Origin of the sequence: Cryobacterium sp. SO1 (genome assembly GCF_004210215.2) — a bacterium.
Classification (GTDB): domain Bacteria; phylum Actinomycetota; class Actinomycetes; order Actinomycetales; family Microbacteriaceae; genus Cryobacterium.
This window is the reverse complement of sequence record NZ_CP067394.1, coordinates 3,118,314-3,232,201: the sequence shown is the minus strand read 5'-3', so window position 1 is coordinate 3,232,201 and position 113,888 is coordinate 3,118,314. Positions and strand designations below refer to the sequence as shown.

At 68.8% G+C, this 113,888-nt stretch carries 106 protein-coding genes, 1 tRNA gene, 1 pseudogene and 1 riboswitch (2 of these 109 cut by a window edge); of the genes and pseudogenes, 69 read left to right on the top strand and 39 right to left on the bottom strand.

Annotation, left to right across the window (positions count from 1 at the left end; all coding sequences use genetic code 11):
• Positions 1-1,156, bottom strand: the 5' end (the start) of a protein-coding gene (pulA, locus tag BJQ95_RS15330) for a pullulanase-type alpha-1,6-glucosidase (RefSeq protein ID WP_130175896.1). It extends 4,589 nt beyond the left edge of the window; 1,156 of the gene's 5,745 nt are visible here — the first part of the coding sequence; it begins with the start codon at positions 1,154-1,156; its stop codon lies beyond the left edge, outside the window.
• Between the two features lie 272 nt (positions 1,157-1,428).
• Positions 1,429-2,385, bottom strand: a complete 957-nt coding sequence (gene coaA / locus BJQ95_RS15325; RefSeq protein ID WP_130175895.1) for a type I pantothenate kinase — start codon at positions 2,383-2,385, stop codon at positions 1,429-1,431.
• A gap of 33 nt (positions 2,386-2,418) precedes the next feature.
• On the opposite strand from coaA, the gene glmS reads away from it, so the two are divergent.
• The 10 genes and pseudogenes from glmS (at position 2,419) to BJQ95_RS15275 (ending at position 12,179) form a co-directional block, all read left to right on the top strand.
• Positions 2,419-4,269, top strand: a complete 1,851-nt coding sequence (gene glmS, locus BJQ95_RS15320) for a glutamine--fructose-6-phosphate transaminase (isomerizing) (protein ID WP_130175894.1) — start codon at positions 2,419-2,421, stop codon at positions 4,267-4,269.
• Positions 4,270-4,385: 116 nt separating this feature from the next.
• Complete coding sequence (locus BJQ95_RS15315; RefSeq protein WP_130175893.1) at positions 4,386-4,742, top strand: holo-ACP synthase; 357 nt, start codon at positions 4,386-4,388, stop codon at positions 4,740-4,742.
• On the top strand, positions 4,739-6,736 hold the full coding sequence (gene alr, locus BJQ95_RS15310; protein WP_256041412.1) for an alanine racemase: 1,998 nt from the start codon (positions 4,739-4,741) through the stop codon (positions 6,734-6,736). Before BJQ95_RS15315 ends, alr begins: the two co-directional genes overlap by 4 nt.
• Positions 6,733-7,536, top strand: coding sequence for a sulfite exporter TauE/SafE family protein (locus BJQ95_RS15305; protein ID WP_256041411.1), 804 nt, complete (start codon positions 6,733-6,735; stop codon positions 7,534-7,536). Before alr ends, BJQ95_RS15305 begins: the two co-directional genes overlap by 4 nt.
• Before the next feature lie 285 nt (positions 7,537-7,821).
• Positions 7,822-8,457 carry a tRNA (adenosine(37)-N6)-threonylcarbamoyltransferase complex dimerization subunit type 1 TsaB gene (tsaB, locus tag BJQ95_RS15300; protein ID WP_256041410.1) on the top strand — a complete coding sequence of 212 codons (636 nt, stop codon included), beginning with the start codon at positions 7,822-7,824 and terminating at the stop codon, positions 8,455-8,457.
• Positions 8,457-8,840: pseudogene (locus BJQ95_RS15295) on the top strand (GNAT family N-acetyltransferase); the annotation flags it as partial. The gene tsaB and the pseudogene BJQ95_RS15295, both read left to right, overlap by 1 nt.
• A 297-nt stretch (positions 8,841-9,137) precedes the next feature.
• Complete coding sequence (gene tsaD, locus BJQ95_RS15290) at positions 9,138-10,187, top strand: tRNA (adenosine(37)-N6)-threonylcarbamoyltransferase complex transferase subunit TsaD (protein WP_130177836.1); 1,050 nt, start codon at positions 9,138-9,140, stop codon at positions 10,185-10,187.
• Between the two features lie 164 nt (positions 10,188-10,351).
• Positions 10,352-10,777, top strand: coding sequence for a DUF4190 domain-containing protein (locus tag BJQ95_RS15285; RefSeq protein ID WP_256041409.1), 426 nt, complete (start codon positions 10,352-10,354; stop codon positions 10,775-10,777).
• Positions 10,778-10,909: 132 nt separating this feature from the next.
• A complete protein-coding gene (locus BJQ95_RS15280) occupies positions 10,910-11,611 on the top strand; it encodes a DUF4190 domain-containing protein (protein WP_256041408.1) in 702 nt (233 codons plus the stop codon).
• Positions 11,612-11,678: 67 nt separating this feature from the next.
• Positions 11,679-12,179 carry a DUF4190 domain-containing protein gene (locus BJQ95_RS15275; RefSeq protein ID WP_130176253.1) on the top strand — a complete coding sequence of 167 codons (501 nt, stop codon included), beginning with the start codon at positions 11,679-11,681 and terminating at the stop codon, positions 12,177-12,179.
• Between the two features lie 22 nt (positions 12,180-12,201).
• On the opposite strand, the gene BJQ95_RS15270 is transcribed toward BJQ95_RS15275, so the two are convergent.
• Positions 12,202-13,389: an SAM-dependent methyltransferase gene (locus BJQ95_RS15270; protein WP_130176254.1), complete on the bottom strand. Its 1,188-nt coding sequence runs from the start codon at positions 13,387-13,389 to the stop codon at positions 12,202-12,204.
• Between the two features lie 144 nt (positions 13,390-13,533).
• Here BJQ95_RS15270 and groES point away from each other — a divergent pair, with 144 nt between their 5' ends.
• The 3 genes from groES (at position 13,534) to BJQ95_RS15255 (ending at position 16,416) form a co-directional block, all read left to right on the top strand.
• Positions 13,534-13,830, top strand: coding sequence for a co-chaperone GroES (groES, locus tag BJQ95_RS15265; RefSeq protein ID WP_066597535.1), 297 nt, complete (start codon positions 13,534-13,536; stop codon positions 13,828-13,830).
• Between the two features lie 175 nt (positions 13,831-14,005).
• A complete protein-coding gene (gene rarD, locus BJQ95_RS15260) occupies positions 14,006-14,950 on the top strand; it encodes an EamA family transporter RarD (protein WP_130176255.1) in 945 nt (314 codons plus the stop codon).
• Between the two features lie 167 nt (positions 14,951-15,117).
• Positions 15,118-16,416: an ABC transporter substrate-binding protein gene (locus tag BJQ95_RS15255; RefSeq protein ID WP_130176256.1), complete on the top strand. Its 1,299-nt coding sequence runs from the start codon at positions 15,118-15,120 to the stop codon at positions 16,414-16,416.
• Positions 16,417-16,737: 321 nt separating this feature from the next.
• Here BJQ95_RS15255 and BJQ95_RS15250 read toward each other — a convergent pair whose 3' ends face one another.
• The 4 genes from BJQ95_RS15250 to BJQ95_RS15235 are packed head-to-tail and all read right to left on the bottom strand — an operon-like array spanning position 16,738 to position 20,666.
• Positions 16,738-17,508, bottom strand: a complete 771-nt coding sequence (locus BJQ95_RS15250; RefSeq protein WP_130176257.1) for an ABC transporter ATP-binding protein — start codon at positions 17,506-17,508, stop codon at positions 16,738-16,740.
• The gene (locus BJQ95_RS15245) at positions 17,495-18,370 is read right to left on the bottom strand and encodes an ABC transporter ATP-binding protein (RefSeq protein WP_130176265.1); all 876 of its coding nucleotides are present in this window, start codon (positions 18,368-18,370) and stop codon (positions 17,495-17,497) included. Before BJQ95_RS15245 ends, BJQ95_RS15250 begins: the two co-directional genes overlap by 14 nt.
• Positions 18,371-18,407: 37 nt before the next feature.
• Positions 18,408-19,388, bottom strand: a complete 981-nt coding sequence (locus BJQ95_RS15240) for a branched-chain amino acid ABC transporter permease (RefSeq protein WP_130176264.1) — start codon at positions 19,386-19,388, stop codon at positions 18,408-18,410.
• Positions 19,389-19,400: 12 nt separating this feature from the next.
• Complete coding sequence (locus BJQ95_RS15235; RefSeq protein WP_370688395.1) at positions 19,401-20,666, bottom strand: branched-chain amino acid ABC transporter permease; 1,266 nt, start codon at positions 20,664-20,666, stop codon at positions 19,401-19,403.
• 276 nt (positions 20,667-20,942) lie between these two features.
• On the opposite strand from BJQ95_RS15235, the gene guaB reads away from it, so the two are divergent.
• The 3 genes from guaB to BJQ95_RS15220 all read left to right on the top strand — a co-directional run bounded on the left by guaB (position 20,943) and on the right by BJQ95_RS15220 (position 25,460).
• A complete protein-coding gene (gene guaB / locus BJQ95_RS15230; RefSeq protein ID WP_130176259.1) occupies positions 20,943-22,445 on the top strand; it encodes an IMP dehydrogenase in 1,503 nt (500 codons plus the stop codon).
• Between the two features lie 131 nt (positions 22,446-22,576).
• The gene (locus BJQ95_RS15225; RefSeq protein WP_130176266.1) at positions 22,577-23,686 is read left to right on the top strand and encodes a GuaB3 family IMP dehydrogenase-related protein; all 1,110 of its coding nucleotides are present in this window, start codon (positions 22,577-22,579) and stop codon (positions 23,684-23,686) included.
• 49 nt (positions 23,687-23,735) lie between these two features.
• On the top strand, positions 23,736-25,460 hold the full coding sequence (locus BJQ95_RS15220) for a glycerol-3-phosphate dehydrogenase/oxidase (RefSeq protein WP_205750023.1): 1,725 nt from the start codon (positions 23,736-23,738) through the stop codon (positions 25,458-25,460).
• 147 nt (positions 25,461-25,607) lie between these two features.
• Here the strand turns inward: BJQ95_RS15220 and BJQ95_RS15215 are convergent, their stop codons facing one another.
• Positions 25,608-26,582: a hypothetical protein gene (locus BJQ95_RS15215; protein ID WP_130176260.1), complete on the bottom strand. Its 975-nt coding sequence runs from the start codon at positions 26,580-26,582 to the stop codon at positions 25,608-25,610.
• A gap of 273 nt (positions 26,583-26,855) precedes the next feature.
• Here BJQ95_RS15215 and BJQ95_RS15210 point away from each other — a divergent pair, with 273 nt between their 5' ends.
• The 6 genes from BJQ95_RS15210 (at position 26,856) to BJQ95_RS15185 (ending at position 32,134) form a co-directional block, all read left to right on the top strand.
• Positions 26,856-27,383: a cation:proton antiporter regulatory subunit gene (locus BJQ95_RS15210; protein WP_066597514.1), complete on the top strand. Its 528-nt coding sequence runs from the start codon at positions 26,856-26,858 to the stop codon at positions 27,381-27,383.
• A 3-nt stretch (positions 27,384-27,386) separates the two neighbouring features.
• Positions 27,387-28,736: a cation:proton antiporter gene (locus BJQ95_RS15205; protein ID WP_130176261.1), complete on the top strand. Its 1,350-nt coding sequence runs from the start codon at positions 27,387-27,389 to the stop codon at positions 28,734-28,736.
• A gap of 5 nt (positions 28,737-28,741) precedes the next feature.
• Positions 28,742-29,578 carry an SURF1 family protein gene (locus BJQ95_RS15200; RefSeq protein ID WP_165384840.1) on the top strand — a complete coding sequence of 279 codons (837 nt, stop codon included), beginning with the start codon at positions 28,742-28,744 and terminating at the stop codon, positions 29,576-29,578.
• A 9-nt stretch (positions 29,579-29,587) separates the two neighbouring features.
• Positions 29,588-30,025: a DUF3817 domain-containing protein gene (locus tag BJQ95_RS15195; protein ID WP_130176263.1), complete on the top strand. Its 438-nt coding sequence runs from the start codon at positions 29,588-29,590 to the stop codon at positions 30,023-30,025.
• A 14-nt stretch (positions 30,026-30,039) separates the two neighbouring features.
• Positions 30,040-31,701, top strand: a complete 1,662-nt coding sequence (gene guaA, locus BJQ95_RS15190) for a glutamine-hydrolyzing GMP synthase (protein WP_130176268.1) — start codon at positions 30,040-30,042, stop codon at positions 31,699-31,701.
• Between the two features lie 289 nt (positions 31,702-31,990).
• A complete protein-coding gene (locus tag BJQ95_RS15185) occupies positions 31,991-32,134 on the top strand; it encodes a hypothetical protein (protein WP_165384998.1) in 144 nt (47 codons plus the stop codon).
• On the opposite strand, the gene BJQ95_RS15180 is transcribed toward BJQ95_RS15185, so the two are convergent.
• Both BJQ95_RS15180 and BJQ95_RS15175 read right to left on the bottom strand, forming a co-directional pair.
• On the bottom strand, positions 32,115-32,930 hold the full coding sequence (locus BJQ95_RS15180; protein ID WP_130178678.1) for a Bax inhibitor-1/YccA family protein: 816 nt from the start codon (positions 32,928-32,930) through the stop codon (positions 32,115-32,117). The two genes, BJQ95_RS15185 and BJQ95_RS15180, sit on opposite strands and share 20 nt — an antisense overlap.
• Before the next feature lie 104 nt (positions 32,931-33,034).
• Positions 33,035-33,742: a hypothetical protein gene (locus BJQ95_RS15175; protein WP_130178677.1), complete on the bottom strand. Its 708-nt coding sequence runs from the start codon at positions 33,740-33,742 to the stop codon at positions 33,035-33,037.
• 38 nt (positions 33,743-33,780) lie between these two features.
• Between BJQ95_RS15175 and BJQ95_RS15170 the strand changes: the two genes are divergently transcribed.
• From BJQ95_RS15170 to BJQ95_RS15160, 3 genes are all read left to right on the top strand, one after another.
• On the top strand, positions 33,781-34,818 hold the full coding sequence (locus tag BJQ95_RS15170) for a glycerophosphodiester phosphodiesterase family protein (protein ID WP_130178676.1): 1,038 nt from the start codon (positions 33,781-33,783) through the stop codon (positions 34,816-34,818).
• A gap of 54 nt (positions 34,819-34,872) precedes the next feature.
• Positions 34,873-37,350: an ATP-dependent helicase gene (locus BJQ95_RS15165; protein ID WP_130178675.1), complete on the top strand. Its 2,478-nt coding sequence runs from the start codon at positions 34,873-34,875 to the stop codon at positions 37,348-37,350.
• Between the two features lie 311 nt (positions 37,351-37,661).
• Entirely contained in the window at positions 37,662-37,886 is a 225-nt protein-coding gene (locus BJQ95_RS15160; RefSeq protein ID WP_130178674.1) for a hypothetical protein, read from the top strand.
• Positions 37,887-38,018: 132 nt separating this feature from the next.
• Here BJQ95_RS15160 and BJQ95_RS15155 read toward each other — a convergent pair whose 3' ends face one another.
• From BJQ95_RS15155 to BJQ95_RS15145, 3 genes are all read right to left on the bottom strand, one after another.
• On the bottom strand, positions 38,019-39,341 hold the full coding sequence (locus BJQ95_RS15155; protein WP_130178673.1) for a DUF1254 domain-containing protein: 1,323 nt from the start codon (positions 39,339-39,341) through the stop codon (positions 38,019-38,021).
• Positions 39,342-39,704: 363 nt separating this feature from the next.
• Positions 39,705-40,091 carry a DUF3054 domain-containing protein gene (locus tag BJQ95_RS15150; protein ID WP_165384997.1) on the bottom strand — a complete coding sequence of 129 codons (387 nt, stop codon included), beginning with the start codon at positions 40,089-40,091 and terminating at the stop codon, positions 39,705-39,707.
• Between the two features lie 77 nt (positions 40,092-40,168).
• The gene (locus tag BJQ95_RS15145) at positions 40,169-40,927 is read right to left on the bottom strand and encodes a VIT family protein (RefSeq protein WP_256041406.1); all 759 of its coding nucleotides are present in this window, start codon (positions 40,925-40,927) and stop codon (positions 40,169-40,171) included.
• Between the two features lie 282 nt (positions 40,928-41,209).
• Between BJQ95_RS15145 and sucC the strand changes: the two genes are divergently transcribed.
• From sucC to BJQ95_RS15095, 10 genes are all read left to right on the top strand, one after another.
• Positions 41,210-42,379: an ADP-forming succinate--CoA ligase subunit beta gene (sucC, locus tag BJQ95_RS15140; protein ID WP_130178672.1), complete on the top strand. Its 1,170-nt coding sequence runs from the start codon at positions 41,210-41,212 to the stop codon at positions 42,377-42,379.
• Positions 42,380-42,393: 14 nt separating this feature from the next.
• Positions 42,394-43,281, top strand: a complete 888-nt coding sequence (gene sucD, locus BJQ95_RS15135) for a succinate--CoA ligase subunit alpha (RefSeq protein ID WP_130178671.1) — start codon at positions 42,394-42,396, stop codon at positions 43,279-43,281.
• Positions 43,282-43,406: 125 nt separating this feature from the next.
• Complete coding sequence (locus BJQ95_RS15130; protein ID WP_256041405.1) at positions 43,407-44,963, top strand: APC family permease; 1,557 nt, start codon at positions 43,407-43,409, stop codon at positions 44,961-44,963.
• 156 nt (positions 44,964-45,119) lie between these two features.
• Positions 45,120-46,376, top strand: coding sequence for a DUF6350 family protein (locus BJQ95_RS15125; protein WP_205750066.1), 1,257 nt, complete (start codon positions 45,120-45,122; stop codon positions 46,374-46,376).
• A 9-nt stretch (positions 46,377-46,385) separates the two neighbouring features.
• A complete protein-coding gene (gene purN / locus BJQ95_RS15120; protein WP_130176907.1) occupies positions 46,386-46,979 on the top strand; it encodes a phosphoribosylglycinamide formyltransferase in 594 nt (197 codons plus the stop codon).
• A complete protein-coding gene (gene purH, locus BJQ95_RS15115; RefSeq protein ID WP_130176905.1) occupies positions 46,976-48,655 on the top strand; it encodes a bifunctional phosphoribosylaminoimidazolecarboxamide formyltransferase/IMP cyclohydrolase in 1,680 nt (559 codons plus the stop codon). Before purN ends, purH begins: the two co-directional genes overlap by 4 nt.
• A 179-nt stretch (positions 48,656-48,834) precedes the next feature.
• Complete coding sequence (locus BJQ95_RS15110; RefSeq protein WP_256041404.1) at positions 48,835-50,061, top strand: mechanosensitive ion channel family protein; 1,227 nt, start codon at positions 48,835-48,837, stop codon at positions 50,059-50,061.
• 118 nt (positions 50,062-50,179) lie between these two features.
• Positions 50,180-50,995 (top strand): dimethylargininase, encoded by an 816-nt coding sequence (ddaH, locus tag BJQ95_RS15105; protein WP_130177777.1) that lies wholly within the window; start codon positions 50,180-50,182, stop codon positions 50,993-50,995.
• 457 nt (positions 50,996-51,452) lie between these two features.
• A complete protein-coding gene (locus tag BJQ95_RS15100) occupies positions 51,453-53,303 on the top strand; it encodes an ABC transporter ATP-binding protein (protein WP_130177776.1) in 1,851 nt (616 codons plus the stop codon).
• Entirely contained in the window at positions 53,300-55,105 is a 1,806-nt protein-coding gene (locus BJQ95_RS15095; RefSeq protein WP_130177775.1) for an ABC transporter ATP-binding protein, read from the top strand. The genes BJQ95_RS15100 and BJQ95_RS15095 overlap by 4 nt, the downstream gene beginning before the upstream one ends.
• Before the next feature lie 80 nt (positions 55,106-55,185).
• Here the strand turns inward: BJQ95_RS15095 and BJQ95_RS15090 are convergent, their stop codons facing one another.
• Positions 55,186-55,545: a cupin domain-containing protein gene (locus tag BJQ95_RS15090; protein WP_130177774.1), complete on the bottom strand. Its 360-nt coding sequence runs from the start codon at positions 55,543-55,545 to the stop codon at positions 55,186-55,188.
• A gap of 294 nt (positions 55,546-55,839) precedes the next feature.
• Here BJQ95_RS15090 and BJQ95_RS15085 point away from each other — a divergent pair, with 294 nt between their 5' ends.
• A complete protein-coding gene (locus tag BJQ95_RS15085; RefSeq protein WP_130177773.1) occupies positions 55,840-57,117 on the top strand; it encodes an NAD(P)/FAD-dependent oxidoreductase in 1,278 nt (425 codons plus the stop codon).
• Here the strand turns inward: BJQ95_RS15085 and BJQ95_RS15080 are convergent.
• The gene (locus BJQ95_RS15080) at positions 57,092-57,412 is read right to left on the bottom strand and encodes an MGMT family protein (RefSeq protein ID WP_130177772.1); all 321 of its coding nucleotides are present in this window, start codon (positions 57,410-57,412) and stop codon (positions 57,092-57,094) included. The two genes, BJQ95_RS15085 and BJQ95_RS15080, sit on opposite strands and share 26 nt — an antisense overlap.
• A 15-nt stretch (positions 57,413-57,427) precedes the next feature.
• Positions 57,428-57,880 (bottom strand): GNAT family N-acetyltransferase, encoded by a 453-nt coding sequence (locus tag BJQ95_RS15075; RefSeq protein WP_130177771.1) that lies wholly within the window; start codon positions 57,878-57,880, stop codon positions 57,428-57,430.
• 163 nt (positions 57,881-58,043) lie between these two features.
• Between BJQ95_RS15075 and BJQ95_RS15070 the strand changes: the two genes are divergently transcribed.
• The 5 genes from BJQ95_RS15070 (at position 58,044) to BJQ95_RS15050 (ending at position 64,194) form a co-directional block, all read left to right on the top strand.
• Positions 58,044-59,258: an NADP-dependent isocitrate dehydrogenase gene (locus BJQ95_RS15070; protein ID WP_130177770.1), complete on the top strand. Its 1,215-nt coding sequence runs from the start codon at positions 58,044-58,046 to the stop codon at positions 59,256-59,258.
• A 201-nt stretch (positions 59,259-59,459) separates the two neighbouring features.
• Positions 59,460-61,355, top strand: a complete 1,896-nt coding sequence (locus tag BJQ95_RS15065; RefSeq protein ID WP_130177769.1) for a heavy metal translocating P-type ATPase — start codon at positions 59,460-59,462, stop codon at positions 61,353-61,355.
• A gap of 194 nt (positions 61,356-61,549) precedes the next feature.
• Positions 61,550-62,818, top strand: a complete 1,269-nt coding sequence (locus BJQ95_RS15060; protein ID WP_130177768.1) for an MFS transporter — start codon at positions 61,550-61,552, stop codon at positions 62,816-62,818.
• 67 nt (positions 62,819-62,885) lie between these two features.
• The gene (locus BJQ95_RS15055; RefSeq protein ID WP_130177767.1) at positions 62,886-63,746 is read left to right on the top strand and encodes a helix-turn-helix domain-containing protein; all 861 of its coding nucleotides are present in this window, start codon (positions 62,886-62,888) and stop codon (positions 63,744-63,746) included.
• Positions 63,747-63,801: 55 nt separating this feature from the next.
• Positions 63,802-64,194, top strand: a complete 393-nt coding sequence (locus BJQ95_RS15050) for a DUF1761 domain-containing protein (protein WP_130177766.1) — start codon at positions 63,802-63,804, stop codon at positions 64,192-64,194.
• Positions 64,195-64,197: 3 nt separating this feature from the next.
• On the opposite strand, the gene BJQ95_RS15045 is transcribed toward BJQ95_RS15050, so the two are convergent.
• Positions 64,198-64,557, bottom strand: a complete 360-nt coding sequence (locus BJQ95_RS15045; RefSeq protein ID WP_130177765.1) for a YrdB family protein — start codon at positions 64,555-64,557, stop codon at positions 64,198-64,200.
• Between the two features lie 21 nt (positions 64,558-64,578).
• Complete coding sequence (purU, locus tag BJQ95_RS15040) at positions 64,579-65,454, bottom strand: formyltetrahydrofolate deformylase (protein WP_130177764.1); 876 nt, start codon at positions 65,452-65,454, stop codon at positions 64,579-64,581.
• 208 nt (positions 65,455-65,662) lie between these two features.
• On the opposite strand from purU, the gene BJQ95_RS15035 reads away from it, so the two are divergent.
• Positions 65,663-66,922: an MFS transporter gene (locus BJQ95_RS15035; protein WP_130177763.1), complete on the top strand. Its 1,260-nt coding sequence runs from the start codon at positions 65,663-65,665 to the stop codon at positions 66,920-66,922.
• A 119-nt stretch (positions 66,923-67,041) separates the two neighbouring features.
• Here the strand turns inward: BJQ95_RS15035 and BJQ95_RS15030 are convergent, their stop codons facing one another.
• The gene (locus BJQ95_RS15030; protein WP_370688394.1) at positions 67,042-68,460 is read right to left on the bottom strand and encodes an amino acid permease; all 1,419 of its coding nucleotides are present in this window, start codon (positions 68,458-68,460) and stop codon (positions 67,042-67,044) included.
• A gap of 261 nt (positions 68,461-68,721) precedes the next feature.
• Between BJQ95_RS15030 and BJQ95_RS15025 the strand changes: the two genes are divergently transcribed.
• The 8 genes from BJQ95_RS15025 (at position 68,722) to BJQ95_RS14990 (ending at position 77,647) form a co-directional block, all read left to right on the top strand.
• A complete protein-coding gene (locus BJQ95_RS15025) occupies positions 68,722-71,799 on the top strand; it encodes a Na+/H+ antiporter subunit A (protein WP_130177761.1) in 3,078 nt (1,025 codons plus the stop codon).
• Complete coding sequence (locus BJQ95_RS15020; RefSeq protein ID WP_130177760.1) at positions 71,796-72,338, top strand: sodium:proton antiporter; 543 nt, start codon at positions 71,796-71,798, stop codon at positions 72,336-72,338. The genes BJQ95_RS15025 and BJQ95_RS15020 overlap by 4 nt, the downstream gene beginning before the upstream one ends.
• Positions 72,335-73,894 (top strand): Na+/H+ antiporter subunit D, encoded by a 1,560-nt coding sequence (locus BJQ95_RS15015; RefSeq protein WP_130177759.1) that lies wholly within the window; start codon positions 72,335-72,337, stop codon positions 73,892-73,894. The genes BJQ95_RS15020 and BJQ95_RS15015 overlap by 4 nt, the downstream gene beginning before the upstream one ends.
• Positions 73,891-74,568, top strand: coding sequence for a Na+/H+ antiporter subunit E (locus BJQ95_RS15010; protein ID WP_130177758.1), 678 nt, complete (start codon positions 73,891-73,893; stop codon positions 74,566-74,568). The genes BJQ95_RS15015 and BJQ95_RS15010 overlap by 4 nt, the downstream gene beginning before the upstream one ends.
• The gene (locus tag BJQ95_RS15005; RefSeq protein ID WP_130177757.1) at positions 74,565-74,837 is read left to right on the top strand and encodes a monovalent cation/H+ antiporter complex subunit F; all 273 of its coding nucleotides are present in this window, start codon (positions 74,565-74,567) and stop codon (positions 74,835-74,837) included. The genes BJQ95_RS15010 and BJQ95_RS15005 overlap by 4 nt, the downstream gene beginning before the upstream one ends.
• Entirely contained in the window at positions 74,834-75,172 is a 339-nt protein-coding gene (gene mnhG, locus BJQ95_RS15000; RefSeq protein ID WP_130177756.1) for a monovalent cation/H(+) antiporter subunit G, read from the top strand. Before BJQ95_RS15005 ends, mnhG begins: the two co-directional genes overlap by 4 nt.
• Positions 75,173-75,177: 5 nt before the next feature.
• Positions 75,178-75,268: riboswitch (ZMP/ZTP riboswitch) on the top strand.
• A gap of 30 nt (positions 75,269-75,298) precedes the next feature.
• Positions 75,299-76,597, top strand: a complete 1,299-nt coding sequence (glyA, locus tag BJQ95_RS14995) for a serine hydroxymethyltransferase (RefSeq protein ID WP_130177755.1) — start codon at positions 75,299-75,301, stop codon at positions 76,595-76,597.
• Positions 76,598-76,762: 165 nt separating this feature from the next.
• A complete protein-coding gene (locus BJQ95_RS14990; RefSeq protein ID WP_130177754.1) occupies positions 76,763-77,647 on the top strand; it encodes a bifunctional methylenetetrahydrofolate dehydrogenase/methenyltetrahydrofolate cyclohydrolase in 885 nt (294 codons plus the stop codon).
• A gap of 80 nt (positions 77,648-77,727) precedes the next feature.
• Here BJQ95_RS14990 and BJQ95_RS14985 read toward each other — a convergent pair whose 3' ends face one another.
• Positions 77,728-78,261 (bottom strand): gamma carbonic anhydrase family protein, encoded by a 534-nt coding sequence (locus BJQ95_RS14985; RefSeq protein WP_130177753.1) that lies wholly within the window; start codon positions 78,259-78,261, stop codon positions 77,728-77,730.
• Between the two features lie 223 nt (positions 78,262-78,484).
• Between BJQ95_RS14985 and BJQ95_RS14980 the strand changes: the two genes are divergently transcribed.
• Entirely contained in the window at positions 78,485-78,967 is a 483-nt protein-coding gene (locus BJQ95_RS14980) for a YbaK/EbsC family protein (protein ID WP_130177752.1), read from the top strand.
• A gap of 82 nt (positions 78,968-79,049) precedes the next feature.
• Here the strand turns inward: BJQ95_RS14980 and BJQ95_RS14975 are convergent, their stop codons facing one another.
• The 3 genes from BJQ95_RS14975 to galT all read right to left on the bottom strand — a co-directional run bounded on the left by BJQ95_RS14975 (position 79,050) and on the right by galT (position 82,110).
• On the bottom strand, positions 79,050-79,637 hold the full coding sequence (locus BJQ95_RS14975; protein WP_130177751.1) for a hypothetical protein: 588 nt from the start codon (positions 79,635-79,637) through the stop codon (positions 79,050-79,052).
• Between the two features lie 125 nt (positions 79,638-79,762).
• Positions 79,763-80,920: a galactokinase gene (gene galK, locus BJQ95_RS14970; protein WP_130177750.1), complete on the bottom strand. Its 1,158-nt coding sequence runs from the start codon at positions 80,918-80,920 to the stop codon at positions 79,763-79,765.
• Complete coding sequence (galT, locus tag BJQ95_RS14965; protein WP_130177749.1) at positions 80,917-82,110, bottom strand: galactose-1-phosphate uridylyltransferase; 1,194 nt, start codon at positions 82,108-82,110, stop codon at positions 80,917-80,919. The genes galK and galT overlap by 4 nt, the downstream gene beginning before the upstream one ends.
• A gap of 85 nt (positions 82,111-82,195) precedes the next feature.
• Here galT and BJQ95_RS14960 point away from each other — a divergent pair, with 85 nt between their 5' ends.
• From BJQ95_RS14960 to BJQ95_RS14940, 5 genes are all read left to right on the top strand, one after another.
• Positions 82,196-83,023 (top strand): DeoR/GlpR family DNA-binding transcription regulator, encoded by an 828-nt coding sequence (locus BJQ95_RS14960; RefSeq protein WP_130177748.1) that lies wholly within the window; start codon positions 82,196-82,198, stop codon positions 83,021-83,023.
• 15 nt (positions 83,024-83,038) lie between these two features.
• Positions 83,039-84,004 carry an aldose 1-epimerase family protein gene (locus tag BJQ95_RS14955; RefSeq protein WP_130177747.1) on the top strand — a complete coding sequence of 322 codons (966 nt, stop codon included), beginning with the start codon at positions 83,039-83,041 and terminating at the stop codon, positions 84,002-84,004.
• 70 nt (positions 84,005-84,074) lie between these two features.
• The gene (locus BJQ95_RS14950; RefSeq protein ID WP_256041403.1) at positions 84,075-85,391 is read left to right on the top strand and encodes a DUF445 domain-containing protein; all 1,317 of its coding nucleotides are present in this window, start codon (positions 84,075-84,077) and stop codon (positions 85,389-85,391) included.
• Between the two features lie 14 nt (positions 85,392-85,405).
• Positions 85,406-85,999: a hypothetical protein gene (locus BJQ95_RS14945; protein ID WP_130177745.1), complete on the top strand. Its 594-nt coding sequence runs from the start codon at positions 85,406-85,408 to the stop codon at positions 85,997-85,999.
• A gap of 37 nt (positions 86,000-86,036) precedes the next feature.
• The gene (locus tag BJQ95_RS14940; RefSeq protein ID WP_130177744.1) at positions 86,037-87,044 is read left to right on the top strand and encodes a serine hydrolase; all 1,008 of its coding nucleotides are present in this window, start codon (positions 86,037-86,039) and stop codon (positions 87,042-87,044) included.
• A 30-nt stretch (positions 87,045-87,074) separates the two neighbouring features.
• Here the strand turns inward: BJQ95_RS14940 and BJQ95_RS14935 are convergent, their stop codons facing one another.
• On the bottom strand, positions 87,075-87,320 hold the full coding sequence (locus BJQ95_RS14935; RefSeq protein ID WP_130177743.1) for a hypothetical protein: 246 nt from the start codon (positions 87,318-87,320) through the stop codon (positions 87,075-87,077).
• A gap of 75 nt (positions 87,321-87,395) precedes the next feature.
• On the opposite strand from BJQ95_RS14935, the gene BJQ95_RS14930 reads away from it, so the two are divergent.
• Positions 87,396-87,839: a MarR family winged helix-turn-helix transcriptional regulator gene (locus BJQ95_RS14930; protein ID WP_130177742.1), complete on the top strand. Its 444-nt coding sequence runs from the start codon at positions 87,396-87,398 to the stop codon at positions 87,837-87,839.
• A 152-nt stretch (positions 87,840-87,991) separates the two neighbouring features.
• Positions 87,992-88,324 (top strand): cupin domain-containing protein, encoded by a 333-nt coding sequence (locus BJQ95_RS14925; RefSeq protein WP_130177741.1) that lies wholly within the window; start codon positions 87,992-87,994, stop codon positions 88,322-88,324.
• Positions 88,325-88,432: 108 nt separating this feature from the next.
• Here the strand turns inward: BJQ95_RS14925 and BJQ95_RS14920 are convergent, their stop codons facing one another.
• Entirely contained in the window at positions 88,433-88,708 is a 276-nt protein-coding gene (locus BJQ95_RS14920) for a DUF6457 domain-containing protein (RefSeq protein WP_130177740.1), read from the bottom strand.
• A 4-nt stretch (positions 88,709-88,712) separates the two neighbouring features.
• The gene (locus BJQ95_RS14915; protein WP_130177739.1) at positions 88,713-89,603 is read right to left on the bottom strand and encodes a ThiF family adenylyltransferase; all 891 of its coding nucleotides are present in this window, start codon (positions 89,601-89,603) and stop codon (positions 88,713-88,715) included.
• A gap of 386 nt (positions 89,604-89,989) precedes the next feature.
• Between BJQ95_RS14915 and fdhD the strand changes: the two genes are divergently transcribed.
• Positions 89,990-90,838, top strand: a complete 849-nt coding sequence (fdhD, locus tag BJQ95_RS14910; protein WP_130177738.1) for a formate dehydrogenase accessory sulfurtransferase FdhD — start codon at positions 89,990-89,992, stop codon at positions 90,836-90,838.
• Positions 90,839-91,043: 205 nt separating this feature from the next.
• On the opposite strand, the gene BJQ95_RS14905 is transcribed toward fdhD, so the two are convergent.
• Both BJQ95_RS14905 and BJQ95_RS14900 read right to left on the bottom strand, forming a co-directional pair.
• Positions 91,044-93,356 carry an FdhF/YdeP family oxidoreductase gene (locus BJQ95_RS14905; protein ID WP_130177737.1) on the bottom strand — a complete coding sequence of 771 codons (2,313 nt, stop codon included), beginning with the start codon at positions 93,354-93,356 and terminating at the stop codon, positions 91,044-91,046.
• Positions 93,357-93,437: 81 nt separating this feature from the next.
• The gene (locus BJQ95_RS14900; protein WP_165384922.1) at positions 93,438-93,860 is read right to left on the bottom strand and encodes a transferase; all 423 of its coding nucleotides are present in this window, start codon (positions 93,858-93,860) and stop codon (positions 93,438-93,440) included.
• Between the two features lie 253 nt (positions 93,861-94,113).
• On the opposite strand from BJQ95_RS14900, the gene BJQ95_RS14895 reads away from it, so the two are divergent.
• The gene (locus tag BJQ95_RS14895) at positions 94,114-94,437 is read left to right on the top strand and encodes a hypothetical protein (protein ID WP_130177735.1); all 324 of its coding nucleotides are present in this window, start codon (positions 94,114-94,116) and stop codon (positions 94,435-94,437) included.
• A 142-nt stretch (positions 94,438-94,579) separates the two neighbouring features.
• Here the strand turns inward: BJQ95_RS14895 and BJQ95_RS14890 are convergent, their stop codons facing one another.
• On the bottom strand, positions 94,580-95,512 hold the full coding sequence (locus tag BJQ95_RS14890) for an AraC family transcriptional regulator (protein ID WP_130177734.1): 933 nt from the start codon (positions 95,510-95,512) through the stop codon (positions 94,580-94,582).
• A gap of 194 nt (positions 95,513-95,706) precedes the next feature.
• Here BJQ95_RS14890 and BJQ95_RS14885 point away from each other — a divergent pair, with 194 nt between their 5' ends.
• Positions 95,707-96,720 (top strand): carbon-nitrogen hydrolase family protein, encoded by a 1,014-nt coding sequence (locus BJQ95_RS14885; protein WP_130177733.1) that lies wholly within the window; start codon positions 95,707-95,709, stop codon positions 96,718-96,720.
• A 51-nt stretch (positions 96,721-96,771) separates the two neighbouring features.
• Here the strand turns inward: BJQ95_RS14885 and BJQ95_RS14880 are convergent.
• Positions 96,772-96,844, bottom strand: a tRNA-Lys gene (locus tag BJQ95_RS14880).
• 139 nt (positions 96,845-96,983) lie between these two features.
• Here BJQ95_RS14880 and BJQ95_RS14875 point away from each other — a divergent pair.
• The 4 genes from BJQ95_RS14875 to BJQ95_RS14860 all read left to right on the top strand — a co-directional run bounded on the left by BJQ95_RS14875 (position 96,984) and on the right by BJQ95_RS14860 (position 100,492).
• Positions 96,984-97,613 (top strand): DNA-directed RNA polymerase subunit beta, encoded by a 630-nt coding sequence (locus BJQ95_RS14875; RefSeq protein ID WP_130177732.1) that lies wholly within the window; start codon positions 96,984-96,986, stop codon positions 97,611-97,613.
• A gap of 269 nt (positions 97,614-97,882) precedes the next feature.
• The gene (locus tag BJQ95_RS14870) at positions 97,883-98,464 is read left to right on the top strand and encodes a sigma-70 family RNA polymerase sigma factor (protein ID WP_240694744.1); all 582 of its coding nucleotides are present in this window, start codon (positions 97,883-97,885) and stop codon (positions 98,462-98,464) included.
• Positions 98,461-99,396, top strand: a complete 936-nt coding sequence (locus tag BJQ95_RS14865) for an anti-sigma factor domain-containing protein (RefSeq protein WP_240694743.1) — start codon at positions 98,461-98,463, stop codon at positions 99,394-99,396. The genes BJQ95_RS14870 and BJQ95_RS14865 overlap by 4 nt, the downstream gene beginning before the upstream one ends.
• Positions 99,397-99,601: 205 nt before the next feature.
• Positions 99,602-100,492 (top strand): aminodeoxychorismate lyase, encoded by an 891-nt coding sequence (locus BJQ95_RS14860; protein ID WP_130177730.1) that lies wholly within the window; start codon positions 99,602-99,604, stop codon positions 100,490-100,492.
• Positions 100,493-100,706: 214 nt separating this feature from the next.
• On the opposite strand, the gene pstB is transcribed toward BJQ95_RS14860, so the two are convergent.
• From pstB to BJQ95_RS14820, 8 genes are all read right to left on the bottom strand, one after another.
• Positions 100,707-101,486 (bottom strand): phosphate ABC transporter ATP-binding protein PstB, encoded by a 780-nt coding sequence (pstB, locus tag BJQ95_RS14855; RefSeq protein WP_130177729.1) that lies wholly within the window; start codon positions 101,484-101,486, stop codon positions 100,707-100,709.
• Between the two features lie 63 nt (positions 101,487-101,549).
• Positions 101,550-102,638: a phosphate ABC transporter permease PstA gene (gene pstA, locus BJQ95_RS14850; protein WP_130177728.1), complete on the bottom strand. Its 1,089-nt coding sequence runs from the start codon at positions 102,636-102,638 to the stop codon at positions 101,550-101,552.
• On the bottom strand, positions 102,638-103,579 hold the full coding sequence (gene pstC / locus BJQ95_RS14845; protein ID WP_130177727.1) for a phosphate ABC transporter permease subunit PstC: 942 nt from the start codon (positions 103,577-103,579) through the stop codon (positions 102,638-102,640). The genes pstA and pstC overlap by 1 nt, the downstream gene beginning before the upstream one ends.
• Before the next feature lie 152 nt (positions 103,580-103,731).
• Entirely contained in the window at positions 103,732-104,826 is a 1,095-nt protein-coding gene (gene pstS, locus BJQ95_RS14840; RefSeq protein ID WP_370688343.1) for a phosphate ABC transporter substrate-binding protein PstS, read from the bottom strand.
• A 433-nt stretch (positions 104,827-105,259) separates the two neighbouring features.
• A complete protein-coding gene (locus tag BJQ95_RS14835) occupies positions 105,260-106,201 on the bottom strand; it encodes an NUDIX hydrolase (protein WP_130177726.1) in 942 nt (313 codons plus the stop codon).
• Entirely contained in the window at positions 106,198-108,372 is a 2,175-nt protein-coding gene (locus BJQ95_RS14830; protein WP_130177725.1) for an RNA degradosome polyphosphate kinase, read from the bottom strand. Before BJQ95_RS14830 ends, BJQ95_RS14835 begins: the two co-directional genes overlap by 4 nt.
• 56 nt (positions 108,373-108,428) lie before the next feature.
• A complete protein-coding gene (mshD, locus tag BJQ95_RS14825; protein ID WP_240694742.1) occupies positions 108,429-109,328 on the bottom strand; it encodes a mycothiol synthase in 900 nt (299 codons plus the stop codon).
• Complete coding sequence (locus BJQ95_RS14820) at positions 109,303-109,995, bottom strand: response regulator transcription factor (protein WP_130177723.1); 693 nt, start codon at positions 109,993-109,995, stop codon at positions 109,303-109,305. Before BJQ95_RS14820 ends, mshD begins: the two co-directional genes overlap by 26 nt.
• A gap of 73 nt (positions 109,996-110,068) precedes the next feature.
• On the opposite strand from BJQ95_RS14820, the gene BJQ95_RS14815 reads away from it, so the two are divergent.
• The 4 genes from BJQ95_RS14815 to BJQ95_RS14800 all read left to right on the top strand — a co-directional run bounded on the left by BJQ95_RS14815 (position 110,069) and on the right by BJQ95_RS14800 (position 113,536).
• Positions 110,069-110,332, top strand: coding sequence for a hypothetical protein (locus BJQ95_RS14815; protein ID WP_130177722.1), 264 nt, complete (start codon positions 110,069-110,071; stop codon positions 110,330-110,332).
• 171 nt (positions 110,333-110,503) lie between these two features.
• Entirely contained in the window at positions 110,504-111,142 is a 639-nt protein-coding gene (locus BJQ95_RS14810) for an FABP family protein (RefSeq protein ID WP_130177721.1), read from the top strand.
• 404 nt (positions 111,143-111,546) lie between these two features.
• Positions 111,547-112,710: a folate-binding protein YgfZ gene (locus BJQ95_RS14805; protein WP_130177720.1), complete on the top strand. Its 1,164-nt coding sequence runs from the start codon at positions 111,547-111,549 to the stop codon at positions 112,708-112,710.
• Positions 112,711-112,786: 76 nt separating this feature from the next.
• The gene (locus BJQ95_RS14800) at positions 112,787-113,536 is read left to right on the top strand and encodes a phosphoglyceromutase (RefSeq protein WP_130177719.1); all 750 of its coding nucleotides are present in this window, start codon (positions 112,787-112,789) and stop codon (positions 113,534-113,536) included.
• Between the two features lie 130 nt (positions 113,537-113,666).
• Here the strand turns inward: BJQ95_RS14800 and phoU are convergent, their stop codons facing one another.
• On the bottom strand, positions 113,667-113,888 hold the 3' portion of the coding sequence (gene phoU, locus BJQ95_RS14795) for a phosphate signaling complex protein PhoU (RefSeq protein WP_130177718.1). Its footprint extends 441 nt past the window's final position; the window shows 222 of its 663 coding nt (coding positions 442-663); its start codon lies beyond the right edge, outside the window — the gene reads right to left on this strand; its stop codon occupies positions 113,667-113,669.

Sequence of the window (113,888 nt, the reverse complement as noted above, 5' to 3'; positions counted from 1 at the left end):
CGGTCATCAGGTCGTCCAGGCCGGAGAAGTCACCGTCCAGGGCGCTCTCTCCCTCGAAGGTCGAGTCGCCGCGGTTGTGGTACTTGGTGGGGTCGTTCAGCCAGGCGGGGACCTTGCGATCGGCGTTGGCCGGGGTCACGGTCGGCGTGTACGGAAAGGAGGTGGTGTCCAGCTCGGGGAATTCATCCGTACCGGCGTAGTCGGCGGGATCGAAGGCGTCCCCGGCGGCAGTCGTGTACGGGGACGCGGCCTTGTCGATGTAGCTGTAGGTCTTCTCCGCGTTGTCGATCAGGTCGGCGGTGTGGTTGGTGATGATGTCGAAATAGACCTTGATGCCGCGGGCGTGCGCGTCGGCGATGAGCGCCTCGAGTTCGGCGTTGGTGCCCAAGTGCGGATCGATGCGGGTGAAGTCGCTGATCCAGTAGCCGTGGTAGCCGGCCGAGGCGTTGTCTCCCTCGCCCTGCACTGGGTTGTTCATGAACGAGGGCGTGAGCCAGAGGGCGGAGGTGCCGAGCCCCTCGATGTAGTCGAGGGAGGAGCGGAGACCCGCCAGGTCGCCGCCGTTGTAGAAGCCCTTGTCGGTCGGGTCGAAGCCGGAGACCATCGGGTCGGAACCGAGGCCGGCGGTGTTGTTGGTCGGGTCGCCGTCCTTGAACCGGTCGGTCATCACGAAGTAGAACTGCTCGTCGCTGCCGGGCTGGCGGATCGGCTCCGTCGCCAGCGACGCGTCCGCCTCCGAGTATGGTCCGGCGAGGGACAGCGCTTCCAAACCGACCCGCTTCTTGGCGAGGTCGAAGCTGAACCGCAGGGTGCTTTCGCCCGCGATGGTCACGGGGATGTTGTCGGCTCCGCCGTCCAGGCCGTAGGTGACATCCCAGCTGTCGTCGAGGGCCACCTTGTAGTCGTAGCTGCCGGCGGGGAGGGTGAACTCTGCCGCCCAGACCCCCTCGGTGCCGGTCGGGACCAGTTCGGTCGCCGCGCAGGCCGGTGCCCAGTCTTCGCCGCAGCCGAGTTCGGTTTGCAGGCTGCCCACGAGGGCGACGGTCGGAGTGGCCGCTGCCGCTGCAACGGGTGCGAAGACGAGCCCGGATGCGAGAATCGCCCCCGATCCGATCGTGGCCAGTAGTCGGCGTGCGGCGATTCTCTTAGTCAGCATTGACTTCCCCCGTTGGGCGCCGGACGGCGCAATAAACACAACGGTCAGAGGCTACCCCCGTGCGGGGGCGTAGTGCAAGCGTTTGCAATGAGTATCCCGGTCCCACGTTGATCGAGCTCGTCCCACGTTGATCGAGCTCGTCGAGATCCCGTGCGCCGGCCTGAGTATCCCGGTCCCACGTTGATCGAGCTCGTCGAGATCCCGTGCGTCGGCCTGAGTATCCCGGTCCCGCGTTGATCGAGCTCGTCGAGATCCCGTGCGCAGGCCGCCGGTCAGACCTTGCGCAGCAGCACCTTGTCGACGGTGTGGTCGGAGGCCTTACGCAGGACCAGAGTGGCCCGCGACCGGGTGGGGCGGATGTTCTGCAGCAGGTTGGGCTCGTTGATGGTGCCCCAGATGGTGCGGGCGCGGGCCCGGGCCTCGTCTTCGCTGAGGGAGGCGAAACGGTGGAAGAACGACTTCGGGTTGGTGAACGCGCCGCGCTGCAGGCGCAGGAACCGCTCCTCGTACCAGCGCGAGATGTCGGCGGTGCGCGCATCCACGTAGATGGTGAAGTCGAACAGGTCGCTCACCGCGAGGCCGTGGCCGGGCGCGGGAGGCTGCAGCACGTTCAGACCCTCGACGATGAGGATGTCCGGCTGACGCACGACGACCTGCGCGTCTGGCACGATGTCGTAGTTCAGGTGCGAGTAGAACGGGGCGCGCACCTCGGCGGCGCCGCTCTTGATGGCGCTGACGAAGCGCAGCAGTGCCCGCCGGTCGTAGGCCTCCGGGAAACCCTTGCGCTCCATCAGGCCGCGGCGGGCCAGTTCGGCGTTGGGAAAGAGGAAGCCGTCGGTGGTGACCAGTTCCACCCGGGGGGTGTCTTCCCAGCGGGCCAGCAGCTCCCGCAGCAGCCGGGCGATGGTGGACTTGCCCACGGCGACGGAGCCGGCCACGCCGATCACGAACGGGGTGCGCTGGGCGCGTTCGCCCAGGAAGTCGCTGGTGTCGCGGTGCAACTTGCGGGCCCCCGCGGCATACAGGTTGAGCAGCCTGCTCAGCGGCAGGTAGACATCCGACACCTCGTTGATGTCGAGCGGCTCGCCCAGGCCGCGCAGCTGCACCACTTCGGTCTCCCGCAACGGCAGCCGGGTGGAGGGTGCAAGCGATGCCCACACAGCACGGTCGAGCTCCACGAAGGGGGTGCTGTGACCGTTGTTACTGGGGCTCACCACCGGCTCGGACATCGACCCAAGCATAGTGCGACTAAAATCAGGGCCATGTGCGGAATCGTGGGATATGTCGGAGATAACAAAAGCGTCGAGGTCCTCATGGGAGGGTTGCGTCGACTTGAGTACCGGGGCTACGACTCTGCGGGAATCGCGGTGATCGACGATGCCGGTGTGCTCAACACCGCCAAGCGCGCCGGCAAGCTCGCCGTGCTCGCCGCCGAGCTCGAGGCGCACCCGATCAACAACGGGCGCACCGGCATCGGACACACCCGGTGGGCCACCCACGGTGGTCCCACCGACCAGAACGCGCACCCGCACCTGGGCGACAACGGCAAGCTCGCCCTGATCCACAACGGCATCATCGAGAACTTCTCGCCGCTGAAGGACGAGCTCCTCGCGGAGGGCTACGTCTTCGAGAGCGAAACCGACACCGAGGTGGCCGCGGTGCTGCTCGGCCGCGAATACCAGCGCCTCGGCGACCTTGGTGAAGCGTTCCGCACCGTCGTCGCGCGCCTGGACGGCGCGTTCACGCTGCTCGCCGTGCACCAGGACCAGCCCGGCGTCGTCGTCGGCGCCCGCCGCAACTCTCCGCTGGTGATCGGCCTGGGCGACGGCGAGAACTTCCTCGGCTCCGACGTTGCCGCGTTCGTGGAGTACACCCGCCGGGCCGTCGCGATCGGCCAGGACCAGATCGTGACCATCACGCCGGACCTCGTCACCGTCACCGACTTCTTCGGCGCTCCCGTCGAGGTCGAAGAATTCGACATCGCCTGGGACGCCTCCGCCAGTGAAAAGGGCGGCTGGTCCAGCTTCATGGCCAAGGAGATCTCCGAGCAGCCGGATGCCGTCACCAACACCCTGCGCGGCCGCATCCACGACGGCCAGGCCGTGGTGCCCGAACTCGAGGCCTTCGGCGACGACGTGCTCGCCGACATCCGCCGCATCGTGATCGTGGCTTGCGGTACCGCCGCCTACGCCGGTCAGACCGCCAAGTACGCCATCGAGAAGTGGGCCAAGGTGCCCGTGGATGTCGAACTCAGCCACGAGTTCCGCTACCGCGACCCGGTGCTCACCGCGGATACCTTGGTGATCTCGATCAGCCAGTCCGGCGAGACCATGGACACCCTGATGGCCGTGAAGTACGCCCGCGAGGCCGGCGCCAAGGCCATCTCGATCTGCAACACCCAGGGCGCCACCATCCCACGCGAATCCGACGCCGTGATCTACACCCACGCCGGCCCCGAGGTCGCCGTCGCATCGACGAAGGGCTTCACCGGCCAGATCGCCGCGCTGTACCTCTTCGCGCTGCACCTGGCCCGGGTGCGGGGCACCCTGTCGCTGGACGAACTGGCCGAGCAGGTTGTCGAACTGCAGGCCATCCCGGAGAAGATCGCCACCACCCTGCTGCAGGGCGACGCCGTGCGACAGCTCGCGGTATGGATGACCGACTCGCGCGCCGTGCTCTTCCTCGGCCGCCACGTCGGCTTCCCGATCGCGCTCGAGGGTGCGCTCAAGCTCAAGGAACTCGCCTACATCCACGCCGAGGGCTTCGCCGCGGGCGAGCTCAAGCACGGCCCGATCGCGCTGATCGAGCCCGGCCAGCCGGTCTTCGTCGTGGTGCCGAGCCCGCGCGGCTCCGCGCACCTGCACCCCAAGGTGGTCTCCAACATCCAGGAGATCCGCGCCCGCGGCGCCCGCATCATCGCGATCGCCGAGCAGGGCGACGCGGCGGTGCTGCCGTTCGCCGACACCGTGTTCCACATCCCGCTCGCCGGGCCCCTGTTCGAGCCGCTGCTCGCCGTGGTGCCGCTGCAGATGTTCGCCATCGAGCTGGCCACCGCCAAGGGCCTCGACGTCGACCAGCCGCGCAACCTGGCGAAGTCCGTCACGGTCGAATAACCCGGCCGCAGACGAATCAGGCCACGGATGCCCAGGGCTCGCCGCGTCATCGCCTCGCGACGCCGCCCGAGACCTGGGCATTCCGTGCGAACCGGCAGACAGGGATCGAGCAGAGCATGATCAAGGGCATCGGGGTCGACATCGTCGACCTGGCACGCTTCGACCGGCAGGTGGCTCGCACGCCCGGGCTGGTGACGAGGCTGTTCGCGCCGGCTGAGCGCGCCCTGCCGACACACTCCCTGGCGGCCAGGTTCGCCGCCAAGGAGGCCCTGATCAAAGCCCTCGGTGACAGCGCGGGAGCCAGCTGGCAGGAGATGGAAGTGATCTCGGACTCGCACGGCAACCCGTCCTTCGCCCTCACCGGGGTGTTGCAGGCGGCGCTGGTCGCCCGCGGCATCACCAGCGCACACCTCAGCCTCACCCACGACGCCGGTGTTGCCTGCGCGTTCGTGGTTTTGGAGGGAGACGCATGACCGACTTCCGTGAGGCCGTCATCGACCTGGCCGCCGTGCAGTCCAACGTGGCGCGCCTGCGCAGCCTGATCGGCACCCGGCACACCATGGCCGTGGTCAAGGCCAACGGGTACGGCCACGGTGCAGCGCCGGTGGCCCGAGCCGCGCTCGCCGGTGGAGCCAACTGGCTCGGCGTCGCCGACATCAGCGAGGCCCTGGCCCTGCGTGCCGCCGGCATCGACGCGCCCCTGCTGGCCTGGCTGCACGGCCCCGACGCCGACTTCGCCGCCGCCATCGCCGACGGCGTCGACCTCGGCCTGTCGTCGGCGCTGCAGGTGCGCCAGGTCGCGGAGGCCGCCACCGTGCTGGGCCGTTCGGCCTTCGTGCAGATCAAACTGGAGACCGGCCTCAACCGCAACGGCGTCGACGAGGCGGACTGGGCCGAGGTGCTGGGCCTGGCCGCCGCGTTCGAACGGGTCGGCCGGCTACGCGTGCGCGGCGTGTTCAGCCACCTGGCCAACACCTCGGCGGAGGACGACCTCGCCGCCATCGCCAGCTTCGACCGCGGCCTGGCCGCCGCGGCGGCCGCCGGCCTCACCGTGGACCTCGCCCACCTGGCCTCCACGGCCGCCGCGCTGCGGCTGCCGGCCGCCCGGTACAACATGGTTCGACTGGGCATCGGGATCTACGGGCAGTCCCCGTTCGACGATGAGGATGCCGCCGCCCTCGGCCTCACCGCCGCCATGACCCTGCGCGGCCGGGTCGCCGCCGTGCGACAGGTCACCGCCGGCGCGGGCGTCTCCTACGACTACCTGTGGCGCGCCCCCGCCGACACCACCCTCGCCCTGGTGCCGCTGGGCTACGCCGACGGGGTGCCCCGGCAGGCCCTGAACACCGCCAGGGTGGCCATCAACGGCACCCAGTATCCGGTGGTGGGCCGGGTCGCCATGGACCAGTTCGTCGTCGACGTGGACTCGGATCCCGTCACCGTCGGCGACGTCGTCGTGATGTTCGGCGACGCCGCGGCCGGTGTGCCCACCGCCGCCGAGTGGGGCGCGGCGGCCGGCACCATCAACTACGACATCGTCACCCGGGTGGGCGCCCGGGTGCCCCGCCGCTATGTCGGCGCTGTGCCGGAGAACGGTGCTGTCGGCGCACCGGGCGTCCCCGGCGCACCCGGCGCACCCGGCGCACGCGGCGCCGACGTCTCGGACGCCTTTGACGCACCCGACGCACCCGACGCCCGGCGACTCCGACGTCTCCGACTCGCCCGGCGTCCCCGGTGCGGATCCGGCCGAGAGCCCGGAGGCGTAGCCGGGATGCGCCGGATCATCGCCGACCCCGACACCATGCACGCGTTCGGACTCGAGCTGGCCGGACTGTTGCGCGCCGGTGACCTGATGGTGCTCACCGGCCCGCTCGGCGCCGGCAAGACCACCTTCACTCGCGGCCTCGGTGAGGGGTTGCGTGTGCGCGGCGCGGTCACCAGCCCCACCTTTGTGCTCGCCCGCACGCATCCGAGCACCGTCGGCGGGCCGCCGCTGGTGCACGTGGATGCCTACAGGCTGAGCGGCGCCATGGAACTCGACGACCTCGACATCGACTTCGCCCGCTCGATCGTGGTGGTGGAGTGGGGCCGCGGCCTGCTCGACGGGATCACCGAGTCCTGGCTGGACGTGGAAATCGAGCGTCCCGTCGGGGCGTCCCAGGCTGACCCGGCCGCCGACGTCGATGACGCAGCCGCCCTGGACCTGCCGGAACCGCGCACGGTGACGGTTACCGGCCACGGGCCACGCTGGCAGGCCGGCCCCGGCCTCCCCGCAGGCGGTACCTTCGATTCGCTGCCCGGCCCTGCCGACTCTTCTGGCCCCGCCGGCCCTGCCGACTCGCCCGGCCCTGCCGACTCTTCTGGCCCTGCCGGCCCTGCCGACTCTTCCGGCCCTCCCGACTCTTCCGGCCCTCCCGACTCTTCCGGCCCTCCCGGCCCCGCCGGTGCCGACCGGGGACTCGAATGACCTCATCCGGCCCGGGGGATTCCCGCCCCACCCGAGCCTGGTACTGGACCGCCCTCGTCGTGACCGGCTTCATCGGCGGACTGCTCTCCGGCCTGTTCGGGGTCGGCGGCGGCATCGTGATGGTGCCGCTGCTCATCTCGCTGGCCCGCATGGACCAGCGCCGGGCCTCCACGACGTCGCTCGCGGCCATCGTGCCCACCTCGATCGTGGGCTCACTCGCCTACCTGGTCAACGGCCACATCGACCTGGTTGCCGGTGCGATCATCGCCGCCGGGGCGGTGGTGGGATCGGTGATCGGCACGAACCTGTTGCGGCGCATCCCGTTGTTCTGGCTGCGTTGGCTCTTCATCGCGCTGCTGGTCGTTGTGGCCGTGCGCATGCTCATCGTGGAACCGGATCGCGGCGCCGCCCTCGAGCCGAGCCTGATCGTGGTGCTCGGCTATCTGGCGCTGGGCCTGGCGATGGGTGTGGCATCCGGGCTGTTCGGCATCGGCGGGGGAGTGATCGCGGTGCCGGCGCTCGTGGCGGTGTTCGGCGTGAGCGACCTCATCGCCAAGGGCACCTCGCTGCTGGTGCTGGTGCCCACGAGCATCGTCGGCACCATCGCGAACGCCCGCGCCCGGCTCGTTGACCTGCCGGCCGGCCTTGTGGTGGGCGTCGCCGCCACGATCGCGGCGGTGCCCGGGGTGGCGCTGGCGGTGCTGATCCCGCCACGGCTGTCCAGCATCCTCTTCGCCGTGCTGCTCGGGCTCGCCGCCGCCCAGCTCACCGTGCGGGCCCTGCGCACCAAGCGTCCCTAGCGCCGCTCGCCCCGCCGTCCTCGCCCCTGCCCCGTTCCGCGCCCCTGCCCCGTCCGCGCCCCGTCTCCGCCCCCGCCGGCGCCCGTTCCTGCGCTAGCTGTTCCCGATGCGGACAATTGCACCCGGTGTGCCGGGACCATTTGTCCGGAGTGGAAACAGTTGTGAAGGACAGGGCGGGCGAGGGCGACCCCGGGCGGGCGGATGCGGGCGGGCGGGGTTGGCGGGCGGGTTGGCGGACGGGCCCGCGCGGCGGGCGCATGGCCCGGGGCCGAATAGGCTGGACGGGTGCTCCTCGCCATCGATACCTCCGCCGGCACCAGCGTCGCCGTCGTCGACCTGACCCAGGGCGTGATCGCCGAACGCGGCGTCGCCGACACCATGCGCCACGCCGAGGTGGTCGGCCGCCTCATCCAGGAGTGCCTCACCGAGGCCGGCATCCCCGTCTCGGCGCTCTCCGGCGTTGTCGGCGGCATGGGCCCCGGCCCGTTCACCGGCCTGCGCGTCGGCATCGCCGCCGCCCGGGTCTTCGCCCTCGGCATCGATCGGCCGCTGGTTCCCGTGGTCAGCCACGACGCCATCGCCTACGGCCACTACCGCACCGGCCATACCGGCCCGCTGCTCGTGGTCACCGACGCCCGCCGCCGCGAGGTCTACTGGTCCGCCTACAGCGGGGCGGATGCCGCGGGACTGCCGGAGCGTCTCGGCGCCCCCGCCCTGGCCAAACCGGCCGAGCTGCTCGAGGCCGACTTCGTGCACGCCGGCCTGCCCCGCCTCGACGCCGCCACCATCTCCGCCGGCGACCTCGGCATGGTCGCCGAGCTCGCCTTCGCGGCCGGCCGCCCGTTCGCTGCCGACGAGGCGCTCTACCTGCGCTCACCCGACGTCACGGTGTCCAAAAACGGCCCCAAGCGGGTGAGCTGATGACCTGGCAGCTGCGCCGCGCCACCGCCGCCGACGTCGACGCGATCATGGCCCTGGAAACCTCCATCTTCGAAAGCGACGCCTGGTCCACCGAGATGATGGCCCGCGACGTCGCCGACCCCGGCTGCTACTACCTGGTCGCCTTCCCGCCGGACGCGCCCGAGCACATCGTCGCCTACGCCGGACTGCAGGCCGCCCAGCGGTCGCCGGAGAGCGACGTCCAGACCATCGCCGTGGCCGAAGAGGCCCGGGGCCGGGGCCTCGGCCGGGTGCTCATGCTCAGCCTGATCACCGAGGCCCGCAAACGCGGCGCCCGCGAAACGTTCCTCGAGGTGCGCGCCGACAACCCCGGCGCCCAGCACCTCTACCGCGCGCTCGGCTTCGAAGACCTCGGCGTGCGCCGGGGCTACTACCAACCAGACAACGTGGATGCCATCGTGATGCGCCTGCCCATTCCGCCCGCCGAGATGCAGTTCACCGCGGATGCCGCCGCGCCCGCCAGCGACCCGGCCGCGGCCGCCGACCCCGCCGCGCCCGCCAACCCGGCCACGGTCCTGGCCGCCGACCCCGCCGCGGTCCTCGCCGCCGAACCCGTCGCGTCCGCGGCTGTCGAGGCTGCTGACGAACCCGCCCCCGCCGCATCCGCCGCCCCGGCCCGCCCGCTCAACCGCACCGACCCGCTGGTGCTCGGCATCGAAACCTCCTGCGACGAGACCGGCATCGGCATCGTGCGCGGTACCACCCTGCTCTCTAACACCATCGCCTCCTCCATGGACGAACACGCCCGCTACGGCGGCGTCGTGCCCGAGGTCGCCGCCCGCGCCCACCTGGAGGAGATGGTGCCGGCCATCCACGCCGCGCTCGCCGAGGCCGGGATCAGCCTCGACGAGATCGACGCCATCGCCGTCACCAGCGGCCCCGGCCTGGCCGGCGCGCTGATGGTGGGTGTCGGCGCGGCCAAGGCGCTGGCGGTGGCGCTGGATGTGCCGATCTACGCCGTCAACCACCTCGTCGGCCACGTGGGCGCCGACCTGCTGCGCGGTGAGGGCGTCACGACGGATGCCCCGCTCGAATACCCCACCATCGCCCTGCTGGTTTCCGGCGGGCATACCTCGCTGCTGCTGGTGCGTGACCTGGTCTCCGACGTGGAACTGCTGGGCGAGACCATCGACGACGCCGCCGGTGAAGCCTTCGACAAGGTCGCCAGGGTGCTCGGCCTGCCCTACCCCGGCGGCCCCCAGATCGACAGGGTCGCGGCGACCGGCGACCCCACCGCCATCCGTTTTCCCCGCGGCCTCAGCCACCAGAAGGATGTGGCCAAGCACCGGTACGATTTCTCCTTCTCCGGCCTCAAAACCTCGGTGGCCCGTTGGGTGGAACAGAAGGGCGACGCCGGCGAGACCGTGCCGATCGACGACGTCGCGGCGAGCTTCCGCGAAGCCGTCGTCGATGTGCTGCTCACCAAGGCCGTCGCGGCCTGCACCGATCTCGGGGTGCCGCGGCTGCTGCTCGGCGGCGGCGTGATCGCCAACGCACGGCTGCGCCAGGTGGCCCAGGAACGTACCTGTGCGGCCGGCATCGCGCTGCGCATCCCGCCGCTGTCGCTGTGCACCGACAACGGTGCCATGATCGCGGCGCTCGGCGCGCAGCTGATCATGGCCGGGCACGAGCCCTCCACCCTCGTTTTCGGGGCGGACTCGACCCTGCCGGTGTCGGAGATCCAGGCCTGAAACCGCATCTCACCAAGCTTTTCTCGGAACGACGCGATACTCTGGCCGGGGGGTAGTGCGTCCTGCCCGCACGTTGACACCCCCACGGCGCGGGTGCCACTATGGCCCCATCGCACCCAGCACCCCCGCATGCCCTACGCTGCACCCACCTGAAGGAGTTCCACATGACCGACCCGAACCAGCCCCCGGCGAACCAACCGGACTCGACCGAGCCCACCCCACCGCCGGCCTACGCCCCGCCCGCCCCGCCGGCCTATGGCGCCGCTCCCGCCGCCCCGGCCTACGGCAGTGCACCCGCGGCCCCGCAGGCCTACGCGCCGCAGGGCTACGGTCAGCCCGCCGCCGCCGACAAGTGGAACGTTCTCGCAATCATCTCCCTGGTCAGCGCGTTCTTCGTGTCGCTCGCCGCGGTCATCTGCGGACACATCGCCCTGAGCCAGATCAAGAAGACCGGTGAGAAGGGTCGCGGCCTGGCCATCGCCGGCCTCGTGCTGGGCTACCTCGGCTTGATCAGCGGCCTCATCTTCATCGTCGTCGTCATCCTGGCGACCATCGCCGGGATCAACGACGGCACGTACGTCACGTACTAAGCAGGTCGGCCTCCACGGCTCGGCCTCAGAGCTCGGCAGACCACGTTCACCGGTCAGCCCGGTCGCCCACACGGCGGCCGGGTTGCCGGGAGCGAGGAACACCAGGTATCCACAGGAAAGGAATGACCGGTCATGACAGATCCGAACACCCCACATCCCGAGGTGCCCCAGGTGCCCGATGTGCCTCAGGTCCCCGACGTTCCTCAGGTCCCCGACTTCCCTCAGGACAGCGCGGCCGGCGACCCGCCGGAACGCCCGGGCAGCCCCGCCGGCGATCCCACCCCGGGCGCCGGTCCGCCCACCCCGCCGGGGAGCCCGGTCGGCCAGCCGACGCCTCCTGTGAGCCCGGCCGGCCAGCCGACCCCGCCGCCGCCCGCCTACGGTGCGCCGGCCACGGGCCAGCCCGCCCCGCCGCCCTACGGTGCACCGCAGCCCGGCTCGGTGCAGCCCGGCTCGGTGCAGCCCGGCTCCCCGCAGCCCGGCTACGGCACCCCGCCGCCGTCCGGCAGCCCGGCCGCCGGTTACTACCAACCCGGGATGCCTCCGGTGGCGAAACAGCCGATCCTGAGCATCCTGTCGCTGGTCGCCGGTGTCATCGGTATCCTCGGCTCCCCGGTTGCCTTCTTCCCGATTTTCGGCGGCATCCTCGCCATCATCCTGCCGGCCGCCGCTGTGGTGCTCGGCTTCATCGCCCGCAACAAGGAACCCAACGGCAAGGGCTTCTGGCTGACGGGCATCATCACCGGCTTCGTTGGCATCGCACTGGCACTTCTGAGTATTCTGCTGTGGGCGCTGGTCTTCGCAAGCGTCCCGATGAACAATTACAACTACTGACCCACGCACCGGCGGCTGATCCCGTCGGCAGGGCCGTCCCGGCCGAGACGAGAAACGAGTTCCACCTATGTCCCAGTCCGGGCAGCCCGACACCCGGGCCGAGCGGGAGCAACCGCACCCGCCCGCCGGGGTGCCTGCACTCTCGCGTGCCCAAACGCGGGCCGCGGAGGCTCGGGCCGCCGAACTGCGCTCTGCCCCGGGGCATCTGCCAGACCTGACCCGGCCGCCGGTCGCCGGCGAACTCGCGTACGAGTCCACGATCACCGCGCCGACCGAGTGGGTGCCGTACGTGTACACCACCGGGGAGATCCAGACCCACCTGGCCCGGCGCGGCCTCAGCGTCGCCGCCGCTGTCTGCGGGCTGCTCGGCGTTCTGGCGGGCATTGTCGTGATCTGGGGGGTGCCCCTCAGCATCGCCGCGGTGGTGCTGGCGCTGGTCGCCCGGTTCGTGGAGCGCCGCGCCGGCGGGCTCTGGATCGTCGGCTTGGTCAGCGGTCTGGCGGGCATCCTGATGGGCGTGCTCTGGTTTGTCGTGATCACCCGCATGCTGCCCGCCTACTACGGCTGACGCGCCCCAGACGGGCGCCGGCTCAGACCCGTTCGACCAGCAGGGCCACCTTGTGCCCGGCCGCACGCGTGAGCACCAGGGTGCCCGAGTTCGCACCCTTGAGCTTCAACCGGGTGCGCAGGGTCGCCGGGTCCACATCCACGCCGCGCTTCTTGATCTCCAGCGTGCCGATCTTCCGCTCGGCCAGCGCCAGCCGCAGCTTCTTCTCGTCGGTGGGCAGCACCTCCAGCACCCTGAATGCGGTGGCGAACGGGGTGCGGGTGAGCGTCGGGGCGGTCAGGTAGGCCAGGCCTTCGCTGAGCATCGACGCGCCCATCGACCGGGCCAGGTCGCCGATCAGGCGGGCGCGGATGACGGCGCCGTCCGGTTCGTAGACGTATACGCCGAGCTCGCCCACGCCCACGTCCTCGCTGTCGGCCGGGGCGGTCAGCTCCGCGACGCCGTCCTTGCCCAGCAGCAGCGCCGCCCGGCGGATGCCCGGCCGAGCCAGAGCGCCGAACCACAGCCCCATCTCCACCAGCTTGCCGTCCACCGACACCCACTGGGCCTCGGCGGTCTCGGGTATCTGGTCGCGGTCGTGGCCGGGGCCGAGCTTGACGCCGACCGGCATCCGTTCGGCCAGGGCGTACACCTCGTCGAGGTTGGGGGAGTAGTCCTCTGAGCGGGTCAGCCGGCTGGTGTTGCCGTGCCCGGCGGTGCGCCGGGCCGGGTCGAACCAGAGCGCGTCGAATTCGGTCGGGTCGATGTCGGCGGCGTCGGCGCAACGCACCGAGGACGTGGGGAACGGGGCCAGATTGAAGCTGGCGACGGTGGCGGTGACCTCGTCCACGTCGATCGCGGTCACGGTCAGCTCCATTGCGGCCATGGCCATGGCGTCGCCGCCGATGCCGCAGCCCACATCCGCGACGCGCTTGAGGCCGGCCTCGACGAACCGGCCGGCGTGCAGGGCGGCCACCCGCAACCGGGTGGCCTGCTCCAGGCCGGCCTCGGTGAACAGCATCCGGCTGGCGAAATCACCGAACTTGCCCTCTGCCTTCGCCCGCAACCGGGACTGGTAGAGCACCGCGTTGACCAGGGCGGGGGAGTGCCCGGCGCGGCGCAGGGCGCTGACCGTGCGCACCACATCGGCGCCGGGTTCGTAGGCGGGCAGGGAGTCCAACAGGCGCAGGCCTTCGGGTGAGAGCAGCTCGACGAGCTCGGCACGATCCATCCCGCAAACTTACCAACCGAAACCCGGACGGACCCCGGGCGCTCTGGCACTCACGTTGCGTGAGTGCCAGTTGCGCCCTAAACTCGACTTAGCACTCTCGCTCTGAGTCTGCTAACTACGTCTTAGCTAAGAAAGAGGTCAACCGTGTCGGTCTCCATCAAGCCGCTCGAAGATCGCATCGTCATCAAGCAGGTGGATGCAGAACAGACCACCGCTTCCGGACTTGTGATCCCGGACACCGCGAAAGAGAAGCCCCAGGAAGGCGAAGTTGTCGCCGTCGGCCCCGGCCGCATTGACGACAACGGTAACCGCATCCCGCTCGACGTCGCCGTCGGCGACAAGGTGATCTACTCCAAGTACGGTGGAACCGAAGTCAAGTTCGGTGGCGAGGACCTCCTCGTTCTGTCGGCTCGCGACGTTCTCGCGGTCGTCGTTCGCTAGTCACACCCCATATCGTTGAATCCCGGATGGCCTCGGCCATCCGGGATTTTTCGCGTCCAGAGGGGGTACCCGTGCACCAACGTCCGACCACTCCACTGGCTCGCCCGTTTTCGCTAGTGGCGAGCACCCCGGCACCAGCAGAATCGGGCGAGTCACGACGGGGGCGGCGCTCGTTATGACCGACGGTGATGGCGGCCGGAGGCGCGCGCCGCGCAGCGCCGCGAACACCGGACTGATCTTCGCCTTGTCCGCCTACGGCATGTGGGGCATCCTCCCGCTCTACTTCCTCTTCCTGGCCCCCACCGGCGCATTCGAGATCGTCGCCTGGCGGGTGCTCTTCTCCCTGGTCTTCTGCGGGGTCCTGATCGCCTCCACCCGGGCCTGGCAGCCTCTGGCGGCAGCGCTGCGCTCGCCCCGCATCGTGTGGACGATGGGGTTGGCCGGTGTTCTCATCTACATCAACTGGCAAACCTTCATCCTCGGCACCCTGAGCGGCCACGTCGTCGAAACCGCGCTGGGGTACTTCATCAATCCGATCATCACGGTGCTGCTCGCCGTGTTCGTGCTGCACGAACGGCTGCGCACCGCGCAGTGGGTGGCGGTGCTGATCAGCTTCATCGCCGTGATCGTGCTCAGCGTCGGCTACGGCACCGTGCCGTGGATCTCCCTGATCCTGGCGTTTTCCTTCGGACTTTACGGCCTGATCAAGAAACGGGTCGGCGGGCACCTGGACGCCCTCACCGGGCTGACCCTGGAGACGATGTGGCTCACGCCGATCGCGATCATCCAGCTGGTGGTGGTGTCGCTGATCTCCGGGCTGACCTTCGGCACCGTCTCCCCGGTGCACACGATCGCGCTGATCGGCTCCGGGGTTCTCACCGCGATTCCGCTGCTGTTCTTCGCCGCCGCGTCACGGCGGTTGCCGTTGACCACCCTCGGGCTGGTGCAGTACCTTGCCCCGGTGCTGCAATTCCTGGCCGGCGTGGTCATCCTGCACGAGCCGATGCCGCCGGAACGCTGGCTCGGATTCGGCCTGGTCTGGCTGGCGCTGATCGTTCTGACGGTCGATATGGTCGTCGCCGGCCGGGCCCAGCGGCGGCCGGCAATCGACCCGTTTTAGGGGTTTCACCCCAAGCATCCTGATCAGCGGCGCGTTCGTAACGATTTGGTCGCGTTACACGGCTGTAACACGACCGTCTTGTTTCATGTCGTTGACATGAATAGTTTTACAGCACGGCAACGATCGTTTGCCAGCTCTCTTTCGATTCCCCTTACCCTAGGAGCAACATGAGCGTATTCGCGAAGGCCTCGGCCTCCCGCTCGGTCCGGGCCGCAGTCACCGGCGTCGCCATCTTCGGCGTCAGTGCACTTCTGCTCACCGGATGCAGCACGGCAGAGTCAACGCCGGCCGCATCGGACGAGCCCGCAGCGTCAAGCAGCGACGTCAATGAAATCGTCGCCGGCGACCGCGATCTGAGCCTCAAGGTCGGAACGATCCTCCCGCAGAGTGGTGGACTGGCCTTCCTCGGCCCGCCCGAAGAAGCCGGAGTTCAGCTCGCCATCGAGGAGATCAAAGCTGCCGGTCTGGGGATCGACATCGAAGCCATCCTCCGTGACTCTGGCGACACCACGACCGACACCGCCACCGTCTCGGTGACCGACCTGCTGTCGCAGGACGTGTCAGCGATCGTCGGCGCGGCATCCTCGGGTGTCTCCAAGACCGTCATCGACGCGATCACTGGCGCGGGCGTCGTGCAGTTCTCGCCGGCCAACACCTCGGCCGACTTCACGGACTACGACGACAAGGGCCTGTACTGGCGTACCGCGCCGTCCGACATCCTGCAGGGCGAAGTCCTGGGCAACCTGATCGCCGAAGACGGCAACAGCACCCTGGGCCTGATCGTGCTCAACGACGCCTACGGAACCGGCCTGGCCGAGTACACCACCACGGCCTTCGAGTCTGCCGGTGGAGAAGTCGTCGCCAGCGCGAGCTTCAACGAGGGCGATGCCAACTTCTCGGCTCAGATCGCCGAAGTCACCGCGGCCAACCCCGACGCGATCGCCCTGATCACGTTCGACCAGGCCAAGGTCATCACCCCGGACCTCGTAGCCAGCGGCTTTCCCGGCGACAAGCTCTACTTCGTCGACGGCAACCTGGCCGACTACAGCAAGGACTTCGCGCCCGGCCTCGTCGAGGGCTCGCAGGGCACGCTGCCCGGCCTGGACACCGCAACCCTGGGTGACTTCACCGACCGTCTGCTCGAGGTCGACCCGGCCCTGACCGACTTCAGCTACGCGGCTGAGTCCTACGACGCCGTCATCCTGATCGCCCTGGCCGCATTCGCAGCCAACGACATTGCGGGTGAGTCGATCGCCAAGTACCTCCAGCAGGTATCCGGCGGCTCCGGTGAGGGCACCAAGGTCACCGACTTCGCGTCGGGCGCCGCGCTCCTCGCCGAGGGTGAGCAGATCGACTACGACGGTTACTCCGGCCCGATCACGTTCGATGAGAACGGCGACCCGACTGACGCAACCATCGGCATCTACGAGTTCGGTGCAGACAACAAGTACACCCGCACCAACTAGTCCCAAGCGCTGACCCGCGGTGCAGGCGCAGCACAGGTACCGCGACACGCACCAGAAGGGCCCCGGCTTCGGCCGGGGCCCTTCTGTGTGCCCGGTGCGCCCGTGGTACAACCAGCGGTGCTCAGGGGTCGCTGGGACGCCGGAGTTGGCGACAGGTGCGCGGTGCTCGTTCCCGGGGCCCAACGGGCGTCAGCGGGGCTCCTGGCGCCGCCGCCGAACGCGAAATGCCCCATTGCGGACCAGTTACTCCGGTAGACCGGGGCAACTCGTCCGCGACGGGGCAAGTCGGTGGCGCGGGTACTGCGGATGCGTAGAGCGCGGCTAGTCGTCCTGGCCCAGGGTGCCCAGATACAGGCCGATCACCTTGGGGTCGTTCAGCAGCTCACGGCCGGTGCCGGTGTAGGCATCCCGGCCCTGGTCGAGCACGTAGCCGCGGTCGCAGATCTGCAGGCAGCGGCGGGCGTTCTGCTCCACCATGATGGTGGTCACACCGGCCTTGTTGATCTCCTTCACCCGCAGAAACGCCTCATCCTGACGAACGGGGGAGAGCCCGGCGCTCGGCTCGTCGAGCAGCAGCACGTGCGGGCCCATCATCAGGGCCCGGGACATGGCCACCATTTGGCGTTCACCACCGGAGAGCGAACCGGCCCGCTGGCCGAGCCGCTTGCGCAGCTCGGGGAAGATCTCGGTGACGAACTCCAGCCGTTCGGCCAGGCCCTTGGGCTTCTGGTACATGCCCATCTCCAGGTTCTCCTGGATCGTGAGCGTGGGGAAGACGTTGTTCGTCTGCGGCACGAACCCCACACCTTTGGAGACCAGTTTGTTGGCCTTGAGGTTGGTGATGTTGTCACCGCGCAGCCGGATCTCGCCCTCGCGCACCTTGACCAGGCCGAAGATCGACTTGAGCAGGGTGGACTTGCCGGCGCCGTTCGGGCCGATGATGCCGATCAGTTCGCCGTCATAGGCGGTGAGCGAGCATTCGTTCAGGATGTTGACGCCGGGCACGTAGCCGGCGGTCACGTTCTTGACCTCGACAACGGCCGTTCGCACCGGGGGAGGCGTGGCGTCGACCAGCGGGCTAGAATTCGTCATCGAGCAGCTCCTTAATGGCTCCGACATGTTCCTTTTCGGCCTCAGGGTCCTCGCCGAGATCCTCGTCGTGGTGCTGACCCAGGTACGCGTCGATCACGGCCTGGTTGCGCATCACCTCGTGCGGGTCGCCCTCGGCGACCACCTTGCCCTCGGCCATCACGATCACCCAGTCGGCGATGTGACGCACCATGTGCATGTCGTGCTCGACGAACAGCACGCTCATGCCCTGGGACTTGAGGTTGAGGATGTGGTCGAGCAGCGACTGGGTCAGTGCCGGGTTGACGCCGGCCATGGGCTCGTCGAGCATCACCAGGGTGGGGTCGCTCATCAGCGCCCGCGCCATCTCCAGGAGCTTCCGCTGCCCGCCGGAGAGGCTGGCCGCGTAGTCGTCCTTCTTGGTGTCCAGCTTGAACCGGGTGAGCAGGTCCAGGGCCTTGGCCTTGTTGTCGAGCTCCTGCTGACGCCAGAGGAACGGCAGCACGGCGCGGAACAGGTTCTCGCCGACCTGCGCCTTCGCGCCCAGCAGCATGTTGTCCATCACCGTGAGCAGGCCGAGGGCCTTGGTCAGCTGGAAGGTGCGCACCTGACCCATGCGGGCGACCTTGAATGCGGCCATGCCGCCGATCGGGGTGCCCTCGAAGGTCCACGAGCCGGTGTCCGGCTTGTCGAACCCGGTGAGCAGGTTGAACAAGGTGGTCTTGCCGGCCCCGTTCGGACCGATCAGCGCGGTGATCGCGCCGCGGGGGACCTCGAGGTGTTCGACATCCACCGCCCTGAGCCCACCGAAGGTGCGGCTGACTCCGTCGACGACGAGGATGGGGTCCTTCTTCTGGCAACCCGGCACCGCCTCGCCGATGTGCATGTCAACGGTCTTGACGGGCTTTGACGTGGGAACGCTGTTACTTGACAAAAGCCAGCTCCTTCTTGTTGCCGAAGATACCCTGGGGTCTGTAGATCACAATGAGCATGATGGCGACGCCCACCAGGATGAAGCGCAGCTGTCCGGCCTGGATGCTCGTCATGAACGGAATCCAGCCGGCCTCCACGGCCCGGGCGATGAACCCGGAGAAGAACGACAGCAGCACCCAGAAGACCATCGAGCCGATGACCGGACCGAGGATCGTCGCCGCGCCTCCGAGCAGCAGGATCGCGTAGATGAAGAACGTGAGCGAGGTCTGGTAGTTCGACGGCACCACGGCACGCGGCAGCACGAAGATCATGCCGGCGATGGTGCCGAAGACGCCACCGAGGATCAGCGACTGCATCTTGTAGAAGTAGACATTCTTGCCCAGGGCACGCACGGCGTCCTCGTCTTCACGGATGCCCTTGATCACACGGCCCCACGGGCTGCGCATGATCTGCCAGGTGAACAGGCAGGCCAGGATGACGATCGTCCAGGCCACGATCCGCAGCCACCAGTCGTAGGCGTTGTACTCGAACGGACCGAACCCGTAGGTGCCGTCGGGGATCGGGTTGAGGGCGGCGAATCCGCCCTTGTACCCGCTGAGCCCGTTGGCCGACCCGGTAACCGGCTCGAAGCTGTTTGTCGTGAACAGCAGACGCACGATCTCGGCGGCGGCGATCGTGACGATCGCCAGGTAGTCCGCCCGCAAGCGAAGGGTCGGGATACCGAGAATCAACGCGAAGATCACGGATGCGCCGATCCCGACGAGCACCGCCGCCCAGACCGGGAACCCGAAGGTCAGGGTCGAGATGGCGTACCCGTAGGCGCCGAGGGCCATGAAGCCGGCCTGGCCGAAGTTGAGCAGGCCGGTGTAGCCGAAGTGAACCGCCAGGCCCAGCGCCGCGAGGGCGTAGGCGGCGGTGGTCGGGCTGATCAGCTCGACGGCCGCGTTGCTAAAGATTGCTCCCCAGTCGATCATCGTCAGCCCCTAGCCAATTCTCTCTTTGCGACCCAGGATGCCTTGCGGCCGAAGCAGCAGCACCAGGATCAAAACGACAAGTGCACCGACATACTTCAGGTCGGACGGAATCCACAGCGTCGACAGCTCGACGAACAGGCCCACGATGATCGATCCCACGAGGGCGCCGAACGCGGTGCCGAGGCCGCCGAGGGTGGTGGCCGCGAAGACCAGCAGCAGGATCTGGAAGCCCATGTCCCAGCTGACCCCCGGACGGAAGTACGCCCAGAGCACACCGGAGAGACCGGCGAGTGACCCTCCGACGATCCAGACGATGCGGATGACACCATCCACGTCGATGCCGCTGGCGGAGGCGAGGCTGGGGTTGTCCGAGACCGCCCTGGTGGCCTTGCCGATGCGGGTGCGCAGCAGGAAGTAGGACACGGCGAGGAGCACCACGACGCTGATGCCCATGCTGGCCAGGTCGATCGGCGAAAGCGAGATCGGGCCGAACTTGAGGTCGGTCATGCCGGATCCGGGCAGCTGGCTGGTGCCGCCGCCGTAGAACAGCTGGAAGGTGTACCGCAGTGCCAGGGACAGGCCGATGCTGACGATCATCAGCGGGATCAAACCGACTCCCTTCTTCCGCAACGGTTTCCAGATCGCCGCGTCGAGGCCGAAGCCGAGCAGCCCGCTCAGGGCGATCGCGATGATGATCGCCAGCCAGATCGGCAGCCCGAGGGTCACGGAGAGAGTGAGGGTGGCCAACGCGCCGAACGTGATCATCTCCGCGTGCGCGAAGTTGCTCAGCCCGGTGGTGCCGAAGATCAGCGACAAGCCGATAGCGGCCAGGGCCAGCAGCAGACCGAAGTTCAGACCGTTGACGAACCGGTTCACGAACTGGTCGAAGAAGCTGACCGTGGTGCGTTCTCCTTCGCCGAGGAAGAAGTTGACCGATTTGACCTTGGTAAGGCCGAACTCGGCCTCGATCTCGGCGCCGCCCTTGGCGACCACCACGCCCTTCGGCAGGGTGTCCTCGTCGAGGGTGACCGTGTAGGTCGCCTTCTCCGGCACTCCGATGCGCCACTTGCCGTCGGCGTCGGTGACGACCTCGGCCTCGTAGCCGGAGCCTTCAACGGAGATCAGCACGTCTTCGATGGGTTCACCGTCGAATTGCACGTTGCCGGCGATGACGTAGTCGTATTGGTCCGTGTTGATCTCGTCCGCGTGAGCCGCTCCGGCGCCGAGCGTGGACAAGGTCAAGGCAGCAAGGAGCAGGCCGAGTAACAGCACCAGCTTCCTTGGTGCGAATCTACGAACAGCGTGTGTATTGCTCACTGCACCTCCAAGTGGGCACCGTCGGTGCGAATTCGAGCCGGCGGGCTTACCTGCCAGCGACGTTGCTGACAGTACGTGCCGATTATGTCGCATATGTTTCGTACGCTGAATTTAGTGGGTCTGGTTGCGATCGCGGAATGCATGGACGGCAACGTCGCTTAACATTGATTACCGGTTGCATCCCTCGAGATTCCCGGACTTTCTTCCGTATCCTAAGAATGCAAAAGGGGTTTCATGGATCAGCCAGATCCGTTCGGTTTCACCGGGCTCACCTACGACGACGTCCTGCTCCTGCCTGGACACACCGACGTAATTCCCAGTGAGGCCGAGACAAAGTCCCGGCTAACCCGCAGAATCAGCGTTGCGACACCGCTGCTGTCCAGCGCCATGGACACCGTCACCGAGACCCGCATGGCCATCGCCATGGCTCGGGAAGGCGGCCTCGGCATCCTGCACCGCAACCTGTCGATCGCCGACCAGTCCGAGCAGGTCGACCTGGTCAAGCGCAGCGAATCCGGCATGATTACCAATCCGGTAACGACTTCGCCCGACGCCACCGTCGCCGAGGTGGATGCCCTCTGTGGTCAGTTCCGCATCAGCGGCCTGCCCGTCGTCGACAACGACGGGGTGCTCGTGGGCATCATCACCAACCGCGACATGCGCTTCGTCTCCACCGTGAAGAAGCACACCACCAAGGTGCGCGAAGTCATGACCACCTCCCCGCTGATCACCGGCAAGGTGGGCATGGCCCCGATGGATGCCGTGGCGATCTTCGCCACCCACAAGATCGAGAAGCTGCCGCTCATCGACGACAACGGTCGCCTCACCGGGCTGATCACGGTCAAGGACTTCGACAAGAGCGAGGAATACCCCAACGCCACCAAGGACGACGCCGGGCGACTGCGCGTCGGCGCGGCCATCGGCTTCTTCGGTGACGCCTGGCAGCGGGCCACCAGCCTGCTCGACGCCGGCGTCGACGTGCTGGTGGTCGACACCGCCAACGGCGACAGCGCCGGCGTGCTGGAGATCATCCGTCGGCTCAAGAACGACAAGGCCTTCGCGGAGGTCGACGTGATCGGCGGCAACGTCGCCACCCGATCGGGCGCGCAGGCGCTCATCGACGCGGGCGCGGATGCCATCAAGGTGGGCGTGGGCCCCGGCTCGATCTGCACCACCCGCATCGTCGCAGGCGTGGGCGTGCCCCAGATCACCGCGGTCTACCAGGCCTCACTGGCCGCCAGGGAGACCGGCGTGCCGGTCATCGCCGACGGCGGACTGCAGTACTCCGGTGACATCGCCAAGGCGCTGGTTGCCGGCGCCGACACCGTGATGCTCGGTTCGCTGCTCGCCGGTTGCGATGAAAGCCCGGGCGAACTGGTCTTCACCAACGGCAAGCAGTTCAAGACCTACCGCGGCATGGGCTCGCTCGGCGCGCTGCAGACCCGCGGCTCCAAGACCTCCTACTCCAAGGACCGCTACTTCCAGTCGGATGTGCCCAGCGACGACAAGCTGATCCCCGAGGGCATCGAGGGCCAGGTGCCCTACCGCGGCCCGGTGTCGAACGTGGCGTACCAGCTCATCGGCGGGCTGCGCCAGTCGATGTTCTACGTGGGCGCGCGCACCATCGAGGAACTCAAGCAGAAGGGCAAGTTCGTGCGGATCACCGCCGCCGGGCTCAAGGAGAGCCACCCGCACGACGTGCAGATCATGGTGGAGGCGCCCAACTACCGTCGCTAACCATCCGCGAGCCGTGAGTTAAGCCCCTGAACGCGCGAGTTTTCGGGGCTTTTCTCACAGTTCGTGGATGGTGGGCGGTGGGAGCCATGGCGGGGCCGGCGGCGCGCTCAGACTAAACTGGGCGGGTGAGTATGGAAATCGAGATCGGCCGGTCCAAGCGCGCGCGGCGCGTATATGCCTTCGACGACATTGCGGTGGTGCCTTCCCGGCGAACCCGTGATCCCGAGGATGTGTCGGTCGGCTGGTCCATCGACGCCTACCAGTTCGACATCCCGTTCCTCGCCGCCCCGATGGACTCCGTCGTGTCCCCGACGACCGCGATCATGATGGGCCAGCTCGGCGGTCTGGGCGTTCTGGACCTCGAGGGCCTCTGGACCCGCTACGAGAACCCCGAGCCCCTGCTCGCCGAGATCCGCAGCCTGCCCGCCGACAAGACCACCGCGCGCATGCAGGAGATCTACGCGGAGCCGATCAAGCCCGCCCTCGTCACCGAGCGCCTCGCCCAGATCCGCGCCGCCGGAGTCACCGTCGCCGCCGCCCTGTCGCCGCAGCGCACCCAGGAACTCTACGAAACCGTTGTCGCCGCCGGCGTGGACCTCTTCGTCATCCGCGGCACCACGGTCTCGGCCGAGCACGTCTCCCGCACCCAGGAGCCGCTGAACCTCAAGAAGTTCATCTACGACCTCGACGTGCCCGTCATCGTCGGCGGCGCCGCCACCTACACCGCGGCCCTGCACCTGATGCGCACCGGAGCGGCGGGCGTGCTCGTCGGCTTCGGCGGCGGCGCGGCATCCACCACCCGCACCAGCCTCGGCATCCACGCCCCCATGGCCACAGCCGTGGCCGACGTCGCCGGCGCCCGCCGCGACTACATGGACGAATCCGGCGGCCGTTACGTGCACGTCATCGCCGACGGCGGCCTGAGCACCTCCGGCGACATCGTCAAGGCCATTGCCTGCGGTGCGGATGCCGTGATGCTCGGCACCGCCCTCGCCCGCGCCACCGACGCCCCCGGCGGCGGTTTCCACTGGGGTGCTGAATCGCACCACTCGCAGTTGCCCCGCGGCAAGCGCGTGGAGGTGGGCACCGTCGCCCCGCTCGAGGCGATCCTGTACGGCCCAGCCCCTGTTGCCGACGGCACCGCCAACCTGGTCGGCGCCCTTCGGCGCTCGATGGCCACCACCGGATACAGCGGAATCAAAGAATTTCAGCGGGTAGAGGTAGTTGTCGCGCCGTACTGAGTGAACTAGCGTCGAAGCAAGCACCACCGATGGCGATGGGAGTTTGCAGATGACGCATGACAATTCGGTGACCAGGTCCACCAAGCTCGGACCAGAGGAACGCGCGGCGGCGATTACGCGCCTCAAATCCAAGGAGCTTGACATCCTCGTGGTGGGCGGCGGCATCGTCGGCACCGGCAGCGCCCTGGATGCGGTCACCCGCGGTCTCAGCGTGGGCATGCTCGAGGCCAGGGACTGGGCGTCCGGCACCTCCAGCCGGTCGTCGAAGCTGGTGCACGGCGGCATCCGCTACCTTGAACAGCTCGACTTTCGGCTGGTGCGGGAGGCCCTCACCGAACGCGGCCTGCTGCTCAAACGCATCGCGCCGCACCTGGTCAAGCCGGTACGGTTCCTCTACCCGCTGAAGAAACGGGTGGTCGAACGCGCCTATGTCGGCGCCGGGATGCTGCTCTACGACGTGCTCTCCTACGTGGGTGGCCGGCCCGGCGTGCCGCACCACCGGCACCTCAGTCGCGGCCAGGTCGCAAAACTGATGCCCAGCCTCAGCCACGACGCCCTCGTCGGGGGGATCACCTACTACGACGCGCAGGTCGACGACGCGCTCTACGTGGCGTCGCTGGCCCGCACCGCATCTGCGTACGGCGCCCACGTCGCCAGCCGGGTGCGCGTGGAGGGCTTCATCAAGGTGGGCGAACGGGTGGTCGGCGTGCAGGCGCACGACCTGCAGACCGGGGAGCGTTTCGAGGTGCGCGCCAAGCAGGTCGTCAACGCCACCGGTGTCTGGACCGACGACACCCAGCGGATGGTGGGGGAGCGCGGCACCTTCAAGGTGCGCGCGTCCAAGGGCATCCACCTGGTTGTACCGCGGGACCGGTTCCAGTCCTCGATGGGACTGCTGCTGCGCACCGAGAAGAGTGTGCTCTTTGTGATCCCCTGGGGCCGGCACTGGTTGATCGGCACCACCGACACCGACTGGCACCTGGACAAGGCGCATCCGGCGGCCACCGCCGCGGACATCGACTACCTGCTCGAACACGTCAACTCGGTGCTGCAGGTGGCGTTGACCCGGGAAGACGTGGAGGGAGTCTACGCGGGCCTCCGGCCGCTGCTGGCGGGGGAGAGTGAGCAGACCTCCAAGCTGTCCCGTGAGCACCTCGTCGGGCACTCGGTGCCCGGCCTCGTCGTGATCGCCGGCGGCAAGTGGACCACGTACCGGGTGATGGCCAAGGACGCCATCGACGCCGCGGTGGATGCCCTCGACGGGCTGGTGCCGCCGTCCACGACGAAGGAGATCCCGTTGCTCGGCGCCGAGGGCTACCGGGCGGCGTGGAACAAGCGCGGCAAGATCGCGGCCGCGTTCAACCTGCACACCGTGCGGATCGAGCATTTGCTGAACCGGTACGGCACCCTCACCGACGAGCTGCTCGACCTGATCAAGGAGCGGCCGGAGCTGGCTGACCCGCTGCCCGGTGCGGATGACTACATCCAGGCCGAGGTCGTCTACGCGGCCACCCACATGGGCGCGCTGCACCTCGAGGATGTGCTCGCCCGGCGCACCCGCATCTCGATCGAGGCGTGGGACCGTGGGGTGTCCGCCGCGCCGGTCGCCGCGCGGCTGCTGGCCGAGGTGCTCGGCTGGGACACCGAACGGGAGGAGCGGGAGGTGTCGATCTACCTCAAGCGGGTCGCCGCCGAGCGAGCCTCGCAAACCCAGCCCGACGACGAGTCCGCCGACCGGGTGCGCTTGGAGGCGCCGGACATCGTGACGAGCTGAGCCTTTTGGCGCGGGGCGGCGGGTACGGTCTGCCCCGCCCGGTGCGCCTCGTGTGGCGCGGTGCGCCAGCTATAGCTGGCGCACCGCGCCACCAGGGGTGCAGCGACGGTTCGGGACACACGCATGGGGTCCGCTGCGGTGCGCCGGCTATCGGGCTCGAGGGACGCCTTTGCGAGTGAGAAGGTCGCCCAACGCCGGGAGTGAAGTGGCGACAGGCCAGCCCCACCGGAACACGCCCAGCCCCAGCGCGCGCAACCGGTCCTCCCTGACCTTCTCTGCGATGACGATGTCGGCGGCGGCGCGTCCGTGGGTGAACTCGTCACGCAGATACTTGCCGTCGCCGTCGAACTCACCGACGGTGCGGATGCCCGGCCAGAAGTAGTCGGTATAACCGATCAGCCCGGCCTGATCCCAGTGCGGGACCTGCAAATCGGGAGCGAGAAATCCCAGCAGGAAGATGCCGGCCCGGCTGATCGACTCTCCGGCGGAGCCTGATAGCGGCGTGGCGAACTCCAACACCCGCCCGGCCGCCGCGCGGCCAGGGACACGGCCGAGCTTCGCCAGAGCCCGCTCGAGTTCGGCCCGAGTGGTCAGCGGGGCGCCAGCGCGTGGCTCGTGCAGGGCTTTGTCCATCACCGCTACCGCCCGACCGAATGGGAGCATCCGGGCCATGGCCACAGCGGTGGCCGCGACGGATGTGACCCGAAGCCCGTCGTGCTCCACGACGTCGAGGCAGTGCTCCTGCGAATGACGCACAACACCGGGCCGGGATCGTCCGCCCGCTGCTGCCGAGGCGGTGAGGTGAATCTCCGACGGCCAGGCACCCACAAGCGGCAGCCCCCACAGTGCGGCCGCGGAGAAGTGCGAGTAGACGGCAGGCCCCTCGGCGACAGCGGCATGGGCTCGGATCCGACGGAGGTAGCGCTCGTCCGCTCCCAGGGCAGCCCACTCTGCGGTGAGCACGTAAACCCCTCGACGCAGACGAATGACAGTCTGCCTTTCGAACTCGAGGCGAAGCTCTCGTTGGAGGCCGACGCGCCCGGCATCGGTCGCGAGGATCAGTCCGTCGCGGCTGGACAGCGCGGCGAGCATGCCGAGGGTGGTCGATGACGAGATTCCCATGCCGACAGGCAAGCAGAGTGCGAGGTCTATTGGCGGGAGCCGGTGACATCTGTGCACTCCCGATCCAACCATCCGCTTGAGTGCGCCCCGTATGGCGTGGTGCGCCAGGCATAGCTGGCGCACCAGGCCACACGAGGCGCACCGAACCCCGTGCGGCGAGCGGTCGCGAGCGGGCTCACAGCGAGCGGGTGCGCCGGCGCGGCCGCCCCGACCAACCCGCAGACACGCCCCGGTAGAATGGTGGGACCGCCCACAAGCTTCAGGAGTCGCACCATGGTTGACGTTCGACGGGTCAAGCTCCCCGGTGTGGGCGTGCTGCACACCTTCATCACCGACGACGGCGGCAAGGTCGGGGTCATCGCGCACCGCTCCGGCCACAGCGACCTGATCACCTTCGCCGACGACGAGGGCGGCCCCGACGCCAGCAAGGTCTCCCTGCGGCTGAGCGAGGACGAGGCGCACACCCTCGCCGAGCTGCTCGGCGGCACCCAGATCACCGAGTCGCTCACCGCGCTCGACCAGATCCCCGGGCTGAGTATCGACTGGTTCACCGTGGACTACGAAGACCACATAGCCGGCCAGCCTCTGGGCAACCCGGCCGAGCGCGGCATCGCCGGGCTCACCGTGGTGGCCGTGGTCCGTGGCGAATCCGCCAACCCGGCCCCCGCAGCGGACTTCAAGGTCTTCCCCGGCGACACCCTGGTCGTGGCCGGTTCTCCCGAAAAGGTGGCGAAGGCGTTCGCCTTCTTCCGCACCGGTGAGATCAAGGCGAAGCCCGTCGACTCGCCGCCCGGAGGTTAGCCGATGAACCTCGGTGAAGACCTCCTCACCCTGGGCATCCTGTTGGTGGTTGCCTACGTCCTGGGCCGCCTGGGCAAGCTGATCGGCCTGCCGTCCATTCCGATCTACATGATCGTGGGCCTGCTGGCGAGCCCGTACAGCGGATGGTTCCCGCTGAACTTCCACTCCGCCGACATCGAACTCATCGCGGTCTTCGGGTTGATCCTGCTGTTGTTCAGCCTGGGCCTCGAGTTCGACCAGGAGGCCTTCTTCGGCGACGCCGGGAAACTGTTGATCTCCGGTGGTTCCTACATCCTGATCAACATGGGCGCCGGCTTCGCGTTCGGCCTGATGACCGGCTGGGGGGCCAGGGAGGCGCTGGTCATCGCGGGTATGACCGGCACCTCGTCCAGCGCGATCATCACCAAACTGCTCATCGAACTGCGCCGCCTGGCCAACAAGGAAACCCCGATGATCCTCGGGGTGACCGTGGTCGGGGACATCTTCATCGCCGTGTACCTCGCGATCGTGTCCGTGGTGCTCAGCGGCAAGACCGAGATCTGGCCCATCGTGGTGCAGCTGGCCATCGCGTTCCTGTTCCTCGTGGTGATGTTCTCCGTCGCCCGGTGGGGCGGCCGGGTGGTTTCCAGGTTGATGCGCACCAAGGACGACGAACTGTTCACCATCCTGTTCTTCGGCCTGGCCGTGCTCTTCGCCGGCATCGGCGAGATCATCGGCGTCACCGACGCCATCGGCGCCTTCCTGATCGGTGTGGTGCTCGGCGCCAGTACCTACCGGGGGCGTATCGAACGGGTCGCGGTGCCGCTGCGGGACGTCTTCGGCGCGTTCTTCTTCCTCAACTTCGGCCTGGCGCTGAACGTTGCCGAGTTCGGTTCGGTGATCGGTGTGGTGCTGATCGCCATCGTGATGACATTCGTCCTCAGCCTGGGTTCCGGCATGCTGCTGGCCCGGATGCACCAGATGGGAGTGCGGGAAGGCCTCAACACCGCCGCGATCTTCGTCAACCGCGGGGAGTTCACCCTGATCCTGGCGACCCTGTCGGTCAGCGCCGGCCTCGACCCCCGACTGCAACCGTTCGCGGGTCTCTACGTGCTGACCATGGCCATCCTCGGGCCGCTGTTCACCGCCAACTCGGAAAAGATCGGCGCCGCCATCGGCCGGCGCTCCCGTGCGGCGCATCCGCCCACCCGCACCCCCGAGCGAGACGCCATGCGCGCCGAGGAGATCGCACTCGTGGAGGCGGCCACCCACGACCAGAAATCCGGTGACCCGATGATCGACTTCATCTCCGACACCTACCCGACCGCCAAGAAGAAGGCCGGCCAGGACGACCAGACGGGTGACTACTCATGATGCGCATGATGGTGCGACCGCGCTGGATCGCGGCGCTGGTGCTGGCCCTGGCCATCGCCGCCGGTTTCGCGCTGCTCGGCCAGTGGCAGCTCGACCGTGCCATCTCCTCGGGCGAGGTCGTGGAGCGCAGCACCGAGATCGTGCAGCCGCTCAGTGACACCGTGTCACCGGATGGGCCGCCCCCGCAGGTCGCGGAAGGTCAGATGGTGCAGACCGAGGGCTCGTTCGCCCCCGGTGACGAGCAGATCATCAGCGGTCGGCAGAACGGCGGCGAGACCGGCTTCTGGGTGGTCAGCCACTTCGTCACCGGCGAGGGCGCCAGCATCGCCGTCGCCCGCGGTTGGACCGCCGACGCCGACGAGGCCGAGGCGATCCGCGAACGGCTCGCCACCCAGATGTCGATCCTGTCGCTGCAGCCGCTGACCGGCAGGTTCCTCTCTTCCGAGGCGCCCGTGCTGCCCGAGGAAGGCGCCGACCCGCACACGATGACCACGGTGTCGACCGCGGCGCTGATCAACCTGTGGCCGAACTGGTCCGACAAGCCGGTGTACCAGGGTTACATCGTCGACAGCGTCGCGCCCGACGGCCTTTCGGTCATCGACTCTCCGGAGCCGGTGGTGGAGGTGCCGCTGAACTGGCTGAACATCTTCTACGCCCTCGAGTGGGCACTCTTCGCCGGCTTCGCGGTGTTCCTGTGGTACCGCCTGGTGCGGGATGCCTGGGAGCGCGAAGTGGAAGAGGCCGAAATCGCCGCCGCAGCCACTTCCGAGACGTCTGCGGGTTCGCCGGGGGAGACATCCGGCCCCGCGGGCGCCGACCGGTCCCACGCGAACGCCCCGTAGAATTAGCCCATGCCACTTGAACCCAAGCCCGCCGACCTGCCCAGAATCCCCGGTGCGCTTCGGCTGTACCAGGTCTCGTCGATCATCACCGGTGTCCTGTTGCTGCTGCTCTGCGCCGAGGTGATCGCCAAGTACTTCTTCGGCACCGAGCTCGAGGGCGGCGGCCCGAACGGCCTCCTGGCCCTTGTCCCGGAGGGCACCGTCACCGCCGTCAACCTGAGCACCGGGTTGCTGATCGTGCACGGCTGGTTCTACGTTCTGTATCTGTTCGCCGACTTCCGCCTCTGGAGCATCATGCGCTGGCCCTTCCTGACCTTCCTGGTGATCGCCCTCGGCGGCATCATCCCGTTCCTGTCGTTCTTCCTCGAGGTGAAGGTCGGCCAGCGGGTCAAGGCGTTCCTTGCCGCGCACCCCGTTGCCCCGGTGGAAAGCGGGGTTAGCGCATGAGCGCCGTGAACCCGATGGACATCGTGGGCGCCGACGGCGCCGAAGGGGCCGAGGGCCTCGAGAACCTGCTCGGCACCGACGAGGGCGCCACAGCGCCCGCCGCCTCCGGCATCAGCCGCCCGGTGCTCGTGGTCGACTTCGGTGCGCAGTACGCGCAACTGATCGCCCGGCGCGTGCGCGAGGCATCCGTGTACTCGGAGATCGTGGCGCACTCGATCACCGCCGCCGAGGTGGCCGCGAAGAACCCGATCGGCATCGTGCTCTCCGGCGGACCCTCCAGCGTCTACGCGGAGGGCGCCCCCAGCTTCGACCCGGCCATCTTCGACCTCGGCATCCCGGTGCTGGGCATCTGCTACGGCTTCCAGGTGATGGCCACCGCCCTCGGCGGCGAGGTCTCGCACACCGGCCAGCGCGAGTACGGCTCCACCCCGGTGGCCGTCTCCGACAGCGTCAATGCGCTGCTCGCCGACCAGCCGGCCGAGCAGACCGTGTGGATGAGCCACGGCGACTCCGTGTCCAAGGCTCCGGACGGTTTCACGGTGCTGGCCTCCACGGTGTCGACCCCGGTCGCCGCGTTCGCCAACGACGAGCGCCGCCTGTACGGCGTGCAGTGGCACCCCGAGGTCAAGCACTCCGCCCACGGCCAGCACGTGCTGGAGAACTTCCTGCACCGCGCCGCGGGCATCCCCGCCGACTGGAACAGCGGCAACGTCATCACCGAGCAGGTCGCGTTGATCCGAGCCCAGGTCGGCACCGGCAAGGTCATCTGCGGGCTCTCCGGCGGGGTCGACTCCGCCGTCGCGGCCGCCCTGGTGCACAAGGCCATCGGCGACCAGCTGGTCTGCGTGTTCGTCGACCACGGTCTGCTGCGTGAGGACGAGCGCCGCCAGGTGGAAGAGGACTACGTCAAGGCCACCGGCATCCGCCTGGTCACCGTCGACGTGCGCGAGCAGTTCATCACCGCCCTCACCGGGGTCAGCGACCCGGAGACCAAGCGCAAGATCATCGGCCGCGAGTTCATCCGCACCTTCGAGCAGGCCCAGGCCGAGCTCATCAAGGAGTCCGCCGAGATCGACGGCGACCCGATCCGCTTCCTCGTGCAGGGCACCCTGTACCCCGACGTGGTCGAGTCCGGCGGCGGCAGTGGCACCGCCAACATCAAGAGCCACCACAACGTGGGCGGCCTGCCCGAGGACCTGCAGTTCGAGCTCGTCGAGCCGCTGCGCGCCCTGTTCAAGGACGAGGTGCGCGCGATCGGCGCCGAGCTGGGATTGCCCGCCGAGATCGTGCAGCGCCAGCCGTTCCCCGGACCCGGCCTGGGCATCCGCATCGTCGGCGAGGTCACCCAGGCGCGCCTGGACCTGCTGCGTCAGGCGGATGCGATCGTGCGCGCCGAACTGACCGCGGCGGGCCTCGACCGGGAGATCTGGCAGTGCCCCGTGGTGCTGCTCGCCGACGTGCGCTCGGTGGGCGTGCAGGGCGACGGCCGCACCTACGGGCACCCGATCGTGCTGCGCCCGGTCTCCTCGGAGGATGCCATGACGGCGGACTGGACCCGCCTGCCGTACGACCTGCTCGCGAAGATCTCCAACCGGATCACCAACGAGGTCGACGGGGTCAACCGCGTGGTGCTTGACGTCACGTCGAAGCCGCCGGGGACCATCGAATGGGAGTAGGCGTCACGCCGCTCCAGTAGCTGTTCCGGAAGCACCCTCGCCCTGCGCGAGGGTGCTTTCGTCGTCAACCCCGGCGCCCGAGGGCGGATGGCGGGGGGCGGACGGCGCGGGGCGCATGGCGGGGCGTGGGCGGGCGACGCGGGGCGGATGGCGGTGGCGTGGGCGGGCGACGCGGGGCGGATGGCGGTGGCGTGGCGATGGCGCGATATGCGGGGTAGGCGCCGCTACGCGGGTGGCGTGCCACCCGCGTAGCGGCGCCTACCCCGCATAACGAACAAAGGGCCGGCCCGTGGTGGGCCGGCCCTTACGGGTGGTGCGGATGCTGCGGATGCTGCGGATGCTGCGGATGCTGCGGATGCTGCGGATGCTGCGGGTGGTGCGGATGCTGCGGATGCTACGGGAGCGGGGGAGCGCTACTCGCGGGCGATCATGAAGATGCGCAGCAGCTCGATGTAGAGCCACACGACGGTGACCATGATGCCGAACGCGCCGCTCCATCCGTACTTGCGGGGTGCGCGGTTGTTCACGCCGCGCTGGATGAAGTCGAAGTCGAGCACCAGGGAGTATGCGGCCATCAGGACGGCCAGCACGCCGATGACCAGGCCCAGCTTGATCTCGAAGCCGGCGATCTCGATGCTCCCGCTGCGCATGCCGAACGCGCCGTCGACGGCGCCGAACATCATCATGCCGAAGTTGACTAGGGAGAAGACCGCGTAGCCGACCATCGCGATGAGAAAGACCTTGGTGGCCCTCTTCGACGCGCGGATCTTGCCGCTGGAGAACAGCGCCAGAGTCACACCGACGACCACGAGGGTCGCGAGGACGGCCTGCACGACGACGCCGGGCGCGATCGACTCGAAGATGCGGGAGATGCCACCGACGAACAGTCCCTCCAGTGCGGCGTAGGCCAGGATCAGGGGCGGCGACGGCTCCTTCTTGAACGCGTTGACCAGGCCCAGCACGAGCCCGCCGATAGCGCCGAGGATGACCAGGAACGGCATGACCGGGGTGAGCACCCATGCGGTCGCCGCGGCGGCGAGCAGAATCGCGAAGGCGAGAACGGTCTTGCCGATCGTGTCTTCGTAGGTCATCCGGTCGGTCTCTTGCGAACCGGCGGAGGGCGAGTTGTACAGCGCCTGCAGGTCGTTATCGGAGAGCACCTTGGACGTGGCAACGGCGCCGGGAGCGCCGAACGCGGCGTTTCTAAATGCGGGGTTGGAGGTAGCCATGGTTTCCTGCCTAACAATCAGCTGGGGTGAAGGGATGTGCGCCGACTTCGGCGCTCGAGTTTGTGTAGCAAATCTACCGGATCAACCCGTAGTTTGCTGAGAGTCTACTCAGCTGCGCCTGGGGCGTCGGCTGCGGATGCGGCGGGCCCCGTCGGCACCGCCGGACCCGGGCTGTAGACCGGTTCGGCGGCTGCGGCCAGAGCACCCCGGTTCCCCGGCGAGTCCGGCGAGTCCGACAAGTCCGACGAGTCCGGAGAGCCCGGCGAGTCCGGCGAGTCCGGCGCTCCCGGCCCCGCCGCATCACGCCGCGCCCGCCGGAGCCGCCGCGCGGTGACAAGGCGCCGCCGCCAGAGGGCCAGCGCCCACGCCAACCACGCGCAAGCCACGCAGGCCGCGGTGCCGCTCACCAGGCCGACCCAGTTCTGGCCGTACTCGTTCAGGGCGCCCTTGAGCACAAAACTCAGCACGATCACCGGGATCAGGGCCAGATAGCTCAGCCCCGGCCGGTGCCGGGCGAACAGCCATCCGGCCAGGAGCACCGCGAATGCCCCCGCGAAGTCCGGTCCGGCGACGAGCACCAGCGCGGCCACCAGGCAGGGCAGCAGCACCAGCAGCCGGCGCCACAGCGCGCCGGGCAGGATCAGCCAGCCGAGCAGTTGCACGCACGGCCCGACGAGCAGGAACCACAGACTGTAGGTGCTGATCAGGTTGGTCAGGGCCGCGCCGAGCATGATCGTGACCAGGCCCACCCCATACCGCCATCGGGCGTCGCCCCACCGCACGGGCGGGGTTTGTTCGATCCGAGTGGTCATAACCCAAGATTCGCACAGGCCGCGGCTAACCTTGGATCATGCCACCCCTCGTGATCGGACACCGCGGAGCCAGCGGTTACCGGCCAGAACACACCGAAGCCGCCTATACGCTCGCCTTCGCCCTGGGCGCCGACTCTGTCGAGCCCGATATCGTCGCCACCAAGGACGGGGTTCTGGTCGTGCGGCACGAGAACGAGATCTCCGGCACGACGGATGTGGCCGCCCACCCCGAATTCGCCGGCCGCCGCACCTCGAAGGTCATCGACGGCGACGCCCTGACCGGCTGGTTCACCGAGGATTTCACCTGGGCGGAGCTCTGCACCCTGCGCGCCCGGGAACGGTTGCCGGCCCTGCGCGGGATGAGCGCCAGCTTCGACGGGCTCTTCCCGATCCTGCGGCTGCGGGACGTATTCCGTCTCGTCGACCGGGCGGAGGCTCCGCTGGACCGGGAACTCGGCCTCGTGGCCGAGATCAAGCACGCCAGCTACTTCGAGTCCATCGGGCTGCCGCTGGACGAACTATTCGCCGCCGAGGTCAACGAGGCCGGCTGGAACACCGGCGAGGGCCGGCTGACCATCGAGAGCTTCGAACGCACCGTCCTGGCCCAGGTGCAGGGCCGCGGCATCTTCGGCCGCCGAGTGTTCCTGCTCGAAGCCACCGGCGCCCCTGCCGACCTCGTCGCCAGATTCGGCGACCGGGCCACCCCGTACTCGGATTACCTCACCGACCTGGCCCTGTACCAGCTCGGCCACCAGGTCGACGGCATCAGCGTGCCCAAGTCCCTGATCCTCAACACGGATGCGGACGGCGTCGTCGACGGCGCCTCCAACCTCGTCGACTCCGCCCATGCCGCGGGGCTGGAGATCTACACCTGGACGCTGCGCCCGGAGAACCGGTTCCTCGCCCCTAGCTTCCGGGTCGGCACCCGCAAGGCCGACTTCGGCAACTGGCAGGCCGAGTTCCGCACGATCATGGACACCGGCATCGACGGCGTCTTCGCCGACCAGCCCGACCTGGCGGTCTTCGTGCGCGACGGGTTGCCCGCCGGGCTGCCGCATCCGCTCTCGCACGCCTGAGGCCTCGCCCCGCGCCGGGCGGATGTCGGCGGCTGCGCCTAGAATTGGCTCGCCATGACTTTGTCTCCAGACCTGCCCAACACCCCCGCAACCAGGTCGTCGGCGACCCCGATCATCCTCGACGGACGAGCGGGCCGCGGCGCCGGCCCCGGTGCGGGGTCAGAGCAGCAGAGCCCGCTCTTCGACGGGCTCAACCCGCAGCAACTCGAGGCCGTCAAGTACCGCGGCCCGGCCCTGCTCATCGTCGCCGGCGCCGGCTCCGGCAAGACCAGCGTGCTCACCCGCCGCGTCGCCGGCCTCATCGAGACCCGCGAGGCCTGGCCGAGCCAGATCCTCGCCATCACGTTCACCAACAAGGCCGCCGCCGAGATGCGCGACCGGGTGCGCGGCCTGCTCGGACAGGCCTCCGACGGCATGTGGATCAGCACCTTCCACTCCTCCTGCGTGCGCATCCTGCGTCGCGAGGCCGAGAGCGCGGGCCTGTCGACGAACTTCAGCATCTACGACTCGGCCGACTCCAAGGTCACCATCAAGCGCATCATCAAGCAGCTCGACGCCGACACCCTCGGCTTCACCCCCGGCAACGTGTCGTCCAAAATCTCCAAGCTTAAGAACGAGCTGTTGGATGTCGACTCCTACGCCCGCAACGCGAATATGAGTGACCCGCAGGAGGTCATGTTCGTCGAGATCTTCCGCCAGTACACCCGGCGTCTGCGCGAGGCCAGCGCACTGGACTTCGACGACCTGATCGGCGAGACGGTGTTCCTGTTCCGCGCCTTCCCCAAGGTCGCCGCGCTGTACCGGCGTAGGTTTCGGCACATCCTGGTCGACGAATACCAGGACACCAACCACGCCCAGTACGCGCTGGTGCGCGAGCTGACCCGCCCCGTCGAGGCCGAACTGGCCGACGACATGGAGGATCAGGGCCTGCACGTGCAGAACCTGCAGGAAGCCTCCGGCCAGATCCCCGGCGCCTCGCTGACCGTGGTCGGCGACTCCGACCAGTCCATCTACGCGTTCCGCGGCGCCTCCAGCCGCAACATCACCGAGTTCGAACGGGACTTCCCCGGCACCAAGGTGATCCTGCTCGAGCAGAACTACCGGTCCACCCAGAACATCCTCTCGGCCGCCAACGCGGTGATCGGCAACAACTTCGACCGCCGCGAGAAGCGGCTCTGGAGCGCCGGCGGCGACGGCGAGAAGATCGTGGGCTACACCGCCTACAACGGCCACGACGAGGCCCAGTTCGTGGCCGACGAGATCGAGGTGCTGCACTCCGCGGGCATGGCGTACCGCGACATGGCGGTGTTCTACCGCACCAACGCGCAGACCCGAGCGCTCGAAGAGATCCTGGTGCGCGCCGCGGTGCCGTACCGGGTGGTCGGCGGCACGAAGTTCTACGAACGCGCCGAGATCAAGGATGCGCTGGCGTACCTGATCGCGGTCGCCAACCCGGTGGACGAACTCGCGCTCCGCCGCATCCTGAACACCCCCAAGCGCGGCATCGGCCCGGCCACCGAAACCCAGCTGGCCAGCTTCGCCGAAACCAACGGCATCTCCTTCCGCCAGGCCATGCGCGACTCCGGCGGCCTGGGGCTGGGCCCCAAGGTGACCGGCGCCATCCTGCAGCTGGCCACCCTGCTCGACTCCGCCGCGCTCATGATGGACCCGGAAAACCCGGCCGGCGCCGCCAACGTCAGCGATCTGCTCACCTTCCTGCTCGACGGCAGCGGGCTGCTCGCGGTGCTGCGGGCCAGCCGTGACGCGCAAGACGAGGTGCGGGCGGAGAACATCGAGGAGCTCGTCGCGCAGACGAAGGACTTCAACCGGGAGAACCCCGACGCCGGCCTGGTCGACTTCCTCACCCAGGTGTCGCTGGTGGCCGCCGCGGACGACCTCGACGACGCCTCGGGAACCGTGTCGCTGATGACCCTGCACACCGCCAAGGGACTCGAATACGAGGCCGTGTTCCTCACCGGGGTGGAGGAGGGCCTGCTGCCGCACCAGATGTCGGCCGGCGAACCCGGCGGACCGGCCGAGGAACGGCGCCTGTTCTACGTGGGCATCACCCGGGCCCGGCAGCGGCTGTACCTGTCGCTGGCGATGACCCGCGCCCAGTTCGGCGAGGTCAACGTGGCCATGCCCAGCCGTTACCTGCAGGAGATCCCGGCCGCGCTGATCGACTGGAAGCAGTCACCCGGCATGGCCAACTCCCGCGGCGGCACCCAGCCGCGGGCGCTGAACGCCCGGCGGGACGGCGGCGGCTTCGGCTCCCGCAGCGGCACCCCGGGGCAGCTGCCGCCGGCGCCCAAGCCCAAGACCGAGTGGGCCAACCGGGTCACCGCGCAGGTGCGCGACAACGGCGACCTCACCCTCAACGCGGGCGACCGCATCCGTCATGTGGACTTCGGTGACGGTAAGGTCAACCAGGTCACCGGCGAGGGCACCAAGCGCATCGCCCATGTGCAGTTCGACAGCAGCGGGGCAAAGAAGCTGCTGATCAAGATCGCTCCCATCGAGAAAATCGAGTGAGCACGCCCCACCACGACGATGCAGCGGATGCGCCCGCCCTGACGTCCGGCCCGGCCGCCATGCCCGGCCGTCATGCCCGGCCGTCCGGCCAGGCTGTCCGGGCCGGCGAGTTGCCCGGCTGCGGCGGAGGTGCCCTGATGCGCGGGGGCAACTCGTCCGTTCGGGGGTAACTCGCCCGGGTGCGCCTTGTCGCCGCGCCGCCAAGCAGGTACGTTGACTCGCATTGGGGTACTCGTGCCACGTGCCGGGATTCATGTCACCCCTCTCTCACCCGAACTATCTCGCCCTAACACCGCAGAGGAGGCTCGATCATGACCAGCGACGCAGGCGGTCTGTGGCCGCAGGACCCCGAAGCGCAGGACGACAATCGCGCGGTGGACGACCTGGAGATCCCCGAGGACCAGGACCTGCTCCCCGACGAGAAGGACATCGCCCCGACCCACGTCGAGGACACCAACGAGTGGGGTGACGACGCCGACAACCGGCTCGTCGACCTCGGCGACGACACCGACGACGACCAGCCCCTCGACCGCTGACCCTGGTCGCGGGTCGGCACCGTCGCGCCCAGACGACACCTCAGTTCGGGGCTTCTCGCGGCAGAGCGACGGAGGTTTATGAGGACAACGGCCGGAAGAAAGGATGCTGCGGCCATTCCCGTCCTCATTTGGTCACTTTGTCCTTACTTCGAGGTGGGTGACCGGCGGCGGAACCCAGGCGCCCTCCAGAACCTCGGGCCGCGGGCCGTACAAACGCATCGTCACCCCGAGCGGCCCCGGCGGCGCCGGCAGCCAGTTGGGCGCCAGGTCATCGGCCGGCCGGTCGTGTTGCAGGTGGAGGTCGAGTGAGCCGTCGGGGTTGTACCGCAGCGCATCCCGGTCGCCGATCGCGTACCGGTCGATCGGATTGGCGGCTGGGAAACCATCCGCGTCGTACATGGTCAGCGACCAGAACGCCCCGACGGGCGGCAACTCGTTCTTCTCGAAGTGCAGCCGGTACCGGTTCTCGCCGCTGAGCGGATGCCCGTCCGCATCCGTGAGCAGGATCGGGTAGACCGCGTCGTCCGGCGGGTTGGCGCCGAGGCCGACGAGTGCCACCACGGCCCGCTTGAGGTAGTCGTTGCCGTAGTTGCCCATGGTTTCCACGTTGAGCAGCCAGCCGTTCACCCGCCGGCCCAACATCGGCAGCGTGGCGAGCAGGGTCGCCCTGGCCTCCGCCACCCCGGCCTCGAGCGCCGCGAGATCCGCGGCATCCAGCTCACGGTCGTCAAAGGGCAGGCCCGGCACAATGCCCAGGTGCCGGATGCGGGCGAGAACCGAGAAGTCGGTCGCGTGCACCGGAGTTCTCTGGAGCACCTCGGCGGCGCGCCGGAAGAACTCCGTCCCGCTCAGGTCAGCCACGCTCCGCAGCGGCGGAGTGCTCGAATCCACGGTCGCATCGAGCGGGAGAGGGTCGTACACCGGCGGCAGGGTCAGCGAGAGCTGGTCCTGCAGCGCTCGCACCACCGGATAGTCGTCAACCCCGTTGGTCTGGAACCGGCCGACGATCCACACGTGCGGGGTCGGCGCCTGGATCAACCCGTACCCGGCCGGCACCGGGCCGTTCCAGCTGGGCGGAACCACGAGCAGGTCCGCCGCCGTGGTGCCGGTGGTGCGCTTGCCCGGGTTGGCGAAGACCTCGGTCCACATGTCCAGCAGTGGCATGAGGTAGTACCGGTCGGCGGTGTCCGGCAGGTGCAGCACCACCGGGCCGGCGCCCACGTCGAGCCAGGCGATCGAGTACAGGGTGTCGAAATTGGGCCGCACGACGTCGCGGGAATCGTTCGGCGGAAAAGTTCGGGTGTGCACGAAGCTGTTCTCCGGGCCGCGGCCGAAGACCCGGCCGGGCGGTGTATTGATGCTCTGCCGCCGGGTGACCTCCATCAGCATCAGCGGGTACAGGTAGGTGTAGGCCTCTGCGGCCAGGGTTTTCGGGTCGATCGCCAGGGTACTCATGAATGCTCCTCCGCGGGGTCGGGCCGGGCCGGGCGGGGCCCGGGCGGGCAAACCGTTCGCAAAACATTGTGGCCCAGCCCCGTGGCCGGGCACAGGGCGGCTGGCTCAGGAACGTCCCCGGGTTTCGGCTGGCTCAACCAGCGCGGCGGGATCAACCAGCGCGGCGGGCTCAGCGAGCGCGGCGGGCTCAGCGAGCGCGGCGGGCTCAGCGAGCGCGGCGGGCTCAACCAGTGCAACAGGCTCAACCAGTTCGGCTGGCTCAACCAGCGCGGCGGGCTCAACCCATTCGGCTGGCTCAACCAGTTCGGCTGGCTCAGCTGGCGCGGCGGGCTCAACCAGTGCGGAGGGCCCAGTGCGGCGGGCTCAGGCGGTGCGGCGGTTACGCAGACGACCCACCAGCAGGGCGATCGAGCGCCAGCCGATCAGGAACGCGCCGGTGACGAGGAAGGTCACGATAACGAAGCTGACCTGCACACCCTGACCGCTGACGATGCGCAGGAGCACACCCACGATGACGGTGATCATCCACACGCCCAACCCGGTCCAGGCGATCTGCAGCGGGGTCCGCCAGGCGCGCAGGACCAGCCAGGCCACGATCAGGCCGGCGAGGAACGGCCACCAGGTGCCCAGCACACCCCAGAGCCCCTCGCCGTGGCTGGCCCGGCCGATCATCACGAACAACAGCAGCAGGGCCACGTCCAGGCCGGCCGCCAACGACGTGACGGCGAGGCCGGTGTTGCGATAGGGCATGGGACCAGAGTACCGGCCGGGGCCGCCCCGGGCGGCGGGCGGGAGAGAGCCGGCGGCGTGCGGCAGCGGGCGGGGGGTCAGACCGTGGTGCCAAGCAGACCGCCGATGGCGTAGGTCACGCCGAGGGCGAGGAGACCGCCGACGAGAACCCGGGTGATCGCGCGCATCCGCGGGCTGTCGCCAAGCGCGGCGCTCACCCAGCCGGTGATGATCAGCGCCACCGCCACCGACAGGAAAGTGGCGGGAACCCGCCACTCCGGCGGGGGCAGGAGCACCGCGAGCAGCGGCAGAACGGCACCGACCGTGAACGCCAGCGCCGACGCGAACGCCGCGTGCCAGGGGTTGGACAGTTCCTCGGTGCCGATGTGCAACTCCACCTCGAGATGGGCGCCGAGGGCGTCGTGCGCCGTGAGTTCGTCGGCCACCCGGCGGGCGGTCTCGGCGGAGAGCCCCTTGCCCCGGTACAGGCCCGCGAGTTCCGTGAGCTCCTGCTCCGGCATGGTGGCGAGTTCGGTGCGTTCCTTGCTGATCAGGGCCCGTTCGGTGTCACGCTGGCTGCTGACCGAGACATACTCGCCGAGCGCCATCGAGATCGCGCCGGCCAGGAGGCTCGCCACCCCGGCGATCAGGATCGCGGCGGAGTCTGAGGTGGCGGCGGCGACACCCACGACGAGCGCGGCGACCGAGACGATGCCGTCATTGGCGCCGAGCACGCCGGCGCGCAACCAGTTGAGCCGGGAGGCGTGACCGGGGGAGTGTGGTTCGCTGCTGTGGTCCGGCTCGGTGCCTCGACCCGGCCGGCCGGTCGGGTCATCCGCTCGTTTCGATTCATTCATGAGTGCAGCCAAGCACGATGCCGGATGCGTGGCCAGCGGTGTGTTCGGTGCTCGATTCGGAAGAAAACACCTTCCCGGGACCGGAGCCCCTGCGAAGTCCCGCAATAAGTCCAGACGAGGGGTGGGAACGGCGCGTTCGACCAGCGGGCATGGCCGTCGATCTGAGAAGGTAGAGTTTGAGATGGTCAGTATCTCTCGACGTCGAGCTAGTTTTCGCGCCGGGGGAACCAGGCCACACCTACCCCATGCACGGAACGCTATGACGCGGATTGGAAGAGCAGCGTGGATCTTTACGAATACCAGGCCAGAGACCTGTTTGAGCAGTACGGAGTCCCGGTTCTGCCCGGGATCATCGCAGACACGCCCGAGGAGGTGCGCGCCGCGGCCGAGAAGCTCGGTGGTGTCGTCGTCGTCAAGGCGCAGGTCAAGGTCGGCGGCCGCGGCAAGGCCGGCGGCGTGAAGGTCGCCAAGACCCCGGATGAGGCCGAAGCCGCCGGGCGCGCCATCCTGGGCCTGGACATCAAGGGGCACACCGTGCACCGGGTCATGGTCGCCGGGGGAGCCCGCATCAAGCAGGAGTTCTACTTCTCGGTGCTGCTGGACCGGTCCAACCGCTCCTACCTCTCGCTCGCCAGCTACGAGGGCGGCGTGGAGATCGAGGTCCTCGCGGTCGAGAAGCCCGAGGCGCTCGCCTACGTGGCCATCGATCCGACCGCCGGCATCGACCTGGCCACGGCCACGGAGATCGCGCGCGCCGCGAAGTTCCCGGCCGAGCTGGTCGACAAGGTCGCCCCCGTCTTTGTGCAGCTGTACAACGTATTCGCCGGTGAAGACGCCACCCTCGTCGAGGTCAACCCGTTGGTGCTCACCGAAGAGGGCGACATCGTCGCCCTCGACGGCAAGGTCACCATCGACGAGAACGCCGGCTTCCGCCACCCCGGCCACGCCGAACTCGAAGACAAGGCCGCGGCCGACCCGCTCGAGGCCAAGGCCAAGCAGAACGACCTCAACTACGTGAAGCTCGACGGCGAGGTCGGCATCATCGGCAACGGCGCAGGGCTGGTCATGTCGACCCTCGACGTTGTCGCCTACGCCGGCGAAGAGTTCGGCGGCGTCAAGCCGGCCAACTTCCTCGACATCGGCGGCGGAGCATCCGCGGCCGTCATGGCCGCCGGCCTCGACGTGATTCTCGGCGACCCGCAGGTCAAGAGCGTCTTCGTCAACGTCTTCGGCGGTATCACCGCCTGCGACGCCGTTGCCCACGGCATCGTCGGCGCGCTGGCCACCCTCGGCGACGCGGCGAACAAGCCCCTCGTGGTGCGCCTTGACGGCAACAACGTCGACGAAGGCCGCCGCATCCTCAACGAGGCCAACCACCCGCTGGTCACGCTGGCCGCCACCATGGACGAGGGCGCCGCCAAGGCCGCCGAACTCGCCTACGCCGCGAAGTAAGGGAACCCAAGAGAATGTCAATCTTCCTCAACAAGGACTCCAAGGTCATCGTGCAGGGCATCACCGGCGGCGAGGGCACCAAGCACACCGCCCTGATGCTCAAGGCCGGCACCCAGATCGTCGGCGGCGTCAACGCCCGCAAGGCCGGCACCACCGTCACCCACGGTGACGTCGAGCTGCCCGTGTTCGGCACCGTCGCCGAGGCCATCGCGGCCACCGGCGCGGATGTCTCCATCGCGTTCGTGCCGCCGGCCTTCACCAAGGACGCCGTCATCGAAGCGATCGACGCCGAAATCGGCCTGCTCGTGATCATCACCGAGGGCGTGCCCGTGCAGGACTCCGCCGAGTTCTGGGCCTACGCCCAGGAGAAGGGCAACAAGACCCGCATCATCGGGCCGAACTGCCCCGGCATCATCACCCCCGGCGAGGCGCTCGTGGGCATCACGCCGGCGAACATCACCGGCAAGGGCCCGGTCGGCCTGGTGTCCAAGTCGGGCACCCTGACCTACCAGATGATGTACGAGCTGCGCGACCTGGGCTTCTCCACCGCCATCGGCATCGGCGGCGACCCCATCATCGGCACCACCCACATCGACGCGCTCGCCGCGTTCGAGGCCGACCCCGAGACGAAGGCGATCGTGATGATCGGCGAGATCGGCGGCGACGCCGAGGAGAAGGCCGCCGAGTACATCAAGGCGCACGTCACCAAGCCCGTCGTGGGCTACGTGGCCGGGTTCACCGCTCCCGAGGGCAAGACCATGGGCCACGCCGGCGCCATCGTCTCCGACGGGGCCGGAACCGCGCAGGGCAAGAAGGAGGCCCTCGAGGCCGCCGGGGTCAAGGTCGGCAAGACGCCGAGCGAGACCGCGACCCTGCTGCGCGAGGTTCTCGCCGCACTGTAGACCGCACCACACGATGAAGGGCCCGCCGATCCGGCGGGCCCTTTCTCGTGCGCGGGGCCGCGAGTACGATACCCGCACACGCGTGCCCGCACGACGCGGATGCCGCAGCCTGCGACAGGAGAATCATGTCCCGCAACGACGCGACGGTGCCGGTCCGGCCCGAACCCGCACCCACATCGGGTAAAGGCCTGGCGTCCGGAACGCTTGGCCTGTTCGGCTCCACGGTGATCGGCCTCGCCTCGACGGCTCCGGTGTACTCCCTGGCGGCGACGCTGGGCTTCGTGGTCCTCGCCGTGGGAGCTCAGGCTCCCGTGGTGTTCGTGATCGCGTTCATCCCGATGCTGCTGGTGGCGTTCGCCTACCGGGAACTGAACCGGGACATCCCCGACTGCGGCACGACGTTCACCTGGGCGACCAAGGCGTTCGGCCCGTGGGTGGGCTGGATGGGCGGGTGGGGCGTGGCGGTGGCCGGCATCGTGGTGCTCGGCAACCTGGCGCAGATCGGCGGCATCTACTTCTGGTTGCTGGTGGCGCCGGACCTGGCCGAGAATGAACTCATCGTCACCCTCACCGGGGTGGTGTTCATTACGCTGATGGTGTGGGTGAGCTACCGGGGCATCGAGATCGGCGAACGGCTGCAGAACGTGTTGCTGGGTTTCCAATACCTGGCCCTGATCCTGTTCACGGTGTTCACCCTGTGGGCGGTGTTCGACGGCAGCGCCCCGGCCGGATCCACCACCCCGCAGGCTGAGTGGTTCAACCCGTTCGCCCTCACCTCGTTCAACGGACTGGTCGAGGGCGTGCTGCTGGCCCTGTTCATCTACTGGGGCTGGGACACCTGCCTGTCACTGAACGAGGAGACCAAGGATCCCAAACGGATCCCGGGCCAGGCGGCCGTGCTCACCACACTCATCCTGCTGGTCACCTACGTGGGCGTCGCCGTCGCGGCGATGGCCTATGCGGGCCTGGGCACCGAAGGGTTCGGCCTGGGCAACGAGGGCAACGCCGACGACGTCTTCTTCGCCCTCAAAGACGCCGTGTTCGGGCCGTGGGCCTGGCTGCTTGTGGCCGCGGTGATGATCTCCGCGGTCTCATCGACCCAGACCACCATCCTGCCCACCGCCCGCGGCACCCTCGCCATGGCCGTCTACAAGGCCCTGCCCCGCCGGTTCGCGCAGGTGCACCCGCGCTTCTACACCCCGTCGTTCTCCACCCTGATCATGGGCATCGTCGCGGTGGCCTTCTACGTGGGGATGACCCTGGTGTCATCGAACATCCTCAACGACACCATCCTCTCGCTCGGGCTGGCCATCGCGTTCTACTACGCCATCACCGGCTACTCCTGCGTGTGGTACTTCCGGCGCGACCTGTTCACCAGTTGGCGCAACGCCTGGATGCGCTTCCTCTTCCCGCTGGTCGGCTCGCTGCTGCTCACGGCCGCGTTCGTGTTCTCGGTGATCGACATGCTCGACCCCGACTACGGCTACACCGTGCTGTTCGGCGTGGGCGGCGTCTTCGTGGTCGGCGTCGGTTCACTGCTCGTCGGCGTGCTCGTCATGATCGTGTGGTCCTTCTTCCCCGGCGCCAAGCCGTTCTTCCGCGGCGAGTCGCTCAACCGCGACACCGCGGTGCTGGTGCCCGACGACGACCTGCCGGTGACCCGCAGCGACGCGAGTTTATGAGGACTTCGGAAGATTAGAAGGATCTGAGGCCCAATTTCATCCTTATAAAGGCACTTTATCCCCACAACGCTGCGCGGTTCTGCGAAGGGGATTCGGCCCGAGCGCGGCGGGGTACGACGAACCCGCAGCCCGCCCACGGTAGGCTCCCTCTCGGATATGAACCGTATAACGACAGCTCTGCTCGCCGCGCTCGAGGCGCTCATTGTCGTCGCCATCGGCGTGGGCATCGCCCTGGTGCCGCTCACCATTCTGTGGGGCACCCACTACGGTCTGGGCATCGACTGGTTCGTCTTCTGGCGCGCCGCCGTGGACGTCTGGCTGCTCGGCAACGGCGTCGACCTCGCGGTGCAACTCCCCGTCGACGTGTCGGCCTCGCTGGGCCTGGCCGGCTCCGAACTGCCGTTCACCGTGAGCATCGGCCTGCTCGGGTTCGCCCTGCTCGCGGTGCTGCTCGGTGTGCGCACCGGCCGCCGCGCCGCCGGCACCGACTACAGCCTCACCGCCGCGGGCGTTGCCGTGCTCAGCTACGGGCTGCTCGCCGCGCTGCTCACCCTCTCCACCGGCACCGACATCGTCACGCCGGCACCGGTGCAGGGCGTCCTGCTGCCCACCCTGGTCTTCGCCGGCGGTGTGCTGATCGGCCTGACCGGTAGCCCCGGGGCGTCGCCGACGCTGCCCGGCTGGGTCAGCCGGACCCTCGGCGACCAACTGCGCCGCATCCCCGCCGAGGTGCGCAGCCAGCTCCTCGCGGCGCTCCGCGGCGGCACCGCGGCCGTTGCCGGAATCATGGTCATCTCGGGTCTGGCCGTGTTCGTCTCGGTGCTGACCAACTTCGCCACCGTGATCGGCCTCTACGAAACCCTGCAGGCCGATGTGATGGGCGGCATCGCCCTCACCATCGCCCAGCTGGCGTTCATCCCCAACCTGGTGATCTGGGCGGCCGCCTGGTTCGTCGGCCCGGGCATCGCCCTCGGCGCGGGCAGCAGCGTCTCCCCGCTGGGCACCACCCTCGGCGCCGTGCCCGGCCTGCCGGTGTTCGGCGCGCTGCCGCACGGCACCCTCGAATTCGGTTTCCTCGGCCTGCTCGTGCCGGTCCTGGTCGGTTTCGTGATGGCGGTGCTCGTGCGGCAAAGCCTCGACAAGCGCGCCAACGCCCCGCACGGGTCATCGCGGATGCTGATCACCGGAGCACTGATGGGCGTCGTCGCCGGCATCCTGCTCGGCCTTCTCAGCTGGTGGTCCGCCGGAGCGATGGGGCCGGGGCGCCTCGCCGAAGTGGGCCCCAACCCGCTGCTCGTGGGGGCGCTGACCACCCTTGAAGTAGGCGTCGCCGCCGCACTCGGTATGCTCGTCGGTGGCCGTCGGGCCCGGAGCACGGATCCGCGCACCGAGGAAGTCTCAACGAAACGGTAGGCTCGGATGGTGCTGTCACTGGTCGTATTGATCTCCGGCGGAGGATCGAACCTGCGCTCGCTTCTCGAAGCGTCCAGCGACGCCGAGTTCCCCGCCCGGATCATCGCCATCGGCGCCGACCGGGATGCCGACGGGCTGGCCCTCGGCGAGGAGTTCGGCATCACCACTTTCACCGTGCCGTTCTCGTCCTACTCCGACCGGGAAGCCTGGGGCGATGCGCTTCTCGAGCAGATCCAGCAGTGGCAGCCCGACCTCACCGTGCTCAGCGGCTTCATGCGCCTGCTGCCGCCGCGGGTGGTGGCCGCGCTGTCGCCGCACCTGATCAACACCCACCCCGCCTACCTGCCCGAGTTCCCCGGCGCGCACGGTGTGCGCGACGCGCTCGCCGCCGGCGCCAGCCAGACCGGCGCCAGCATCATCGTCGTGGACAACGGAGTCGACGACGGACCGATCGTGAGCCAGGAACGGGTGCCGGTGCATCCGGGCGACACCCAGGACTCGCTGCACGATCGCATCAAACTCGTCGAACGTCGCCTGCTCGTGCAGGCCGTGCTCGACATCGCCAACGGACACGTCGATCTCAAGGAGCATTCCCCCATATGAGCGGTCACACCAACGCCCGGAGCCTCTACCGCAACCGGGACACAATTCCCGTGCAGCGCGCGCTGATCTCGGTCTCCGACAAGACCGGCCTGGTCGAACTGGCCAACGCCCTCGCCGCCGCCGGTGTCGAGATGATCTCCACAGGATCCACCGCCACCACCATCCGCGCGGCCGGCCACGACGTGACGGATGTCTCCGCCGTCACCGGCTTCCCGGAGTCGCTCGACGGCCGGGTGAAGACCCTGCACCCGAGCGTGCACGCCGGTATCCTCGCCGACCTCCGCCTCGAGGCGCACGAGAACCAGCTCGCCGACCTGTCGATCGCCCCGTTCCAACTTGTGGTGGTGAACCTGTACCCGTTCGTGGAGACCGTGGAATCCGGCGCGGAGCCGGCCGACGTGATCGAACAGATCGACATCGGCGGGCCGGCGCTGGTGCGCGCATCCGCGAAGAACCACGCCAACGTGGCCATCGCCGTCGACCCCGCGGATTACCCGGAGATCATCGCCGCCGTCGCCGCCGGCGGGAGCACCCTGCGCCTGCGCCAGAAGCTCGCTTCCCTCGCGTTCGAGCACACCGCGAACTACGACCTGAGCGTGTCGGCCTGGTTCACCGAGAATGTCTACGACCAGTGGCAGGACGACACCGAGGCGCTCGGCGAGGAAATCCTTGACGCCTTCGACGCGATCGTCGGCGCCGAGGACCCCGAGGTCGACGCTCTGTTCCCGGCGACCCTCGCGATCGAGGCCACCCGCGGCAGCGTGCTGCGCTACGGCGAGAACTCGCATCAGGCCGCAGCGCTGTACCTCGGAGAGGGCGGTCAGGGCATCGCCCAAGCCGTGCAGCTGCACGGCAAGGAGATGTCGTACAACAACTACGTCGACGCGGATGCTGCCGTGCGCGCCGCGTTCGACTTCGCCGAACCCGCCGTGGCGATCATCAAGCACGCCAACCCCTGCGGCATCGCCGTGGCCAACCCCAAGGCGCCCGACGCCATCGCGTCGGCACACCACCGCGCCCACGACTGCGACCCGGTCTCCGCATTCGGCGGGGTCATCGCCGCCAACCGCGTCGTCACGCTGGGCATGGCCGAAACCGTCAGCCAGATCTTCACCGAGGTGCTCGTGGCCCCCGGCTTCGAACCGGCCGCGTTCGAGCTGCTCAGCGCGAAGAAGAACATCCGCCTGCTGGAGCTGCCGGCCGACTACCGTCGGTCGTCGCTGGAGTTGCGCCAGATCTCCGGCGGTTTGCTCGTGCAGGAGACCGACACCTTCGACGCCCTCGACACCTCCGAGTGGCGCCTGGTGTCCGGCCCCGAGGTGGATGCCGCCACTCGCGCCGACCTGGAGTTCGCCTGGAAGTCCTGCCGGGCGGTGAAGTCCAACGCGATCCTGCTCGCGCACGCCGGCGCATCCGTGGGTGTGGGCATGGGCCAGGTCAACCGGGTCGACTCCTGCCACCTGGCCGTGAGCCGCGCGGGGGAGCGGGCCGAGGGCGCCGTGGCCGCGTCCGACGCGTTCTTCCCGTTCGCCGACGGCCTCGAGGTGCTGCTCGAGGCCGGCGTCACCGCCGTCGTGCAGCCCGGCGGTTCGGTGCGCGACGAGGAGGTCATCGCCGCGGCGACGGCCGCCGGGGTGTCGATGTACTTCACCGGGGAGCGTCACTTCTTCCATTAGGCATCCGCCGACCGCTACCGGTCGGCGACCCGGCGACGCCGGTGCAGCATCCGTTCACTGCGGCTGCGGCACCGGCGTTCCTCACTGTGTGGCCCCTCCCAGGTGCACCTGTCATGATGGGAAGTCCACGTGACACCGCCGTTGCAGACCTCCACAGACCTGACACGGAAAGGCCACTTGTGATCGATGTTTTCGGGCTGTCGCTGCCCGCCTTCCCGGTTGCCGCCGCAGCGGCCATCGTCCTGGCTCTCGCCATCACCGCGATCGCCGCCTTCGTCTTCCGCATGGTCGGCAAGCGCAAGGCCTGGGCGCGGGTGCTCGTGCAGCTGATCCGGGTGCCGTTCCGCATGACCATCCTGATCGGTTCGCTCTGGCTCGCCGTCGCCGGCTACCTCGACGTGCCCGAGGACTGGGACGCCCTGGTGGGCTTCGTCTTCCGCGCCCTGTTCATCGGCAGCGCCACCTGGCTGCTCTGCGCGCTGCTCTACTACGCCGAGGAGATGGCCGCGAACCGGTACCGCATCGACGTGCGCGACAACCGGGTGGCCCGCCGGGTGCGCACCCAGCTGCGGATGCTCCGGCGCATCGGCATCGTGATCCTCATCATCTGCGCCATCGGCACCGTGCTGCTCAGCATCCCCGGCGCCGCGACCGTGGGTGCGAGCCTGTTCGCCTCCGCCGGCCTGCTCAGCGTCGTGGCGGGCCTGGCGGCCCAGTCCACCCTGGCGAACATCTTCGCCGGCATGCAGCTCGCGTTCAACAACGCGCTGCGGGTGGATGACGTCGTGATCGTCGAGGGGGAGTGGGGCAAGATTGAGGAGATCACCCTCACCTACATCGTCGTGCACATCTGGGACGACCGGCGCATGGTGCTGCCGTCGACCTACTTCACCACCACCCCGTTCCAGAACTGGACCCGGCACAACAGCGAGCTGCTCGGCGCGATCGAGTTCGACCTCGACTGGCGGGTCAACCCCGCCGCGATGCGTGAAGAGCTCAACCGCATAGTCGCGCAGACCGACCTCTGGGACGAACGTGCCGTGGTGCTCCAGGTGACGGATGCCGTGGGCGGCTACGTGCGGGTACGCGTGCTGGTGACCGCGCAGGACGCGCCGACCCTGTTCGACCTGCGCTGCTTCGTGCGGGAGAACCTGATCGACTGGGTCAACGCCGAGAACCCCGACGCACTGCCGATGAGCCGCGTCGAGGTGCGCCACGAGCCCGAGGCCGCGCCCGCTCCGGTGCGCCCGTCGGCGCGCGGCCGCAAGCCCGCCCGCCCGGTCATCGAGGCGCCAGGCCTGTTCTCCGGCGACGAGGGCGGCAAGGAACGCGCCCAGCACTTCACCGAGTCCATCACGGTGCAGGACTGGGACGACGCCCCCGAGTCCCTCCCCGCGCCCCGGTAACCCCGCCGCCCCGCGCGCTGCCCCGTGCCCAACTGTGTCCGAAACGGACTTTCGCGTCCGGTGCGCCGGACGCAGAAGTCCGATTTGGCAACAATTGCCAGGCGGTTAGGCTGTGCGCATGACTCCCTCAGGTGACTCTGGCCGCCCTGCCGACACGGCATCGACGGGCGCGGCAGGCAAGCGCGCACTGGTGCGCCGGCCCGTCGACATCCTCGCCCAGGGGCAGATCACCCACATCGACCGGGTGCCGATCGACCTCGAGCTCGCCCGCTCCCAGTGGGACGGCTACGTCGCCGCCCTGCAGGCCGAGGGCTGGGCCGCCACCGAGGTTGAACCGGTGCCGGACCAGCCCGACTCCGTGTTCATCGAAGACGCCGTAATCGTCTTCGGCGGCACCGCCGTGGTCGCCAGCCCCGGAGCGCCCAGCCGGCGCGGCGAAACGGCCGGCGCCGAAGCCGCCGTGCGCGACCTCGGCCTCACCGTGCACCGCCTCCACTCGCCCGGCACCCTTGACGGCGGTGACGTGCTCAAGGTGGGCCGCACCGTGTACGTCGGCCAGAGCCTCCGCACCAACGCTGAGGGGGCCGCGCAGCTCGCCGCCATTGTGGAACCGCTCGGCTACACCGTCGTGCCAGTCCCGGTGACCCGGGCCCTGCACCTCAAGACCGCGATCACGGCCCTGCCGGACGGCACCGTCATCGGCTACCCGCCGCTCGTGGACGACCCGGGTCTGTTCGAGAGGTTCCTGCCGGTGCCCGAGGCCGAGGGCACCGCCGTCGTGATCCTCGACGAGTCCACCCTGCTGATGTCGGCCGCGGCCCCGCACACCGCGGCACTACTCAGCGGGCTCGGGTACCGCACGGTGACCGTGGACATCACCGAGTTCGAGAAGCTCGAGGGCTGCGTCACCTGCCTGAGCGTGCGGGTGCGCTGACGCCGACGGGCACTGAGGCGTCCGGCTTCGCGCCCGCAGCCACCGCCAGAGACCGGCCTGGCCGAAATTCGCTCTTGCGCCCAGCGCGCCGGTGGACCTATCCTGAAAGGCTGCCTGATCAGGGGGGCACAAGACGATCATACGCAACGCTCAGGAGGCCGACATGACCAAGACAGCCCGCACCACGCTCGCAACGATTGCGACCGGCGCTGCCTTCGTTCCGGCTGTCCCGGCGCTCCGGCTCGCCTCCGCCTAGGAGTCCGGCCACACCACCGCTGCCCGCCTCCGCGGGCACACACCTATCGCGGGCTTCACCGCCCGGTTCTCCTCTCGGACGCGACACCATCGCGCCAGCACGGGCAGTATCGTCGGCTTCGCCACGGCTCCCGCACCGACTCAGCACGTCTCATCCACCCCGCTCGACGCCAGAATCGAGCGGGTTTAGCAGGAACGACTCATGACCACCACAGCTGAACAGCATCCGCCCCCCGTCGCGCCCACGCCGGACGCCCACCCAAACACCCTCCGCACGCTGCTGCGGTTGTACCCATTCGCCAAGCCGGCGCTGCCGCGCATCAGCCTGGGCATGCTCGCGGCGCTGCTCGCCTCGCTGGTGGCCCTGGCCATCCCGCAGGTGCTGCAGCAGCTCGTCGACGGCGCCCTCAGCCAGGGCGACACCGCGCCCATTTGGCCCGCCGTGCTCACGGTGCTGGCTCTCGGCGTGCTCGAGGCCGTGATGATCGCCCTCCGCCGCTGGTTCGTGCTGGTGCCCGGCACCCACATCGAATCCCGGATGCGCAACGCCCTCTACGCCCGGTTGCAGGACCTGCCCGTGACCTTCCACGACCGCTGGCCGAGCGGGCAGCTGCTCTCCCGCGCGATCAGCGACCTCAACATGATCCGCCGCTGGATCTCGTTCGGCCTGGTGCTGCTCGTGGTGAACTTCCTCACCATCCTCGCCGGTGTCGTGATCCTCGTTTCCATGAACTGGATCCTCGGCCTGATCTTCCTGGTCTGCTCGATCCCGATCTGGATCTACGGCTACGTCTTCGAGGAGAAGTACTCGGTGATCGCCCGGCGCAGCCAGGACCAGTCCGGCGACCTCGCGACGGCCGTGGAGGAATCGGTGCACGGCATCCGGGTGCTCAAGGCGTTCGGGCGCGGCAGCTTCGCGCTGAAAAGCTTCGCCAACCAGGCCGAGGAGCTGCGCGGAACCGAGATCGAGAAGGCTCGCGCCATCGCCGGCATCTGGCTGTGGCTGCTGTTGGTGCCCGACGTGGCGTTCGCGCTCTGCCTGGTCTCCGGCGTCTGGCTCACCAGCCAGGGCCAGCTCAGCGTGGGCGAACTGGTGGCGTTCTTCGCCACCGCCACCGTGCTGCGCTTCCCCGTGGAGTCGATCGGGTTTCTGCTGTCGATGACCTTCGACACCCGCACCGCCACCGACCGGTTCTTCGACATCCTGGATACCCCGAACACCATCACCGACCCGCCCCGCCCGGTCACCATCACCACCCCGAGCGGGCGGCTGGCGTTCGAGAACGTGCACTTCCGCTACGCGGACTCCCCGGAGCGCTTCCCCGACCTGCTCGACGGGGTCAACCTGGTGCTCGAACCCGGCGAGACGATGGCGCTGGTCGGGCTCACCGGCTCCGGCAAGTCCACCCTCACGGCGCTGACCACCCGGCTGTACGACGTGACGGATGGCTCGGTGACCCTCGACGGGGTCGACGTGCGGGCCCTCCGCCGTGAGGAGCTCCGCCGGCACATCGCCATGGCGTTCGAGGATGCGACGCTGTTCTCGGCATCCGTTCGCGAAAACGTGCTGCTGGGCCGGCCGGAGCTCACCGAGCGGAGCCCCGAGGCCGACGCGGTTCTCGCCGAAGCGTTGGACATCGCCCAGGCCGGTTTCGTGCACGACCTGCCCGACGGCGTCGACACCCGGGTCGGCGAGGAGGGCATGAGCCTCTCCGGCGGCCAACGGCAGCGTGTGGCCCTGGCCCGCGCCGTCGCCGCGGCGCCCGCCGTACTGGTGCTCGACGACCCGCTCTCGGCGCTCGACGTGAACACCGAGTCGCTCGTCGAAGCGGCGCTCCGCCGGGTACTCGTGAAGACCACGGCGCTGATCGTGGCGCACCGGCCGTCCACGGTGATGCTCGCCGACCGGGTGGCGCTGCTGGAAGCCGGCCGGATCACCGCCGTCGGCACGCACTCCGAACTGCTGGCCTCGAGCCCGCACTACAAATTCGTCATCTCCAGCCTGGAAGACGAAGAACGACGAGAGTCCGAACGAGTTGGAGAAGCACTGTGAGCGTCATCGGAGTCGAAGGCGAAGAACGCGTCGACTACACCAAGGCGGAGAGCGCCCAGATCCGGCGCCGTTCGCTGCGCCTGCTCGGCTCCCTGCTGTTCCCGGTGCGCTGGTCGGTGGTCGTGGCGATGCTCGTCGTCGTCGTGTCCACCGCCGCGCAGGTCGCCGGGCCCGCGCTGATCGCGTACGGCATCGACAAGGGCCTGCCTGCCCTGCTTCAGCAGGACTGGGTGCCGCTGGCCGCAACCGGTGGCATCTATCTTGTCACCGGTGTCACCGGGGCCCTGCTGATCGCCTGGTACACCGTGCTGTCCGCCCGGATCAGCCAAGCCGTGCTGATCGACCTGCGCAAGCGCGTGTTCCTGCAGACCCAGCGGCTCAGCCTCGAATTCCACGAGTCGTACACCTCCGGGCGCATCATCTCCCGGCAGACCAGCGACCTGGATGCGATCCGGGAACTGCTGGACTCCGGCATCAACCAGCTCGTGCAGGGCCTGCTCTACATGGTGTTCACCGCCATCGCCCTGGTCACCCTCGACGGGGTCAGCGGGCTGGTGCTGCTCGTCGCGCTGGTGCCGCTCGTCGCACTCACCCGGTGGTTCCAGGTGCGCTCGCAGCACCTGTTCCGCCGCTCGCGCACCGCATCGGCCAGCCTGATCGTGCAGTTCGTCGAGACCATGACGGGCATCCGCGCGGTCAAGGCGTTCCGCACCGAGAAGCGCAACGAGGGCGTCTTCGGCACGCTCGTGGAGGCGTACCGGCTGGTCAACGCCCGGGTGATCCAGCTGTTCGGGGTGTTCGACCCCGGGCTGGTCCTGATCGGCAACGTCACCGTCGCCGCTGTGCTGCTGGTCGGCGGCTTCCGCGTCGCCGACGGGCAGCTGGCCATCGGCGCCCTGCTGGCCGCGCTGCTGTACACCCGCCGGTTCTTCGACCCGATGGAGGAGATGGCGATGTTCTACAACTCCTACCAGTCGGCCGCGGCCGCGCTGGAGAAGATCTCCGGGGTGCTCGAGGAGCAGCCCGGGGTGCCCGATCCGGTCACGCCGGTGGACCTGTGGACGTCGAAGGGCGCCGTGCAGTTCCAAGAGGTGAAGTTCGAGTACCAGGCCGACCGGGTCATCCTGCCGACCTTCAGTCTCACCCTCGAACCCGGGCAGACCATCGCCCTGGTCGGGTCGACGGGCGCGGGCAAGTCCACGCTGGCGAAGCTGATCTCCAGGTTCTACGACCCGTCCGCCGGCCGGGTGCTGCTGGACGGAGTCGACCTCCGCGACCTGCACCCCAAGGACCTGCGCCGGGCCATCGTGATGGTGACCCAGGAGGCGTACCTGTTCAGCGGCAGCGTCGCCGACAACATCGCCATCGGCAAGCCGGGGGCGACCAGGTCGAAGATCGAGGCGGCCGCGCGGGCCGTGGGCGCGCACGAGTTCATCGCGGGGCTGCCCGGCGGCTACGACACCGACGTGAACAAGCGCGGCGGGCGGGTGTCGGCCGGTCAGCGCCAGCTGATCTCGTTCGCGCGAGCGTTCCTGGCCGACCCGGCGGTGCTGATCCTCGACGAGGCCACCTCGTCGCTGGACATCCCGAGCGAGCGGCTGGTGCAGGAGGCGTTGCAGACGCTGCTCAGCGACCGCACCGCGGTGATCATCGCGCACCGGCTGTCGACCGTGGCGATCGCCGACCGGGTGCTCGTGATGGAGAACGGCGTGATCGTGGAGGACGGCACCCCCGACATGCTGATCTCGGGCACCGGCCGGTTCTCCCGCTTGCACGCCGCCTGGCGCGCGTCCCTGGTCTGACCCTCCCCGTCCCATCCCGCGAACTGTGACTTAAGCACCGAAAACCTCGAGTTTTGGGGGCTTAGCTCACGGTTCGCGGGCTAGGACGGGCCCAAGGGAGGCGCGACCGTTGGGGTCGCCAGGGGGTCGCCCTTCAGCTCGACGAAGATCGCGTGGGTGGGCGTTGCGCCGGTGTTCTCGCCCGAGTGGGTTTGGGCGGGCAGCCAGCGCGCCTCGCCGGCATCCAGAACCGTATCTAAAACCCGGTCGCCGCTGGAGAGTCGGCGACGAAAGCCGCTCAGCGTCACCATCACGCTGTCCGGATGCCGGTGCGGGCTGGTTTCGTCGCCGGGCTCATCACGGTACTCGAGCACGCGCACCCGCTCATTCTCGAACACGACCCGGTAGTGCTCAGGGTTCGAGCCGACCGGGTCGGCCGCTTCCGCCTCATCCTGTGTCATGCTGGCACGATACACCCCTCGCGAACTGAGAGAAAAGCACCCGAAACCTCGAGTTTTCGGGGCTTAACTCACAGTTCGCGGGCTGGGTGGGCGGGTTTTGAGTCGGGCGTGTTTCGGGCATGTCAAGGGTCGGAGACCACTCGCCGAGAACCCGCCTGACACGCTTGACACTCCCCGGGCGGGCGGCGAATCTGGTCCCAGAGAACACAACCGCCTCGAACGAGCACTTTGTTCCCGAGCCGGCGCCACTGCTGAACCGATGGTGCGGCCAGTCTGATCGGGGGATCACCCAGCATGCACTCCGTCACCATTGTGGGCGCAGGGGTGGTGGGGCACGCAAGTGCCGCCGCCCTCCGCGCACACGGTTTCACCGGCCGCATCACCGTCCTCGGCAGCGAACGCCACCGTCCCTACGACCGGCCGCCGCTCGCCCGGGGGTTCCTGACCGGGCAGACCACGATCGGCGAACTGGCCCTCGAAGCCCCCACCGAGCACCTCGACGCCGACTGGCGGCTGGGCGTCGGAGCCGTCACCCTCGACGCGGCCGCGCACCGGGTGACGCTGGCCAACGGCCGCACCGTCGACTCCGACGCGGTCGTGATCGCCACCGGGTCCGCCGCCCGCCGATTCACGACCATGCCCCGCGGCGTGCACACCCTACGCACCGTGGAGGATGCCCTCGCCCTGCGCGAAGAACTACTACCCGGTGCCCGCATGGTCGTGGTCGGCTCCGGCGTGGTGGGCCTCGAGGTAGCCTCCACCGCCCGCGACCTGGGCCTGCACGTGACGCTGCTCGGAAGCACCACGGATACGCTCAGCACGACCTTCGGCGCGACCGTCGCCGAAGCCGTGTACGGGCTGCACGAGCGTAGGGGCATCACCGTGCGCACCGACCTGCGGGTGGCCGACCTGATCGGCCCCGGCTGGGTGTCCGGCGTGCAGCTGACCACGGGGGAGGAGATCGGCGCCGACGTCGTGCTCCTCGATATCGGCGCCGTACCGCTGGTGGGCTGGCTGGGTGGCTCTGGCCTCGACCTCCGCGGCGGGGTGGTCGGGGACGCCGCCGGACGCACCGGCGTGCCCGGGGTCGTGGCGGTCGGCGATTGTGCGGCCTGGCTGGACCCCGTCACGGGGCAGCACCACCGCATCGCGCACTGGAGCGACACTCGCAACCGGCCGTCGATCGCGATGGCCGCCCTGCTCGGTCTGCACCCGGGCCAGGCCCTGGCGCCCGCCAGGCTGACCTCCCATCAGGCCGGCGCCCTGGTGCAATTCGCCGGCCGGCTGCACGGTGGTGAGCAGATGACCATCGAGGCCGGCGGCGTCGACACCGGTGACCTGGTGGCCGTCTACCGCCGCGGCGACCAGCCGGTGGCGGTGCTGGGAATCGACCAAACCGGGCTGGTGACCCAGTGGCAGGCCGGGCTGGCCGACCCGGGCGCGAGCCCCGGCGCACCCGCCGCTCCTGCTGCCGCCGGCGCAGTCGCGGTAACGCCAGTCGCGATGCCCGCGGATGCGGCGCCCGGCGCGGTACCGATCGGGACGGTCAGGGACGCCAGCGCGCTCGGCTGAGGTCCACCCGGTAGTCGGTCTCCGGGTCGGCGCCGAGAATCAGCGGCGTCTTCTCGGCGCGGTAGTGGGCCAGGGCCCGGGTCTCGTGGCCGATCGGCGGGAGACCCCCGGCCCGGATCACCCGCCACCACGGCGCATCCGCCCCGAACTGCGCCATCGTCTGGCCGACCACACGGGCGGCGCGGGAGCCCAGGGTGGCGGCGACGTCGCCGTAGGTCATCACCCGACCCGGTGGGATGGCGTCGACGATGTTGAGCACCGCCGCGACAAACGAGCTCTCCGGGGACAGTCGCACGAACTACAGCACGAACTACAGGGTGAGGGCGCCGATGACCTCGCCGAACTCGGTCTCGCCGATGTCGATGAAGCCGATGCGATGGAAGAAAGCCTCGGGGCCCTCCTCGCCGTGCTCCCAGATCACGGTGATGCGCTCGAAGCCGCGGCGTCGGGCCTCTTCGGCGAGGGCCTCGGCGGCGAACTTGCCCACACCCAAGCCCTGCGCTTCGGCGTCGACGTTGATCCGCCAGATGCAGGCCTGGAACTCCTCCTGGGGGGAGTCGGGGTCGAAATTGCCGTGGATGAACCCGGCGACCTCGCCGTCGAGCAGCACGACACGCTGCCAGGCGGTGGCCGGGTTGATCACGGATGCGGCGACCGAGTACGAGACCGGCGCGATGAATTGCTCCTGACCGGGCTTGAGGCTCAGGTTATTGGCCGCGACGATGTTGCGCGCGGACAGGTCTTCAAGTCGGAGTTCAGGCATACCCCAAGGGTATCGTCCGGTCGCTGCGGCAGATAGTCGGGTTTGTGGGGGACCGGGCTGTGCGCCGGTACCGCCCGGCCAACTCTCTCGATGTCAAGACAGTTACCACCCTCGGCTAGGATTGTCCACGGCCACCACGCCCCGACTCACTGAGGAGAATCCATTGTCGAAGATCAAGGTTGCAGGTACTGTCGTCGAGCTTGACGGGGACGAGATGACCCGCATCATCTGGCAGGCCATCAAGGACTCCCTCATTCACCCGTACCTCGACATCGACCTCGAGTACTACGACCTCTCGATCCAGAAGCGTGACGAGACCGACGACCAGATCACGGTCGACGCGGCCCACGCCATCCAGAAGCACGGCGTCGGCGTCAAGTGCGCCACCATCACCCCCGACGAGGCCCGCGTCGAAGAGTTCGGCCTGAAGAAGATGTGGGCCTCGCCCAACGGCACCATCCGCAACATCCTCGGTGGCACCATCTTCCGTGAGCCGATCATCATCTCCAACATCCCGCGCCTGGTGCCGGGCTGGAACAAGCCGATCATCATCGGCCGCCACGCGTTCGGCGACCAGTACCGCGCCACCAACTTCCGCTTCGAGGGCGAAGGCACCCTCACCATGACCTTCACCCCGAAGGATGGCGGCCAGCCCCAGGAGTTCGAGGTCTTCCGGGCGCCCGGCAGTGGTGTGGCCATGGGCATGTACAACCTGGACAAGTCGATCATCGACTTCGCCCGCGCGTCGCTGAACTACGGCCTCGAGCGCAACTACCCGGTCTACCTGTCGACCAAGAACACCATCCTCAAGGCGTACGACGGCCGGTTCAAGGACATCTTCCAGGAGATCTTCGACACCGAATTCAAGGACCGCTTCGAGGCCGCCGGCCTCACCTACGAGCACCGCCTGATCGACGACATGGTCGCCTCCGCGATGAAGTGGGAGGGCGGTTACGTCTGGGCCTGCAAGAACTACGACGGCGACGTGCAGTCCGACACCGTGGCGCAGGGCTTCGGCTCGCTCGGCCTGATGACCAGCGTGCTCTCCACCCCCGACGGCAGCGTCGTCGAGGCCGAGGCCGCTCACGGCACCGTCACCCGGCACTACCGCCAGCACCAGCAGGGCAAGCCCACCTCGACCAACCCGATCGCGTCGATCTACGCCTGGACCCGGGGCCTGTCGCACCGCGCCAAGCTTGACAGCAACCCGGCACTGGCCGAGTTCGCGCACACCCTCGAGGATGTGGTCGTGAAGACCGTCGAGAGCGGCAAGATGACCAAGGACCTCGCGCTGCTGGTCGGCCCGGACCAGGGTTACCTCACCACCGAGGAGTTCCTGGCCGCGATCGCCGAGAACTTGCAGACCCGCCTGGCCTAACCCGGCACCCCGCGCCCAACTGGTGCCGGCGCGGACAATTGGGCCCGGTGCGCCGGGACCTTTTGTCCGCACCGGGCGCAGTTAGCCGCCGGGACGCCGCCGCCGGGACGCCGCCGCCGCGGGTCGGGTCGGGCCGGGCGGGGCGACAAGGGCAGGCTTTCCTTGCTGGTGCCCGAGCGCCTCTGAGGTCACAATGGAGCCATGTCCACGCTCCAGGGAGCATTCCGCCGGTATCCGGTTGTGGCGGCAACCATCGTGATCGGCCTGCTCGGCCTGCTGTTAGGGGCCGCGGGCCTGACCGTCGCCGTGCAGTGGCTGTTCTCCGGCTTGGGCCTGGTCGTGGTCGGCATCCAGGGCGCCGGCATGGTCAAACGGATGCGGCAGGGCTCGTTCGGTGTGGACCTCCTGGCGATCCTGGCCATCATCGCCACCATCCTGGTGGGCGAGTACGTGGCCACCCTGCTGATCGTGCTGATGCTCTCCGGCGGCGCCGCCCTCGAGGACTACGCGGCCGGCCGGGCCCAGCGGGAGCTGAACGCCCTGCTCGACCGGGTGCCGCAGATCGCGCACCTGCTCCGCGACGGTTCCTCCGACGTGGAGGACGTGCCGGCCACCCTGGTGCAGATCGGCGACGTGCTGCTGGTGAGGCCCGCCGAGATCGTGCCGGTGGACGCCGAGCTGGTCTCCGCATCCGCCGCGTTCGACGAGTCCTCGCTCACCGGGGAGAGCCTTCCCGTGGAGCGCCGCACCGGCGACCGGGTGCTCAGCGGCTCGATCAACGGGCAGGCCGCCGCCACCGTGCGGGCCACGGCGCTCGCCGCGGACAGTCAGTACCAGCAGATCGTGGCGCTGGTGGCCGAGGCCGCAGCGAGCAAAGCCCCGGTGGTGCGGCTCGCCGACCGCTACGCCGTGCCGTTCACGGCCGTGGCGTTGCTCATCGGCGGGATCGCCTGGATGGTCTCCGGCGACCCGGTGCGCTTCGCCGAGGTGCTCGTGGTCGCGACCCCCTGCCCGCTGCTGCTCGCGGCGCCGGTCGCGTTCATGGGCGGCATGAGCCGCGCGGCCCGCAACGGCATCATCGTCAAGGGCGGGGGAGTGCTCGAGAAGCTCGCCCGGGCCCGCACGGTGGTGTTCGACAAGACCGGCACCCTCACCTACGGGGCGCCCACCATCGCCCGGGTCGCCCCCGAGGCCCCGTTCAGCGCCGACGAGCTGCTCACCCTCGCGGCATCGGCCGAGCAATACTCGTCACACGTGCTCGCGGCATCCGTCATCGCGGCCGCCGAAAATCGCGACCTCACCCTGCTCCGCACCGACTCCGCCACCGAGGTGCCCGCACACGGCGTCACCGCCCGGTTCGGCGACCGAGAAGTGATCGTGGGCAAGCTGTCCTTCGTGGTCGAGCACGCCGCCGACGCCTACCCGGCCGACCTGGCCGGCGGGGAACTCGCAATCTACCTCGCCGTGAACGGCCGCTTCGCCGGCTGCATCGTCGCCAGCGACCAAGTGCGCGACAACGCCCGCGCCACCGTGCAGGCGCTCGACAAGCTCGGCGTGCACGAATCGGTCATGCTCACCGGCGACGCCCGCCCCACCGCCAACCACATCGCCCGGCAGGTGGGCATCACCCGGGTGCGCGCCGACTGCCTCCCGGCCGACAAGGTCGACGCGGTGCGCGCCATCCGCGAACGCCCGGTGATCATGGTCGGCGACGGCGTCAACGACGCCCCGGTGCTCGCCGTGGCCGACGTGGGCATCGCCATGGGGGCCAAGGGCTCCACGGCGGCCAGCGAATCGGCGGATGCGGTGATCCTGCTCGATGATCTGTCCCGCGCCGCCCGGGCAGTCGGCATCGGCCGGGACACCGTGCGCATCGCCCTGCAGAGCATCTGGCTGGGCATCGCGCTCAGCATCGGCCTGATGATCGTCGCCGCCTTCGGCCTGATCCCGGCCACGGTCGGTGCGCTGCTGCAGGAGCTGGTGGACCTCGCCACCATCCTCAACGCCCTGCGGGCCATCGGCGGGCGCCGCGACAGGCGCGCCCGCGGCGTGGCCGCCAGGGTGCCAACGGCGACGCAGCCGGTCGCAACCCGCTGAGCCCACCGCCGCTGTCCAACGTGTCGGGCGCAACCGCCGGGCGACGCATAACTCCTGCAGAACGAGAACCAGAGGCGGCCGTATCCCCGAATTCCCGCGGTGCGCCGGCGTTCCCGTCGAATTCCGCAGGAGTTATGCACCCGGCGGGGCCACAGGCCGACCGGGCAGGCTCGCTGAGCGCCTAATCTGGAGGGATGCGACTTCTTCGTTCCCCCTTCGGCCGCAGACCCGGCCGAACGGCGAACGAACCCCGCCTGAGCCGGGATGTCTATGTGCTCGGCGTCATCGCCTTCTTCGTCATGGTGGGCTTCGGGGTGGTCGTGCCGGTGCTGCCGGTGTACGTGAAGAGCTTCGGGGTGGGCAACCTGGAGATCGGCGCCGTGGTGTCGGCGTTCGCCCTCATGCGCTTCGTCGCCAGCCCGGTCTGCGGCAAGCTGATCGACTGGGCCGGCGAACGCACCATCCTGGCGGTCGGCATCGGCATCGTGGCGGTCTCCAGCGGCCTGGTCGGTATCGCGGGCAGCTACCCGCAACTGCTGTTGCTGCGCGGAGCCGGCGGTATCGGCTCGGCGATGTTCACCGTCGCGGCGATGACGCTGCTGCTGCGCACCACCGCTCCGGGCATCCGCGGCCGCGCGGTGGGCTTCTACCAGGGCGGCTTCCTCATCGGCGGCATGGCCGGGCCCGCGCTCGGCGGCCTGCTCGCCACCATCTCGCTGACCGCGCCGTTCTTCTTCTACGCCGGCACCCTGGCCGTGGCCGGCCTGATCGGGCTGGTGCTGCTGCAGCCGGCCACCCGCCCCGGCGTCGGCGCGACGGGAGCCGCCGCGCCGCTGCTGCCGCTGCGCACGGTTCTGCGCGACCCACGGTTCCGGGCCGCCTGCCTGGCCAATTTCTCGCAGGGCTGGTCGTCGTTCGGGGTGCGCGGCGCCCTGGTGCCGGTGCTCGTGGTGGAGGTGCTCAAGGGCCCGAGCGCCTGGACCGGCATCGCCTTCGCCATCGCCGCCGTAGCGCAGACGCTTGCCCTCGCTCCAGCGTCGAAGTTCGTCGACACCGTCGGCCGCAAACCTGCCATCATCGGGGCGTTCCTGGTGGCCGCCGTGACCATCACGGCGATCCCCTTCGCCCCGAACATCGTGATCCTCACCGTGCTGCTCAGCGTGTACGGCGTCGCCGCGGCGTTCATGGGCACCGCGCCGGCGGCATCCGTCGGTGACGCGGCCGGTACCGCGGGCGGGCGGCCGGTGGCGATCTTCTCGATGTTCTCCGATTTCGGCGCGATCGTCGGCCCGCTCGTGGCGGGTCTGCTCGCCGACACGGTGTCCTACCCGGCCGCGTTCCTGCTCGGCGGGTTGCTCTTTGTCGCCACCTCGCTGTACGCTCTGCGGATGCCCGCCGGCCTGCCCGCGCAGCCGGCCCCCGAGCCCCCCGAACCAGCGGTCATCGATCCCCTCGACCGGTAAGCTTCCGCACGCTCCGGTGCGCGGGGGAGGAGTGGTCCACGGCCCGTAGCGGTCGTACGGTGGGGGCATGGCGTATCTCGAGGTGCCCGTCCCGGCCGACCTGGCCCCCGATGTACAGCGGCTCTGGTACCTCGAGCAGCCGGCAGAACAGCGGTACGAGCGCATTTTCCCCCAGCCCGCGCTGCACCTGATCGTGAACCTGTCCGCGCCCTACCGGCTGGTCGACGTGCAGACCGGGGCGGTGCGGGTGCTGACGGCCGGGTTCCTCTCCGGCCTGCAACCGCGGTACCTGATCAGCCAGAGCCCGCCGGTCATCCGTCACCTCGCCGCCGAACTGGCCCCCTTCGCGGCCGCCCGGTTTCTCGACCTGCCCGCCGCCGAGCTGACCGGAACCGTGCGGGAGAGCCAGGGTCTGCTCGGCGACACCGACGCGCTGCGGCACGCCGCGTTGCACAGCACAGGGTCGGCCGAGGCGGTGGGCCTGCTGATCAAGCACCTGCGGGCGCAGACGCGCAGCCGTGCGGCGCCGCCGGCGGTGCTGCGGGCCTGGGCCGGCATCCAGGTGAACCCGGATGCGCCCATCCCGCAGATCGCGGCGGCCGCCGGCACCAGCCACCACCGGCTGATCGACGACTTCCGCACCTGGTGCGGGGTGACGCCCAAGAGCTACGCGGAGATCGTGCGATTCCGTCAGTTCATCGATGCCCTGCCGTTGCAGGGGCCGATGCCCAGCTGGGCCGAGTTGGTGGCCACCTCCGGATACTACGACCAGCCGCATTTCATCCGGGTGTTCCGCGCGTTCACGGGTCTCTCGCCCACCCGGTACCTCGACATCGTCGCCCGCTACGGGCCCGAGTACGCCGCATTCGTGCCGCTGGCGGAGCTGGACGGAGTTCGGGAATTTTCTACAAGACCCCGCGAGCGGTGAGGTCTAGCGTGGCAGTGTCCCGGACCGGCCGGGACCACCACTCGCGGGAGCGCTCATGGACGTCTCATTCAACTGGTTAGCCGTCGCGCTGGCCGCGATCTCGTCGTTCGTCATCGGCGGGCTCTGGTATTCGCTGCTGTTCGCCGGGCCCTGGCAGCGGGCCGCGGGTGTCACCGACGCCCAGCTGAAAACCGGCACCGCCCGGGTGTTCCTCGGGTCGCTGCTCCTGGCGATCGTGATGGCGATCAGCCTGGCCGCGTTCATCGGCTCGAACGGGCTGGCCTTCGGCGTGTTCGCCGGGTTCGCCACCGGCGCGACGTTCGTGGCCGCCGCCTTCGGCGTGAACTACCTCTTTGAACGAAGAAGCCTGGTGCTGTTCGCGATCAACGGGTCCTACAACGTGGTGTCGTTCACGGTGATGGGCGCCATCATCGGCGCACTCCAGTAGCGCTCAGGCGCCGAGTTCCTTGCGGCCGGAGAGGACGCCGCTGACGGTGGCGACGACAGCGAAGACGCCGGCCACGATCGGCTGGCCCAGGTCCCACCAGGCCAGGGCCGCGGCGCCGAACACGCAGATCTCCACGATCGCCTTGCCGAACGGGTCCAGCTTGAACACGGCCTTGGGTGAGCGGAACAGCGCCCAGATCAGGATCGCGAACGCCGGCGCCAGGATGCCCACCAGGATACCCGGCCACGGCAGCGGCCAGGCCAGGAACCCCCACAGCGCCAGGCTCACGAAGGCGAGCAGTTCGAGCACAAAACGCAGGATGTCGTTGGCGCCGATGGCTGGGGCGGAGTGGGTGTCGTTCACCCGGCAATCCTACCGACCGGGCTACTTGAAGATGATGGTGCGTGCCCCGTCGAGCAGCACCCGGTTCTCGGCGAACCACTTCACCGCCTGGGTGAGGGTGCGACTCTCCTCGTCCTGGCCGATCGCGACGAGCTCGGCGGGAGTGCGGGAGTGGTCGACGCGCACCACGTTCTGCTCGATGATCGGCCCTTCGTCCAGATCGCTCGTGACGAAGTGCGCCGTGGCGCCGATGAGTTTCACACCGCGCGCGTGCGCCTGCTTGTACGGGTTGGCGCCCTTGAATCCGGGCAGGAACGAGTGGTGGATGTTGATGGCGCGGCCCTCGAGGTACGCGCACAGTTCGGGGGAGAGGATTTGCATGTACCGGGCCAGCACCACCAGTTCGATGTCGTCCTCCTCCACGGCCTCGACCACGCGCGCCTCGAACGACGCCTTGCTGGCGGCATCCGTGATCGGCAGCGATTCGAACGGCACACCGTAGAACCCGACAAGGTCGCGCAGGGTGCCGTGGTTGCTGAGCACCAGGGGAACCTCGACGGCCAGCTGGCCGCCACGCTGACGGAAGAGCAGGTCGTTGACGCAGTGCCCCGCCGTCGACGCCAGCACCAGGGTGCGCAGCGGCCGGCCAACGACGTCGATGACGGATGTCATGGCGTACCGGTCGATGATCGGCGCCATCGCGGCCTGCAACTCGTCGCGGTTCGCCGGCGACTCCACCTGCAGCCGCATGAAGAACCGACCGGTGTCGGCGCTGGAGAACTGCTGGCTCTCGGTGATGTTGCCGCGGGCCTGAACAATCGCGCCGCTGACGGCGTGCACGATGCCGGGCTGGTCGGGGCAGACCAGGGTGACGACCAGGTGGTGATGGTGGGAGGGCGCCGGAAGACTGGGGTTCATCGAACCAGATTACCGGGCCGCGGGGGCCCGGATACCCGAGCGCCCCTCATTTGAGGACGCACTCGGCTAGGCTGGTCAGTGGTCGGTACGATTCTCACCGGCCCCGGGCGCGCACGTCGGCGCGCACCGCTTGACCAACCCCGCACAGCCAGCCGTGACAGCCGCTGGCGTCGGGCAAGCGGCATTCTGTCTGTGAGCCACAGCACCCATGTCATTCACCGCGCCCATCTCGCTGCCGTCCAACGCCGGGCACCGTCCCGACACCGTCGCCGCCGGGCCGTTCCCCTGGATCGGCCTGATCGCCCTCTCCGCCGCCGTCTTCCTCTCGGTCACCTCCGAAATGCTGCCCACCGGTCTGCTGCCCGAAATGAGCAGTTCGCTCGGGGTCAGCCAGTCCGATGTGGGCCTGCTGGTGTCCTGGTTCGCCTTCACGGTGGTGCTCACCAGCACGCCGCTGGCGTTGCTGACCAAACGGATGCCCCGGCACGGCCTGATCGTGATGGTGCTCGTGGTCTTCGCGCTGAGCAACATCCTCACCGCCGTCGCCCCCGACTACACCTTCGTGGTGGTCTCGCGGGTGATCGGAGGGCTGGCGCACGGCCTGTTCTGGGGCGTCGTCGGCGCCTACTCCGCGCACCTGGTGCCCAAGGACCAGATTGCCCGCGCGGTCTCGATCACCATCGCCGGCGGCACGCTGGCGTTCGTATTCGGGGTGCCGCTGGGCACCTTCCTCGGCCACCTGCTCGGCTGGCGGCTCTCCTTCGTGGTGCTGGCCGGGCTGATGCTGGTGGGCGCCGTGGTGATCTGGCGGTTCCTGCCCAAGGTCGAGCACTACACGGCCAAGCGCGCCGAAACCGTCACGACGGCCACCGGCACCATCACGCTGAAGAAGCTGCCCCGCGACCCCACCATCGGCCCGGTCGCGCTGGTGTGCGCGATCACCGCGCTCACCATGATCGGGCACTACACCTTCTACACCTACATCGCCCCGTTCCTCAGCGACACCCTCGGGGTGGGCAGCGACGCCGTCGCCCCGATGCTGTTCGCGTACGGCATCGCCGGTGCCATCGGCCTGTTCATCAGCGGGGTCGTGTTCGGCAAGCGTCCGCAGCTCGGCCTGGTGCTCGGCATGGCGGTCACCGTGGTCAGCGTGACCGTGCTGGCCCTGTTCACGCAGACCCTGCCCGTCGCGATCGGGGCGTTCCTGCTCTGGGGCCTGGCGTTCGGCACGCTCCCGCCGCTGCTGCAGACCCGGTTGCTGCACACCGCGTCGGTGCGCATCCGCGACACCGCCAGCGCCGTGTACACGACGGCGTTCAACATCGGCATCGGCCTTGGCGCTTTCGTGGGAGCGTTCCTACTGGCCCAGGTGGGCCTGGGCACGGTGCCGTTCGTCTACGTGGGCATCATCCTGGTGGCGCTGGTCGTGGTGCTGGCCAGCGACCTCGTCCGCCGCCGCCGCGCCTGACCTGCGCCGGCTGCCGCGCTAACTGTTACCGCAGAGGGACGGGGAACAGTTGGGCGGGGCCAGCCGAGCAGCCGAGCAGCGGGGCATCGGGACAGCGGGGCAGACAGACCGCCGGGCGGCTAGCGCTTGGCGGCGGGCAGCGGCGGCCGGGCGGCGGCGATCTCGAAGATGCGGCCACGGCAGGCGAACCAGCCGATCACTAACGCCGGGATGATCAGGCCCAGCGAGCTGATGGTGAGCGTGCCGACCGGCCAGTCGAAGGCCATCAGCACGAGCACCGTCGCGAGGAAGACCAGGGTGAGGTAGCCGGTGAACGGGGCGCCGGGCATCCGGAACGCCGGGCGGGTGAGGATGCCCGCCTTGGCCCAGGCCTGCAACCGCAGCTGGCAGAGCACGATCATGCCCCACGCGCTGATGATGCCGATCGCGGCCATGTTCAACACGATTTCGAATGCCTCATCGGGCACCAGCGCATTCAGCGCCACCCCGAGCAGGGTGACCACGCCGGTGAGCAGGATGCCGCCGAACGGCACCCCGTTGCGGCTCACCTTGTCGGCGAACCGGGGTGCCGACCCGGCGAGCGACATCGACCGAAGGATGCGCCCGGTGGAATACAGACCTGCGTTCAGCGACGAGAGCGCGGCGGTGAGCACGACGAGGTTCATGATCACGTCGACACCGTCGACGCCGATGGAGCCGAAGAAGGTGACGAACGGGCTCACCCCGGCCTCATATGCCGTGTACGGCAACAACAGGGACAGCAGCAGGACCGAGCCGACGTAGAAGACCGCGATGCGCACGATGACGGTGTTGATGGCCTTGGGCATCACCTTCTCCGGGTTCTCCGTCTCACCGGCGGCGGTGCCGATCAGCTCGATGGAGGCGTAGGCGAACACCACACCCTGCACCACGAGCACCGACGCGAGCAGGCCGTTCGGCAGCCAGCCGCCGTTCTCGGCGATCAGCGAGAAGCCCACGGTCGCGCCCTCCACCGGGGTGCCGAAGATGACCATCCAGGTGCCCACGATGAGGAACGCCACGATCGCGACAACCTTGATCAACGCGAACCAGAACTCCAGCTCACCGAACACCTTCACGGAGAGCAGGTTGAGCCCCAGCACCACGGCGAGGGCCAGAAGCGCGAACATCCACTGCGGTACGTCACCGAACGGGGCCCAGTACGTGCCGAAGAAGTTCATGTACAGCGCCACAGCGGTCACGTCCACGATCGCGGTCATCACCCAGTTCAGCCAGTACAGCCAGCCGGTCACAAACGCGGTCTTCTCGCCGAAGAACTCCCGCGCGTACGACACGAAGGAACCGGAGGTTGGCCGGTGCAGCACCAGCTCGCCGAGCGCCCGCAGGATCAGGAACGCGAAGAATCCGCAGATCGCGTAGACGAACACCAGGGCGGGACCGGCGATGGCGAGCCGGCCGCCCGCGCCAAGGAAGAGGCCGGTGCCGATGGCGCCGCCGATGGCGATCATCTGCACGTGCCTGGCCTTGAGGCCCTTGTGCAGGCCCGCATCCTCGTGCACGCTCAGGGCGTCGTCGATGTGCTCGAGTGGGGATTCGTCGTGATCGCGGTAGTGCGATGCTGCGTCGGGGGGAGTGGGCGAGTTCTCCGGCCGATCCGGCCCGGTGGTGCTGGTGGTCACGTGACGCATCCGTTCTGGGGGTTGCGGCAACACTAGTCGACGGCCAGCGCGCGTTCAGGGTCTAAAGGCCCGTTCCTGTAGACTCATTTCCGACACTCTGACCCAGAGACGACACTCTTCCGTAGAGAGCCGGGAGGCCCCGTGGCGACAATCCTCCTGGTTTTCCTGCTCGTTTCGGTGCTCACCCCCACGCTCACCCGATTGATCGGGTTGCGCGTTTTTTATGTCGTCGCCCTGCTGCCCGCGGCGGCCTTCGTCTACACGCTGACGCAGACCGGCGTGATCACCGCCGGCGGCGCCGTCACCCAGAGCCTGCCCTGGATCCCCCAGCTGGGGATCAGCCTGTCATTCCGGGTGGATGCGCTCGCCTGGCTGCTTGCCCTCGTCGTCACCGGCGTCGGCGCCCTGGTGCTCATCTACTGCGCCAGCTACTTCGACGAGGACGAACCCAGCCTCGGCCGGTTCGCGGCTCTGCTGCTCGCGTTCGCCGGCACCATGTACGGGCTGGTCACCGCTGACGACATCCTGGTGATGTTCATGTTCTGGGAGATCACCAGTGTGCTCTCCTATCTGCTGATCGGGCATTACACCACCAAAAGAGAGAGTCGCGGTGCCGCCCTGCAGGCGCTGTTGGTGACCACCTTCGGCGGCCTCGTGATGCTCATCGGCGTCGTGATGATCTCGGTCGATGCGGGCACCACCTCACTGGCCGGCATCATCGCGAACCCCTCCGACAGTCCCGTCGCGATCTGGGCAGTACTGCTGATCCTGGTCGGTGCGCTGTCGAAGTCCGCGCTGATCCCGTTCCACTTCTGGCTGCCCGCCGCGATGGCCGCCCCCACCCCGGTCAGCGCGTACCTGCACGCCGCGGCGATGGTGAAGGCCGGCATCTATCTCACCGCCCGGTTCGCGCCCGGCTACGCCGACTCGCCCGGCTGGTTGCCGGTGCTGGTCACCATCGGCGTCTGGACCATGCTCGTGGGGGCCTGGCGGTCGCTGCGGCAGCACGACCTCAAACTGATGCTCGCCTACGGCACCGTCAGCCAGCTCGGCTTCCTCATGGTTGTCGTCGGGTTCGGCACCCGCGACGCCGCACTCGCCGGGGCGGCGTTGCTGCTCGCGCACGCGCTCTACAAGGCCACCCTGTTCCTCGTCGTGGGCATCATCGACCACCGCGCCGGCACCCGTGACTGGCGCAAGCTCTCCGGGATCGGCCGCCGCGAACCCGCGCTCGCCGCCATCGCCCTGATCGCCGTCGCGTCGATGGCCGGACTGCCCCCGCTGCTCGGCTTCGTCGCCAAGGAATCGGTGTTCACCGCGTTCATCGAGGCCGGCCTGGCCGGTGACGGCTGGGGTTGGATTGCCCTGGCCGGCACCGCGCTCGGTTCGGTGCTCACCGTCGCGTACAGCGCCAAGTTCTTCTGGGGCGCCTTCGGCACCCGGCCGGCGATCAGCGATACGGCCCTGCACGCCAGCCGCTGGGACTTCAACCTGGCGCCCGGCATCCTCACCGTCGCCACCCTGCTGCTCGGCCCGTTCGTGATGCTGCTCGACCCGATGCTGGCCGCGTACGCGGACACCGTCCCCGGCGGCGGGGACTACCACCTCGCGCTCTGGCACGGCTTCGAACCGGCCTTGCTGCTCAGCACGATCGTGGTGCTGATGGGCCTGGGTATCTTCGCCCAGCGCAAGCGGGTGGCCCGCTGGCAGGCCGCCGTGCCCGCCTGGGTGGACGCCGGCCACGGCTACGGCCACACCGTGCGTTTCATCGACAAGATCGCCGCCCGCACCACCCACCTCGCTCAAAAGGGCGGCCTGCCGCAGTACCTGTCGACCATCCTCGTGGTCTTCGTTCTCGCCCTGGGCGCCGCCTCCTTCGTCAACCGCACCTGGCCGGACGCCGTGGTGCTCTGGGACTACCCGGCGCAGGTGATCATCGGCCTGGTCATGATCATCGCCACGATCATGGCGGCCAGGGTCGGCCAGCGGATGACCTCGGTGCTGCTGGCCGGCGTCACCGGGTACGGCCTGGTCGCCCTGTTCGCCTTCCACGGCGCCCCGGACCTGGCGCTCACCCAGGCGCTGGTCGAGTCGATCACCCTGGTGGTGGTGGTGCTCGTGCTGCGCCGGCTGCCCAGCCGCATCGCCGAGCACAACAGGCCGATGCACCGCCGGCGCCGCGCGATCATCGGTGTGCTGGTCGGCCTCACGATGGGAACCATCGCGATCATCTCGCTCGGCGCCCGCCAGTGGCCGGACCTGACCGCCGACCTCGCTCGCCTGGGCGTCGTCGAGGGCCACGGCCAGAACATCGTCAACGTGATGCTCGTCGACATCCGGGCCTGGGACACCATGGGCGAGGTGTCGGTGCTCGTCGTGGTGGCCACCGGCGTCGCCAGCCTGCTGTTCGTCTCCGGACGCACCGAGGAGATGCCGCGCCTGCGCGAATCGCGGAAGCGCCGCGCACCCGAGAACCGCCGCCGGGTCGTGGCCGACCCGCACGCCAGCTCCGCGGGTCACGCGGTGACCCGGCAGTCCTGGCTGCTCGGCGGTCGCACCCAGTCCCCGGAGAACCGGTCGATCATCATCGAAGTCCTGGTGCGTCTGCTGTTCCACCCGGCCATCGTCGTGTCGATCTACCTGCTCTTCGCCGGCCACGACCTGCCCGGCGGCGGCTTCGCCGGCGGACTCCTGGCCGGCCTGGCCCTGGTCGCCCGGTACCTGGCCGGCGGCCGTTACGAGCTCGGCGAGGCCGTGCCCATCGACCCGGGCAAGATCCTCGGCCTGGGCGTGCTGCTGGCCGTCGGCACTGCCGTCGGGTCGCTGTTCGTGTCGGGAACGCCGCTGGAATCGGCCTACTTCGAGGCCGACCTGCCCGTGCTCGGGCACCTCTCCTTCGGCACCTCGAGCATTTTCGACATCGGCGTGTACCTCGTGGTCATCGGCTTGAGCCTGGACATCCTCCGCAGCCTCGGCAGCGAGATCGACCGGCAGAGCGCACTCGACGAACCCGGCGACGACGACCCCGACCAGCCTGCGGTGCCGGCGATCGGCAACGCCTCCAGCGACGCCGGCGACGCCATCGGCTTCGACGCGTCATCGGAGTGGACCCCGGCCGAGGCGCCCGCGGCGGGCACCGGACCGGAGACATCCCCGATCACCCAGCCCGCCGACCACGCCGGCGACAGCTCGACCGCACCGGCAGGGGGACACCGATGAGCGCTTCCCTGACCCTGGTGATCGTGATGGCCGCGATGTACGCCGCCGGCATCTACATCATGCTCGAGCGCAGCCTGACCCGGGTGCTGATCGGGTTCCTGTTGGTGGGCAACGCCACGAACCTGCTGATCTTCATCATGAGCGGCCGGCCGGGCAGCTCGCCGATCGTCACCGGCACCCCCCTGGACGACAGCATGGTGGACCCGCTGCCCCAGGTGCTGATGCTCACCGCGATCGTGATCAACTTCGGCATCACCGCGCTGCTGCTGGCCCTGATCTACCGGTCCTGGTGGCTGGCGCAGCTCGGCGACGAGGGCGACACCCTCACCGACGAGCACGCCGCGGACACCACGGGGGACTCCGAGATGACCTTCCGCTCCTCCACCGACGACGAGGCCGCCGTGCAGGCGTCCCTGGACGCCAGCGAGGACGGCAGCGACGACGACAGCTCCAGCGTCGAGGCAACCGACCGATCCGACGAGCGCGTCCCCGCGCCAGACGGCGACGCCCGATCCGACCGCCAGGGCGGCACCCGATGAACGTACTCGTGCCCCTCGTTGTCGCCATCCCACTGCTCGGAGCGGCCCTCGCCATCGCGCTCGGCCGTCGGTCGCGTTACCAGGTCGCGGTGAGCGTGCTCACCCTGGTTTCGGTCGTTGTGATCAGCTCGATCCTGCTCGTGCTCGTGGACCAGAACGGCCCGGCCGTGGTGAACGTGGGCGGCTGGCAGCCGCCGTTCGGCATCGTGCTGGTCGTCGACAGGTTGTCGGCGATCATGCTGCTGGTCTCGGCGCTGATGCTGTTGGGCGTGCTGCTCTTCGCGGTGGGCCAGGGCATCGTCGACAGTAACCGGGAGACCCCGGTGTCGATCTTCCACCCCACCTATCTGGTGCTGTCCGCCGGGCTGTTCAACGCGTTCATCGCGGGTGACCTGTTCAACATGTACGTGGGGTTCGAGATGCTGCTCTCGGCCAGCTACGTGCTGCTGACGCTCGGCGGAACAGGCGCACGCATCCGGGCCGGCGTCACCTATATCGTCGTCAGCTTGATCTCGTCGATCCTGTTCCTCTCGGCCATCGCGCTCATCTACGGCGCCACCGGAACCGTGACCCTGGCGCTGCTGGCCGAACGGATCCCGCAGCTGCCCGGTGACGTGCAACTGATCCTCGGGCTGATGCTGCTCATCGCCTTCAGCGTCAAAGCAGCCGTGTTCCCGCTGTCGTTCTGGCTGCCCGACTCGTACCCGACCGCGCCGGCCCCGGTCACCGCGGTCTTCGCCGGCCTGCTCACCAAGGTGGGCGTCTACGCGATCCTGCGCACGCAAACCTTGCTCTTCCCCGACAACCCCCTGCAGGTTCCGCTGATGATCGTGGCCCTGCTCACCATGGTGATCGGGATCTTCGGCGCGCTCGCCCAAGCCGATATCAAACGCCTCCTCTCGTTCACCCTGGTCAGCCACATCGGGTACATGATCTTCGGTATCGCCCTGGGCACCAAAACCGCGATCGCGGCGACCATCTTCTATGTGGTGCACCACATCATGATCCAGACCACGCTGTTCCTCTGCGCCGGGCTGATCGAACGCATCGGCGGTACCACCTCGCTGGCCCGGTTGGGCGGGATGCTCAAGGCCGCGCCACTGGTCGCCATCCTGTTCTTCATCGGGGCTCTCAACCTCGGCGGCATCCCGCCGTTCTCCGGCTTCCTCGGCAAGGTCGCCCTGTTCGACGCCGGCGTACAGGTTGGAAGCCCCCTGAGCTACCTGCTGCTCGCCGGGGGAGCTGCCACGTCGCTGCTCACCCTCTACGCCCTGGCCCGGGCCTGGAACATGGCTTTCTGGCGGCCGCGGCGCGACGTGGAGAACTATGACTCCGCGGTGCTCGACGCGCTGCAAGACGACCCGCACGATGAGGGAACGGTCAAGACCAAGACCACCTCGCCGCTGATGACCGCCGCCACCGCCAGCATGCTCACCCTCACCGTGAGTCTCACCGTGTTCGCCGGCCCGGTCTTCGACCTCGCCGCCCGCGCCGCGGCGGACATCGTCGAGCCGGCCAGCTACATCGACGCCGTGTTCCCCGGAGGTGCTCCGTGAGAACGGTGAAGCAACGCCTCCGCGGCATGGTCAGCCAGCTGCCGTTGTTCCTCGGCCTGGTGCTGCTCTGGGCGTTGCTCTGGGGCAAGTTCTCCTGGCTGAACCTGGTGACCGGCGCGGCCTTCGCCGCCGTGGTCTCGGTGGTGTTCTACCTGCCTGCGGTGCAACTCAGCGGACGGATCAACCTGTGGCGCACCGCCTGGCTGTTCGGCAAGTTGCTCTTCGACATCGTGCGCGCGTCCATCGACGTGTCCTGGCTCGCCCTGGGTCCGCGATACACCCCGAGCAACGCCATCGTCGCGGTGCACCTGCGCACCCGCAGCGACCTCATCCTCACCTGGACCGCCGTGGCCACCTCGATCGTGCCCGGCTCGATCGTGGTCGACATCGAACGGGTGGGCTCCACGCTTTACCTGCACGTGATCAACATGCACGACGCCGTCGAGATCGACGCGTTCCGGGCGCGGGTGCTCGCCACCGAGCGGCGCATCGTGATGGCATTCGGCTCGGCCGAAGACGTGGAGCGGGTCTGCCGGGTGCGCGCGGAAGAGAACCGGGTCGCGGACGCCCCGGGATCACCCGGCCCGCACAACCGCCCCGACCTGGCCCACCCCGCCGATTCCCAGGACTCTGATCGCCGCAAACCCGACCCGCAGAACGGAGCACAGGCATGACCCCCATGGACATCGTCGCCGTCATCGCCGGACTCATGTTCGGCGCCGGCGCGCTGGCGGCCATCTACCGCATCATCCGCGGACCGAGCGTGCTGGACCGGGTGATCGCCTCCGACGTGCTCGTGGCCACCATCATCTGCGCCCTCGGCGCCGAGATGGCGTTCAACCGGCACACCGACAACCTGCCGGTGCTGCTCGTCCTGGCGCTGTTCGCGGTGCTCGGCTCACTCAGCGTGGCCCGGTTCCTGCCCGGACGGGACCGCGCATGAGCGCCGTCTGGAGTGACGTGGTCACGGCGGTGCTGGTGTTGCTCGCCGCGCTGATGTGCCTCGCGGCCGGCGTCGGCCTGCTCCGGTTCCCCGATGTGCTCACCCGGCTGCATTCGGCGACGAAGCCGCAGATCCTCGGCCTGATGGCCGTCACCCTGGACATCGCAGTGACCAACTTCACCGTCGGCACCGTCACGCTCGTTGTGGCGATCGTGGTGTTCCAGGCGCTCACCGCGCCGATGGCGGCGCACCTGGTGGCACGCTCGGCCTACCAGACCGACCGCCTGCGCCCCGATCTGCTGGTTCTCGACGAGCTGCGGGATGCACGCGGCTGATAGTATGGCCGGGTCGCGACTGGCGTAGCACGAAAGATGGGTCACCATCGGGGAGCGACTAGACACGGTTAGTGACCGCACGCCTGGGCCACGACACATCCATCGATAGTCTCAAGGAGTTCTCCCGTGTCCGACACTGTGCTTACCAGTAACGTACCCTCCACCTTCAACGAGCCCCTCGAGGTCGTGGACCCCGAGATCGCCGCGATCCTCGAACTCGAGCTCGGTCGCCAGCGCGACTACCTCGAAATGATCGCCAGCGAGAACTTCGTGCCCCGCGCCATCCTGCAGTCGCAGGGCTCGGTGCTCACCAACAAGTACGCCGAGGGCTACCCGGGCCGCCGCTACTACGGCGGCTGCGAGTACGTCGACGTGGCCGAGCAGCTCGCCATCGACCGCGCCAAGAGCCTCTTCGGCGCCGAGTACGCGAACGTGCAGCCGCACTCCGGCGCCACCGCCAACGCCGCGGTGCTCTCGGCGATCGCCACCCCCGGCGACACCATCCTGGGCCTGGAGCTGGCGCACGGCGGCCACCTCACCCACGGTATGAAGCTCAACTTCTCCGGCAAGCTCTACAACCCGGTCGCCTACGGCGTCGACCCGGAGACCTTCCGCGTGGACATGAACGTGGTGCGCGATGCGGCCCTCGAGCACAAGCCGCAGGTCATCATCGCCGGCTGGTCGGCCTACCCCCGCCAGCTCGACTTCGCAGCGTTCCGCGCCATCGCCGACGAGGTGGGCGCCAAGCTCTGGGTCGACATGGCGCACTTCGCCGGCCTCGTCGCCGCCGGGCTGCACCCGTCGCCGGTGCCCTACGCCGACGTCGTCTCCAGCACCGTGCACAAGACCCTCGCCGGCCCGCGCTCGGGCTTCATCCTCTCCCGCGACACCGCGCTGGCGAAGAAGCTCAACTCCAACGTCTTCCCGGGCCAGCAGGGCGGCCCGCTCATGCACGTGATCGCCGCCAAGGCCACAGCGTTCAAGCTCGCGGCGAGCCCTGAGTTCAAGGAACGCCAGGAGCGCACCCTCCGCGGCGCCCGGATCCTCGCGGACCGGCTCACCGCCGACGACTCGCGTGCCGCGGGCATCGACGTACTCACCGGCGGCACCGACGTGCACCTGGTGCTCGCGGACCTCCGCAACTCCGAGATCAACGGCCAGCAGGCCGAAGACGCGCTGCACGAGGTGGGCATCACCGTCAACCGCAACTCGGTGCCGTTCGACCCGCGCCCGCCGATGGTCACCTCGGGCCTTCGCATCGGCACCCCCGCCCTGGCCACCCGTGGTTTCGGCGATGCCGAGTTCACCGTGGTGTCCGACGTCATCGCGGAGGCGCTCAAGCCCGGCGCCGACGTCCAGGGCCTCCGCGCCCGGGTGAAAGGCCTCACCGACGCGTTCCCGCTCTACCCCGGCCTCTCCCAGTAGGCCCGGCGGGTGGTGACGGATGCGTAGCCCTCGCGTGAGCGCATCCGTCACCAGCTGCCCCCGGCATCGTGTTGGCGGCCCGTCGGGGCCGGTGGGCGTTGCCAGATTGGCGTGCAGCCTCAGGCTGGGGCGTGCGCGCGGCATCACCGACAGATCGGATCTCGTATGACCGCACTCACCCTCGACGGCGTCGCCACCGCGACCCAGGTCAAGCTCGAACTCACGGAGCGCGTGCGCGCGCTGGCCGCCCAGGGAATCGTACCCGGGCTCGGCACCCTGCTCGTCGGCGACGACCCGGGCTCACGCTCCTACGTGGCCGGCAAGCACCGCGACTGCGCGGAGGTGGGCATCGAGTCCATCCGGATCGACCTGCCCGGCTCGGCCACCTCGGCGGATGTGCGCGCCGCGATCGCCGACCTCAACGCCGCCCGCGACGTGACCGGCTATATCATCCAGCTGCCGCTGCCCGTCGGCCACAACGAGAACGCCATGCTCGAGCTGATGGACCCGGCCAAGGACGCCGACGGCCTGCACCCCACCAACCTCGGCCGTCTGGTGCTGGGCATCGAGGGTGAGCTCAGCTCGCCGCTGCCCTGCACCCCGGCCGGCATCGTGGAGCTGCTGCGCCGGTACAACGTGCCGATCGCCGGCAGGAACGTCGTCGTCATCGGCCGCGGCCTCACCGTGGGCCGCCCGCTGGGCCTGCTCTTCACCCGGAAGGGTCTGGACGCCACCGTGACCCTGACGCACTCCCGCACCGTGGACCTGGCCGCCGAGGTGCGCCGCGCCGACATCGTCGTGGCCGCCGTGGGCCAGCCGCACCTGGTGCAGGCAGACTGGATCAAGCCGGGCGCCGCGGTGCTCGACGTGGGCATCACCCGGGTGGAGAACCCGGAGACCGGTACGGGCCAGCTCACCGGAGACGTGCACCCCGACGTGGCCTCGGTGGCCGGCTACCTCTCACCCAACCCCCGCGGGGTGGGCCCGATGACCCGCGCGATGCTCCTGGCCAACGTGGTCAAGGCTTCCGAGCGCCTCCTCAAGTCCTAACCCCCCCCTTCCGCGAACTGTGAGTTAAGCCCCACAATCGCGCCGTTTTGGGTGCTTAAGTCACAGTTCGCGGGGGTGGTTCAGGTCGCGAGGCGGTGCAGGGCCGCGTGGCCCAGGTACGACTGGGCGTTGTGGCGGATGCCGTCGATCTCGTCGGGCGTGAGGGCCCGGCGCACCTTGGCCGGCACGCCGGCCACGAGGGAGCCCTGCGGCACGATGGTGCCCTCGAGCACCACGGCGCCCGCGGCCACGAGGGAGCCGGCGCCGATGACGGCGCCGTTCAGCACCGTGGCGGCCATGCCGATCAGCGCGCCGTCCTCGACCGTGCAGCCGTGCAGCACGGCGCCGTGGCCCACCGACACGTCGCGGCCCACGGTCAGCGGGAAGCCGCTGTCGACGTGGCAGGAGACGTTGTCTTGCAGGTTGGAGCCCGCGCCGATGCGGATGGGTTCGGCCTCGGCGCGCAGCACCGCGTTGTACCAGACATTGGCCAGCTCGGCCAGGCTCACGTTGCCCACCAGCACGGCGCCGGCGGCGACGAAAGCACTCTCGGCCACCTGCGGTCCCGGGCGGTCGGGCAGGGTGAGGAGGCGGGCGGCGCTGTCGGCGGTCATGGCTCCAGCCTAGCCATCCGGCGGTCGGTTGGGCCCGCAACCGGTTTCTCCGGGCCGCTGCCGAGGGCGCGCCGGAGAAAAGGAGAAAGTGAGCAAAAAAGGACGGAACACGGCATTTCGTCCTTTTTTCCGAACTATGTCCTTTTTTGCGATCGAGCCGCCGTTCGGGCGACGGGCGCAGGGGCTTCGTGCGTGGGCAGATGCTGGGCTCTAAGATGCAGGGATGGTGAACACCGCACATCCGGTCGTCGAGAAGGTGCGCCTGGCGCTGAACGCTCAGGGCCTCGACCCCGACATCCGCTGGTTCGACGACGCGGCCACGACGGCTGTCGCGGCTGCCGCTGCGCTGGGCACCGAAGTGGGCGCCATCGCGAACTCCCTGGTCTTCACCCTCGACGGGGCCCCGCTGTTGGTACTCACCTCCGGGGCGCACCGGGTGGACACGGCCTGGCTGGGGGAGCGGCTCGGCGGCACCATCGGCCGCGCGTCGAAGGACCTCGTGAAGGAGGCCACCGGACAGGTGATCGGCGGGGTCGCGCCGCTCGGGCATCCGGCGCCGATTCACACCCTGGTCGACGAGGATCTCGCCGGCTACCCCGTGGTCTGGGCCGCGGCGGGGCACGCGCACACGGTCTTCCCCACCACGTTCGCCGAGCTGCTGCGCCTCACCGGGGGCGAGGCGACCCCCGTCGTTCCGCCGAAATAGGCGTCCGACACCCGCCTTCGACACACTGGAACCGTCCGGGGTCGCTCGGGCAGGTCGTCGAGGCGGATCTTCGGAGCTTCACTCACTCGAAGCTTGGGTGGATCGTCGACTGCCTGCCATCGATCTCGGGGCCGGTCGACGATGGATGATCCGTGACGCGGCTGATCACGCGCTCCATGTGCTCGCGGTCCTGCACGGACATCTTGGCCAAGACTCTCTCGGCTGCCTGTGCGCGGCGTTCTCGCTTGAGAGCGTTTCGCGCTTTGACGAGAGCCCACTGAAACTCCATCCGGATGCAGCTGGTGTCGTAGCCGTGCAGTAGGTCGTGGGCGACGTACCCGACGAGGGCCTCGGCCAAGTTCAGCTGCGCGCGTCTGAGCAGCAGGTCGGACGCCAAGTACGGCGGGGCGATGAACCCGGTCAGTGCAGAGAGCAGCACCTCGGCGTCGAGTGCGCGGCACGCGGCGCCATCGGGTGCGAACTCCCGCTCGGCGGCAAGCAGGGTACGTTCGTCGTCTGTGAGGTATCTGTCGACTTCGGCGGGGATGTAGGCGCGCAGGTCCTGTTCGACCTGCTGCACGTGGCGGCGTCTGATGCCCGTGCTCTCGTCGAAGGCGCCGCCAAAGACGGTGTGGATGACGTCGTGGATGCTGGGGGTCGGCTCGTTCATGTAGACATCGTGAGCCGAGCCACCGACACTCGGGGCGACCGGAGGCCCAAGTGCGGACTTCCCGCCTTCGCTGGTGAAACGAAGGTGGGAAGTCCGCAACTCAATCGCGGACGTTCCTCAGGTCCTCAGGACAGGCGGGCGGCCCCGGCCGCGGCGCGCACCACGAACATGTCGGGAGCGGTGTAACCCGCCGCGACGAAAGCCGACGCGACGGCCTGCTGCACGGCGGGGATGAGCGCGTGCGGCGTGAGCGCGATGGCCGAACCCCCGAAGCCGCCGCCGGTCATCCGGGCGCCGACGGCTCCCGCCGCGCGGGCGGTCTCCACCGCGAGGTCGAGCTCGGCGACCGAGATTTCGAAGTCGTCGCGCATCGAGGCGTGCGAGGCATCCAGCAGTGCGCCGATGGCACCGGGACCCTCCTCGCGCAGCACCCGCACGGTGTCGAGCACCCGCTGGTTCTCGGTGAGGATGTGCCGTACCCTGCGGAAGGTCGCGTCGTCGAGGGTCGTGGCGGCGCGGGGCAGGTCGTCCACCGTGAGGTCGCGGAGCGACGACACGCCCATCAGCCGGGCGCCCGTCTCGCAGGACGCCCGGCGTGCGGCATAGCCGCCGGTGGCGTGCGCGTGGCTGACCTTGGTGTCGATCACGAGCAGCTCGAGGCCGGCGTCGTCGAAGCCGAGCGGGATGACCTCGGACTCGAAGCTACGGCAGTCCAGGAACACGGCCGAGTCGGTCTGGCCGAGCAGCGACGCCGACTGATCGAGGATGCCCGTGGGCGCGCCGACGACCCTGTTCTCGGCCAGCTGGCCCACCCGCACCAGCACCTGCTTGTCGAAGCCGAGGTTCCAGACCTCGTCCAGGGCCACGGCGGTGGCGCACTCGATCGCGGCGGAGGAGGACAGCCCGGCGCCGATCGGCACATCGGAGTCGATGAAGGCGTCGAAGCCGGTCACGGCCGACAGGTCGGCACCCTTCTGACCGAGCGCCCAGGCCACGCCCAACGGATACGCCGACCAGCCCGACACGGCCTCGGGGGAGAGCTCGTCGAGGGAGATCTCCACGACCTCGTCGGTGAACGAACTGGCGACCCGCAGCATCCGGTCAACGCGCACGGCGAGGGCGACGACGGCGCGGCGGTTGATCGCGAAGGGGAACACGAACCCGTCGTTGTAGTCGGTGTGCTCGCCGATCAGGTTGACCCGGCCGGGGCCGAACCACAAGCCGTCGGCGTCGCGGTCGAACCGGTCGCGGAATCCGCTCAAAACATTCTGCGTCTCGGTCACGAGTGGGCCTCTCCGGTGGTGCTGGTGGATTCTGCAGCCGCATCCGCGGCGTCCGAGCGCACGATCGCGGCCCGAATGTTGTCGGCGGCCTGTTCGGGCATGACATCGCCGATCCAGGCGCCCATGGCGGCCTCGGAGCCGGCCAGGAACTTCAGTTTGTCCTCGGCCCGGCGCGGGCTGGTGAGCTGCAGCATCAGGCGGATGTCGCCCCGGTGCACGTTGACCGGCGCCTGGTGCCACGCGCCGATGTACGGCGTGGGCGTGGAGTAGAGCTGGTCGATGCCGCGCAGCAGCCGGCGGTACAGCACCGCGAGCTCGTCGCGCTCGGCCAGGGTGGTGCCGGCGAAGTCGGGCACATGGCGGTGCGGCAGCATGTGCACCTCGACGGGCCAGCGGGCGGCGAACGGAACGAAGGCCGTCCAGTGCTCGCCCCGCAGGACGACCCGGTCGCCAGCCTGCTCGCTGGCCAGGATGTCGGCGAAGAGGGTGGGGCCGTAGCTTTCGATCGAGTCGATCAGCCGCTGGGTGCGCGGGGTGACGTAGGGGTAGGAGTAGATCTGGCCGTGTGGGTGGTGCAGCGTGACGCCGATGGCCTCGCCGCGGTTCTCGAACGGGAACACCTGCTCGATGCCCGGCATCTGCGAGAGCTTGTGGGTTCGCTCGGCCCAGGCCTCGATCACGGTGCGGGCGCGGGTGACCGAGAGGCTGCCGAACGAGCCCTCGGTGGCGGGGCTGAAGCAGACCACCTCGCAGCGGCCGACCGAGGTGCGGATGCGCCCCAGCCCGATTGTGCGCAGGTCGTCCAGGCCGGTGGGAGCGTCGTCGTCGGTGAGGAGCGGCCCGAACGAGGGCGACTTGTTCTCGAACACGGCGACGTCGTAGTTGCTGGGCACCTCGGAGGGGTTCTCCGGGGTGGAGGGGGCGAGCGGGTCGAGGTGCGCCGGCGGCAGGAACACCCGGTTCTGCCGGGCCGCGGCGATGGAGACCCACTCACCGCTGAGCGGGTCCTGGCGCATGAGCGCGTTCGCGGGGCGGGGGCCGAGCTCGCGCAGGTCGGGCGCGCGGTCGGGCGACAGGGTGGTGTCGGGGTCATCGAAGTAGATGAGCTCGCGGCCGTCGGCCAGGGTGTGCGGATGACGCGCGATGCCGGCGTCGGCGACGAAGTCTGGGGTGTTGGTGAGGTCAGTCATAGCGGAATCAACGCTAGCCGATTTGCGCAACCGAAACCAGTGCTTGCGTATTGAAAAGCGAGGCAAAATAGGTGAAGATTGCGGTATGGCCTCAGTGGAACATCCGACCGACCGGGAGGCGTTGCCCGCGCACCAGCGCCGGGAGCAGATCCAGCGGCTCGTCGACGAACGCGGCTTCGTGCGCGTCAGCGAGCTCAGTGACACCTTCGGGGTCTCCGGCGTCACCGCCCGCGCCGACCTCGACCAGCTGGAGAGCGCCGGCTCGCTCACCCGGATCCACGGCGGTGCGGTACCGGTCGGGATCTCCACGACGAGCCGGCCCGACCGGGAGTTCTCCTTCGAGGAGGCCCTGGCCTCCTCGGTGATCCCCAAGCAGCAGATCGGCGAGCTGGCCGCTTCCCTGGTCGCCAGCAGCCAGAGTGTGATCCTCGACGTGGGCACCACCACCCTCGCGATCGCCCGGGCACTGGTGGCCCGCACCGACCTCACCGACGTCGTGGTGATCACCAACGGGCTGAGCATCGCCCTGGCCCTCGAACCAGCCATCCCGCGGTTCACCGTGATCGTCACCGGCGGCTCGCTCCGCCCGCTGCAGCACTCCCTGGTCGACCCGCTCGCGGCCACCGTGCTCAGCCAGGTGCACGCCGACCTGGCCTTCATCGGTTGCAACGGAGTCGACGTGGACGGCGGCGTCACGAACATCAACCTGCCGGAGGCCGGCGTCAAGACCCTGATGCTCGCCGCCGCGGCGCGCGCGATCATCGTGGCCGACGGTGCCAAACTGGGGCACGTGCACCTGGGCCGGATCGGTCCGCTTGCCGCCTTCGACACCCTGGTGACGGATGCGGCCGCCGACCCGCTCACCGTGGCCCCGCTCCGAGAGGCCGGCCTCGCCGTGCTCCAACCTCACTGATTCGAAAAGACCACCATGCAGCTTGCCGCCGCCACCGGAACCCAATATGTGCTCAGCCTGCAGACCCCGCACGGGCGTGCGACGGCGACCATCACCGAGGTGGCCGCCGGTATCCGTGAATATGCGTTGGGCGGCATAGACCTGGTGGAGGGCTTCGCCGCCGAGGCGGTGCCGCCGCTCGGCGCCGGAACGGTGCTGGTGCCCTGGCCCAACCGCATCCGCGACGCCATCTGGACCCAGCAGGGCGTGCGGCACCTGCTGACCATCACCGAGCCGGCCCAGCTGAACGCCATCCACGGCCTGCTCGCCCACACCGCCTACCGGCTCGTCGCCCGGAGTGAGCGTGAGGTGACCCTCGCGGCCACGGTGTACCCGCAGTCCGGCTACCCCTACCAGCTGGACACCACCGTCACGTACACGCTCACGGCCGACGGCCTGGCCGTCAGCCACCGCATCCGCAACGTCGGCGGCGAGAACGCCCCGGTGGCGCTGGGCACCCACCCGTACCTCAAGATCGGCGACGTGCCCACCGGCGACCTCGTTCTGCGCCTCAACGCGACCAGCCACATCGACGTGGACCACCGGCTCAACCCGGTCGGCGTCTCCCCGGTGGCTGGCACCCGGTTCGACCTGCGCGCCGGCGCCCGGGTGGCCGACCTCGACCTCGACGACGGCTTCGGCGGCGTCATGGTGCACAACGGCCGCGGCGAGCATTCCCTCACCGCGCCCGACGGCCGTCGGGTCACCCTCTGGGGTGACGAGAACATGGCCTACGTGCAGGCCTTCACGCCGCGCAACTTCCCGGTGCGCATTAAGGGCGTGCGCACGGGCGAATCCACCCGACTCGGCCAGGCCGTGGCGATCGAGCCGATGACGGCTCCGGCGGATGCCTTCAACTCCGGCCAGGGCCTGCGTTGGCTGGCTCCCGGCGAGGACTGGGTGGTTCGCTGGGGAATCACCCCGACGGGTTTCGCAGCCTGAGCAACCCGGCTTAGGGTGGCGGGAGCGCAGCGCCCGCCGCACTCTCACCCGACGAGGAACGACCAGACCCATGGCAGCACCGTCCCTGACCGCACCCGCCCCGCCCGCGCCGGCCCCGCGAGCACCGCTCAGCCCCACCGACGAGGCCCGTCGAGTAGCCCTGGTGGGCATGAAACGGCTCGCGCTGGGCCTGCTGCTGACCATGGCCGTGATCTTCGCGGTGTCGTTCGCCCTCGAGGACCGCTACCCGTGGCTGGAGTACGTGCGCGCCGCGGCCGAGGGCGGCATGGTCGGCGCGATCGCCGACTGGTTCGCCGTCACCGCCCTGTTCCGCTACCCGATGGGGCTCCGCATCCCGCACACCAACATCATCGCCAACCGCAAGGACGAGATCGGCGCGAACCTCGGCGAATTCGTCGAGTCGAACTTCCTCTCCGACGCCGTGGTGCGCGGCAAGCTCGAGTCCATCGGAATCTCCCGACGGTTGGGCGCCTGGCTGGTGCAGCCGGCGAATGCCGAACGACTCACCGACGAGCTTGCCCACGCCGGAACCGGGCTGCTCGACCTGCTCAGTGACGACGACATCAAGGACCTGCTCGAGGGCGTCGCCCGCGAACACCTGCTGGAACCCTCGTGGGCGCCGAGCCTCGGCCGGCTGGGCGAGAACCTGGTGGTCTCCGGCCGGCACCACGCCGCGGTGGACCTGCTGGTGGACAAGGCCCAGAGCTGGCTGCAGACCCACCCGGAGGCCTTCGGGACCTCCGTGTCGACCCGGCTACCCCGATGGCTGCCCGGCTTCGTCGGCGAGATGGTCGACGACAAGGCCTACCGCGAGGTGCTCGGATTCGTGGCGACGGTGCAGGCCGACCCCGGCCATCCGTTGCGCGAAGCGATCGACCGCTACCTGGCCGAGCTGATGGACGACCTGCAGCATGACGAGACCATGATCGACAGGGTCGAGGTGCTCAAGCTCGAGCTGGTCGACAACGCCAAACTGCGCGAGTTCGCCGGCGACGCGTGGGAGTCGGTGAAGCAGTCCCTGCTGACCGCCCTGGCCGATCCGCAGAGCGCCGTGCGCACCGGCATTACCTCGACCGTGCTGGATGTGGGTGGCCGGCTGGTACGCGACGAATCGCTGGGCGCCCGCATCGACCGGTGGCTGGCGGATGCGGCCGGCTACGTGCTGCAGAAGTACCGGCACGAGATCGCCGGCGTGATCACCGAGACCGTGGAGCGCTGGGACCCGGCCGAGACCACCGAGAAGATCGAATTGCAGGTCGGCAAGGACCTGCAGTTCATCCGGATCAACGGCACCGTTGTCGGAGCGCTGGCCGGGCTGCTGATCTTCACCCTGGCCCAGGGCGCGGTGGTTCTCTTCGGCCTGTGAGCCATACTTAAGCTGTGGAGAACGGTTCGGACGACACGGAGGGCACTGCCGCCCCTGGCTCGGCAACGCCCTCCACCGGGCGGATCGTGGACGAGGGGATGCTCATCGCCCTCTCCGCCGTGCGGATGGCCCTGAAAAACCGCATCATCGTTGCCGCGCTCCGCGATCACAACGACTACGACCCCACCCTCTACGCCAGCCTCGCCCGGGAGGAACTGCACGAGGTGGCCCGGCAGAACGACGAGGACTCCACCCGGGTCAAACGCCTCGGCTCCCACCTGTCGCGCACGACCAGGTCGGGCAAGGGCCGGGAGGTGGAGAACCAGCGCAGGGACGTCGTGCGGCTGGGTCGCCGGCGAACCCTGCACGATCACGTCGCCGAACGGCTCCGGGAGATCGCCGCCGACGACACCAGGGTGGCCGGAATCGTCGAGAAGGCGCGCGCGGATGCCCTACAGGAGATCAATGACGCGCTCGCTGACCGGCTGCTGGCCCAGAAGATCGATCCGCGCCAGCCCGGCTACGAGGCCGCGCGCGCCGAGCGGATGCGCGCGGTCGGCAAGATCGACCTGGCCGCGCTGGCCAAGCGCACCCGCCACACCGACTAAGGCACACCGACCGGCCGCCGTTCGCTACGCTCGAAGGGTGGATACCCAGTCAATTCAGACCTTTCTCGATGACAGCGATTTTTCCGGCGTGGTGTTGGTGCGTGACGGCGACCGCACCATCTTTGAGGCGGCCCGCGGGTTCGCCACCCCGCGCTGGCAGGTGCCCAACACCCTGGACACCCGGTTTGACACGGCGTCGATCACCAAGCTCTTCACCAGCGTCGCCGTTCTGCAGCAGGTGGATGCCGGCCGGCTCGACCTCGAGGCGTCGATCCACGAGTACGTCGACCTGGGCGGCAGCTCGATCGGCACCGACGTCACCCTGCTGCACCTGCTCACACACACCAGCGGCATCGCCGACGACGTGGACGAGGAAGCCGGCGAGGAGTACGACGCGTTCTGGGCGGCGACTCCCAACTACTCGCTGATCGAGACCAGCGACTTCCTGCCGCTGTTCGCCGACAAGCCGCGTCTGGCGCCGCCCGGGGTGCAGTGCGAAGACAACAACGTCGGCTACATCCTCGCCGGCCTCGCCGTGGAGAAGGTCTCCGGCCTCTCCTACCGCGACTACGTGCGTGAGGAGGTCTTCGCCCGCGCAGGCATGGCCGACTCCGGCTTCTTCGACCGCCGCGACGCCGTGGAACGGGTCGCGGAAGGCTGGGACCGTCGCAAGGACGGCAGCTGGATCTCGAACACCTACAGTTCCCCGGCCATCGGCTCGCCCGACAGCGGCGCGCACAGCACGGCCGGCGACTTGATGAACTTCCTCAACGCGGTGCGCGGGGGCCAACTGCTCTCCAAGGAGTACACCGAGGAATTCTTCACCCCGCAGGTGGACTACGACGACGACGTGAAGTACGGCTTCGGCCTGGAGTTCGACCTCGACGACAACGGCGCCGTGCGTTCGTACTACAAGGACGGCGTCAACGCCGGCGCCAGCGGCATCCTGCGGCACTACCCCAAGAGCGGCCTCGACGTGGTCGTGCTCAGCAACGCCGAAGAGGGCGCCTGGGACCTGGTGGTGGAGATCGACGCCCAGTTGTAGCCGGGCCGAGGTGGTGGATGCGGCGGTGGGTCAGGCCGTGGGCGCGGGCAGGGGGCAGCGCAACTGGGTGCGCTCGCCGCTGCGGTCGATGTCGTGCTCGGTCATCGGCTCCCCGCAGAGCGGGCAGCGGGCCACCGGGCGTTCCTGCACCGGCACCTCGTCATCGTACGGTCCCAGCGGCGGCGGGCCGATGAACGGCAACAGTCGACCGTTCAGCCACGCCGTGAAACCGCCGGCCTCCTTGATGGTCGGTTTGCGCTTCTTGGCTGACGTCATAATGGTTAGTGTACTAACGAAATGGGTTGTGACCCACGAATGCCCGATCCACGAATGCCCGACCCTGGAGTTGCGATGACCGAACCGAACGTTCTCGCGTTGGAGAACCAGGTCTGCTTCGCCCTCACCGTGGCCGCGCGCACCACCGTGGCGTTGTACAAGCCGATCCTGGAGCCGTTGGGCCTTACGCACCCGCAGTATCTGGTGATGCTGGCGCTGTGGGAGAAGAACCCGCGCACGCTTCGCAGCCTGGCCGACGCGCTCCGGTTGGAGCCGGCCACGCTGTCACCGCTGCTCAAGCGGCTGGAGGCGACCGGCCACATCCGCCGGGGCCGCTCGGCGACCGACGAGCGCGCGCTGCAGGTCACGCTGACCGAGCACGGCCACCGGCTGCGACGGATCGCCGAGACCATCCCGGAGCGGGTGGCCCGTTCCCTGGAAATGCCGCCCGAGAGCCTGGTCACGCTGCGGGACAGCCTCAATGAGGTCATCCGCGCCACGACGAGCGCGGCCCGGTAACCCGAACCGGGCGCCGGCGCCCTGGAACTGACGTCGCCGAGGCGCCCCGCCGCGGACGCGTTGCCCTGCTGTGTGGGGGGCAATTCGTCCGGATGAGGGTAGCTCGGGTGCGCGACGGCCCGCTGCGGGCGCCGGAGTCGTACGCTGGCAACATGCAGAAGATCTCGATCGATGCCCTCGCCCGGCAGCAGCTCGCCGCGGCCACCTTGGCCAGCAGCGGCCGGGCAGCCGACACCGTCTATGGCGGACACGAGAAGGTGCTCAGGCAGACCGTGATCGGTCTGACCAAGGGCACCGTCCTGGCCGAACACGACAACCCCGGTGACGCCACGATCTTCGTGGTCACCGGCCGGGTGCGCCTTGTCGTGGGGAAGGACTCCTGGCAGGCGCGCACCGGCGACCTGCTCCTCGTGCCCAACGCCCGGCACAGCCTCGAAGCCGAAGAGGATGCCGCCATCATGCTGACCATCGCGAAACGGCCCTGACGAGCCGACCGCGCGCCGCGGATGCGCCGAGGTGCCCCGGTTCGGACGAGATACCCCGATCCGCGGGGGCACCTTGCCCGGACGGGGGCAGCTCGGTGCGGGAGTGGGCTACTGCGGTGCGGCGGGCCAGCCCAGGGCCAGCTCGGTGGCGGCGGCGCTCGCCGCGGTGACGTCCTCGGCGCTGCCGCCATTCCTTGCCGCGGCCAGCCCCACCAGGAACAGGCTCAGCGGAGCGGCCGGACGGGCCACGTTGTGCGCCACGTCGCGGGCCACGTCGAGCAGCAGCCCGGTGGGAACCAGGTCGGCGTCGAGTCCCAGTCGGGCCGCCAGGGCGGCCAGCCACTCGTCGAGGGCTTCGGGAGGGAGCGGGGTATTGGTGCTCATGGTGTCACTCCTCGGTGGCGGTGGCGGTGGCAGATGTGGGGGCGGATACGGCTGTGGCTGTGGCTGTGGCTGTGGCAGATGCGGATGCGGGGGCGGACGCGGCACCGTGAGCGGAGGCCGCTTCGCCGGACTCGGGCCGGGCGCCGGCTGCCACCGGCTGGGCCACCGGCAGTTGGGCGGCATCGAAGCGGCCGGACTCGGCGTCGATGGTGAGTACCCGGCCGATCAACGGCTCGCCCGTGCCCGTGATCAGGCGGATGGCCTCCGCGGCCAGGAACGCTCCGGCCTGGCCGCGCAGCGCGCCGAGAACGCCGGGGTCGGCGGCGGCGACCGGGGCGGACGCATCCGTGCCGAAGAAGTCGCGCAGCCGGGTGGAGCGCTGGCCGCTTCGCCGCGGCGGGCTCGACCAGAACACCGACAGTTCGGCATTGCCGCGGGCCACGGAGCCCCACACCAGCGGCAGCCCGAGGGTCGCGCAGGTGTCGCCCACCAGGAACGGCTGAGGGGTGAGGTCGCTGCCGTCAAGCACCAGATCGTAGCCGCCGAGGATGCGCGCGGCGGACTCGGCCGTGAGGTCCTCGTCGTGCGCCGTCACAGCGGTGTCGGGGGAGAGGGTCAGGATGGTCGTGGTCGCGAGCACCAGGGCGTCGACATCCAGCGGGCCCACGTCGGCGAGCCCGATCGTGCCTACGCCGGCGGCCGCCAGGGAGCGCACGGCGGGCGCGCTGAGCCCGGTGGTGCCGAGCACCAGCACTCGGGCGGCGGCGAGGCGGCGGTGCCCGACGTCGTCGATCGGGGGCAGCCGCAGCTGAGGCAGGCTGCGCACCTGTGAGAGGCGTGCGGTTTCGGTCGGGCTGAGCGGGCCGGTGGGCTCGACAAGAGGGGGAAGTGCCATGACACCACGGTACGCGGCAATCGTCCCCGGACGGCCCACGCCGCCCCGAACTCCCCTTGCTTCCCGCGCTCCCCGTTTCCCGCGCTTCCCGGTTTCCGCGCTCCCCGGGTTCCGCGCTTCCCGCGCTCCCCGTTTCCCGCGCTTCCCGGTTTCCGCGCTCCCCTCGCCTGACGTGAGTGCAACGCCCGCTCGCGGCACCGCCAGTTCGCGAGAGCGGCCGTGTGGTCGCCTCAGCGGTGCTGACGCAGCCACAGTCCCGCTCTCGCGTGCGACCCGCCCGGGGAGCGGCGCTGAGGCCACCCGTTGAGGCAGATGGAGGTTTAGGCTCGAAGGGAGGTCCCGCTGCGCCCCGGCACACTCGGACCGCACTCCCGAGGAGGGCACCCATGAGCAGAGTCACGGCACGCCGCAAGATCACCCGGCTCACGGTGGGCCACGCGCCCATCCGCCGAGAAGACGTCCTCGCGGTCGAGGAACCGCTCGAGCTGCGGGTCAACGGCCGCTCGCTCGCGGTCACCATGCGCACCCCCGGCCACGACGTCGACCTCGCCGCGGGGTTCCTCGTCTCGGAGGGCATCATCAGCCAGGGCGAGCACCTCGCGACCGCTCGCTATTGCGCCGGCGCTACCGCCGAGGGCGTGAACACCTACAACGTGCTCGACCTGCGCCTGGCCCCGGGCGTGGCCGCGCCCGACCCGAGCACGCAGCGCAACTTCCTCACCACGAGCTCCTGCGGCCTGTGCGGCAAAGAGAGCATCGACGCCGTGCGCACCAAGTCCACCTGGGACGTGCGGGCGGATGCTGTGCGCATCGACGCGGAGATGCTCATCGGATTCCCCGACAAGCTGCGCGAGGCGCAGGCGGTGTTCGAGAAGACCGGTGGACTGCACGCGGCCGCGCTGTTCGATGCCGGCACGGGCGAGATGCTGGTGCTGCGCGAAGACGTGGGCCGGCACAACGCCGTGGACAAGGTGATCGGCTGGGCGGTCAAGGAGAACCTGTTGCCGCTGCGCGGCACCGTGCTGATGGTGACCAGTCGGGCCAGCTTCGAACTGGCACAGAAAGCCCTGATGGCGGGCATCCCGGTGCTCGCCGCGGTATCGGCGCCGTCATCGCTCGCCGCCGAGTTTGCGCACGAGGTGGGCCTCACCCTGGTCGGCTTCCTCCGCGGCGACTCCATGGTCATCTACGCCGGCGAGGAACGCATCACCCAGGGCGAGCTAGCCGCCGTGTAACCGTCCCCGCCCTGACTCGCCCACTTTTGCTAGTCCGCACCCTGCCGGACTAGCCAAATTGGGCGACCCATCCCGCTGTGGCGCAGCTTGGCTCAGGTCGCGCCCTGTCCCAGGCCATGACTCGCCCACTTTTGTGAGTCCGAACACTCCCGCACTAGCCAAAATGGGCGAGTCATCAAAAGGCTGGGGCGGGACCCGGCTCGGCTCAGCTCAGGACGGGCACACCGGCCTCGTGCGGGATGAACCGCACGCTCATGGCCTTGTAGCCGGGGGTGTTCGACTCCCGGGCCACGAGCTCCCGGTGCATCAGCTGGTTCGCCTCGGGGAAGTACGCAGCAGCGCAGCCCCGCGGGGTGGGATACACCACCAGCCGGAACTTGTCGGCCCGGCGCTCCTGCCCGCCGAAAGTGCTGATCACGTCTACAAGGTCGCGGTCCGCGAAACCCAGCTCGGTGACATCATCGGCATGGATCAGGATCACCCGGCGGCCATCCTTGATGCCCCGGTAGCGGTCATCCAGCCCGTAGAAGGTGGTGTTGTACTGGTCGTGGCTGCGCATGGTCTGCAAAATGAGGTGTCCGGGCGGCGGGGTGAGGTACTCCAACGGGCTCACCGTGAACCGGGCCCGGCCGATGTCGGTGGCGAAGCTGCGGGTGTCGCGCGGCGGGTTGGGCAGCACGAAGCCGTTCTTGTCGCGCAACCGCTTGTTGAAGTCCTCGAAGCCGGGCAGCACCCGGGAGACATGGTCGCGGATGACGTCGTAGTCCTCGGCCATCGCCTTCCAGCCCACCGGATGGTCGTCGCCGAGCGTGGCCCGGGCCATCCGTGCCACGATCACCGGCTCGGCCAGCAGGTGCTCCGACACCGGGGCGAGCCGGCCCTGGGTGGAGTGCACCATCGACATCGAGTCCTCCACCGAGAGCACCTGCCGGCCCGACGGATGCTTGTCATCGGTGTCGGTGCGGCCGAGCGTGGGCAGGATCAGCGAGGTGACCCCGTGCATCACATGCGACCGGTTGGGCTTGGTGGAAATGTGCACCGTCAGGCCCACCCGCTGCATCGCGGCCTCGAGGGCGTCGGTGTCGCTGCAGGCGAGGGCGAAGTTGCCGCCCATCGACACGAACACGTCCACGGCGTCGTTCTCGAACGCCTCGACGGTGTTGACCGAGTCGAGGCCGTGCTCGCGCGGCGACACGATGCCGAACTCGGCGTCGAGCGCGGCGAGCATGGCCTCCTTGGGCTTCTCCCACACGCCCATGGTGCGGTCACCTTGCACGTTGGAGTGCCCGCGCACCGGGCAGGCGCCGGCACCCGGCTTGCCGAAGTTGCCCTGCAGCAGGAGCAGGTTGATGATCTCCTTGAGCGTGTTCACCGAGTGCGGCTGCTGGGTGAGGCCCAGCGCCCAGCAGATGATGGTGGCCTTCGACGCGGCCATCATCTTCGCGACGACGCCGATCTCCAGGCGCGACAGCCCGGTGGCCTTCTCGGTTTCGACCCAGTCGATCTCGGAGCGTGCGGTGCGGTAGGCCTCGATGCCGTCGGTGTTGGCGTCGATGAACTCCCGGTCCACCACGGAGCCGGGCACCCGGGCCTCTTCCTCGAGCAGCAGGTGGCCCAGCGCCTGGAACAGGGCCAGGTCGCCGCCCACCTTGATCTGCAGGAACTCGTCGGCCAGTGGAACGCCGCCGCCGAGCAGCCCGGTGGGGGTCTGCGGGTCCTTGAAGTTGAACAACCCGGCCTCCGGCAGCGGGTTCACGGCGACGACCTTGCCGCCGTTGGCCTTGCACTCGGCCAGGGCGGAGAGCATCCGCGGGTGGTTGGTGCCCGGGTTCTGGCCCACCACCAGGATCAGTTCGGCTACGTGGATGTCGTCGAGCGACACGGTGCCCTTGCCGATGCCGATCGTGGGGTTCAACGCCGACCCGGAGGATTCGTGGCACATGTTCGAGCAGTCGGGCAGGTTGTTGGTGCCGATCGAGCGGGCGAACAGTTGGTACAGGAACGCGGTCTCGTTGGCGGTGCGGCCCGAGGTGTAGAACACGGTGCGCTCGGGGGTGGTGGCGCGGATCTTCTCGCCGATCAGCGTGAATGCGTCTTCCCAGGCGATGGGGGAGTAGTGGGTGTCGCCGGGGCGTACCACCACGGGCTGCGCGATGCGGCCCTGGTTGCCCAGCCAGTATTCGGTCTTGCCGGCCAGGTCGGCGAGCGAGTGCTCGGCCCAGAACGCGGCATCCACGGTGCGGAGAGTGTTCTCCTCGGCCACGGCCTTCGCGCCGTTCTCGCAGAACTCCGCGGTCTTGCGGTGCCCGGTGGACTCCGGCCAGGCGCAGCCGGGGCAGTCGGTGCCGTTTCGCTGGTTGAGCCGCAAGAGGGCCCGCGTGGTGCGGCTCACGCCGGCCTGGGCGATGCCGCGGTCCAGCGCCACGACCACCGCCTCGAGGCCGGCGGCGGCCTTCTTCGGGGTGCCGATAACGAGGTCGTCTTCGTTGATGTCCTTGACCGGTGCGCGACGTGTCATGGGTCCATCCTGCTCCTGTCGGAGCCGGATGCTGACCTGCACCCGCGCGCGTTTTCGGGTTTTACCGGGTGAAACGGATGCCTACGCGGCCAACCCGTGCGACCGGCGACCGTCCGCTCCCACGTTGCCGGCGGCCACATCGGTGCCGTCGGGAACCCGGGTGTCCCGGTCCAGGCGGACACCGGCGGCGATGCGCACGTTGCGGCCGATGCGCACATGGCTACCTAGGTGGGCGCCGCCGGCGACGAGGCTGCCCTCGCCGATGTGCACATTTTGGCCGATGAACACCTTGTCGCCGACGACAACGTCGTGGTCGATCCAACTGCCGGGTCCGACCCACGATTCCCGACCCACCCGCGCACCGGATTCGATGTACGCGGACTCGGAAATGAACGCGCTCGGTTGCACGCTCGATTTGCCGGACACCCAGCCGTTGCCGTTGGGGTGCCTGCGGTACTTCTCGATGACTCCGGTGTCGACTTCGACGTCAATGTTTTTGCGCACTGGTTCTCCTCCCGTGGCGCTCGCTGTGTGCGTCACTCGGCTGCGGCACGCACGATATGCGGCTGAGGCCGTACCCCAGCAGAACAGACCGTGCGTCAACACGGGGAGAAACACCGGGTTCTCGCAGCACATTCCGTGCGGGCGCCCAGTCCCAGCGAACTGCCGGGTTCGTCCCGCCGGGTCGGCGCGCATCGGGGGCTGCGCCGATCGTGCCACGGCCTGATGCTGCCCGTATCGACGGAAGGAGGCGGGCATGTCGCTGGACGCAGGCACCGTGACCGCCGAGCAGCGCACCGAGCTACTCAACTACGAGGTCGCCCAGTTCGCGGCCGAGGGCTGGACGGTCAGCAGCGTGGCCGGCAGCCAGGCCGCGCTGCAGCGCACCAAACGGATCCGGTTCTGGCTGAACGTGTTTCTGACCTTCGTCACCCGGGGGCTGTGGCTGTTCGTCGTCGCTCTGAGCATCCTCACCCGCAAGGTCGAGTCGCCGATCCTCACCGTGGATCACTACGGCAGGGTCAAACGACGCTTTCCCCGCCCCTGGCGGCCGTGGGCCAGGGACACCTGGTCACACTGAATGACCCTGAAAGTGGGCCCCGTCGGGCTCGAACCGACGGCCCAAGGATGAGAAATGGATGGTTCTCGGGCTCTCGCTCGTAGGTCATTTTCGGCCGGGGCTGGCCGGTGGCGGCCACGCCGGACGGGACGTAGGTCGTCCCTCAGACAGCACCGGTGGGCGTGCCAGACTGTTTGGTGCGGATGTCCCGCGCCGTCATCCCGGTCGCCCGCCGCAGGGCCTTGCTCAGAGTCGATGGGTCAAGCATCCCCACCGCCCTCGCGACGTGGGCTATCGGGAGGTCCGTCGTGCCCAGGAGCGAGGTGGCCAGGGCAAGTCGCTTCTCGCGGAATACCGCCGCGGGAGTCGACCCGAACTCCTCGAAACATTCATGGACCGCACGAGAGGAGACCCCGTGCGCCCGCGCGAGACTCGACACGGAGAGCGCTGGATCGTGCAGCCGCAGTTCGATATCGCTGCACAGTGCGGCGAACAGGTACGTGTGATCGAGGCGGCGCCGGCGACGGGGGTGGTTCCGCGTCATTATCGCCGCGAGCAGTCCCGTCGTGATTCGACCCATCTGCTGCGCGTCATCGATCAACGGGAGCGCTCGCAGGTACGACCGAGAGAGATTGCGTAGTGCGCGGTATTCGCAGTCGGTGCGTGCATCAAACGCTTCCGGATACGCCAGGGCCATCTGAGAGTCGGGGAATCCGAACAGAGCCAGAGGCGCGTGGAAGACCAAGACTTCGCTTCGACCGTCGCTTCGGAGATCGAAGGGACGGTCGGAGAAGTAGATCGCCCCCTGGCCGGGCCCGAGCCGAGCGGTGGTGCCACGCTGCGCCACGATGCTCGTCCCCCTCAACTGCATGGTGAGGAGCACGACCCCTCGGCTGGAGTGGGCGATGAGCCGAGGCGTGCGGCGCAGGCTGACGGGTTCCGAGCGCACCAGGGTGATTGCGGCCACCCCGGCAGACTTCTGCTCGACGCTGCCTCGCAGGGCCGGAGTGTCAACGCTCGTGATCGCCAGAGGCACGAAAGAGCCAGAGACTGCCGCCTCGAAAGCGGCCGCGTTCGATACCTCGATTCGGGCCATGGTCGAGACTCTCACGGATATTGTTTCCGGGAGGTAACGAGATCATTACGCAGGCGTTTCGTTGCTAGCTCGGCGCAGATCTTGCCGGGTATCGGTCGGGATTACGCGTCCTGCGGCGTTGGGCACGCTCGTAACCTGATGCTCGGACAGCGCAGAGGCGACGTCCGCACACTCGAAAGCCAGGGAGACCAGCGATGCCAGATTCAACCCGTATTGCCACCGTTCAAGCGGAGCCGGTGTGGTTCGACCTCGCGGCGACCACTGACAAGACGCTCGACCTCATCGCCGACGCCGCTCGTGGCGGCGCTCAGCTCGTCGCCTTCCCGGAGACATGGCTCCCGGGGTACCCGCTCTTCCTCTGGAGCCACACGCCCGCGGACCAGGTCTCGTTCGTTGCCGGCTACCACCTGAACTCCGTCGATGTGAACGGGGCAGAGATCCAGCGGATCCGTCAGAGTGCTCGCGCCAACCAGATCTGGGTGGTGCTCGGTATCAGCGAGCGGTTGCACGGCACCCTATACATCTCTCAGCTCATCATTGACGACGAGGGCGTCGTGCGCCTGCACCGGCGCAAGCTCAAGCCGACTCACGTAGAGCGCTCCCTGTTCGGTGAGGGCGACGGCTCGGGACTTCAGGTTGTCGAGACGCCGTTCGGACGCGTTGGCGGCCTCAACTGCTGGGAGCACCTACAACCGCTTGTGAAGTTCGCGATGTACGCCCAGAACGAGCAGATCCACGTGGCCTCATGGCCGTGCTTCAGCATCCCGGCCCATCACTACACGTTGACATCCGACGCCTCCTTGGCCGCGAGTCAGACCTACGCGATGGAGGGGGGCTGCTTCGTCCTGGTCGCGAACCAGGTCATGACGGCGGTCGGCGCCCAGCGGCTGGGCGTGCCGGTCGAGATCCTCGCCGCCGGCGCCGGAGCGGGGGTCGCTCGCGTCTATGGACCCGACGGGTCGCCTCTCACCGAACTGCTCGACGCCGACCAGGAAGGTCTCGTCTTCGCCGATCTCAACCTTGCCGCCGTCGCGGCTGCCAAAGCCTACGCCGACCCTGTCGGACACTACGCGCGTCCCGACGTGTTCCGACTCACGGTGGATCGGTCCGCCCGTGTTCCCGCGCATCTGACCGATGCCGAGCCTACGGCGGGATCCGCGGCCGCCTCAGCGGCGTTCACTGACCTCCCGCTGGCCTCGACCAGCTGAGGCCCGGCGATGTGGTGTCGAAGTCCTCCCGCGCGACAAGGATGTGAAGAGTGGGCCCCGTCGGGCTCGAACCGACGACCCAAGGATTAAAAGTCCTTTGCTCTACCAACTGAGCTAGAGGCCCGCGGTTAATAACTTAGCGTGGATTCGCGGACGGTTTTTTTGACTAGCGTGGATGCATCCGCCAGAGACGCCGGCACGCCAACACCCACACATCCGGCGGCGTACCCGACTACGCTGCCGCAAAGCCCAGGAGGAGAGCGATGGTCAACGATTTTCACAAACCCACCCAGTTCTCGGGTGCGAAGTTCGAGTCGATGATGGGCGGCGAAGATCCCGCTCAGATCAGCCGGATCGCGCACGAGACCGCGCAGGCGCTGATCAACCGGGTGCGGGAGAGCCCGGACCCCGCCGTTGTGGAGCGTCTGGTGGCGTACACCGACGAGCACGGCATCGACGCCGTGGCGGAGTTGTGGTCCCGCGCCACGCCGCGCAGCCTGCCCGGAGCGCTGTGGCGCATCTACCTGGTGCGGTTGCTGATCCGGCAGGATGCCGACGGCACGGCCTACCTCTACCAGCGGGGCATCGATGTCGCGGTCACCATCGATCCTCTCGTCGCGGGCGCCGCGGTGCCGACCGGGCCGGCCGAGATCATCCTGCTCGCCGACGAGATCCTCCGCGGCGTGTTCACCGGCGACTTCGGCATCGCCCTGGACCGGGCGGCCGCATTCTGCCGGGTGATCGGCGCCGGCTGCGCGAGCGTGGCCGACGATTTCGACAGCACCGAACCCGGTCGCTCCAGCGAGCTGACCACCCGCGCGCTGCGATTCTCCACCACCGCGTCGGAATTCGGCTCCTGCGCCCGGCTGTGGCGCAGCGACTCCCTGGAATAGGCGATGGGCGGCATCCGGGAATGAACTCTCAGCCGATGTCGTTTACACTGGATGCTGGCCGGACCGCAGTAACCCCGGGCTCCAATATTCGCCGTCTAGAACGGCCTCGCGCCGAGAGGCGTTCTGCGGTCCGGCCTTCACTCTGCTCTCTGGATGGCGGCGCAGGTTCGTCACAGGGTCACAACAATTTTCGCTCCAGACCAATCCAGCGGGGACTCGGTACCGAACCCTCATCATGGAAGGGGACTGGACCTGACATGCTGGATCTCATGACTGCTGAATTCGACCTCGACGCCTCGTCGACAGCGCCTTCGAAAGAAGAGCTGCTCGCCCGGGTGGCCGATGGCGACCAAACGGCTTTCGGAGAGCTATACGACCAGATCGCTCCGCGGGTGCTTGGCTTGGTCAAGCGCGTGCTGATCGATCACGCGCAGTCCGAAGAAGTGACCCAGGAGATTTTTCTGGAGATCTGGCAGACGGCTTCGCGGTATGAGTCACAGCGTGGCGGGGCTTCGACCTGGATCATGACCATGGCGCACCGACGTGCGATCGACCGGATTCGGTCGTCGCAGGCCGGACGCGACCGGGACACCAAGATCGGCATCCGCGACCTCGCGGTGCCGTATGACCACGTCGCCGAAACCGTCGAGGTGAAAATCGAGCATGAAAGGGTGGAGAAGGCGATGTCCAGACTGACCGAACTGCAACGGCAGGCCGTAAGCCTGTCGTACTTCAGCGGTTACAGTCACCGTGAAGTCGCCGACTACCTCCACATTCCGCTCGGCACCGTCAAGACCCGGCTACGCGACGGGTTAATCCGTCTGCGAGATGAACTGGGGGTGGCGTCTTGAACGACACCGGCAAGCCCAACAACAACGTGACCGGCAACGGTTCCGCCGAGAACCCGGCCGACCTGGCCGGCGCCTACGCGCTGAACGCGCTCACCGCCGAGGAAGCCGCCGAATACGAGCGCTACATGGCCCGGTCAGAGCAGGCGCGCATCGAAGCGGCCGAACTCAGCGACACGGCCGTGGCCCTGGGCCTGGCGGTCGCCCCCGTTGAACCCTCCAGCGCTCTCAGGGCCAGCCTGATGGCTCAGATCGCCAGCACCCCGCAGCTCGCACCGAGCGCCGCGCCGGCCGTGCCGGTCGAGGCCGTGCCGGTCGACCCCGCCGATCCCGCCGTCCCGATGGATGCGCCGCCCGCGGCCATCCCGATCGGCTCCGGACGCCGCTCCGCGGCCACCCCGGCCTCCGAGACCACCCCGGTGACTTCGGCCGGATCCGGTTCGGCCGCCGAGCGGGCCCAACGACGCTGGTTCCAACGCCCGACCGGGTACCTCGTCGCGGCGGCGGCCGCGGTCGCCCTCTTTGTGACCGGCACCTTCGCCGGCCAGGCGATCTACGGTGATCCCAGTCGGGAGTTCGTCCAGGAGCAGGCCGCCGGCCTCGCCGAGATCAACGCGGCCGCCGACACCCAGCGCGCGTCGACCCAGACCGCCGACGGCCAGGACGCCACCCTCGTCTGGTCGGGTGACCTCGGCCTGTCCGCGATCATCGTCGACGATCTGCCCGCCCTCGGCGATGACAAGGATTACCAGCTCTGGTACATCGGCGCGGCCGGACCGGTCTCGGCCGGCACGTTCGACTCCGATGGCTCCGGTACCGCTTGGCGGGTGCTCGACGGCACCATGACCGCCGGCGACACCGTGGGCGTCACCGTGGAACCCAAGGGCGGCTCCGAACAGCCCACCACCGACCCGATCGTGGCCATCCAGAGCTGACCCACTCGCCGCGAGAAGGCATTTGGGGCCGGTGTTGCCTGACCAGACTGGCCTCAACTGTCTTCTCGCTCGCCGCCGTGGCGCCGAGAGGGCATTTGGCGTCAGTGTTGGTGCTTCGGACTGCCCTCAACTGTCTTCTCGCTCGTCGCACGGCGAGCGGGACGGGTTCCGCGGGCCGACGACGACGGGTGGGTAGGCTCAGTGCATGACCCTGCCCTTCACCTTGCTCATCGACCCGGAGCCCGCCGACTCCACCCGCACGGATTTCGTGGAGACCTTCCACGAGATCGATTCCGGCGCCCCGGCGTTGCGGGTGGCAGAGTTGAGCACCCAGCGCGGTGATGGCATCTTCGAGACCCTCAGTGTGGTCAACGGGCATCCTCAGGAGATCGAACCGCACATCAACCGGCTGATCAACTCGGCGCAGATCTGCGACCTGCCGGTGCCCAACCCCGCCCAGTGGCGGGCCGCGATCGCTTACGCGGTCGAGAGGATCCCCGGCGAGGGCGAGCTGGCGCTCAAGTTCGTGCTCAGCCGCGGCGTCGAGCACGGGCCGGCGCCCACCGCCTGGCTGCATGCCACGCGCGCGGCGGACTTCCGTGCGGTACGCGAGAACGGCATCAGGGTGATCACCCTCGACCGGGGCTACCCGCGCGGCGTCGCCGAGCAGGCGCCCTGGCTGCTGATGGGCGCCAAGACCCTCAGCTACGCGATCAACATGGCGGCCCTGCGCGAGGCCAAGCGCCGCGGTGCCGACGACACCATCTTCCTCACCCACGACGGTTTCGTCATGGAGGGCCCCACCTCGAGCGTGATCCTCCGCATCGACGACCGTTACATCACCCCGGCGCCGAGCGGCGCCATCCTGCACGGCACCACTCAGCAGAGCGTGTTCGAGTACCTCACCGTGCACGGCGAGAGCGTCGAGTACCGTGACGTCACCATCGACGAGCTGCGGGCGGCGGATGCGGCGTGGCTGGTCTCCAGCGTGCGCCTCGCGGTCGCCGTGACCGCCCTGGACGGCGAGGAGTTCCCGCACGACGACGAGCTCACCCGCACCCTGAACGCGTCCCTGCTGGCCCGCACCGGGTCCTAGCGGCGGTAGTCCCTTCCGCTTTCGCGACATGACGCTTCCGCGAGAGCGGGGGTGTGGTTGCTTCGGGGCGCTGTGGTGACCGTTTGGCCGCTTTCGCGACCTGACGAGTATGGCGGGGACCGCGGGGGACCGCAGGGGCTGCGGACACGACCAAGACGCACAACCGCCCGGGCGACCGTGGGGTCGACCGGGCGGCGGAGACGCGGGGGCGGGTTCAGCCGAACCGGCCGGAGACGTAGTCCTCGGTGGCCTGCACGGTGGGGTTGGAGAAGATCGTGGTGGTGTCGTTGTACTCGATGAGCTTGCCCGGCTTGCCGGTGCCCGCGATGTTGAAGAACGCGGTGCGGTCGGAGACCCGGGAGGCCTGCTGCATGTTGTGCGTGACGATGACGATCGTGTAGTCGGTCTTCATCTCCTCGATGAGGTCCTCGATGGCGAGCGTGGAGATCGGGTCGAGGGCCGAGCAGGGCTCGTCCATCAGGATCACGTCGGGCTGCACGGCGATGGCGCGGGCAATGCAGAGACGCTGCTGCTGGCCGCCGGAGAGGCTCGAGCCGGGCTTGTCCAGGCGGTCCTTCACCTCGTTCCAGAGGTTGGCGCCGCTGAGCGACTTCTCGATCAGGGCGTCGGCGTCGCTCTTGGCCATCCGGCGGTTGTTCAACTTCACGCCGGCGAGAACATTGTCGCCGATCGACATGGTGGGGAACGGGTTGGGCCGCTGGAACACCATGCCCACCTGTCGGCGCACGAGCACCGGGTCGACGCCGGGGCCGTAAAGGTTGTTGCCGTCGATGAGCACTTCACCGTCGACGTGGGCGCCGGGGATGACCTCGTGCATCCGGTTGAGGGTGCGCAGGAACGTGGACTTGCCACAACCGGAGGGGCCGATCAGCGCGGTCACCGTGCGCGGTTCAATGGTCAGCGACACGCCCTCGACGGCCAGGAACTTGCTGTAGTAGACGTCGAGGTCGTTCACTTCAATGCGCTTGGACATGTGTTCCTTCGAATCTGAGAAGCAGGGTAAGCAGGGTAAGCAGAAGACTCTGCGGCGGCAGCGTCAGCGGCCGAGTTTGGGGGAGAAGGCGCGGGCGACGAGCCGGGCAACGAGGTTCAGCAGCATCACGATCACGATCAGGGTGAGCGCTCCGGCCCAGGCCCGGTCGATGTATGCCTGCGAGTCGGCGCCCTGGCTGGCGTACTGGGTGTACACGAACACCGGCAGGGTCATCATCCGCTCGCTGAACAGGTCGTAGTTCATGCTGGCGGTGAAGCCGGCGACGATCAGCAGCGGCGCGGTCTCGCCGATCACTCGGGAGATCGAGATCATCACACCCGTGACGATGCCGGCCAGTGAGGTCGGCAGCACCACCTTGACGATGGTCAGCCACTTGGGCACGCCGAGCGCGTAGGCGGCCTCGCGCAGCTCGTTGGGCACCAGCTTGAGCATCTCCTCGCTCGAGCGCACCACCACCGGGATCATCAGCACCGACAACGCCACCGAACCGCCGAAACCGAAGCGGATGCCCGGGTCGTTGAACAGAAGCGAGAACAGTGCGTAGGCGAACAGGCCGGCCACGATCGAGGGGATGCCGGTCATCACGTCGACGAAGAAGGTGATGCCGCGGGCCAGTCGGCCGCGGCCGTACTCGGTGAGGTAGATGGCGGTGAGCAGGCCGATCGGCACCGAGATGAGGGTGGCCAGCCCGGTGACGAACAGGGTACCGATGATGGCGTGCAGGGCCCCGCCGCCGGCGCCGACGACGTTGCGCTGGGACTCGGTGAAGAAGGTGGGGGTGAGGAACGAGGGCAGGCCGTTGAGGATGGTCGTACCGATCAGGGAGATCAGCGGGATCAGTGCCACCACGAACGCGATGGTGACCAGGGCGGTGACCAGGCGGTCCCTGGCCCGGCGGGCGCCCTCGACGAAGTAGGAGAACAGGAACAGGGCGATGCAGTACAGCACGGTGCCGAAGAACAGCGTGCCCGCCCAGTTGAAGGTCTCCGAGGCCCCGGAGAGGAAGATCACCAGGAAAATAGCACCCACGACGATCCAGCTGGCGGCGAGCACCATCAGCGGGGAGTTCCTGGGCAGCTTGCCGGCGGTGAGGGAGTTGGTGACGGGAGACGAGATTGTCGTGGTGCTCATCAATTCGCTCCTGAGAAGGCCTTGCGGCGGTTGATGATCACGCGCGCGATCATGTTCACGATCAGCGTGATGACGAAGAGCATGAGGCCGGTGGCCAGCAGGATGTTGACCCCGACGCCGTTCGCCTCAGGGAAGTTGAGCGCGATGTTGGCCGCGATGGTGTTGGAGTTCTGCGAGGTGAGCAGTTGGAAGATCACCTCGGGGTTGGGAGAGAGCACCATGGCCACGGCCATGGTCTCGCCAAGCGCGCGGCCGAGGCCGAGCATGGCGGCGGAGATGATTCCGGCGCGGCCGAACGGCAGCACGGCCATGGTGATCATTTCCCAGCGGGTGGCGCCGAGGGCCAGTGAGGCTTCCTCGTAGAGCACCGGGGTCTGCAGGAAGATCTCCCGGCAGATGGCGGTGATGATCGGTAGCACCATCACGGCGAGCACGATGGCCACGGTGAGGATGGTGCGACCGGTACCGGAGACGGGGCCGGCGAACAGCGGGATCCAGCTGAACCACTCGACGAGGTTGGCGTAGAACGGCTGCACCATCGGGGCCAGCACGCCGATGCCCCAGAGGCCGAAGACCACGGAGGGAACTGCCGCGAGCAGGTCGATGAGGTAGCCCAGACCCTGCGCGAGTTTGCGCGGGGCGTAGTGCGAGATGAAAAGGGCCACGGCGATGGCGACGGGCACGGCCATCAGGAGGGCCAGGAAGGCCGACCAGACGGTGCCGAAGGCCAGCGGGGCCACATAGGACCAGAAGTTGGTGAACTCGCCCTTGAAAGCGTCAGGCGGTGCCACGAAGGCGGGGATGCTCTGTATGAACAGGAACAGGGCCACGGCGGCCAGCACGGCCAGGATCAGGCTGCCTGCCACCACCGTCGCGGTGGAGAAGATGCGGTCGCCCGGTCGTTCCTTGGCCTTGATCGCAATACGGTCTGCGGTCGTCATTCCGTGCGTCTCCCTGGAGGGGGTTGATGTTCCGGTAAAGGTGGATCGTGAGCCGGACCCCAATCCTCAGTGTGCCCGGCCGGGCGACCGCGTGCAACGCGGTCGCCCGGCCGGGCGGTGTTACTGAAGCGTGAAGCTCAGCGGGTGTTGAGTTACTTGACGGTCTCGAGGACGGCGGCAACCTTGGACTGCAGGTCCGCTGACAGCGGTGCGGCGCCGGCGGATGATGCAGCCTCGGCCTGGCCCTCTTCGCTGGCCATGTAGCTGACGTACTCCTTGACGAGGGCGCCCTGTTCGGCATCCGCGTACTCGGTGCAGACCAGTGCGTAGCTCACCAGGACGAGCGGGTATTCCTCGGGGTTGGTGGTGAGGCGGTCGAGCTTGATGGCCAGGTCGTTGTCGGCGCGGCCTTCGACGAGCGGCGAACCGTCGACGACTGCTGCGGCGGCCTCGGCCGTGTACTCGACGAACTCGTCGCCGACCTTGATCTTGGCGACACCGAGGTCACCGGCGCGGGACGCGTCGGCGTAGCCGATGGTGCCGGTGCCGTTGGTCACGGCGTCGACGACACCGGAGGTGCCCTGGGCGCCCTCACCGGTGGCGTACGGGAACGGGTCGGCCGGCTTCTCGGTCCACACGTCGGGTGCGGCCTGGAAGAGGTAGTCGGCGAAGTTCTTGGTGGTACCCGAGTCGTCCGAACGGTGCACGGCGGTGATCGCGGTGGCCGGCAGCTCGGCGTCGGCGTTCAGCGCGACGATGGCCGGGTCGTTCCAGGTGGTGATGGCGCCGGTGAAGATCTTGGCGAGCGTGTCGGCATCCATGTTGAGGTCGGTGACGCCCTCAACGTTGAAGATGACGGCGATCGGGGAGATGTAGACCGGCAGGTCGACGGCGAGGGTGTCGGGGGCGCAGGCGGCGAACTCGCCGGCCAGCTCCTCGTCGCTCAGGTAGGAGTCCGAACCGGCGAAGCTGGTGCCGCCGGCGATGAAGGTCTCGCGGCCGGCGCCGGAGCCCGACGGGTCGTAGTTGACGGTGACGTCCGGGTTGGCCGTCTGGAAAGCGGAGATCCACGTTTCCTGGGCCGAGCCCTGCGAGGAGGCGCCCGCGGCGTTGAGCGTGCCGGTGAGGGTGCTCTCGGCGGAGTCGTCCGTTGCCGTGCTGCCGGCTTCGTTCGAGGCGCAGGAGGAAAGCACGAGTGCTGCGGCAATAGCAATGACCGCGGGGCGGCCATAACGCATGAAATTCACAAGGATCCTTTTCAGGTCGAATACAGGGAATGCGATCACAGGAGAATCCTGCGAACTTCGGGCCGGTGCTGGCCCTCCGTGAACGCTAATCCGTGTGGTTAACGACACTCCCTCTGCTTGGTGAACGGGAGGTAAACGACATCCGTCCAGTCGGCCTCGGCGCGGGCGTGGCGTTCGTGGCGGTCGGGTGGTGAGCCTGCGATAGACGCGGGGTAGGTGAGCATGACTCCTGCAGAATTCCGCAGCCGCGGGTCCCCGCCCGCGCGTTTCCGGCATCCGCTGCCGGGGTTCTGCAGATTTGCAGGAATTGTGCCACCAGCCGGCGCCGGGAGGGACGGGTGTGAGCGGGTGGTTCGGCCCGGAGGCCCGCAGCGGCGGCGGGGTACACGACAGCGCCCGCAGCCCGGGTCGGGCCTGCGGGCACCGGTCGTGTCTAGAGGCGCGGCGGGTGGGTCTCGATGGCGAGGATGCCCGCGCTCGGGTTGTCACTGGAGAGATGCACAACCGTGAACCCGCTGGGCGCGAGCGTGGCGGCGTTGGAGAGCTGCTGGGTCATCGGCGAACCGGTGGCCAGGGCGATCTCCCGCAGGATGTCGGGCAGTACCGGTCCGTGGCTGCACAGCACGGCGGTCTTGCGGGCGCGGACGCGTTTGCCCACGTTGTGGCGCACATCGGCGGTGCCCTGCTCCCAGGCGTCCTGGCTGATCAGGTCGGTGCGCTTGAACGGCACCCCGGTCGCCGCGGACAGCGGCGCCACGGTGGTCACGCAGCGGGTGGCGGTGCTGGTGAAGATGCGCTGGGGGTGCCAGGCGCTGACCGTGGGGACCAGGGCGGCGGCCTGGGTGACACCACGGTCGCTGAGCGGGCGGGTGGCGTCGGGGCCGGACCAGTCGTGCGGGGCGGTGGCCTTGGCGTGGCGCAATGCGATGATCGCGAAGGTGCTCGTGATGCCCTGCGCGACGAGACGGGCGAACCCGTCGATGATCTCCACGTCCGGGGCGTAGCTGAGGTAGGTCCTGGCCTTCTTGATGGTCACCCATTCCAGGGCGGCGACCTCGCCGTTGGGCACGAACGTAGAGCGCAGGATGTGCTCGGGCAGCACCTCGGCGGCCCAGTAGTGCACGATCTTGGCCTTGCCGCCAGGCATCGGGTACTCGGACACGCCCAGCGGCACACCGAGCGCGATGGCCAGCCCGGTTTCCTCTTCGATCTCGCGCACCGCGGTGGCCGGCAGCGTCTCGCCCGGGTCGACCTTGCCCTTGGGGATGGTGATGTCGCCGTGCACGGTGCGGTGGATCAGCAGCACGTGCATCCGGCCGTCGATGAGGCGCCAGCAGACGGCTCCGGCCGCGTAGACGGCCCCCGGGTCGCTCATCGGCGGCTCACCGGTCGTTTGCGCTGGCCGATTTGCTGCATCAACCGGTTCTGCATGTCGTCCAGCGGCAAGCCGCGCGCATCCTGGTGGTGGCGGGTCCATTCACCGTTCTCGTCGAGCCACCACGACGAGGTGCGCTCATCCATCGCCCGGGTGAAGAGGGCGTCGACCTCGGTGAGGTGGCGCGGGTCGACCAGGCGCACCAGCGCCTCCACCCGGCGGTCGAGGTTGCGGTGCATCATGTCGGCGCTGCCGATGAACACCTGCGTTTCGCCGAGGGTGTGGAAGCTGAAGATCCGCGAGTGCTCGAGGTAGCGGCCCAGGATCGAGCGCACCCGGATGTTCTCGCTCATGCCGGGCACGCCGGGCTTGAGGCTGCAGATCCCGCGCACCCACACGTCCACGGGCACGCCGGCCTGGCTGGCCCGGTAGAGCGCGTCGATGATGTCTTCGTCCACCATCGAGTTGACCTTGATGCGGATGCCGGCGGGCTTGCCGGCCAGTGCGTTGACGGTTTCGTCGTCGATGCGCTTGAGCAAGGCCTTGCGCAGGTGCAGCGGGGCCACCAGCAGTCGCTTGAACTTCTTCTCGATGGCGTAGCCGGAGAGTTCATTGAACAGCCGGGTCAGGTCCTTGCCGACCTGGTCATCCGCGGTGAGCAGCCCCATGTCTTCGTAGATGCGGCTGGTCTTGGGGTTGTAATTGCCGGTGCCGATGTGGCTGTAGTGCCGCAGCACGCCCTTCTCGTAACGCACCACGAGCGCGAGCTTGCAGTGCGTTTTCAGGCCGACCAGGCCGTAGACCACGTGCACGCCGGCTTTCTCGAGCTTGCGCGCCCAGGAGATGTTGGCCTGCTCGTCGAACCGGGCCTTGATCTCCACCAGGGCGAGAACCTGCTTGCCCGATTCCGCGGCGGAGATCAGCGCCTCCACGATGGGGCTGTCGCCGGAGGTGCGGTACAAGGTCTGCTTGATGGCCAGCACGTTCGGGTCCGCTGCGGCCTGCTCGAGGAACGCCTGCACGCTGGTCGCGAAGGATTCGTACGGGTGGTGCAGCAGGATGTCGCCGCGGCTGATGGCGCGAAAGATGTCGGGTTCGTCGTTGGGTTCGCCGGTGAGCAACTGCGCGGCCGTGGTGGGTACGTGCTTGACGTAGTGCAGGTCGGGCCGGTCGATGCGGAGGTCGAACAGGCCGCCGAGGTCCAGCGGCGCGGGCAGACGGTAGACCTCCTGGTCGGTGACGTCCAGCTCGCGCACGAGCAGGCCCAGGGTCACCTCGTCCATGTCCTCGGTGACCTCGAGGCGGATGGGCGGGCCGAACCGGCGCCGCAGCAGTTCCTTCTCGAGGGCCTTGATCAGGTTCTCGGTGTCGTCCTCTTCGATGACGACGTCTTCGTTGCGGGTGACCCGGAACACGTGGTGCTCGAGGATGTCCATACCGGGGAACAGGTCGCCAAGGTGGTTGGCGATGAGGTCTTCGAGGGTGATGAAGCGCACCTTGTCGACGGACTCGGTGCGGTCCACCCTGACGAAGCGCGGCAGCATCGAGGGCACCTTGAGCCGGGCGAATTCCTGCTTGCCGGTCTTGGAGCTGTGCAGCCGCACGGCGAGGTTCAGCGACAGGCCGGAGATGTAGGGGAACGGGTGCGCCGGGTCCACGGCGAGCGGCATCAGCACCGGGAAGATCTGGTTGGAGAAGTACCCGCGCAGCGACCGGCGGTCCACGTCGCTCAGGCTGGCCCAGGTGACGATGTCCACGCCGTGCTCGGCCAGGGCCGGCCGCACCAGCTCCTGGAACGCGTGCGCGTGCCGGTCCTGAAGTACGTGCGCGGCGGCGGCGATGTCGGAAAGTACATCCTGCGGGGCGCGGCCCACGTTGGTCGGCACGGCCAGTCCGGTGAGGATGCGGCGCTTGAGGCCGGCGACCCGCACCATGAAGAACTCGTCGAGGTTGTTGGCGAAGATGGCCAGGAAGTTCGCCCGTTCGAGCACCGGCAGGGCCGGGTCCTCGGCGAGTTCGAGTACCCGCTGGTTGAACGCCAGCCAGCTCAGCTCGCGGTCGAGGTAGCGCTCGCTCGGTAGGGCCGGATCGTTTTTGCCGATCTGGGGGTCAAAATCGTCGTCAAGTTCGCTTTCGAGACCTGACGTGCCTGGAATGTTGTCGCCGTCCATCTGTCCATCTTGACACCCGGCGCCGAGCGGGCGCGACGCCCACGGTGAACGGAACGTTAACGAGGCCAGCGGTGATACTGCACATCCACCGTGCGATCCTCGAATCCGAGGCTGCGGTACAACCGCACCGGAGTGGTGCTCTCGGCCTCGACGTAGAGCTCAACGGTCGTGCAGCCGCGCTCGCGGAGGCGGGCCAGGCCGGCCAGCATCAGGGCGCGGCCGAGGCCGAGGCCGGCGGCATCCGGGTGCACGCCGAGCACGTAGATCTCACCGAGCCGGGCGCCGGGTTCGACCTTGAGCCAGTTGTAGCCGACGATGCGGCCGGGCGCGGTGTCGGCCGCGGTCTCGCGGGCCAGCAGCAGGTCGCCGGCGTCGAACCAGGGTTCGGCCTGCCGGTCGGCCAGGTCGGCCTCGGTGAGGGTGCCCTGTTCCGGATGCGTCGCGAAGACCAGCGCGTTCAGGCGCACCCAGTCGGCGGCGTCTGCGGCCCGGAACGGGGCGAGCTCCACCCCATCGGGCAGGGCAGGGGTGGCCGCGGCGTCGGAGGCGGTGAGCGGCCGCTCCAGCTGCAGCAGGGTACGGTCGGCGCTGAAACCGAACCGGTCGGCCAGCGCGCGGGCGCCGGGAAGGTCGCCGTGTGCCCAGGCCCGCAGGTCGCCGGACATGCCGCCCTCGTCCTCGAACAGGCGGCGGAGTGCCGCGGTGCCGTGGCCGCGCCGACGATAGCGCGGATGCACGACGAGGTCGATCTCACCGCGGCCGAAGATCGCCGCGCCGACGGCGTCTTCACCCTCGAGCAGCAGCTGCGGGCGGCGCCGGCCGGAGGCGGCGTCGAGCAGGGCCTGCTCGTTGAACGGGCGGTAGCCATCCGTGTGCGTGCTCGCGTCGGCCACTTCGCGGAACCGGGCCGCGAAGGCGACGTCGGAGAAGTCAGGAGCCGACAGAGTGAACGACACGTTCGCCATCCTCTTCGTAGACGTTGAACCGGTAGCCCACGTTGCGGACCGTGCCGATCAGGGATTCCTGGTCGCCGAGCTTGGCGCGCAGACGCCGCACGTGCACGTCGACGGTGCGGGTGCCGCCGAAGTAGTCGTAGCCCCAGACCTCGCTGAGCAGCTGTTCGCGGGTGAACACCCGGGACGGGTGCGCGGCGAGGAAGCGCAGCAGTTCGAACTCCTTATAGGTGAGGTCGAGGGGTTTGCCGTGCACCTTGGCGGAGTAGCTGGCCTCGTCGATGACGACGCCGGCGGCCCGGATGGTGGGGGAGGGTTCGTTGTGCGGGGTGCGGCCGGCGGCGAGGCGGATGCGGGCGTCGACCTCGGCTGGGCCGGCCGTGTTGAGCACCACGTCGTCGACCCCCCAGTCCGGGCTGACCGCGGTGAGGCCGCCCTCGGTGATCACCAGCAGCAGCGGCACGCTGCTTCCCGTGGTGCGCAGGATCTGGCACAGCGATTTGGCGGCCATCAGATTGGACCGGGCGTCGACCAGGATCAGGTCGGAATCGGGCGCGGTGATGAGCTGATCCGGCTGGGCCGGAATGAGTCGTGTGCTGTGTGAAAGCAACGCCAGGGCCGGGAGAACTTCGTCGTTCACCGCCGAGGTCAGGATCAACAGCTGCGCCACGCCGGTCCTCCAAGTATGTTGCGACTCATCCTAGCGTGCCACGGAAAGAGACCCGGGCGTGCACAATGGGACAGTGATCTGGAAGCGTTTGAGTGTCGTGATGATTTGGCTGGTGGCCGTCGTGGGTGCCGTGCTGACCGGCGCGCTTGTCGCCCCCGAGAACCGGCTCGTCTGGATCAGCCTGTCCCTGGCCGGCTGCACCATCCTCACCCTCGCCGCCCAGCTGTCCACCGGGCAGAAGGAGGGCTACGTGCACAGGGTCATCCTCAGCCTGGTCGGCTCAGTGCTGATTCTGGGCGCCGCGACCGGGCTGTTCGCCCTGCTCGGCCTCGTATAACTCGTCGGCTCACCTGGCGGCTTCGGGCCGGTCAGCGGCTAGAGTTGGGGCATGTCAATCCTCGCACTCGAAATCCTGTTCCTGGGCCTCCTCGGGCTGGCGAGCCTGGCGATCGCCTGGGTCTCCGGCATGGTGCTGTTCAAGCTGTTCCGGGGCCAGCGGTAACCGAAGGTGTACGAACTCCCGGCCGGCCTGCCGTCCGAACTCGTTCCTTTGTCGTGGCTGATCGGCGTCTGGGAGGGGTCGGGGATCCTCGACTACACCGTCGACGGCGAGAAGGTCACTCGTGAGTTCGGCCACCGGATCAGCTTCAGCCACGACGGGCTGCCGCAGCTGAACTACAGCGCATACACCTGGCTCGAGCCCGAGCCGGCCGGTGCGGATGCCGACGGCACTGCCGCCGCGCCCGGAGCACCGATCCCGCTGATGACCGAGACCGGCTACTGGCGGCTCAGCCGCCCTCAGCAGCCCGGCGACCCCGGGCCCGGCCTGCTGCCCGGCGTGGGACCGGCGCCGTTCCAGACCGCCGAGGCGGTGGAAACGCTGCGCAACGGCGACGGCGGCTTCGACATCGAGGTGGCCCTGGTGCATCCGGGCGGAGTCGCCGAACTATACCTCGGCCAGGTGAAGGGCCCGCGCATCGACCTGTCCACGGATGCGGTGCTGCGCACCAGCGGCTCCAAGCCCTACGCGGGCGCAACCCGGTTGTACGGCCTCGTTGACAGTCACCTGCTCTGGGCGTGGGACATCGCCGCGCTCGGCCAGGACCTGCGCACGCACGCGTCCGGCCGGCTGAGCCGCGCGTCCTGACCCAGCGTCACCGAGCCGCCGGCGCCCGCGCTGCCCGTACCAGCGCGATCGGCAGGCCAGCGCCCCGTCGATCCAGTCCCGCTCCACCATGACTCGCCCAGTTTCGCTAGTCAAAACGGCGGCGGACTAGCGAAACTGGGCGAGTCATCGTGTGGTCCGGCTGGTTGGCTGGCGGCGTGGACCGGGGTCGCCCAGTTTTGCTGGTTGAGGCGGCGCCGGCACCCGCAAAAGTGGGCGAGTCATGGTGGGGTGGGTGGCGGGGATGGCGAGGCCGCCGTCGGTGCGGGAATACCTGAGACGGCACCGGCTGTTGGGTTAGCATGGGGCCGCATGATCCCGCAGTCGACCCTTCCTCGGGCGGCCGGCGCCGACAGCCCTCAGGCGCTATGACGAAGGAGAGCTCGATGACCAGCACCGTTCCATCCCCCCTGCTCGAACTCGACGGAGCCGTGCAGTCCGACGGTATCGACGCCGGGGTGGCCGCCCACTATGGCAGCCCGAACGCCGAACAGCGGAAGCTCTTGGCCGGCACCGCCGTGGTCGACCTGTCCCACCGCGGTGTGCTCTCCATCACCGGCCCCGACCGGCTCACCTGGCTCAATTCGATGTCCAGCCAGGAGCTGCGCGGGCTCACCCCCGGCCAGTCCACCGAGACGCTGCTGCTCGACCCCGCCGGCCGCCTCGAATACGCCATCGCCCTCGTCGACGACGGCGTCGAGAGCTGGCTGCTCGTCGAGGCCGCCGAGCTGCCCGGCCTGCAGGCCTGGCTCGACCGGATGCGCTTCACCCTGCGGGTGCAGGTCGTGGACCACACCCTCGCCTACGCCACCATCGGCACCATGGCCGCCGACCCCGACGCGGTGTCCCTCACCCCCGCCAGCCCGAACGGGGTGCCGCTGGTCTGGGTCGACCCGTGGACCGAGGTGGCGCCCGGCGGTTGGCAATACGCCGCCGAAACCTCCCACCCCGGCGCAACCTGGCACTGGAACGAGGTCCTGATCCCGCGGTCGGCGCTGCCCGCCCTTCGAGACGCCGTCAGCGCCAACACCGTCTCGGCGGCCGGCCTCCTGGCCCTCGAAGCGCTGCGCATCGCCGCCTGGCGCCCCCGCGGAGCGCTGGACGCCGACGACCGCACCATCCCGCACGAACTGGACTGGCTGCGCACCGCCGTGCACCTGGACAAGGGCTGCTACCGCGGCCAGGAAACCATCGCCAAGGTGCACAACCTCGGCCACCCGCCGCGCCGGCTGGTGCTGCTGCACCTGGACGGCTCCGACGCGGTGCTGCCGGCGCACGGCGACGAGGTGCAGGGTGACCGGTTCGTCGCCGGCGCCGAACCCGAACGCCGCACCGTGGGCAGCATCACCTCCAGTGCGATCCACTACGAACTGGGGCCGATCGCCCTCGCGGTGATCAAGCGCACGGTTCCGGGCTCGGTGACCCTGCACGTGCTGTCGCAGGGCATCTCGATCACCGCCGGCCAGGAGGTCATCGTGCCGGAATCGGCCGGGTCAGTGGCGGAGATCCCGCGGTTGCCGCGGCTGGGCGTGCGGGCCCCGCGCGGCTGAACCGCGGGCATCCGGCGGGACTTTCGTCACGCCCACGGGTGCGGCGCGCCCGCGTGTGCCTCGCTAGAGTTGGAGTATGTCTGCTCCTTATACCCTCATCCTCCTCCGCCACGGCAACAGCACCTGGAACCAGCAAAACCTCTTCACCGGTTGGGTGGATGTGCGTCTGAGCGACCAGGGCCGGGCCGAAGCGCTGCGCGCCGGCGAGCTGCTGGCCGAGTCCGGCCTGCTGCCGGACATCCTGCACACCTCGCGCCTCACCCGCGCGATCCAGACCGCCGACATCGCCCTCGAAGAGGCCGACCGGCTGTGGATCGACGTCAAGCGCTCCTGGCGCCTGAACGAGCGTCACTACGGCGCCCTGCAGGGCCTGGACAAGGCCGAGACCCTGGCCAAGTACGGCCCCGAGCAGTTCCAGACCTGGCGCCGGTCGTTCGACGTGCCGCCGCCCCTGCTCGATGACTCCTCCGAGTGGTCCCAGGCCGGCGACGCCCGCTACGCCGACCTCGGTGACGACGTGCCCCGCACCGAGAGCCTCAAGGACGTCATCGCCCGGATGCTGCCCTACTGGGAGTCCGACATCGCCGCCGACCTCCGCACCGGCAAGACCGTACTCGTCACCGCGCACGGCAACTCGCTGCGCGCCCTGGTCAAGCACCTCGACGGCATCTCCGACGCCGACATCGCCGAGCTGAACATCCCCACCGGCATCCCGCTGGTCTACCGCCTCGACGAGGACCTCAAGCCCATCGGAGCGGGCGAGTACCTCGACCCCGCCGCTGCAGCTGCCGGCGCCGCCGCCGTCGCCGCGCAGGGCAAGAAGTAGCCAGCTCCACGAGAAAAGCCCCCGTCAGCTGACGGGGGCTTTTTCGTTGATCGAGAGGTACCGCGGATCGAGCCTGTCGAGATCCCCGTGAGAGATCTCGACAAGCTCGACCAGCGACGGAGTCGTCCTTCTACGCCTCGGAGTGTGTCGTCTGCTGCCAGTCACCGGTGCCCAGGTATTGCACCTTCTTGGCGATCGACACCGCGTGGTCGGCAAAGCGCTCGTGGTAGCGGCTGGCGAGGGTGGCGTCGACGGTGTCGGCGGCCTGACCCTTCCAGGTTTCGCCGAGCACGGCGTCGAAGACGCTCAGGTGCAGCGCGTCCACCTTGTCGTCCTCATTGCGGATGGCCTC

Coding starts and splice junctions, on each gene's coding strand:
- coaA (WP_130175895.1), bottom strand. CDS start 2,385: ATGTCCGAGCCGGTGGTGAGCCCCAGTAACAACGGTCACAGCACCCCC.
- glmS (WP_130175894.1), top strand. CDS start 2,419: ATGTGCGGAATCGTGGGATATGTCGGAGATAACAAAAGCGTCGAGGTC.
- BJQ95_RS15315 (WP_130175893.1), top strand. CDS start 4,386: ATGATCAAGGGCATCGGGGTCGACATCGTCGACCTGGCACGCTTCGAC.
- alr (WP_256041412.1), top strand. CDS start 4,739: ATGACCGACTTCCGTGAGGCCGTCATCGACCTGGCCGCCGTGCAGTCC.
- BJQ95_RS15305 (WP_256041411.1), top strand. CDS start 6,733: ATGACCTCATCCGGCCCGGGGGATTCCCGCCCCACCCGAGCCTGGTAC.
- BJQ95_RS15285 (WP_256041409.1), top strand. CDS start 10,352: ATGACCGACCCGAACCAGCCCCCGGCGAACCAACCGGACTCGACCGAG.
- BJQ95_RS15280 (WP_256041408.1), top strand. CDS start 10,910: ATGACAGATCCGAACACCCCACATCCCGAGGTGCCCCAGGTGCCCGAT.
- BJQ95_RS15275 (WP_130176253.1), top strand. CDS start 11,679: ATGTCCCAGTCCGGGCAGCCCGACACCCGGGCCGAGCGGGAGCAACCG.
- BJQ95_RS15270 (WP_130176254.1), bottom strand. CDS start 13,389: ATGGATCGTGCCGAGCTCGTCGAGCTGCTCTCACCCGAAGGCCTGCGC.
- rarD (WP_130176255.1), top strand. CDS start 14,006: ATGACCGACGGTGATGGCGGCCGGAGGCGCGCGCCGCGCAGCGCCGCG.
- BJQ95_RS15255 (WP_130176256.1), top strand. CDS start 15,118: ATGAGCGTATTCGCGAAGGCCTCGGCCTCCCGCTCGGTCCGGGCCGCA.
- BJQ95_RS15250 (WP_130176257.1), bottom strand. CDS start 17,508: ATGACGAATTCTAGCCCGCTGGTCGACGCCACGCCTCCCCCGGTGCGA.
- BJQ95_RS15245 (WP_130176265.1), bottom strand. CDS start 18,370: ATGCACATCGGCGAGGCGGTGCCGGGTTGCCAGAAGAAGGACCCCATC.
- guaB (WP_130176259.1), top strand. CDS start 20,943: ATGGATCAGCCAGATCCGTTCGGTTTCACCGGGCTCACCTACGACGAC.
- BJQ95_RS15225 (WP_130176266.1), top strand. CDS start 22,577: ATGGAAATCGAGATCGGCCGGTCCAAGCGCGCGCGGCGCGTATATGCC.
- BJQ95_RS15220 (WP_205750023.1), top strand. CDS start 23,736: ATGACGCATGACAATTCGGTGACCAGGTCCACCAAGCTCGGACCAGAG.
- BJQ95_RS15215 (WP_130176260.1), bottom strand. CDS start 26,582: ATGGGAATCTCGTCATCGACCACCCTCGGCATGCTCGCCGCGCTGTCC.
- BJQ95_RS15210 (WP_066597514.1), top strand. CDS start 26,856: ATGGTTGACGTTCGACGGGTCAAGCTCCCCGGTGTGGGCGTGCTGCAC.
- BJQ95_RS15205 (WP_130176261.1), top strand. CDS start 27,387: ATGAACCTCGGTGAAGACCTCCTCACCCTGGGCATCCTGTTGGTGGTT.
- BJQ95_RS15200 (WP_165384840.1), top strand. CDS start 28,742: ATGATGGTGCGACCGCGCTGGATCGCGGCGCTGGTGCTGGCCCTGGCC.
- BJQ95_RS15195 (WP_130176263.1), top strand. CDS start 29,588: ATGCCACTTGAACCCAAGCCCGCCGACCTGCCCAGAATCCCCGGTGCG.
- guaA (WP_130176268.1), top strand. CDS start 30,040: ATGGACATCGTGGGCGCCGACGGCGCCGAAGGGGCCGAGGGCCTCGAG.
- BJQ95_RS15180 (WP_130178678.1), bottom strand. CDS start 32,930: ATGGCTACCTCCAACCCCGCATTTAGAAACGCCGCGTTCGGCGCTCCC.
- BJQ95_RS15175 (WP_130178677.1), bottom strand. CDS start 33,742: ATGACCACTCGGATCGAACAAACCCCGCCCGTGCGGTGGGGCGACGCC.
- BJQ95_RS15170 (WP_130178676.1), top strand. CDS start 33,781: ATGCCACCCCTCGTGATCGGACACCGCGGAGCCAGCGGTTACCGGCCA.
- BJQ95_RS15165 (WP_130178675.1), top strand. CDS start 34,873: ATGACTTTGTCTCCAGACCTGCCCAACACCCCCGCAACCAGGTCGTCG.
- BJQ95_RS15160 (WP_130178674.1), top strand. CDS start 37,662: ATGACCAGCGACGCAGGCGGTCTGTGGCCGCAGGACCCCGAAGCGCAG.
- BJQ95_RS15155 (WP_130178673.1), bottom strand. CDS start 39,341: ATGAGTACCCTGGCGATCGACCCGAAAACCCTGGCCGCAGAGGCCTAC.
- BJQ95_RS15150 (WP_165384997.1), bottom strand. CDS start 40,091: ATGCCCTATCGCAACACCGGCCTCGCCGTCACGTCGTTGGCGGCCGGC.
- BJQ95_RS15145 (WP_256041406.1), bottom strand. CDS start 40,927: ATGAATGAATCGAAACGAGCGGATGACCCGACCGGCCGGCCGGGTCGA.
- sucD (WP_130178671.1), top strand. CDS start 42,394: ATGTCAATCTTCCTCAACAAGGACTCCAAGGTCATCGTGCAGGGCATC.
- BJQ95_RS15130 (WP_256041405.1), top strand. CDS start 43,407: ATGTCCCGCAACGACGCGACGGTGCCGGTCCGGCCCGAACCCGCACCC.
- BJQ95_RS15125 (WP_205750066.1), top strand. CDS start 45,120: ATGAACCGTATAACGACAGCTCTGCTCGCCGCGCTCGAGGCGCTCATT.
- purH (WP_130176905.1), top strand. CDS start 46,976: ATGAGCGGTCACACCAACGCCCGGAGCCTCTACCGCAACCGGGACACA.
- ddaH (WP_130177777.1), top strand. CDS start 50,180: ATGACTCCCTCAGGTGACTCTGGCCGCCCTGCCGACACGGCATCGACG.
- BJQ95_RS15100 (WP_130177776.1), top strand. CDS start 51,453: ATGACCACCACAGCTGAACAGCATCCGCCCCCCGTCGCGCCCACGCCG.
- BJQ95_RS15090 (WP_130177774.1), bottom strand. CDS start 55,545: ATGACACAGGATGAGGCGGAAGCGGCCGACCCGGTCGGCTCGAACCCT.
- BJQ95_RS15085 (WP_130177773.1), top strand. CDS start 55,840: ATGCACTCCGTCACCATTGTGGGCGCAGGGGTGGTGGGGCACGCAAGT.
- BJQ95_RS15075 (WP_130177771.1), bottom strand. CDS start 57,880: ATGCCTGAACTCCGACTTGAAGACCTGTCCGCGCGCAACATCGTCGCG.
- BJQ95_RS15065 (WP_130177769.1), top strand. CDS start 59,460: ATGTCCACGCTCCAGGGAGCATTCCGCCGGTATCCGGTTGTGGCGGCA.
- BJQ95_RS15060 (WP_130177768.1), top strand. CDS start 61,550: ATGCGACTTCTTCGTTCCCCCTTCGGCCGCAGACCCGGCCGAACGGCG.
- BJQ95_RS15055 (WP_130177767.1), top strand. CDS start 62,886: ATGGCGTATCTCGAGGTGCCCGTCCCGGCCGACCTGGCCCCCGATGTA.
- BJQ95_RS15050 (WP_130177766.1), top strand. CDS start 63,802: ATGGACGTCTCATTCAACTGGTTAGCCGTCGCGCTGGCCGCGATCTCG.
- purU (WP_130177764.1), bottom strand. CDS start 65,454: ATGAACCCCAGTCTTCCGGCGCCCTCCCACCATCACCACCTGGTCGTC.
- BJQ95_RS15035 (WP_130177763.1), top strand. CDS start 65,663: ATGTCATTCACCGCGCCCATCTCGCTGCCGTCCAACGCCGGGCACCGT.
- BJQ95_RS15020 (WP_130177760.1), top strand. CDS start 71,796: ATGAGCGCTTCCCTGACCCTGGTGATCGTGATGGCCGCGATGTACGCC.
- BJQ95_RS15015 (WP_130177759.1), top strand. CDS start 72,335: ATGAACGTACTCGTGCCCCTCGTTGTCGCCATCCCACTGCTCGGAGCG.
- BJQ95_RS15005 (WP_130177757.1), top strand. CDS start 74,565: ATGACCCCCATGGACATCGTCGCCGTCATCGCCGGACTCATGTTCGGC.
- mnhG (WP_130177756.1), top strand. CDS start 74,834: ATGAGCGCCGTCTGGAGTGACGTGGTCACGGCGGTGCTGGTGTTGCTC.
- BJQ95_RS14990 (WP_130177754.1), top strand. CDS start 76,763: ATGACCGCACTCACCCTCGACGGCGTCGCCACCGCGACCCAGGTCAAG.
- BJQ95_RS14985 (WP_130177753.1), bottom strand. CDS start 78,261: ATGACCGCCGACAGCGCCGCCCGCCTCCTCACCCTGCCCGACCGCCCG.
- BJQ95_RS14980 (WP_130177752.1), top strand. CDS start 78,485: ATGGTGAACACCGCACATCCGGTCGTCGAGAAGGTGCGCCTGGCGCTG.
- BJQ95_RS14975 (WP_130177751.1), bottom strand. CDS start 79,637: ATGAACGAGCCGACCCCCAGCATCCACGACGTCATCCACACCGTCTTT.
- galT (WP_130177749.1), bottom strand. CDS start 82,110: ATGACTGACCTCACCAACACCCCAGACTTCGTCGCCGACGCCGGCATC.
- BJQ95_RS14960 (WP_130177748.1), top strand. CDS start 82,196: ATGGCCTCAGTGGAACATCCGACCGACCGGGAGGCGTTGCCCGCGCAC.
- BJQ95_RS14955 (WP_130177747.1), top strand. CDS start 83,039: ATGCAGCTTGCCGCCGCCACCGGAACCCAATATGTGCTCAGCCTGCAG.
- BJQ95_RS14950 (WP_256041403.1), top strand. CDS start 84,075: ATGGCAGCACCGTCCCTGACCGCACCCGCCCCGCCCGCGCCGGCCCCG.
- BJQ95_RS14935 (WP_130177743.1), bottom strand. CDS start 87,320: ATGACGTCAGCCAAGAAGCGCAAACCGACCATCAAGGAGGCCGGCGGT.
- BJQ95_RS14930 (WP_130177742.1), top strand. CDS start 87,396: ATGACCGAACCGAACGTTCTCGCGTTGGAGAACCAGGTCTGCTTCGCC.
- BJQ95_RS14925 (WP_130177741.1), top strand. CDS start 87,992: ATGCAGAAGATCTCGATCGATGCCCTCGCCCGGCAGCAGCTCGCCGCG.
- BJQ95_RS14920 (WP_130177740.1), bottom strand. CDS start 88,708: ATGAGCACCAATACCCCGCTCCCTCCCGAAGCCCTCGACGAGTGGCTG.
- BJQ95_RS14915 (WP_130177739.1), bottom strand. CDS start 89,603: ATGGCACTTCCCCCTCTTGTCGAGCCCACCGGCCCGCTCAGCCCGACC.
- fdhD (WP_130177738.1), top strand. CDS start 89,990: ATGAGCAGAGTCACGGCACGCCGCAAGATCACCCGGCTCACGGTGGGC.
- BJQ95_RS14905 (WP_130177737.1), bottom strand. CDS start 93,356: ATGACACGTCGCGCACCGGTCAAGGACATCAACGAAGACGACCTCGTT.
- BJQ95_RS14895 (WP_130177735.1), top strand. CDS start 94,114: ATGTCGCTGGACGCAGGCACCGTGACCGCCGAGCAGCGCACCGAGCTA.
- BJQ95_RS14890 (WP_130177734.1), bottom strand. CDS start 95,512: ATGGCCCGAATCGAGGTATCGAACGCGGCCGCTTTCGAGGCGGCAGTC.
- BJQ95_RS14885 (WP_130177733.1), top strand. CDS start 95,707: ATGCCAGATTCAACCCGTATTGCCACCGTTCAAGCGGAGCCGGTGTGG.
- BJQ95_RS14875 (WP_130177732.1), top strand. CDS start 96,984: ATGGTCAACGATTTTCACAAACCCACCCAGTTCTCGGGTGCGAAGTTC.
- BJQ95_RS14870 (WP_240694744.1), top strand. CDS start 97,883: ATGACTGCTGAATTCGACCTCGACGCCTCGTCGACAGCGCCTTCGAAA.
- BJQ95_RS14860 (WP_130177730.1), top strand. CDS start 99,602: ATGACCCTGCCCTTCACCTTGCTCATCGACCCGGAGCCCGCCGACTCC.
- pstB (WP_130177729.1), bottom strand. CDS start 101,486: ATGTCCAAGCGCATTGAAGTGAACGACCTCGACGTCTACTACAGCAAG.
- pstA (WP_130177728.1), bottom strand. CDS start 102,638: ATGAGCACCACGACAATCTCGTCTCCCGTCACCAACTCCCTCACCGCC.
- pstC (WP_130177727.1), bottom strand. CDS start 103,579: ATGACGACCGCAGACCGTATTGCGATCAAGGCCAAGGAACGACCGGGC.
- BJQ95_RS14835 (WP_130177726.1), bottom strand. CDS start 106,201: ATGAGCGACCCGGGGGCCGTCTACGCGGCCGGAGCCGTCTGCTGGCGC.
- BJQ95_RS14830 (WP_130177725.1), bottom strand. CDS start 108,372: ATGGACGGCGACAACATTCCAGGCACGTCAGGTCTCGAAAGCGAACTT.
- BJQ95_RS14805 (WP_130177720.1), top strand. CDS start 111,547: ATGACCAGCACCGTTCCATCCCCCCTGCTCGAACTCGACGGAGCCGTG.
- BJQ95_RS14800 (WP_130177719.1), top strand. CDS start 112,787: ATGTCTGCTCCTTATACCCTCATCCTCCTCCGCCACGGCAACAGCACC.